This is a genomic window from Flavobacterium solisilvae, from assembly GCF_012911605.1.
GTDB lineage: Bacteria > Bacteroidota > Bacteroidia > Flavobacteriales > Flavobacteriaceae > Flavobacterium > Flavobacterium solisilvae.
This window is the reverse complement of the sequence record NZ_JAAMPT010000204.1, coordinates 1-115,343: the sequence shown is the minus strand read 5'-3', so window position 1 is coordinate 115,343 and position 115,343 is coordinate 1. Positions and strand designations below refer to the sequence as shown.

General features: G+C 32.7%; 93 protein-coding genes and 1 CRISPR repeat array (1 of these 94 running past the window's edge). Of the genes, 47 read left to right on the top strand and 46 right to left on the bottom strand.

Annotated features, from left to right (window positions below; genetic code table 11):
- Positions 1 to 400 carry the start of an excinuclease ABC subunit UvrA gene (gene uvrA / locus G6042_RS06500; protein ID WP_169523539.1) on the bottom strand. It extends 2,402 nt beyond the left edge of the window, so only the first 400 of its 2,802 coding nucleotides appear in the window; its start codon is at positions 398 to 400; its stop codon lies off the left edge, out of view.
- A gap of 135 nt (positions 401 to 535) precedes the next feature.
- On the opposite strand from uvrA, the gene G6042_RS06495 reads away from it, so the two are divergent.
- The 12 genes from G6042_RS06495 (at position 536) to G6042_RS06440 (ending at position 20,110) form a co-directional block, all read left to right on the top strand.
- Positions 536 to 3,346 (top strand): helix-turn-helix and ligand-binding sensor domain-containing protein, encoded by a 2,811-nt coding sequence (locus G6042_RS06495; RefSeq protein WP_169523493.1) that lies wholly within the window; start codon positions 536 to 538, stop codon positions 3,344 to 3,346.
- Between the two features lie 282 nt (positions 3,347 to 3,628).
- On the top strand, positions 3,629 to 6,769 hold the full coding sequence (locus tag G6042_RS06490) for a SusC/RagA family TonB-linked outer membrane protein (protein WP_235933214.1): 3,141 nt from the start codon (positions 3,629 to 3,631) through the stop codon (positions 6,767 to 6,769).
- A 12-nt stretch (positions 6,770 to 6,781) separates the two neighbouring features.
- Positions 6,782 to 8,293 (top strand): RagB/SusD family nutrient uptake outer membrane protein, encoded by a 1,512-nt coding sequence (locus G6042_RS06485; RefSeq protein WP_169523492.1) that lies wholly within the window; start codon positions 6,782 to 6,784, stop codon positions 8,291 to 8,293.
- Positions 8,294 to 8,299: 6 nt separating this feature from the next.
- Entirely contained in the window at positions 8,300 to 9,397 is a 1,098-nt protein-coding gene (locus tag G6042_RS06480) for a PKD domain-containing protein (protein ID WP_169523491.1), read from the top strand.
- Between the two features lie 10 nt (positions 9,398 to 9,407).
- On the top strand, positions 9,408 to 10,361 hold the full coding sequence (locus G6042_RS06475) for a hypothetical protein (RefSeq protein ID WP_169523490.1): 954 nt from the start codon (positions 9,408 to 9,410) through the stop codon (positions 10,359 to 10,361).
- Between the two features lie 78 nt (positions 10,362 to 10,439).
- Complete coding sequence (locus G6042_RS06470; protein ID WP_169523489.1) at positions 10,440 to 11,516, top strand: glycoside hydrolase family 16 protein; 1,077 nt, start codon at positions 10,440 to 10,442, stop codon at positions 11,514 to 11,516.
- A gap of 106 nt (positions 11,517 to 11,622) precedes the next feature.
- A complete protein-coding gene (locus G6042_RS06465; protein ID WP_169523488.1) occupies positions 11,623 to 13,074 on the top strand; it encodes a glycoside hydrolase family 30 protein in 1,452 nt (483 codons plus the stop codon).
- A gap of 14 nt (positions 13,075 to 13,088) precedes the next feature.
- Complete coding sequence (locus tag G6042_RS06460; RefSeq protein WP_169523487.1) at positions 13,089 to 14,546, top strand: glycoside hydrolase family 30 protein; 1,458 nt, start codon at positions 13,089 to 13,091, stop codon at positions 14,544 to 14,546.
- A 45-nt stretch (positions 14,547 to 14,591) separates the two neighbouring features.
- A complete protein-coding gene (locus G6042_RS06455) occupies positions 14,592 to 16,343 on the top strand; it encodes a cellulase family glycosylhydrolase (RefSeq protein ID WP_169523486.1) in 1,752 nt (583 codons plus the stop codon).
- 13 nt (positions 16,344 to 16,356) lie between these two features.
- On the top strand, positions 16,357 to 18,582 hold the full coding sequence (locus tag G6042_RS06450; protein ID WP_169523485.1) for a glycoside hydrolase family 3 N-terminal domain-containing protein: 2,226 nt from the start codon (positions 16,357 to 16,359) through the stop codon (positions 18,580 to 18,582).
- 17 nt (positions 18,583 to 18,599) lie between these two features.
- Complete coding sequence (locus tag G6042_RS06445) at positions 18,600 to 19,361, top strand: glycoside hydrolase family 16 protein (protein WP_169523484.1); 762 nt, start codon at positions 18,600 to 18,602, stop codon at positions 19,359 to 19,361.
- A 161-nt stretch (positions 19,362 to 19,522) separates the two neighbouring features.
- A complete protein-coding gene (locus G6042_RS06440) occupies positions 19,523 to 20,110 on the top strand; it encodes an RNA polymerase sigma factor (RefSeq protein WP_169523483.1) in 588 nt (195 codons plus the stop codon).
- Between the two features lie 211 nt (positions 20,111 to 20,321).
- Here G6042_RS06440 and G6042_RS06435 read toward each other — a convergent pair whose 3' ends face one another.
- Positions 20,322 to 20,981: an endonuclease III domain-containing protein gene (locus G6042_RS06435; RefSeq protein WP_169523482.1), complete on the bottom strand. Its 660-nt coding sequence runs from the start codon at positions 20,979 to 20,981 to the stop codon at positions 20,322 to 20,324.
- Between the two features lie 242 nt (positions 20,982 to 21,223).
- Here G6042_RS06435 and bcp point away from each other — a divergent pair, with 242 nt between their 5' ends.
- Positions 21,224 to 21,676 (top strand): thioredoxin-dependent thiol peroxidase, encoded by a 453-nt coding sequence (gene bcp / locus G6042_RS06430; protein WP_169523481.1) that lies wholly within the window; start codon positions 21,224 to 21,226, stop codon positions 21,674 to 21,676.
- A 69-nt stretch (positions 21,677 to 21,745) separates the two neighbouring features.
- Here the strand turns inward: bcp and G6042_RS06425 are convergent, their stop codons facing one another.
- Positions 21,746 to 22,282 carry a DUF4276 family protein gene (locus G6042_RS06425; RefSeq protein ID WP_169523480.1) on the bottom strand — a complete coding sequence of 179 codons (537 nt, stop codon included), beginning with the start codon at positions 22,280 to 22,282 and terminating at the stop codon, positions 21,746 to 21,748.
- Entirely contained in the window at positions 22,276 to 23,475 is a 1,200-nt protein-coding gene (locus G6042_RS06420; RefSeq protein WP_169523479.1) for an AAA family ATPase, read from the bottom strand. Before G6042_RS06420 ends, G6042_RS06425 begins: the two co-directional genes overlap by 7 nt.
- Positions 23,476 to 23,752: 277 nt before the next feature.
- Here G6042_RS06420 and G6042_RS06415 point away from each other — a divergent pair, with 277 nt between their 5' ends.
- Positions 23,753 to 25,387, top strand: a complete 1,635-nt coding sequence (locus G6042_RS06415; protein ID WP_169523478.1) for an ABC-F family ATP-binding cassette domain-containing protein — start codon at positions 23,753 to 23,755, stop codon at positions 25,385 to 25,387.
- Between the two features lie 159 nt (positions 25,388 to 25,546).
- On the opposite strand, the gene G6042_RS06410 is transcribed toward G6042_RS06415, so the two are convergent.
- From G6042_RS06410 to G6042_RS06390, 5 genes are all read right to left on the bottom strand, one after another.
- Positions 25,547 to 26,002, bottom strand: coding sequence for a heme-binding domain-containing protein (locus tag G6042_RS06410; protein ID WP_169523477.1), 456 nt, complete (start codon positions 26,000 to 26,002; stop codon positions 25,547 to 25,549).
- Positions 26,003 to 26,155: 153 nt separating this feature from the next.
- Positions 26,156 to 28,060: a vWA domain-containing protein gene (locus G6042_RS06405; RefSeq protein WP_169523476.1), complete on the bottom strand. Its 1,905-nt coding sequence runs from the start codon at positions 28,058 to 28,060 to the stop codon at positions 26,156 to 26,158.
- 36 nt (positions 28,061 to 28,096) lie between these two features.
- Positions 28,097 to 29,023: a hypothetical protein gene (locus G6042_RS06400; protein WP_169523475.1), complete on the bottom strand. Its 927-nt coding sequence runs from the start codon at positions 29,021 to 29,023 to the stop codon at positions 28,097 to 28,099.
- A 5-nt stretch (positions 29,024 to 29,028) separates the two neighbouring features.
- The gene (locus tag G6042_RS06395) at positions 29,029 to 29,529 is read right to left on the bottom strand and encodes an RNA polymerase sigma factor (RefSeq protein ID WP_169523474.1); all 501 of its coding nucleotides are present in this window, start codon (positions 29,527 to 29,529) and stop codon (positions 29,029 to 29,031) included.
- 224 nt (positions 29,530 to 29,753) lie between these two features.
- A complete protein-coding gene (locus G6042_RS06390) occupies positions 29,754 to 30,587 on the bottom strand; it encodes a DUF6929 family protein (protein WP_169523473.1) in 834 nt (277 codons plus the stop codon).
- Between the two features lie 130 nt (positions 30,588 to 30,717).
- Between G6042_RS06390 and G6042_RS06385 the strand changes: the two genes are divergently transcribed.
- The 3 genes from G6042_RS06385 to G6042_RS06375 all read left to right on the top strand — a co-directional run bounded on the left by G6042_RS06385 (position 30,718) and on the right by G6042_RS06375 (position 33,438).
- Positions 30,718 to 31,593: a PPK2 family polyphosphate kinase gene (locus tag G6042_RS06385; protein WP_169523472.1), complete on the top strand. Its 876-nt coding sequence runs from the start codon at positions 30,718 to 30,720 to the stop codon at positions 31,591 to 31,593.
- A 157-nt stretch (positions 31,594 to 31,750) separates the two neighbouring features.
- Positions 31,751 to 33,118, top strand: coding sequence for an MATE family efflux transporter (locus tag G6042_RS06380; RefSeq protein WP_169523537.1), 1,368 nt, complete (start codon positions 31,751 to 31,753; stop codon positions 33,116 to 33,118).
- A 92-nt stretch (positions 33,119 to 33,210) separates the two neighbouring features.
- Positions 33,211 to 33,438, top strand: a complete 228-nt coding sequence (locus G6042_RS06375; RefSeq protein ID WP_169523471.1) for a hypothetical protein — start codon at positions 33,211 to 33,213, stop codon at positions 33,436 to 33,438.
- A 63-nt stretch (positions 33,439 to 33,501) separates the two neighbouring features.
- On the opposite strand, the gene G6042_RS06370 is transcribed toward G6042_RS06375, so the two are convergent.
- The 4 genes from G6042_RS06370 to meaB form a co-directional block, all read right to left on the bottom strand.
- On the bottom strand, positions 33,502 to 34,524 hold the full coding sequence (locus G6042_RS06370) for a HipA domain-containing protein (RefSeq protein ID WP_211161648.1): 1,023 nt from the start codon (positions 34,522 to 34,524) through the stop codon (positions 33,502 to 33,504).
- Positions 34,511 to 34,837: a HipA N-terminal domain-containing protein gene (locus tag G6042_RS06365; protein ID WP_169523470.1), complete on the bottom strand. Its 327-nt coding sequence runs from the start codon at positions 34,835 to 34,837 to the stop codon at positions 34,511 to 34,513. Before G6042_RS06365 ends, G6042_RS06370 begins: the two co-directional genes overlap by 14 nt.
- Positions 34,830 to 35,063 carry a helix-turn-helix transcriptional regulator gene (locus G6042_RS06360; protein WP_169523469.1) on the bottom strand — a complete coding sequence of 78 codons (234 nt, stop codon included), beginning with the start codon at positions 35,061 to 35,063 and terminating at the stop codon, positions 34,830 to 34,832. The genes G6042_RS06365 and G6042_RS06360 overlap by 8 nt, the downstream gene beginning before the upstream one ends.
- Before the next feature lie 152 nt (positions 35,064 to 35,215).
- Complete coding sequence (gene meaB, locus G6042_RS06355; protein ID WP_169523468.1) at positions 35,216 to 36,301, bottom strand: methylmalonyl Co-A mutase-associated GTPase MeaB; 1,086 nt, start codon at positions 36,299 to 36,301, stop codon at positions 35,216 to 35,218.
- Between the two features lie 147 nt (positions 36,302 to 36,448).
- Here meaB and G6042_RS06350 point away from each other — a divergent pair, with 147 nt between their 5' ends.
- From G6042_RS06350 to G6042_RS06335, 4 genes are all read left to right on the top strand, one after another.
- Complete coding sequence (locus G6042_RS06350; protein ID WP_169523467.1) at positions 36,449 to 37,360, top strand: AEC family transporter; 912 nt, start codon at positions 36,449 to 36,451, stop codon at positions 37,358 to 37,360.
- The gene (locus tag G6042_RS06345) at positions 37,361 to 38,572 is read left to right on the top strand and encodes an MFS transporter (protein WP_169523466.1); all 1,212 of its coding nucleotides are present in this window, start codon (positions 37,361 to 37,363) and stop codon (positions 38,570 to 38,572) included.
- Between the two features lie 146 nt (positions 38,573 to 38,718).
- A complete protein-coding gene (locus tag G6042_RS06340) occupies positions 38,719 to 40,125 on the top strand; it encodes an FAD-binding oxidoreductase (RefSeq protein WP_169523465.1) in 1,407 nt (468 codons plus the stop codon).
- Positions 40,126 to 40,209: 84 nt separating this feature from the next.
- On the top strand, positions 40,210 to 40,683 hold the full coding sequence (locus G6042_RS06335) for an outer membrane beta-barrel protein (protein ID WP_169523464.1): 474 nt from the start codon (positions 40,210 to 40,212) through the stop codon (positions 40,681 to 40,683).
- A 51-nt stretch (positions 40,684 to 40,734) separates the two neighbouring features.
- Here G6042_RS06335 and G6042_RS06330 read toward each other — a convergent pair whose 3' ends face one another.
- The 9 genes from G6042_RS06330 to G6042_RS06295 form a co-directional block, all read right to left on the bottom strand.
- Positions 40,735 to 41,310, bottom strand: coding sequence for a hypothetical protein (locus tag G6042_RS06330; protein WP_169523463.1), 576 nt, complete (start codon positions 41,308 to 41,310; stop codon positions 40,735 to 40,737).
- A gap of 2 nt (positions 41,311 to 41,312) precedes the next feature.
- Entirely contained in the window at positions 41,313 to 41,906 is a 594-nt protein-coding gene (locus G6042_RS06325; RefSeq protein ID WP_169523462.1) for an outer membrane beta-barrel protein, read from the bottom strand.
- A 207-nt stretch (positions 41,907 to 42,113) separates the two neighbouring features.
- Positions 42,114 to 42,863, bottom strand: a complete 750-nt coding sequence (locus G6042_RS06320) for a hypothetical protein (RefSeq protein WP_169523461.1) — start codon at positions 42,861 to 42,863, stop codon at positions 42,114 to 42,116.
- A gap of 200 nt (positions 42,864 to 43,063) precedes the next feature.
- The gene (gene secA, locus G6042_RS06315; protein ID WP_169523460.1) at positions 43,064 to 46,420 is read right to left on the bottom strand and encodes a preprotein translocase subunit SecA; all 3,357 of its coding nucleotides are present in this window, start codon (positions 46,418 to 46,420) and stop codon (positions 43,064 to 43,066) included.
- Between the two features lie 80 nt (positions 46,421 to 46,500).
- Positions 46,501 to 46,722, bottom strand: a complete 222-nt coding sequence (locus tag G6042_RS06310; protein WP_022828503.1) for a DUF2795 domain-containing protein — start codon at positions 46,720 to 46,722, stop codon at positions 46,501 to 46,503.
- Between the two features lie 197 nt (positions 46,723 to 46,919).
- Positions 46,920 to 47,489, bottom strand: coding sequence for a cob(I)yrinic acid a,c-diamide adenosyltransferase (locus tag G6042_RS06305; protein WP_169523459.1), 570 nt, complete (start codon positions 47,487 to 47,489; stop codon positions 46,920 to 46,922).
- 190 nt (positions 47,490 to 47,679) lie between these two features.
- Complete coding sequence (locus G6042_RS06300) at positions 47,680 to 48,378, bottom strand: ABC transporter ATP-binding protein (RefSeq protein ID WP_169523458.1); 699 nt, start codon at positions 48,376 to 48,378, stop codon at positions 47,680 to 47,682.
- Between the two features lie 62 nt (positions 48,379 to 48,440).
- Positions 48,441 to 48,572, bottom strand: a complete 132-nt coding sequence (locus G6042_RS14430) for a hypothetical protein (protein ID WP_262887306.1) — start codon at positions 48,570 to 48,572, stop codon at positions 48,441 to 48,443.
- A gap of 57 nt (positions 48,573 to 48,629) precedes the next feature.
- Entirely contained in the window at positions 48,630 to 49,403 is a 774-nt protein-coding gene (locus G6042_RS06295; RefSeq protein ID WP_235933213.1) for an O-methyltransferase, read from the bottom strand.
- Between the two features lie 152 nt (positions 49,404 to 49,555).
- Between G6042_RS06295 and G6042_RS06290 the strand changes: the two genes are divergently transcribed.
- From G6042_RS06290 to G6042_RS06275, 4 genes are all read left to right on the top strand, one after another.
- Complete coding sequence (locus G6042_RS06290) at positions 49,556 to 49,918, top strand: hypothetical protein (RefSeq protein WP_169523456.1); 363 nt, start codon at positions 49,556 to 49,558, stop codon at positions 49,916 to 49,918.
- 74 nt (positions 49,919 to 49,992) lie between these two features.
- Positions 49,993 to 54,321, top strand: coding sequence for a CusA/CzcA family heavy metal efflux RND transporter (locus G6042_RS06285; RefSeq protein WP_169523455.1), 4,329 nt, complete (start codon positions 49,993 to 49,995; stop codon positions 54,319 to 54,321).
- Between the two features lie 9 nt (positions 54,322 to 54,330).
- Positions 54,331 to 55,458 (top strand): efflux RND transporter periplasmic adaptor subunit, encoded by a 1,128-nt coding sequence (locus tag G6042_RS06280; protein WP_169523454.1) that lies wholly within the window; start codon positions 54,331 to 54,333, stop codon positions 55,456 to 55,458.
- Positions 55,459 to 55,532: 74 nt separating this feature from the next.
- Positions 55,533 to 56,942, top strand: coding sequence for an MFS transporter (locus G6042_RS06275; protein WP_169523453.1), 1,410 nt, complete (start codon positions 55,533 to 55,535; stop codon positions 56,940 to 56,942).
- Positions 56,943 to 56,944: 2 nt separating this feature from the next.
- Here G6042_RS06275 and G6042_RS06270 read toward each other — a convergent pair whose 3' ends face one another.
- Positions 56,945 to 58,816, bottom strand: a complete 1,872-nt coding sequence (locus tag G6042_RS06270) for an ABC-F family ATP-binding cassette domain-containing protein (protein ID WP_169523452.1) — start codon at positions 58,814 to 58,816, stop codon at positions 56,945 to 56,947.
- Between the two features lie 428 nt (positions 58,817 to 59,244).
- Here G6042_RS06270 and G6042_RS06265 point away from each other — a divergent pair, with 428 nt between their 5' ends.
- From G6042_RS06265 to G6042_RS06255, 3 genes are all read left to right on the top strand, one after another.
- On the top strand, positions 59,245 to 59,850 hold the full coding sequence (locus G6042_RS06265) for a hypothetical protein (protein ID WP_169523451.1): 606 nt from the start codon (positions 59,245 to 59,247) through the stop codon (positions 59,848 to 59,850).
- Between the two features lie 18 nt (positions 59,851 to 59,868).
- A complete protein-coding gene (locus G6042_RS06260; RefSeq protein WP_169523450.1) occupies positions 59,869 to 60,315 on the top strand; it encodes a hypothetical protein in 447 nt (148 codons plus the stop codon).
- A gap of 201 nt (positions 60,316 to 60,516) precedes the next feature.
- Positions 60,517 to 60,849: a DUF6150 family protein gene (locus tag G6042_RS06255; protein ID WP_169523449.1), complete on the top strand. Its 333-nt coding sequence runs from the start codon at positions 60,517 to 60,519 to the stop codon at positions 60,847 to 60,849.
- Between the two features lie 2 nt (positions 60,850 to 60,851).
- Here G6042_RS06255 and G6042_RS06250 read toward each other — a convergent pair whose 3' ends face one another.
- Positions 60,852 to 62,222: a Kelch repeat-containing protein gene (locus tag G6042_RS06250; protein ID WP_169523448.1), complete on the bottom strand. Its 1,371-nt coding sequence runs from the start codon at positions 62,220 to 62,222 to the stop codon at positions 60,852 to 60,854.
- A gap of 82 nt (positions 62,223 to 62,304) precedes the next feature.
- On the opposite strand from G6042_RS06250, the gene G6042_RS06245 reads away from it, so the two are divergent.
- The 4 genes from G6042_RS06245 (at position 62,305) to G6042_RS06230 (ending at position 65,415) form a co-directional block, all read left to right on the top strand.
- Positions 62,305 to 62,532 (top strand): hypothetical protein, encoded by a 228-nt coding sequence (locus tag G6042_RS06245; RefSeq protein ID WP_169523447.1) that lies wholly within the window; start codon positions 62,305 to 62,307, stop codon positions 62,530 to 62,532.
- Positions 62,529 to 62,834 (top strand): hypothetical protein, encoded by a 306-nt coding sequence (locus G6042_RS06240; protein WP_169523446.1) that lies wholly within the window; start codon positions 62,529 to 62,531, stop codon positions 62,832 to 62,834. The genes G6042_RS06245 and G6042_RS06240 overlap by 4 nt, the downstream gene beginning before the upstream one ends.
- 55 nt (positions 62,835 to 62,889) lie before the next feature.
- Positions 62,890 to 64,020, top strand: a complete 1,131-nt coding sequence (locus G6042_RS06235; protein WP_169523445.1) for a glycosyltransferase family 2 protein — start codon at positions 62,890 to 62,892, stop codon at positions 64,018 to 64,020.
- A gap of 72 nt (positions 64,021 to 64,092) precedes the next feature.
- On the top strand, positions 64,093 to 65,415 hold the full coding sequence (locus G6042_RS06230; protein ID WP_169523444.1) for a dihydrolipoamide acetyltransferase family protein: 1,323 nt from the start codon (positions 64,093 to 64,095) through the stop codon (positions 65,413 to 65,415).
- Between the two features lie 62 nt (positions 65,416 to 65,477).
- Here G6042_RS06230 and G6042_RS06225 read toward each other — a convergent pair whose 3' ends face one another.
- From G6042_RS06225 to G6042_RS06205, 5 genes are all read right to left on the bottom strand, one after another.
- Positions 65,478 to 66,203 carry an LVIVD repeat-containing protein gene (locus tag G6042_RS06225; RefSeq protein WP_169523443.1) on the bottom strand — a complete coding sequence of 242 codons (726 nt, stop codon included), beginning with the start codon at positions 66,201 to 66,203 and terminating at the stop codon, positions 65,478 to 65,480.
- Between the two features lie 2 nt (positions 66,204 to 66,205).
- Complete coding sequence (locus G6042_RS06220; protein ID WP_169523442.1) at positions 66,206 to 66,697, bottom strand: hypothetical protein; 492 nt, start codon at positions 66,695 to 66,697, stop codon at positions 66,206 to 66,208.
- A gap of 148 nt (positions 66,698 to 66,845) precedes the next feature.
- A complete protein-coding gene (locus G6042_RS06215; RefSeq protein WP_169523441.1) occupies positions 66,846 to 67,799 on the bottom strand; it encodes a transketolase family protein in 954 nt (317 codons plus the stop codon).
- On the bottom strand, positions 67,796 to 68,440 hold the full coding sequence (locus tag G6042_RS06210) for a hypothetical protein (protein ID WP_169523440.1): 645 nt from the start codon (positions 68,438 to 68,440) through the stop codon (positions 67,796 to 67,798). Before G6042_RS06210 ends, G6042_RS06215 begins: the two co-directional genes overlap by 4 nt.
- A 61-nt stretch (positions 68,441 to 68,501) precedes the next feature.
- Positions 68,502 to 69,347: a transketolase gene (locus G6042_RS06205; protein ID WP_169523439.1), complete on the bottom strand. Its 846-nt coding sequence runs from the start codon at positions 69,345 to 69,347 to the stop codon at positions 68,502 to 68,504.
- Positions 69,348 to 69,522: 175 nt separating this feature from the next.
- Here G6042_RS06205 and tgt point away from each other — a divergent pair, with 175 nt between their 5' ends.
- The 6 genes from tgt (at position 69,523) to G6042_RS06175 (ending at position 77,035) form a co-directional block, all read left to right on the top strand.
- A complete protein-coding gene (gene tgt, locus G6042_RS06200; protein ID WP_169523438.1) occupies positions 69,523 to 70,653 on the top strand; it encodes a tRNA guanosine(34) transglycosylase Tgt in 1,131 nt (376 codons plus the stop codon).
- Positions 70,654 to 70,726: 73 nt separating this feature from the next.
- Positions 70,727 to 71,809, top strand: coding sequence for an LptF/LptG family permease (locus G6042_RS06195; protein ID WP_169523437.1), 1,083 nt, complete (start codon positions 70,727 to 70,729; stop codon positions 71,807 to 71,809).
- Complete coding sequence (locus G6042_RS06190) at positions 71,796 to 72,686, top strand: DMT family transporter (protein WP_169523436.1); 891 nt, start codon at positions 71,796 to 71,798, stop codon at positions 72,684 to 72,686. Before G6042_RS06195 ends, G6042_RS06190 begins: the two co-directional genes overlap by 14 nt.
- 86 nt (positions 72,687 to 72,772) lie before the next feature.
- Complete coding sequence (locus tag G6042_RS06185; protein ID WP_169523435.1) at positions 72,773 to 73,726, top strand: acetyl-CoA carboxylase carboxyltransferase subunit alpha; 954 nt, start codon at positions 72,773 to 72,775, stop codon at positions 73,724 to 73,726.
- Between the two features lie 142 nt (positions 73,727 to 73,868).
- The gene (gene dnaB / locus G6042_RS06180; protein ID WP_169523434.1) at positions 73,869 to 75,416 is read left to right on the top strand and encodes a replicative DNA helicase; all 1,548 of its coding nucleotides are present in this window, start codon (positions 73,869 to 73,871) and stop codon (positions 75,414 to 75,416) included.
- Positions 75,417 to 75,769: 353 nt separating this feature from the next.
- The gene (locus G6042_RS06175; protein WP_169523433.1) at positions 75,770 to 77,035 is read left to right on the top strand and encodes an asparagine synthetase B; all 1,266 of its coding nucleotides are present in this window, start codon (positions 75,770 to 75,772) and stop codon (positions 77,033 to 77,035) included.
- A gap of 326 nt (positions 77,036 to 77,361) precedes the next feature.
- On the opposite strand, the gene G6042_RS06170 is transcribed toward G6042_RS06175, so the two are convergent.
- The 6 genes from G6042_RS06170 to G6042_RS06145 form a co-directional block, all read right to left on the bottom strand.
- Entirely contained in the window at positions 77,362 to 79,491 is a 2,130-nt protein-coding gene (locus G6042_RS06170) for a S9 family peptidase (RefSeq protein WP_169523432.1), read from the bottom strand.
- 139 nt (positions 79,492 to 79,630) lie between these two features.
- The gene (gene cphA, locus G6042_RS06165; protein WP_169523431.1) at positions 79,631 to 82,249 is read right to left on the bottom strand and encodes a cyanophycin synthetase; all 2,619 of its coding nucleotides are present in this window, start codon (positions 82,247 to 82,249) and stop codon (positions 79,631 to 79,633) included.
- 291 nt (positions 82,250 to 82,540) lie between these two features.
- Entirely contained in the window at positions 82,541 to 83,329 is a 789-nt protein-coding gene (locus tag G6042_RS06160) for an alpha/beta hydrolase (RefSeq protein WP_317168053.1), read from the bottom strand.
- A gap of 91 nt (positions 83,330 to 83,420) precedes the next feature.
- Complete coding sequence (locus tag G6042_RS06155) at positions 83,421 to 84,200, bottom strand: zinc ribbon domain-containing protein (RefSeq protein ID WP_169523429.1); 780 nt, start codon at positions 84,198 to 84,200, stop codon at positions 83,421 to 83,423.
- Positions 84,201 to 84,203: 3 nt separating this feature from the next.
- Positions 84,204 to 85,298 carry a Nif3-like dinuclear metal center hexameric protein gene (locus tag G6042_RS06150; RefSeq protein WP_169523428.1) on the bottom strand — a complete coding sequence of 365 codons (1,095 nt, stop codon included), beginning with the start codon at positions 85,296 to 85,298 and terminating at the stop codon, positions 84,204 to 84,206.
- Positions 85,299 to 85,317: 19 nt separating this feature from the next.
- The gene (locus G6042_RS06145; protein ID WP_169523427.1) at positions 85,318 to 85,881 is read right to left on the bottom strand and encodes a hypothetical protein; all 564 of its coding nucleotides are present in this window, start codon (positions 85,879 to 85,881) and stop codon (positions 85,318 to 85,320) included.
- Positions 85,882 to 85,930: 49 nt separating this feature from the next.
- On the opposite strand from G6042_RS06145, the gene lpxK reads away from it, so the two are divergent.
- The 7 genes from lpxK to G6042_RS06110 all read left to right on the top strand — a co-directional run bounded on the left by lpxK (position 85,931) and on the right by G6042_RS06110 (position 95,338).
- Entirely contained in the window at positions 85,931 to 86,944 is a 1,014-nt protein-coding gene (gene lpxK / locus G6042_RS06140) for a tetraacyldisaccharide 4'-kinase (RefSeq protein WP_169523426.1), read from the top strand.
- A gap of 226 nt (positions 86,945 to 87,170) precedes the next feature.
- Entirely contained in the window at positions 87,171 to 87,902 is a 732-nt protein-coding gene (locus tag G6042_RS06135) for a LytR/AlgR family response regulator transcription factor (protein WP_169523425.1), read from the top strand.
- Between the two features lie 11 nt (positions 87,903 to 87,913).
- Positions 87,914 to 89,800 carry a tetratricopeptide repeat-containing sensor histidine kinase gene (locus G6042_RS06130; RefSeq protein WP_169523424.1) on the top strand — a complete coding sequence of 629 codons (1,887 nt, stop codon included), beginning with the start codon at positions 87,914 to 87,916 and terminating at the stop codon, positions 89,798 to 89,800.
- A 240-nt stretch (positions 89,801 to 90,040) separates the two neighbouring features.
- Entirely contained in the window at positions 90,041 to 90,802 is a 762-nt protein-coding gene (locus tag G6042_RS06125; RefSeq protein WP_169523423.1) for a hypothetical protein, read from the top strand.
- A gap of 90 nt (positions 90,803 to 90,892) precedes the next feature.
- The gene (locus G6042_RS06120; protein ID WP_169523422.1) at positions 90,893 to 91,414 is read left to right on the top strand and encodes a nuclear transport factor 2-like protein; all 522 of its coding nucleotides are present in this window, start codon (positions 90,893 to 90,895) and stop codon (positions 91,412 to 91,414) included.
- 784 nt (positions 91,415 to 92,198) lie between these two features.
- On the top strand, positions 92,199 to 94,268 hold the full coding sequence (locus G6042_RS06115) for a prolyl oligopeptidase family serine peptidase (protein WP_169523421.1): 2,070 nt from the start codon (positions 92,199 to 92,201) through the stop codon (positions 94,266 to 94,268).
- A gap of 257 nt (positions 94,269 to 94,525) precedes the next feature.
- Entirely contained in the window at positions 94,526 to 95,338 is an 813-nt protein-coding gene (locus G6042_RS06110; protein WP_169523535.1) for a purine-nucleoside phosphorylase, read from the top strand.
- Here G6042_RS06110 and G6042_RS06105 read toward each other — a convergent pair.
- The 8 genes from G6042_RS06105 to cas9 all read right to left on the bottom strand — a co-directional run bounded on the left by G6042_RS06105 (position 95,313) and on the right by cas9 (position 110,720).
- A complete protein-coding gene (locus G6042_RS06105) occupies positions 95,313 to 97,517 on the bottom strand; it encodes a tetratricopeptide repeat-containing hybrid sensor histidine kinase/response regulator (protein WP_169523420.1) in 2,205 nt (734 codons plus the stop codon). The two genes, G6042_RS06110 and G6042_RS06105, sit on opposite strands and share 26 nt — an antisense overlap.
- 36 nt (positions 97,518 to 97,553) lie before the next feature.
- Positions 97,554 to 98,549: a type I glyceraldehyde-3-phosphate dehydrogenase gene (gene gap / locus G6042_RS06100; RefSeq protein ID WP_169523419.1), complete on the bottom strand. Its 996-nt coding sequence runs from the start codon at positions 98,547 to 98,549 to the stop codon at positions 97,554 to 97,556.
- Positions 98,539 to 99,411: a cation diffusion facilitator family transporter gene (locus tag G6042_RS06095; protein ID WP_169523534.1), complete on the bottom strand. Its 873-nt coding sequence runs from the start codon at positions 99,409 to 99,411 to the stop codon at positions 98,539 to 98,541. The genes gap and G6042_RS06095 overlap by 11 nt, the downstream gene beginning before the upstream one ends.
- A gap of 12 nt (positions 99,412 to 99,423) precedes the next feature.
- A complete protein-coding gene (gene lipA, locus G6042_RS06090) occupies positions 99,424 to 100,296 on the bottom strand; it encodes a lipoyl synthase (RefSeq protein WP_169523418.1) in 873 nt (290 codons plus the stop codon).
- A gap of 451 nt (positions 100,297 to 100,747) precedes the next feature.
- A complete protein-coding gene (locus G6042_RS06085) occupies positions 100,748 to 101,164 on the bottom strand; it encodes a helix-turn-helix domain-containing protein (protein ID WP_169523533.1) in 417 nt (138 codons plus the stop codon).
- A 140-nt stretch (positions 101,165 to 101,304) separates the two neighbouring features.
- Positions 101,305 to 104,156: direct repeats of the CRISPR family, unit length 46 nt; unit sequence GTTGTGAATTGCTTTCAAAATTGTATCTTTACTTATAATTCCCAAC.
- Between the two features lie 119 nt (positions 104,157 to 104,275).
- Complete coding sequence (cas2, locus tag G6042_RS06080) at positions 104,276 to 104,623, bottom strand: CRISPR-associated endonuclease Cas2 (protein WP_169523417.1); 348 nt, start codon at positions 104,621 to 104,623, stop codon at positions 104,276 to 104,278.
- A 133-nt stretch (positions 104,624 to 104,756) separates the two neighbouring features.
- Positions 104,757 to 105,650, bottom strand: a complete 894-nt coding sequence (cas1, locus tag G6042_RS06075; RefSeq protein WP_169523416.1) for a type II CRISPR-associated endonuclease Cas1 — start codon at positions 105,648 to 105,650, stop codon at positions 104,757 to 104,759.
- Positions 105,651 to 105,659: 9 nt separating this feature from the next.
- Positions 105,660 to 110,720 (bottom strand): type II CRISPR RNA-guided endonuclease Cas9, encoded by a 5,061-nt coding sequence (cas9, locus tag G6042_RS06070; RefSeq protein WP_169523415.1) that lies wholly within the window; start codon positions 110,718 to 110,720, stop codon positions 105,660 to 105,662.
- Between the two features lie 524 nt (positions 110,721 to 111,244).
- On the opposite strand from cas9, the gene G6042_RS06065 reads away from it, so the two are divergent.
- A complete protein-coding gene (locus tag G6042_RS06065; RefSeq protein ID WP_169523414.1) occupies positions 111,245 to 112,489 on the top strand; it encodes a tetratricopeptide repeat protein in 1,245 nt (414 codons plus the stop codon).
- An 8-nt stretch (positions 112,490 to 112,497) separates the two neighbouring features.
- Here the strand turns inward: G6042_RS06065 and G6042_RS06060 are convergent, their stop codons facing one another.
- Entirely contained in the window at positions 112,498 to 112,941 is a 444-nt protein-coding gene (locus G6042_RS06060; RefSeq protein WP_169523413.1) for an META domain-containing protein, read from the bottom strand.
- Between the two features lie 156 nt (positions 112,942 to 113,097).
- Between G6042_RS06060 and yaaA the strand changes: the two genes are divergently transcribed.
- Positions 113,098 to 113,856: a peroxide stress protein YaaA gene (yaaA, locus tag G6042_RS06055; RefSeq protein ID WP_169523412.1), complete on the top strand. Its 759-nt coding sequence runs from the start codon at positions 113,098 to 113,100 to the stop codon at positions 113,854 to 113,856.
- A 1-nt stretch (position 113,857) separates the two neighbouring features.
- Here the strand turns inward: yaaA and G6042_RS06050 are convergent, their stop codons facing one another.
- Both G6042_RS06050 and G6042_RS06045 read right to left on the bottom strand, forming a co-directional pair.
- Entirely contained in the window at positions 113,858 to 114,205 is a 348-nt protein-coding gene (locus G6042_RS06050) for a hypothetical protein (protein WP_169523411.1), read from the bottom strand.
- Positions 114,206 to 114,509: 304 nt separating this feature from the next.
- Positions 114,510 to 115,082, bottom strand: coding sequence for an anthranilate synthase component II (locus G6042_RS06045; RefSeq protein WP_169523410.1), 573 nt, complete (start codon positions 115,080 to 115,082; stop codon positions 114,510 to 114,512).
- Positions 115,083 to 115,343 lie beyond the last annotated feature (261 nt).

Genomic DNA, 115,343 nt, shown 5'->3' with positions numbered 1-115,343 from the left:
AAACAGGCGAAATTGTTTTTCCAATTCGGGCAAAAAGTAATTTTAAATAATCATAAATTTCGGTAGAAGTTCCAACAGTTGAACGCGCATTGGTTGTATTTACTTTTTGTTCAATCGCTATTGCTGGTGCAATTCCTTTGATATATTCAACTTTTGGTTTGTCTAATCTGCCCAAAAATTGTCGCGCATAAGAAGATAAACTTTCTACATAACGACGTTGACCTTCGGCATATAAAGTATCAAAAGCTAAACTCGATTTTCCTGAACCTGATAATCCTGTGATAACGACTAATTGGTTTCTAGGAATAACGACATCCAAATTCTTTAGATTATGAATTTGTGCGCCTTTTATTAAGATGTTTTTTTTAGGTTCGAGTGTAGCAATTTCCGTACTTTTCATAGCAAAAATCAAAATGATTGCAAAGATAACCATTTCCTCGATGAGATTTAAACCAAACTATGGTACATTTTTTTGGATTTGAATAAGCGAAGCAATATTTTTACAAGCATTACTCAACTATAAACCACAAATCAGATGAAATTCATCAAATTAATTTCGTTTTTACTATTTTTTATCAGCCAATTGTTTTTTGCACAAGAATTGCCACCAATTGTTAAGTTTAGTTCTAATACGTATGGTGCGGCAAGTCAAAACTGGATGATTTCCCAAGACCAAAAACAGTTTGTTTATTTTGCAAATAATGAAGGTTTGTTGGAATTTAATGGTTCGGAATGGAAGTTAAATGCTTCGCCAAATGAAACGATAATGCGTTCGGTGAAAGCTGTTGGGGATAAGATTTTTACAGGTTGTTATATGGAATTTGGTTTTTGGAAACGACAAACTAACGGACAACTAAAATATACTTCGCTTAGTAACAGAGTGAAAAGTAAATTGATTGAAGATGAGCATTTTTGGAACATTGTTAACATTGATAATTGGGTTCTTTTTCAGTCGTTTAACCGAATTTATGCTTATGATGTTAAAAAGAATACCATTAGTTTTATAGAGAATCATCCTTATATTTTTAAAATATATCGAGTGAATAATTCCATTTATTTTCAAGCCGTTAACGAAGGTTTATATGAAATAATCAACGGAGAAAGTAAACTGATTTGTTCCGATGAAAGAATAAAAACTAATCGTATTGTTGAAATTTTTCCTTCGGATGATGGATTGCTTTTGCAAACGGAACGAGCTGGAATTTTTACATTAAAAGGTGAAAAATTAGATGTACATCATTTTGTTTCAGAACAAGAACTTAAACCAAATACCATTTTTAGTGCAAAAAAATTAGCCGATGGCGGATTTGCTTTGGGAACAATTTCAAATGGTGTTTACGTATTGGATAAATTGGGAAAAGTGAAATATCATATTACTCAAAATTCGGGTTTGAGCAACAATACAATTTTATCGATTACAGAAGATGTTGATAATAATATTTGGCTTGGCTTAGATAATGGAATTGATTGTGTAAACCTAAAATCGCCAGTACTTAATTATATGGATGACGAAGGATATTTAGGTGCTGTGTATGCTTCGGTGAAACATAATGACAAGATTTATTTGGGAACCAATCAAGGGTTGTTTTACAAAAACGCTTCTAAAAACGAGAAATTTCAGTTTATTCAAGGAACAAAAGGTCAAGTTTGGTCGCTCTTTAAATACAACGACGAACTTTTTTGTGGACACGATTTAGGAACTTTTTTTGTGAATGGAAATACAGCCAATCTTATATTTAAGGGTTCGGGAACATGGAAAATAAATAGCATTCCCAATCGAAAAAATATGCTTCTTCAAGGACATTATAACGGATTGTCAGTTCTAGAAAAAGTCAATAATAGCTGGATTTACAAAGGGAAAATGAAAGGTTTTGATATTTCTGCTCGCTATTTAGAAATAAATAATAAACACGAAATATATGTTGGTCATGAATATAAAGGTGTTATAAAAGTAATTCCAACCGCCGATTTTTTATCAGCCAAAAAGTTTACAATTTTAAATTCTCCTCAAAAAGGGAAGCATTTTAGTTTAACAAAATATAACGGAAGTATTTTCTTTGCTGGAAGACAAGGTATTTTTAAGTTAAACGATAAAACAGGAAAATTTGTTAAAGACGAAAATCTATGTGAAGTATTTCAAAACGGAGAATATATTTCGGGCAAATTAAATGTAGATGAAACTGGAAAAATGTGGTTGTTTACCAAAAGTTATATTTATTACTTCACATCGGGCAATTTAAACGCTGATTTAAAAAAGCATAAAATTCCAATTCCGTTTGCCATAGTAAATCCAATGTTGAGTTATGAAAATATAACCCAAATTTCTGCCAATGAATACCTTGTTGGAAAAACTGATGGTTATTTTATGCTTAATTTGAACGATTTTAAGACTAAAAAATACAAAATAAAAATTACAGATATTAATGTAAATAAATTAGAAAATCCATCAATCAGATTATCAATTACTGAAAAAGGACAACTGAAACATGACGAAAATAATATAGTTTTTAATTATTCAGTTCCACAGTTTAATCGGTTTATAGATGTAGAATACCAATATATGTTGGAAGGTTTTCAAAGCCAATGGAGTGAATGGAGTATAAAACCTAACATAAATTTTAAAAATCTTGAACCTGGCGATTATACCTTTAAAGTAAGATCAAAAATTGCTAATTCTATGACTGAAAATGTAGCAGTTTATAAGTTTACAATAAACAAACCTTGGTATGCTACAAATTTGGCAATATTTGTTTATGCAATATTGTTTTTGATATTGGCATATTATATTCATAAAGCATATCAAAAATATTATCACAAGCAAAAAGAAAAATTAATAGAAGAGAACAATTTGCTATTAGAGATTGCCGCTTTAGAAAGTGAGCAAGAATTAATGAAGTTAAGAAACGAACAACTTTCTCAAGATGTTGATGCAAAAAATAGAGAGTTAGCAGTTTCAACAATGAGTTTGATTAAAAAAGACGAGTTATTAGAAATCATTAAGGAAGATTTGAAGAAAACATCCGAAGAGAATAATAATCGAAATATAAAATCGGTTATATCGACTATTAATAAAAATATTTCCAATGATAATTCTTGGAATGTATTTAAAGAAGCATTTGATAATGTTGATAAAGATTTTCTAAAACGGATTAAAGAAAAACATCCAAGTTTAACACCAAGCGATTTAAAACTTTGTGCCTATTTAAGACTAAATCTTTCCTCAAAAGAGATTGCACCAATGATAAATATTTCCATCCGAAGTTTAGAAATAAAACGATATCGTTTGCGAAAAAGACTTGGATTAGCACATGATGTAGGTTTAACACATTATATTTTGAGTGTATAACTATACAAAAACACATTTTTTACCTTATCAAAACCTTAGCAGTTTGCTTTTTTTTGATGTTTTTAGACCTCGGTTGTTAAGCATTTGTTAATTTATTTTCCTTGGTATTATTGGTTGTTTGTAGAATTATAATTTTTTTGCAGATAAAATTCAATAATGTATATTTTTTGTTGTGGTTGATTGTGAAATTCATATTTTATAATTGAATAATTTAACACCACTAACAACTCGGCCATTTTAATGTGCCAAAAAAACCAAAACAAATAAATTATTTAAATGCTTATGAATTTAGAGCTATTCTTAGGGAGATTTAAAGAAAAATTATTCTTAATCTCAATGGTTTTTGTTTCAATTGCATCCGCTCAGGCGCAAAAAAAAGTTTCAGGAACGGTCAACGCTGATGGTTTTCCATTACCTGGAGTAAATGTTGTAGCCAAGGGTACGAATGCAGGAACATTAACAGACATTGATGGAAAATTTAACTTCAATGTACCATCAGATGCAACAACCTTAGTTATATCCTACATAGGATATACTACACAAGAAGTTGCTATTACAGATGGAGAAATTAATGTACAACTTAAAGAGTCAAGTAATTCACTTGAAGAAGTTGTAATAAACGTAGGTTATGGAACACAAAAGAAAAGTGTGGTAACTGGAGCAATTTCTAAAGTTTCTGCTAAAGATTTAGAGAAAGTACCAAATGGACGTATTGAACAAGCTTTACAAGGTAGAGCTGCGGGTGTAACTATTGCAATGAATGCAGGTCAACCAGGTTCAGGTTCAACAGTTCGCGTTAGAGGTATTACAACTCTTAATGGTGGAAATGAACCAATTTGGGTAGTTGATGGAGTAATAGTTGACTCTGGAGCACTTGGCTCAATCAATCAATCAGATATTGAATCTATGGAGGTTCTGAAAGATGCTGCATCATCAGCAATCTATGGTGCAAGATCAGCTGCTGGAGTTATATTGGTTACTACTAAAAAAGGAAAATCAGGAAAATTAAGTGTTTCCTATAATGGTTTTTCAGGAGTTTCTTCACCAGAAAGAATGTTAAAGCTTTTAAACGCAACAGAATATGGTGCAATAATGAACGAACGTTTTGTGAATGGTGGAGGACAAGGTTCACTACCTTATCCAAATTTAAGTGGTTTAGGAACAGGAACTGATTGGCAAAAGGAAATATTCAACACTGGAGCAAGAAGATACAACCACGAAGTTAGTTTAAGTGGTGGAAATGATGTTTCAAATTTCTATTTATCTTTTGGAAGTCAATTCCAAGAAGGAATTGTGATGCCAGAAATTTCTAATTATGACAAAAAGAACATTCGTATTAATTCAACTCATAAAGTTAAAGATTGGTTAACAATTGGACAAGTTGTTGGTTATACACGTCAAAAATCGGTTGGCATTGGTAATACAAATAGTGAATTTGGTGGACCATTAAGTTCTGCTATCAATTTAGATCCAACAACTCCAGTAGTTGAAACAGATCCAGTGTTAGCCAATGGAACTTTGTACAGTAGTCCTTATGTTATTAGAGATAAAAATGGAGATCCTTACGGGATTTCAACTACAGTTGGTCAAGAAATGACTAACCCTTTAGCATATGCTAAAACTAGATTAGGACAATATAATTGGTCTGATGATTTTGTAGGTAATGCTTATGTAGAAATAAAACCGTATAAAGGATTTAAGCTTAGATCAACTTTTGGAGGAAAATTAGCTTATTGGGGTGGACAAGGATTTACACCATTATATTATTTAAGTGCTACAGTAAATAATGTAACAGGACAAAACAATATTTCGCGTATTGAAAATAAAGCATTTAACTGGACTGTTGAAAATACACTTACTTATGATAGAGTAATTGGAGATCATACATTTTCAGTATTGTTAGGACAAGGTGCTTATAAAGATAACGAGTTTTATACTGTTACTAGTGTTACCCAATACAATTTAGCAACTAATAATTATCAAGAAGCCAGTTTTAATGATCCAACTGTAACTCAGGATAATAAGATTGGTTATACTTATGATATTCAAGCAGGTACAACTTCATCTTTGTTTGCTCGTGTAAATTATGATTACAAAGAAAAATACATATTTACAGGTTTAATTAGACGAGATGGTTCTTCTAAGTTTGGGGCAAATAATAAGTATGGAACTTTTCCTTCATTATCAGCGGGTTGGGTTGTTTCAAAAGAAGACTTTTGGAAACAAAATGAAGTAGTAAATAATTTTAAACTTCGTGTAGGTTATGGTGTTACAGGTAATGATAGAATTGGAGATAATGCATTCTTAGCATTAATTGATGGTGGTAGAAATTATACTTTTGGTACAAGTGGCGTAGTAACATCAGGTTCTAGTCCAGGTAGAATTTCAAATCCTGATTTGAAATGGGAAGAAACTACTCAAACAAATATTGGTTTTGATGCTAAACTATTTAACTCAGTAAATTTAACAGTAGAATGGTATAAAAAGAAAACAGCTGGTATTCTTAGAGATAATCCAATCCCTGGTTATGTTGGTGCAGAAGCGCCACCTTTAGCAAATATTGCTGATATGAATAACTCAGGTCTTGAATTCGAATTAGGATTTAACAAAAGAATCAATGAATTTAATATTTCAGCTAACTCAACTTTTGCCATTCTAAAAAATGAAATCACTAATTTAGGAAATAACATAGATTATTTTACTGGACCAGGTTTTCAATCAATGGGTGCAGTTACAAGAACAGAAGTAGGAAATTCATACAACGAGTTCTATGGTTTCCAAACCAATGGAATTTTCCAAAATCAAGCTGAGATAAATGCTTATACTAACTCTAATGGTCAGGTTATTCAGCCTAATGCTGTTCCAGGTGACTTTAGATGGAAAGATACCAACGGCGATGGAACAATAACTGATGATGATAAAGTTTATCTAGGAAGTCCATTACCAAAATATACGTTCAGTTTTACTCTAAACATGGATTATAAAGGATTTGACTTAATGATATTCACACAAGGTACAGCTGGAAATAAGATATTCCAAGGTCTTCGCCGTTTAGATATGTCAAATGCTAATTACCAAACCGATGTACTAAATAGATGGACAGGTGAAGGTACTTCAAACTCTTATCCAAGAATTTCTTCTAGCGATGGAAATGGAAACTTCACAAGAATGTCTGATTTCTATCTTGAAGATGGGGATTATTTACGTTTAAAAATAGTTCAATTAGGTTACTCATTGCCTCAATCTATAATAAGCAAAGTAGGTTTACAAAAACTACGTCTTTATGTAACGGGTGAAAATCTTTTAACATTAACAAAATATACTGGATATGATCCTGAAATTGGAGGAGATGTTTTTGGAATAGATAGAGGTTATTATCCACAAGCTCGTTCATTCATGTTTGGAGCAAGTGTTCAATTCTAAATAAAAAAGATTATGAAAAGAAAAATTAAAATATCATTATTTGTCGTATTAACCGCAGTTGGTGTTTCGTGTACGACTGATTTTTTAGAGGTTAAACCAATAGGAACAACCACTGAAGATAACTATTATAAAGATGAGACAGAAGCAAGAGCAGCTTTGGTATCGGTTTATGATATTATGAGAAAAAATTCTGGAGGATTTGAAAATATAATTACCATGTTTAATGCTGCTTCGGATGACCATTATGCTGGTGGTGGAAGTGACTCAGATGGTGCAGGAATTCAATCATTTTCTAATTATACTATAAATCCTTATACTATTCCAAGAAGTTATTGGAGTGACTATTACAGAGGGATTTATAGAGCTAATCAGTTGTTGCTAAAGTTACCAGCTGTTCCAATGGACGAAAATGTGAAAGCACGCTATACAGCAGAAGCTAAGACACTTCGAGCATTTTATTATTTTAACTTAGTTAGAATGTTTAAAAATATACCTTTAATCTTAGAACCGCTTTCTGCTTCTCAATTCTACTCAGTTCCACAAGCTACTCCAGAAGCTGTTTGGGCACAAATTGAATTGGATATATTAGAATCAATAGACAATTTACCTCCAACAGTCAATGTTGCTAATGATGGAGGAAGAATTACCCAAGGTTCTGCAAGAGCAATTTTAGGGAAAGTATATTTATATCAAGGTAAAAACTCACTTGCAGCATCAGAATTTGCTGCAGTTAATGGAACACCAGGTGGAGTGAGTCAATATGGCTATCAGTTATTAGATGATTTTAATAGTTTATGGAGTTTTACAAATAAATTTAATACTGAATCTATTTTGGAAGTTTCACATTCTGCTCAAGGTTCTTATTGGGGAATTTGGGGAGGAAACTCTGATGAAGGAAATTCAATCAATGTAATGGTTGGACCAAGAAATTATGTAAGATTAAGCAGTCCTGCTCCTGAATTGCCTTCTGGATGGAGTTTTAATGTCTTTACGCAAGATTTTGTTGATTTTATGGCTGGTGATCCAAGATTTAATGCAACGGTTTTTGATTTAAAAACGTTAAAACAAAATGGAAATGCAGATTATATTGGTGGTTATCAAGATACAGGTTATTTCTTAGGTAAATTTTTACCTCGTCAAGGAGATGTTTATGATGGAAGTTTAGGTGGTGACGCAGTATTAAATTATGCACAAAATACTTATGCAATCCGTTTGGCCGATACTTATTTAATGGAAGCAGAAGCACTAGGCGGAACAGGAGCAAGAGCTCAAGCATTATTAGATGCTGTTAGAGCAAGAGTTGGTTTAACATCAGTTCCAGTTTCAATGAGCGCAATTAAAGCAGAAAGAAGAAGAGAACTAGCAGGCGAAGGTCATAGATGGTTTGATTTAGTTCGTTGGGGCGATGCACCAGTAGTATTGGCAAATAGAGGTTTCGTTGCAGGTAAAAATGAAATTTTACCTATTCCAAATCAAGAACGTGAAGGAACTCAAATTCAACAAAATCCTAATTATAATAACTAGAAAGCTATGAGAAAGACAATTTTAAAGATAACAATGCTTTTGACACTAGTTGTTTTAAGTGCTTGTTCTGAAGATGGAATAGGAAGCGATACTTCTTTTTTAGATACCGTTAACTCAGGAAATTTGAATAAAGTAATCGATATTAGCAATGATAACTCAGGTATAGTTAAAATTACTCCAACAGGTGATGGTTATACAAGCTATGCAATAACTCTAGGACATGGTTCTAGTGAACCTGTAACGGTTAATCCAGGACAAAGTGTAACTCATGTATATCCAGAAGGTTCATATACTGTAACGATAGAATCTTTTGATATTACAGGAGAAAGCACTATTGAAACTTATCCTTTTACAATTACATATAGAGCTCCAGAAAATTTAGCAATGAATGCTTCTGGAAGTGGTAACAACGTTACTCTAGCACCAACAGCCGATTATGCTAATTCTTATTGGATATATTTTGGAGATGTGGTTAATGAGCAACCAACAATAATTGGAGTTGGACAATCAATCACTCATACCTATGCAACAGGTGGAACTTATACAATTACTGTAATTGCTCAAAGTGGTGGCGCAGCAACTACAACAGTTACAACAGAATTACTTGTTTATAATTCTTATTCATTACCAATAACTTACGAAGATATGTATCAAAATTACAGTATCGGAGGAACATTTGGTGGTGTTGGAACGGCTATCGTTGCCAATCCTTTCCCTGGAGGAATTAATAATAGTGCGAACGTTTGGAGATATACTAAACCAACAGGTGCTGAATCATGGAGCGGAACTTGGACTCCATTAGCTGAAACAGCTGGAGTCCCAATTGATATTGACAATGGTGGAAAAATCAAAGTTATGGTTTATGCTACTGAAACAGGTAAAATGCTTAACGTAGAGTTAGAACAAGCTAGTTCAGGAATTCCAAATCAAGTGTTAAAAGTAGCTCCAACTGTTGCTAATCAATGGCAAGAACTTGTTTTTGATTTTAGTACTTTAGGTATTCCTGCTGGAACTAAATTCAGACAAATAGTATTTAGATATAATGATACTCAAAGCGGAGTAGGTGAAGTTATTTATATCGACAATGTTACTCAATCTAATTAAAAAATTGACTATGAAAAATAAAATAAAATATTTATTAATTCCATTCGTTCTTTTAACATCATTATACATTGGATGTCAAAAAGATGATTACGAATTAGGAGATTTGACCGCACCAACCAACTTAGTTATCGAAACTGTAGTTGAAGGTCAAGATTCAGCCAACCCAAATGGTGATGGTTCTGGAAATGTCGGAATTACAGTTACGGCTGATAATGCAATGACGTATAAAATTGGTTATAGAAATGTAACCGATTTATCTGATGATGTTTTGGAAATGACAACTGTAGCATCAGGGATTACCACAAAAAAATTCACTGAACAAGGTTTGCAAACCTATAGAATTACAGTTGTTGCCTATGGAAAAGGTGGAACATCTACTGTAGCAACTTCAGAAGTTACAGTTTTAAGTCTATTCGATCCAGGTGTAGAAGTTGTTACTAGTTTAACTAATAATGCATCTAAATCTTGGGTTGTTGATAAAAGTGTACCAGGACATTTTGGAGTTGGTCCTTGGAATAATGGTAGTTATACTCCAGAATGGTGGGCTGCTGCTATTAATGAGAAAGTTGCTTGTTGTAATTGTTTTTACACAGCAACATTTACTTTTAATAAAGTTGGAAACGCATTTTCCATTGACGTGGCTACTCCAGACGGAGCATTTACAAAAACTGGGGATTTGGCTTCAATACCAGGAATTCCAGCTTCTGGAGATGAAGGTTGTTATAGTTATGGTGGTGGAAGTTCTTCTTTCTCTTTTGTTCCATCAAGTGTTTCTCCTTCTAATTCAGATGTTCAAACAACTGGCGCAGCAATTCTTTTGGGTGGTTCAACAACTTTTATTGGTTATGGAGCATTAAAAAGAGAATTTGAGATTTTAGAAATTAACGATAACTACATGTACCTAAGAGTTCAAGGTACTGAAACTGGAAATGCTTGGTATTTAAAATTAATCCCAGCACCATAAGTTTTTTTAAGTTGATTAAATTAATTAACCCATAAGTATCTTTTAAGATGCTTATGGGTTTAAATCACACCTTTTTTTATGAAATATTTACAATCGAAATATACAATAATACTTTTTTTGGGATTAATTTCTTTGATACCAATTACGGGTTGTAGTAGCGATGGTGGCGGAAACGATGGACAATCGGATACACCTTCAAATCTAGTGATCACAGCAGATATTGTTGGAACGTCAACAGCGAACCCAAATGGTGATGGTTCTGGGTTAGTTCATTTTAATGTTTCTGCCGATAATGCAACCTCATACAAAGTATTAATTGAAGGACAAACCATCAATACAACATCGGGTGTGTTTAGTTATACTTTTACACTTTCGGGAGTAAATACTTATACCATTCATGCTTCGGCTTATAAAGGAAGTAAATTCATTTCAACATCCATTAATATTACAGTATATGTTGTTTCATCTGTAGTTTGGTCGGATGAATTTAATACCGATGGTGCGCCAGATAGCTCAAAATGGAGTTATGAAACAGGAACAGGTGATAACGGTTGGGGAAATAATGAATTACAATATTACACCAATCGACCTGAAAATGTTAAAGTTGAAAATGGTGTGTTAAAAATTACAGCAAGAAAAGAAAATTACAGCGGAAGTAATTATACTTCTGCCCGAATTGTAACAAGAGATAAATATTCTGTTAAATATGGTAAAATTGAAATGAGAGCAAAACTTCCAGCTGGAGGTGGCACTTGGCCAGCACTTTGGATGCTTGGAAATAATCTAAGTGCGGTAGGTTGGCCAGCTTGCGGCGAAATTGATATTATGGAACACGTTGGAAACGATTTGAATAAAATCCACGGCACGTTACATTATCCTAATCACTTTGGAGGTAATGGAGTTTCGGGTTCTGTAGTTGTTCCAGGAGTTACTACTTCATTTCATTTATATACGCTTAAATGGAATGCCTCTTATTTAAAATTTTATGTAGATAATCAATTGTTTCATACGTTTAACAACAATAGTGAGACACCTTTCAATGATCCGTTTTTCTTCATATTCAATTGTGCAATAGGAGGAAATTTTGGCGGAGCCGTAGATCCAAACTTTACATCAGCTACACTTGAAGTAGATTATGTTAGAGTTTTCAATTAATGTTTGTTTGAGTTTAGGTTACTTAATCCGTTGATAGCTTCTGATGAAATTTCAGAAGCTATTTAATGGAGATTTTCTTGAGATTATAAGATTAAAATTAGAATTAATGATAAAATTAAAATATACAAAACTACTAAACTTGTTATTGGCAATAGGATTATCAAGTTGTGCACAATCATCAGGTTCTGATGGCGAGGACAACAATCCAAATCCTACACCAACACCAATTACCAACCAAGTTGATTTTTGGAAAACAAAAGGCGACGAAACAGTAAAACTTCAAAAACAAACAACCATTTTAGCTTTCTCAACTGCTGCAAATACCTATCCAAATATTGATGTGTCTGAAAGTCAAACTTTTCAAACTGTTGATGGATTTGGTTTCACGCTAACTGGTGGAAGTGTTGAGGTTATCAATCAATTAACAGCTACAAAAAAACAAGAATTGCTACAAGAGTTATTTGGAAATGGAGATAATGGAATTTCAATCAATTATCTTCGATTAAGCATTGGTGCATCCGATTTAAATAGTACTGTTTTCAGCTACAACGATATGCCAGCTGGTCAAACTGATGTTAATTTAACAAATTTTAGTCTTGCAGCTGATGCTGATTTAATCGATATGCTTCAAGATATTTTGGCTATAAATCCAAATATTAAAATAATGGCAACACCTTGGTCGCCACCGGTTTGGATGAAAGATAACGCAAATTCTGTTGGAGGAAGTTTATTGCCTCAATATTATAGTGCTTATGCTCAATATTTTGTGAAATATATACAAGGAATGCAAGCCGAAGGTATTACAATTGATGCTATCACGCCTCAAAACGAACCACTTCATCCAGGAAATAATCCTAGTATGTCTATGTCGGCAACTCAACAAGCTAATTTTATCAAAAATAATTTAGGACCAGCTTTTCAATCGGCAGGAATTACAACCAAAATTGTGATTTATGATCATAATTGCGACAACACAGCTTATCCAACTTCTATTTTATCCGATTCTAATGCAAGCACATTTATTGATGGTTCTGCTTTTCATTTATATGCAGGCGATATTTCGGCTTTGAGTACAGTTCGCAATGCTTTTCCAAATAAAAACATCTATTTCACCGAACAATATACAGCTTCAACAGGAAGTTTTGGTGGTGATTTAAAATGGCATCTAAAAAATGTAATCATTGGTTCGATGCGCAATTGGAGTAAAACAGCCTTAGAATGGAATTTAGCAAATAACGGATCTTTTGGACCACATACTAATGGTGGATGTACAACTTGTAAAGGTGCAATTACTGTTAATGGAAGTTCGAGTTATGCTAAAAACGTTGGTTTTTACATCGTTGGTCATGCTTCTAAATTTGTTCCAGCTGGTTCACAAAGAATTGCTTCAACTCAAACAGGAAATTTGAATAGTGTTGCTTTTAAAACTCCTGCAGGTAAAAAAGTACTAATTGTAGAAAATGACGGAAACGCTTTTGAAATTTTTAATATAAAACACAATGGCAAATGGGTTATGGTTTCTCTTGATGCTGGTGCTGTTGGAACATTTGTTTGGTAATAAAAAAAATGAATATGAAAAATAATATATATATAGGATTGCTTTTATCATCTTTTTTTGGTTTTGCTCAACCTAAAACGAAGTCTGATAAAATGGAATTTTCTACAAAAGATAAAACAGTTATAGTTTATACATCTGCTGATAGCTCTGATTTGAGAATCTCAAAAACAGCTGATTTACGCTTTACAGAATTAAAACAACCATTAGAAACACAGTTTTGTGTTTTTGTTAACCCAAATAAGCAATTCCAAACTTTTTTAGGTATAGGTGGTGCTATTACCGACGCTAGTGCTGAGGTTTTTGCAAAATTACCAAAACAACAGCAACAGCAATTTTTAGATGCTTATTTTACTAAAGATAAAGGTATTGGATATACTTTGTTGAGAACCAATATGAACAGTTGTGACTTTAGTTCTGGTTCTTATACTTATATCAAAGAAGGTGATAAAGACTTAAAAACATTTGACATTGCACCAGATAGAAAATTCAAACTTCCTTTAATAAAAAGTGCGATGAATATCATTGGAAATGATGCTACATTTTACATCAGTCCTTGGTCGCCACCAGCTTTTATGAAAAGCAACAATCACATGCTAAAAGGAGGAAAATTATTGCCTGAATTCTATCAACCTTGGGCAAACTACTACGTAAAATACATTCAAGCATTAGAAAAAGAAGGAATTCCGGTTTGGGGATTGACTATACAAAACGAGCCAATGGCAACTCAAATTTGGGAGTCATGTATTTACTCAGCCGAAGAAGAAAGAGATTTTCTTAAAAATTTTCTTGGACCAACATTAGAAAAAAATGGTTTTGGCGACAAAAAAATTACTGTTTGGGATCATAATCGCGATTTAATGGTACAGCGTGCTAGTACCATTTTAGACGATGCTGAAGCTAAGAAATATGTTTGGGGATTAGGTTTCCATTGGTACGAAGATTGGAGTGGAGGCGAACCAATGTTTAATAATGTTGGCTTAGTAAACGAAATGTATCCTGATGTAAATTTGATGTTTACAGAAGGTTGCAACGAAAAATTTGATGCTTTAAAATACCAACTTTGGAAAAATGGCGAACGTTATGCCAAGTCAATGATTAATGATTTTAACAACGGAACAGTTGCTTGGACAGATTGGAACATTTTGTTAGATCAATTTGGCGGACCAAATCACGTTAAAAACTTCTGTTTTGCTCCAGTTCATGGCGATACATCTACAGGTCAATTAATTTTTACGCCATCGTATTATATGATTGGACATTTTTCAAAATTTATAGCCAAAGGTGCAAAAAGAGTAAGTACTTCACCTAGCAGAAGTGCTTTGATGTCAACATCATTCTTAAATCCTGATGGGAAAATGGTTACCGTTGTATTTAATCAAAGTAATAAAGAAGTTACCTATAATTTATGTATTGGTACTGCGGCAACCGAAGTAAAAATTCCAGCCAAAGGAATACAAACGTTGGTATATTAATTATCGGTTCGGCCTTAGTTAAGAACTTTCTTAATCAAAAAATCTATGAAAGCTATATTTAAAAATTTGTTGTTTTTCTTTTGTTTTCCATCCTGCATTTTTGCACAAGGATTTGTGCATCGCGACGGACAAAATATTGTAGATGGAAATGGCAAAAATCTAGTTTTTCGTGGTTTAGGTCTTGGCGGATGGATGGTTCAAGAAGGTTACATGATTAAAACCGGTGAATTTGCTGGACCACAATTTAAAATTAGAGAAAAAATTGAAGATGTAATAGGTAAAGAAAATACAGTTGAATTTTATAAAAATTATAAAAATAACGGAATTACAAAAGCCGATATCGATTCTCTTGCTGCTTGGGGATTTAATTCGGTTAGATTACCAATGCATTATAATTTATACACGCTTCCAATTGAAAAAGAACCTGTTAAAGGGAAAAACACTTGGTTAGAAGAAGGTTTTAAAATGACCGATGATTTATTACAATGGTGTACTGATAATAAAATATATCTAATTTTAGATTTACACGCAGCTCCAGGCGGACAAGGAAAAGACGCTAACATTTCGGATTATGATGAAACAAAACCATCACTTTGGGAAAGCAAAGAAAATCAGGATAAAATGATTGCGTTTTGGAAAAAAATAGCTGAACGTTACAAAGATAATCCATGGATTGGAGCTTATGACATTATTAACGAACCCAATTGGAATTTTTCTGCAACCAATAAAAATGGTTGTGATGAAAAACAAAACGCGCCGTTACGTGAGTTACAAGTTAAAGTTACGCAAGCCATTCGCGAAGTCGATAAAAATCATTTGATATTTATTGAAGGAAACTGTTGGGGAAATAATTACAACGGAATATTTCCGCTTTGGGATGACAATACTGCGTTGAGTTTTCATAAATATTGGAATTATAATGATGCAGGAAGTATAAATCAGTTTTTAGAATATAGAAAGCAATATAATGTTCCAATTTGGCTTGGAGAAAGTGGCGAAAATTCTAATGCTTGGTTTACTGATGCTATCCGATTAATGGAAAGTAATAATATTGGTTGGGCATTTTGGCCAATGAAAAAAATAGATAATATTGCTGGAGTTACATCGGTTATTCAACCAAAAGGATATGATAAATTATTGCATTATTGGGAAAAAGGAACTAATAAACCTAGTAAAGAAGAAGCCAAAGCAATTTTATTTCAAGTAGCTGAAAATTATAAAATGAGTAAGGTTGAAATAAAAAGAGATGTTATTGATGCTATGTTTAGACAAGTAAACTCAACTGATACTAAACCATATAAGAAACACAGACTTCCTGCAAAAGTATTTGCAACAGAGTTTGATTTAGGGCAAATCAATCAAGCTTATTTTGATAAAGATGCTTATAATTATTGGGTTTCTTCTAATGAAAGAACACAATGGAATAAAGGAAATAAAATGCGTAACGATGCCGTTGATATAGAAGAATGTAACGACAAAGTAACCAATGGTTATCAAGTTTCTCACATTGAAGATGGAGAATGGCTTCAATATACTGTTGAGCTTGAAAGTACAAAATCTGTTGAAGTTGAAATTCGATTTTTAGCAGGTAAAACAAGTGGTGAAATTTATTTATCAGATGCTGCTGGTAATGTAATTTCAAGTTCTTCCGTTATAATTCAAGGAAATGATAAGACTTCAGTTTGGCAAAATGCCTCTTTTGGAAAAGTGAAACTTAATTCTGGGCAAAATAAAATTAGAATGCACTTTGTAAAAGGAGGCGATTTTAAAGTTAATTACATCGAATTTAAAAAATAAACAACGTTTAATAATGAAAAAGAAATTATCCATACTTTTTTTTACAGTATTTTCTTTTGCTTTTGCACAAAACAATAATATTGATCAGAAAGTAGAAAATCTTTTAAAGCAAATGACTTTAGAAGAAAAAATTGGCCAATTAAATCAATATACTGGAGATAACACAATTACTGGACCTTTAACAATTAATCCAAATAAAAAAGAAGAAATTAAACAAGGTAAAATAGGTTCAATGCTAAATGTTCTTGGTTCAGAATATACAAGACAATATCAAGAATTAGCAATGCAATCTCGTTTAAAAATTCCCTTGCTTTTTGGTCTTGATGTAATTCACGGATATAAAACAACTTTTCCTATTCCTTTGGCTGAAGCAGCCAGTTGGGATTTACAAGCAATTGAACTATCAGCCAGAGTAGCAGCACGAGAAGCAGCCTCAAGTGGTATTCATTGGACTTTTGCTCCAATGGTAGATGTGTCTCGAGATCCAAGATGGGGTAGAGTTATGGAAGGTGCTGGTGAGGATACATTTTTGGGATCAAAAATTGCTTATGCAAGAGTGAAAGGTTTTCAAGGCAATAAGTTAGGAGAATTAAACTCCGTTTTAGCTTGTGCAAAACATTTTGCAGCATATGGTGCAGCAATCGGAGGAAGAGATTATAATTCAGTCGATATTAGTGAAAGAACTCTTTGGGAAACCTATTTACCACCTTTCAAAGCAGCTGTCGATGCAGGAGCAGCAACTTTTATGAATTCTTTTAATGACATAAATGGTGTTCCAGCAACAGGCAATAGTCATATTCAACGTGACATTTTGAAAGGAAAATGGAATTTTGACGGTTTTGTTGTTTCTGATTGGGGTTCAATTGGAGAAATGATTGCTCATGGATATGTTAAAGATGGAAAAGAAGCTGCATTTGCTGCAATAATGGCTGGAAGTGATATGGACATGGAAAGTAATGCTTATCGAAATAATCTGAAGCAATTGGTTGAAGAAGGTAAAGTGCCTAACTCAATTTTAGATGATGCTGTGAGAAGAATTCTTAGAAAAAAATTCGAATTAGGACTTTTTGATAATCCATACAGATTTAGCGACTCAAAACGCCAGCAAAAAGAATTAAATAATTCAGAGAATACTAAAGCCGCAAGAGAAGTAGCCGCAAAAAGTATTGTGTTATTAAAAAATGAAAATAAAATATTGCCATTATCAAAGGAGACAAAAACAATAGCATTTATTGGTCCAATGGTAAAATTTAAAAGAGCAAATCATGGTTTTTGGGCAATAGATTTAAAAGATGTAGATTCAACTTATATTGTTTCTCAATGGGAAGGATTACAAAGAAAAGTAAGCAAAAATACTAAATTGCTTTATGCAAAAGGTTGTGGAATTAATGATAGCAATAAAGATGGTTTTAAAGAAGCAATTGATGTTGCTAATCAAGCCGATGTAGTTATTGTGAGTATTGGAGAAAAGCACGATATGAGCGGTGAAGCAAAAAGTCGAAGCTCAATAGCTATTCCTGGTGTTCAAGAGGAATTAATAAAAGAGTTACAAAAAACAGGCAAACCAATAGTAATATTAATTAATGCAGGTCGTCCACTTGTTTTTAATTGGACTGCTGATAATATGCCAACTATCGTTTACACATGGTGGTTAGGTTCTGAAGCAGGAAATGCTATTGCAGATGTTCTATTTGGAGATTATAATCCATCTGGAAAGTTACCAATGACATTTCCTCGAAATGAAGGTCAAATTCCAATTTATTACAATCATTACAATACCGGAAGACCAGCAAAAGATGATAACGATAAAACCTATGTTTCATCATATATTGATTTACCAAATTCACCAAAGTTTCCTTTTGGATTTGGTTTGAGCTACACAACATTTGACTATTCTGATTTGAAACTTTCTAAAAATAAAATCAATAGAAATGAAGAAATAAAAGTTTCATTAAAGATTACAAATTCTGGTAAAATAGCTGGTGAAGAAGTGGTACAACTTTATTTAAGAGATAGAGTTGCTTCAATTGTTAGACCTATAAAAGAATTAAAAGGTTTCAATAAAATTGCTCTTCAAGCTGGAGAAACAAAGGAAATAAGTTTTACAATAAATAATGAAACAATATCGTTTTATAACAATAACATCGAGTTAATATCTGAAGCTGGAGAATTTGATATTATGATTGGTTCATCTTCTGAAGATATTAAACTAAAAAGTAAATTTGAATTAATAGATTAAAGAATTAGCTATCAATCATGAAAAAATATTTATTGTTTATAATTTTAGTTTCAAATTTTACATTTAGTCAAAAAAATGAGAGAAAATTAGTTTGGCAAGAAAATTTTAATGGTAATACATTAGACACTTCAGTGTGGAATTTTGAACTTGGTAATGGATGTCCCAATAATTGTGGTTGGGGAAACAACGAAAGACAAGTATACACTAAAGATAATCATGAAATTAAAGATGGTTTTTTAATTATTAATGCCCAAAAAGAAGACAGTAACTATTCTTCAACTAGGATAACCACCGCACAAAAAAAAGAATTTCAATATGGCAGAATTGAAGCTAGAGCAAAAGTTCCAACTGGAAAAGGAATTTGGCCAGCGTTCTGGATGCTAGGCTCAAATATAAAGACAGTTGGTTGGCCAAAATGTGGTGAGATAGATATTCTAGAATATGTAGGAAAAGAACCTATGACTGTTTTTACTACTCTTCATACAGAAGATAGTCATGGTAATTCTATCAATTCAAAAAAAACTACAATTCATGGTATAGAAGATGGTTTTCATGTTTATGCTATTGATTGGTCAAAAGAAAAAATTGATTTTTTTGTTGATAACAAGCTTGTTTATTCATTTAACCCAAAAGAAAAGACTGAAAAGACCTGGCCATTTGATCAAAAATTTTTCATTATTCTAAATGTTGCAATAGGAGGAAACTTTGGTGGTCCAGAAGTTGATGATTCGATTTTTCCCCAACAATTTATCATAGACTACATTAAAGTTTATCAATAAGAATTGTTTTTTTGTTAATTTTTGCTTTAAAATTTGTTTTTTAAATTAAAATTATGTTAAATTTGACTAATAATTAATCACAAAAACCTATTCGGCCTATTGAATTAAAATTACTTTTTATACAAAAATAAGTTTCTCAACCCTTATTAAAAGGTAATTTTATGGCTAAATCTCAAACACCTGACGCAGTATTAGTACAAATGTATATCTCTGGAAACGAAGATGCATTGGCTACACTTATCAACAGATATCAATCCAGAATATTTGGATTTATCTACTCCAAAGTCAATGATAGAGATATCGCTGATGATTATTTTCAGGAAACGTTTATTCGTGTAATTAGAACGTTAAAAACCAAAGAATATTATAATGAGAAAGGAAAATTTCTTCCTTGGGTTATGCGTATTGCAAATAATTTGATTGTTGACGATTTTAGAAAAAATAAAAACATCAAAATGATGCGTGATACAGAAGAATATTCTATTTTTTCTTTCATTAAAGACGTTACACCAAGTGTTGAATCTAATCTTATATCCAGTCAAATAAGCTTTGATTTACACAAAATAATAGACGAACTTCCTCTTGACCAACAAGAAGTGTTGAAAATGCGCTTTTTTCAAGACATGAGTTTCAAAGAAATTGCCGAAGCCACTAATGTTAGCATGAACACATCGCTTGGAAGAATGCGTTATGCAATCAATAACATGAGAAAAATTATTGAAAAAAACAATATTTATTTGTCAGCTTAGACAATATTTTGAAAAGTTTTACGTTATATATAAAAACACAAATAGTATATGGCAAAACTTTACTCTAAAAAGAAATTAGCTTCAACTAAAATGTTGCCAAAAAAAGAAACAATACAATTTATTTTAAATTACTCTAAGGCATTACGTATTGTGAAAATAGGCAACATGAACTTCGAAACTATAGCTAATTAAAATGAACATCCCGATACAATTATCGGGATGTTTTTTTATTATACTCATTCAAAACACTTTTTCTTCCAATCGTTTTAGTGATAATATCTTTTTCCAAATCCCAACCGCGTGCTGGCGAATATTCTCGACCATACCAAATGATTTGCAAATGTAAATCGTTCCACAAATCTCTCGGGAAGATAGCTTTCGCATCTTTTTCAGTTTGCTGCACACTTTTTCCATCCGATAAATTCCAGCGATACATCAATCGATGAATATGTGTATCAACCGGAAAAGCCGGAACACCAAACGCCTGACTCATCACAACACTTGCCGTTTTATGACCAACAGCTGGCAAACGTTCCAAAGCCTCAAAACTCTGCGGAACTTCGCCATTGTGTTCCTCAATCAATATTTGTGACAAACCATAAATTCCCTTCGATTTCATTGGCGATAAACCACACGGACGAATGATTTCCCTGATTTCTTCCACCGAAAGTTTAACCATATCATACGGATTATCTGCTTTAGCAAACAACAAAGGCGTAATTTGGTTCACCCGAACATCAGTACATTGCGCCGACAACAAAACCGCAATCAGCAAGGTATAAGCATCTTTATGATCAAGCGGTATCGGAATTTCAGGATAGTATTCTTTTAACGTATTTATAACAAATGTTGCACGCTCTTTTTTGGTCATTTTTGTACTTTTATAGTTGTAAATTTATGACAATTATAATTATGTGCCTAATCCAGCTTTCCGTTACAAGTTTTATTTCACAAAGCAGTTTTTGTAAAGCATAAAAAGAGCTTCCGTTGGTCGCTTTTTTATCCTAACAAAAACAAGCTTTCTTCAATAAAAGCTTTCCACTACAATCTGGGGCAATCAATATAAGATATTTGATATCTAATATTTAAAATTTAATATTTAAAATTTAAAAAATGACAACATTAAAAATAGGCGACAAAGCACCCAATTTTTCAGGAAAAGACCAAGACGGAAACCTTCACACCTTAGCCGATTATAAAGGAAAAAAACTCGTAGTTTTCTTTTACCCAAAAGCAAATACACCTGGTTGTACCGCCGAAGCTTGTGATTTACGCGATAATTTCGACCGATTTAAAGCTAACAATTATGCTTTGCTTGGCGTTAGTGCAGATAGTTCAAAAGCACAATTAAAATTCAAAGAAAAATACGAATTCCCGTTTCCGTTATTAGCCGATGAAGACAAATCAGTAATTGAAGCTTTTGGCGTTTGGGGACCAAAAAAATTCATGGGACGAGAATACGACGGAATTCACAGAACGACTTTTGTAATCAATGAAAACGGAGTTATTGAAGACATAATCTCCGATGTAAAAACAAAAGCGCATGCTGCTCAGATTTTGAAGTAAATCAATACCTAATGTGTACTAAGCCCTATAAAAATAATAAATATGATGCTAATTGCTGTTAGATGATATTTATTTTAGCGAGTCAATTAACTTTTTAAAATCTGAGAATTCATTATAAAGCTTATTAGCATCTAACATTTTTAATAGTAAAGTACCATGATTAACTTTGTGATATTGACCTCTCTTTTTATTTGATTTGGTTAGTCTCTGAAGTTCTTTGTCTGGTTCAGAAAATAGTGTTGCTTGTTTTTTAGCGAGTTTTGTACTTATAGGTTCACCATAAAATTTATCTAAAATGTCTGGTTGAGATATAAACCAAGATTCCATTTCTTGAATCATATAGAAGACAGAATCTTTTTTCTCAATTAAATTATATTTTTCTAAATCATTTTCTCTATGACCTTCATCAGCATCTAAGTCACAAAGTAATTTTGCTCCATCACTGTTCAAGAACTTGTCAACAGCTTGAGACTTTCCATCTCCCATACTAATAGTTGGCATCTTTAGTTTAGCTTTCTGTTCTATAAGTTTACTGAAACCTTCTCTTAGATTACCATTAGAAGTATCTTTAGTTCCTTCAATGAATAAATACTTTCTTTTTACCATCTGTTACCACCTAAATCTCCTTGTCTCCACATTTTACCAATACTGAAATTTTCATACCAACCTTCAAAATCTTTTTCTTCATAATATGAAATTTTGGAAGAATTTCGTTCATCTTTTTCAAATACCCTAATGTTTTCTAAATTAAAGCAGTTCAATAGATTTTCTGAATGGGTTGAGATTAGGAAAATACTATTTTCTGAAGCTTCAATTATTGAATTTCCTATGTTTGAAATCATATCAGGATGCAAACCAACTTCAGGCTCATCAATACATATTAATGAACCTCTATCAGGATTAAATAATATTGAAAGAAGACATAGATATCTTAGTGTTCCATCCGAAATATTATTTACATGAACCGAACTGTTTAAACCTTCTTCTTCTAACATTAATTCTATATTTCCACCGATAAAATTAAAATCAAAACCTTTAAATTTTGGATTGACTTCATTTAACATTTCTGCTATTTTATTGTAGCTAGATTTGTGATTAATTTTTATTGTATTCAATATTTGAGGAAGGTTGGTTCCATCAGGTAATAGCCGCTTTTCCGATGTAGGTAACATTGGTTTTCTAATATTACTTTTCGGAGTTGTGTCAAAATAATCGTAAACTATTATATCTCCAATAGCTTTTCTTATGGTTGACAAGGCAAAGTACCTATCAGTATCATATATTTTTGATAAAGCTAATTCTGTAGATTCAATAAAATCATCATACTTTACTAAAGCGGTTTTTTTATATGTCGCGGATTTATCTAGTTCGTTTAATACACCATTACCGCTATCAAAATCTAGATAGATGAACCCTCTGTTATTTTGTATATTTTCCTTAACATAATAATTAGAGGTACTTGGTTGCTTATATATTTCAATAGAATAAGTTACATCATCTGTAAATCTAAAACCATATTTTTGAAGTATATTAAAATCTAAGGTAAAATATAATCCTATTTTACTATTCTTATTGTTGTCAATACTTTTAAATAAAATATTATCTAAACCTCCCAAATTGTCAATCACATATTTTTTTAAACCAATACCTGAAACACCTTCTTTTACTAATCTAAGTGCCTTAAGTAGATTTGATTTCCCTGAACCATTTATTCCAACTAAAACATTTTGTTTTTTGTTTAAATGGAAAGTTTCATCTTCAAAGCTTAAAAAGTTTACTAATTTTATTTCCGTTATCATTTAAAAAATTTGATTATTTATCAAAGATATAAAGAATTTTTCTTTTAAAGCTAAGATTATATATTATCTCGAATAGCAAAATGTTTAATTCATAAACACATAAGTATTTGCTATCATAAACATAAAAATATCCATCTAAAATTCTCAAAGTGTAATTTAAACAACGAGATTTATTTGGAATTTAGAATTTGAGATTTAGAATTTTAATATTTAACTTATCTTTGCCGCTTCAAAAATCTTTAAGTCTATAAATCTTAAAATCTTTCAATCCAAATAAATGATTACAGTAAACGATATAGCCGTAGAATTTGGTGGTACAACACTTTTTAGCGAAGTAACTTTCGCCATCAACGAAACGGATAAAATTGCCTTAATGGGTAAAAATGGCGCAGGGAAATCTACCTTGTTAAAAATTGTAGCTGGTGCAAACAAGCCATCGCGCGGAAATATTTCGGCGCCAAGTGATGCCGTGATTGCCTATTTGCCTCAGCATTTATTAACCGAAGACAATTGTACGGTAATGGAAGAAACATCAAAAGCATTTGCTGGTGTTTTAAACATGAAAAAGGAAATCGACGATATCAACGAACAGTTGACTATTCGCACCGATTATGAAAGTGATGAATACATGAAATTGATTGAAAAGGTTTCGGAGTTGTCTGAGAAATATTATTCGATTGAAGAAGTAAATTATGAAGCCGAAGTAGAGAAAATTTTAAAAGGTTTGGGTTTTGAAAGAGAAGACTTCAATCGTCCAACCAAAGAATTTTCCGGTGGATGGAGAATGCGTATTGAATTGGCAAAAATCCTATTAACCAAACCCGATTTGATTTTATTGGATGAGCCAACCAACCATTTGGATATGGATAGTATCGAATGGCTGGAAGATTTCTTGATTAATCAAGCCAAAGCCGTAATGGTAATTTCCCACGATAGAGCGTTTGTTGACAACATTACCAACAGAACTATCGAAGTAACGATGGGAAGAATTTATGACTACAAAGCCAAATATTCTCATTATCTAGAATTGCGAAAAGACCGACGCATTCACCAACAAAAAGCCTACGAAGAACAACAAAAATTCATTGCTGATAATCAAGCCTTTATTGAGCGTTTTCGTGGTACTTTTTCCAAAACGGAACAAGTGCAATCGCGCGTTCGTATGTTAGAAAAAATTGTTCCTATTGAGGTTGATGAAGTAGATAATTCAGCATTGAAATTGAAATTTCCGCCATCGGTTCGTTCAGGTCAATATCCGGTGATTGTGAAAGATTTAGAAAAATCGTATGACGATAAGCTAATTTTTAAAGATGCTAATTTAGTTATCGAACGAGGACAAAAAGTGGCTTTTGTGGGTAAAAATGGAGAAGGAAAATCGACGATGATTAAAGCCATTATGAAAGAAATCGAAATTAATGGCGGTTCGGTAGAAATTGGTCATAACGCACAGATTGGTTATTTTGCCCAAAATCAAGCCGCATTGTTAGACGAAAATGCAACTATTTTTGAAACAATTGATAGAATTGCTGTTGGCGATGTTCGTACACAAATCAAAAATATTTTAGGTGCGTTTATGTTCCAAGGTGATGACATTCAGAAGAAAGTAAAAGTACTTTCGGGTGGCGAAAAAACGCGTTTGGCGATGATAAAATTATTGTTAGAACCCGTGAATTTGCTAATTCTGGATGAACCGTCGAACCATTTGGATATGAAAACCAAAGATATCATTAAAGATGCGTTGCGTGATTTTGACGGAACATTGATTTTAGTTTCTCACGACCGTGATTTCCTTGATGGTTTGGCTGAAAAAGTATTCGAATTTGGAAACAAACGTGTGAAAGAACATTTTGAAGACATCAAAGGTTTCCTAGCTAACAAAAAAATGGAAAGCTTGAAAGAGATAGAGAAGTAGTTTTCAGTATTCAGTCTCAGTTTACAGTCTCGGTTTTTTGCTTCTCGATACAATTTTGAATACCAAAAATTAGCATTTTTAGTATTCAAAATTACTCGAAGAGACGTTTGAAATAATAAAGAAAACCCGTCAGTTCAATGGAATTGACGGGTTTTGTTTTTATTCTTTATAGTTCAATTTTGTTCTGACACTTTTGAAATAATCAATTAAGATATTTTTTTGTGCTTCGGTTAATGCTGCTTCTCGATGTACCAAAGTATAACTTCCCAAAGGCATTTCATCTTTTTCGATATACTCGATACATTCTTCCAGTTTGTGATCTTGTCTTTTTACTTCATAATCAGTAAAAGTGGAAAAATTAAGTTCTCTTCGACCTTCATCGATATGATCTTTTAAAAACCATCCGGCAGGTTGCACATTCGAATACCAAGGATATTTACTTTCGTTAGAATGGCAATCGTAGCAAGATGTTTTGATAATCGATGCAATTTCTTCAGGTGTATTTTGTGTTTTCAAAAAGTCTTTGCTTTCATCAACTGCAGGATTGGTTTTGTCAATTTGAAAAAACTGAAGTACAACCAACACTACTAAAAGCGCAATAAGTATTTTTTTCATTGGAATTGTATTTTGGATAAAAGTAATAAAAAAAGTTTTTCTATTTTAAGGTAAATTCAATTCGATTTCAAAAATTATTGATTCTTTTTCAAACAAAATCCGTCAATCTATACAACTGACGGATTTGCCACATTTAATCAAATTAACCCACAATTATAAATTCACAGCTTCCATCAATCGAATGAATTCTGCTTTGTAACCTTCGTTATCGTTTTTGATGTTATTTTTGGCTAAGTTTTTTATGTCCGAAATGGATTTGTTGGAAACCAATTCAGAATCTCTCAATTTCAATCCAAACCAAGCTACCGAAGCACAAAAATTAAAATCTTCTGAAGTTTGTTCCAATGACAGAACGTTGTTCTTAATCACTTCCACCATTTCAATACTTTTTTCGCCATCCGGTTTTTTATATCGGAATTTAATGGTTGCCAATTCATTATTCAAATTAACTGTCGAAGGTTCGGTTTTAGTATATTTCAACTCATCTGTTGGTGTGAAAAATTTACTTTTTGTATTCACCGGAATGATTTCATATAAAGCGGTAACGGTATGTCCGCTACCTAATTCGCCGGCATCAATAGCATCATTTTTGAAATCTTCCGGACGCAATTTTCGGTTTTCATAACCAATCAATCGATACGCTTGCACATGTGCCGGATTGAACTCAATTTGGATTTTTACATCTTTGGCAATGGCAAACATCGAACCTTTGAATTCTTTACCCAAAAATCGATTAGCTTCCTGAATGTTATCGATGTAAGCATAATTTCCGTTGCCTTTGTTGGCAAGAGTTTCCATTTTGCTGTCTTTGTAATTGCCCATTCCAAAACCTAAACACGTTAAAAACACGCCCGATTTTCGTTCTTCTTCAATCAATCGTTGCATATCATTATCGGAACTTACGCCAACATTAAAATCGCCATCAGTAGCTAAAACCACACGGTTGTTTCCGTTTTTGATAAAATTTTCTTTCGCTGTTTTGTACGCCAATTGAATTCCTGCGCCACCAGCGGTACTTCCGCCAGCTGATAATTTTTCCAAAGCATCGATAATCGTCATTTTTTTATCGCCCGAAGTTGGAGGCAAAACCATTCCTGCTGCACCGGCATAAACCACGATGGAAACTTTGTCTTCGGCTCGCAATTGGTTAACCAACACTTTCATGGATTGTTTTAGCAAAGGCAATTTATTTTCCGAAAACATCGAACCCGAAACATCAATTAAGAAAACCAAGTTGGAAGCCGGAAGTTTTTCGTCATCAATAGTTTTTCCTTGTAAACCAATTTTAACCAATTTATTTGATGAATTCCAAGGACAATCGCTGTATTCAGTGTTAATGGAAAACGGATGTTCGCCTTTTGGTTCTGGATAATTGTATTTGAAGAAGTTCATCATTTCCTCTACACGAACAGCATCTTTGGGAACTTTTTGTCCATTATTAATAAAACGACGAACGTTAGTGTAAGAAGCATTGTCAACATCAATAGAAAAGGTTGATAGCGGCGATGATTTTGGACTTTCGAAGACGTTTTCTACAAATGTGCCATAATCTTCATCGTTTACGTTTGGAACAACAGTATCGCTTTTGGATGGATAAATTGGATTAGAATTTCTGTCTTCCTGTTTCATTGAACTAATTCCACGAATTCTAATACTTTCAGAATTGGCGGCAACTTGAATTCCTGGAACTACACCTTTCACCTTTTTTGGCTCTTTATTTGTTCCTCTCAAATAACCATCACTTATAACTACAACTTCGCTAAGCGTTGCTGTACCATCTAAAACCACATTAATTGTAGTTGCTTTAGTAATTTTTACGGATTTGGAATTATATCCAGTAAAACTGAAAACTAAAGTTTCACCTTCTTTGGCTTTGATAGAATATTTTCCATCGAAGTCGGTTTGAGTTCCGCGATTGGTTCCTTTTACATTAACATTTGCGCCTGGCAATGGTCCAAGATTGTCTGAAACAATACCTGTGATGGTTTTCTCTTGTGCAAAAGCTACGATACAAAAAAGTATAGCTATGGCTGATGAAAAGATTTTGAAATTTTTCATGACTTAAATTTTTAGAATGTTACACTTGATTTTTAGCTACTTTTTGAGCTTCGGTTTTCCGTTTTTAGTGGTAATGATTACCACACCTTTTTCTCCTTTTTTACCATAAATTTCGGTTGCTTTTTCCTTCTGCAGTATGGAAATTGTTTCAATGTCTTGTTGATTTAAAGGCGAATATGGACTGGTTGGATTTGGACCAAAAACTTCTTTCTCTGAATATTCAACTCCGTTGATGATGTATAATGGATCAGGTAATACAATAATAGATTCAACATCGTTTGCGTCTAATTTTCCTAGTTTTTGCAAATCTTCGGCAACATTATCAATAACTAATAAAGGTTCTTCTTTTATACTCGATTTCATTTTGGCTTCCGTCATTCGACCTTTTGAATTCATCATCGTTTTTTGACTATTATTTTTAACACTTCGAGCATCAAAAACTTCTTTGCTTAAATAACCATTATATGAATTTGTTTCTTCTTTTTCTTTTTTGATTTCATCATTTTCAACAACAGCTTCTGAAACTGCTGCTGGCATTGGTGCTGCCATTTTTTTAGGTTTTACCGTATCGTTCATAACAATTACATCGGCAGTTTTTGTTTGTTCTTTCAGAATTTGCTCGGCGTTTTCTTTTATGGCTGGATGTTTTTCTACGTCTGCAACAGCATTGCTATTTTCGTTTACTACATTTGGTTTTGTAATGCTATCATTGGTAACAATTTCATTCGTTGGAGTTGTTATCGTTTTTTCATTGCTCCAAAAATGATAACTTACAGAGACTACTAATAAAATGGATGCTGCAACGGCTAGTTTTTTCCAAAGTTTGGTTTCTTTTTTCAGGACTTTGGTATCCAATTTTTGTTCCACTCGGTTCCAGACGTTTTCCATTCCGGGAAAGTCTTTCGTTTCTGCATTTTCGGCAGCCGATTTGAACTGATTATATAATTTATCTTGATTTTCCATGAGTATTACTTCGCTTTTTGATAATACAAATTGTTGACTAAAACCTGTAATTTGGTTTTGGCTACATTCAATTGTGATTTTGATGTTCCTTCGGAGATGTTGAGCATTTGCGCTATTTCTTTGTGACCAAAACCTTCGATGGCAAACAGATTAAAAATCGTTTTGCAACCTTCGGGAATGTGGTTTAAAAGATTAAGCAAATCTTCTTCTTCCAGTTTGGTATCGTTTGTGTTTTCTGCTAAAACATGCACTTTGGTATCTTCTAAATACAGATTAAAATTGATGTTTTTCTTCAATTGTAGTAAGCATTGATTGACGGTTATTTTTCTTGCCCATGCTTCAAAAGCACCAATTTCTTTCAGTTGATCAAGTTTGGTAAATATGGTATAAAAAGCATCCGCCAAAACTTCTTCAATTTCTTCCTCTTTCTTTAAATACCGTTTGCAGGTTCGATACAACTTGGGCGACAACTGTTCATAGACTTGCCGCTGCGCATCGCGCTGCATTTTTTTACAAGCTTGTATTAGATTTTCGTTTATCACAATGAATGTCTTTATTACTAAAGAGGATTATTTTATCAAAAAGGTTGGGAAGGAGTGAAAAAAAAGTTTTCAGTGGTCAGTTTTCATTCTCAGTCTCAGTTATCAGATTGATGGAATGATAGGTGTTCTTTTAATGTATAGTTTGACTAATTACTTTTCACTAATTACTTTTCACTTATTACTAATCACTATTTACTCAGAACTACTTTATAAATATCCGCTTCCAAAACTTCAGTATCATTGTCTTCGCAAAGTAGAAATTCAATTTCGTTGGATGATTTTTTATACAATGTAATACCTTCAAATTTATGAGTATCGGAAATTTTTTGGGTGAAATCGATTTTCATTTTCTTTACATCAATTCGTCCGATGATGCTTCCAAGAACTTCGCCATCATCATATGTTGAATTGGAATTTTCTGCAGAAGCCAAAAAGTAAATTTTGTTATCTACTAAAATTGCATCAGTAAAACTAGTGCGAACGCCTTTAATTTTTGGGAGTTTGTATTCGTTGGAGATGATTTGAAATTCGTTGACTAGATTTTTACCTTCTACAGTGAAAACTACATTTTTTCCTGTTTTGCCGTTGCCACGATTGAAGAAAAACCAAGTTTCGCCATTATAAATTACGCCTTCGATGTTGAAATCTTCTGGAGCAATTTTGGCGAAGGATTGCATAGTTAAGTACAAATCGGTTAGTTCTTGGGTTTTTATAACTTCTTTGGTTTTGCTGTCAACTTGCACCATGAAATTTCGGTTTTCGGTGGAACCAGAACCAAAGATGTAAATACTGTCGGCATATTGTGTTATAGCTTCAAAATCGGGTTTGAAGGCTTTTGGAGTGTTTTCTTGAGCGTTTTCGGCAAGTGGATGACGTTGTAGTTTGGCTGTTTCGGTTTGGTATTCGTAGAGATACGAACTGTTGTCGCCGATTGCTAAAATGGTGTTGTTTTGAAATAGTAATCCTGATGCGGAACCAAGCCCAATGATTTTAAATAGTAGCGAAAGTTGAAATTTTTCCATAAGTTAGCAGATAGGTTTAGCCCAGATAGTAGCGGCATCCTTTTTCTTTTTTTCAAAAAAAAGAAAAAGATATAGCGAATAGCTGGAAATAGCTCCTCAAAAATACTATTTTTAACATAAAAAGATACTTATGCATTCAATTAATCCAGAAGATTTTAGAGTAAAAGGCAAACTCGATTTGTCTAAAACACCAACAGAATTGTCGATTGAAACATCGAAAAAAGAGGAAGAAACGGCTTTGGACGATATTCAAAAAAAGCTTAGTACCAAGCAAGATGCGATGTATGCGCACAATCGTCATGCTTTTTTGATTTGTTTGCAAGGCATGGATACGAGTGGAAAAGACAGTTTGATTCGTGAGGTTTTTAAGGAATTTAATCCGCGCGGCGTTGTGGTTCATAGTTTTAAAACGCCTAATTCGACGGAGTTGGAACACGATTACCTTTGGCGACATTATTTGGCTTTGCCCGAGAAAGGAAAGTTTGCTGTTTTCAATAGAACGCATTATGAAAATGTTTTGGTAACACGCGTGCATCCTGAATATATTTTGTTTGAAAATTTGCCTGGAATTGAAAAGGTTCAAGATATTACGCCACAGTTTTGGGAAAATAGAATGGAGCAAATCAATAATTTTGAGAAGCATATTTCGCAAAACGGAACAACAATTTTGAAGTTTTATTTTCACATGAGTAAGGAGGAACAGCGCAAACGATTGTTGAAACGATTGGAACAACCGGAAGATCAATGGAAGTTTTCGACTGGCGATTTGAAAGAGCGCGAACGCTGGGATGATTATATGAACTACTACGAAGAAGCGATTAATAAAACGAATACTGATTATGCGCCTTGGTATGTTGTTCCTGCTGATGATAAAGGTGTTGCACGATATATTGTGGCTAAAACGATTTGGGAAAAATTAGAATCGCTAACGGATATTGCTGAGCCAACATTGGATCCAAAAGTGGCTGAAAATATTCCGTTTTATCGTGATCAGTTAAAAGGTTAATTTCACACAAATTTCACGAATTTACACGAACCAAGTATTGCTTAATTTCACTAATTGATATTTAAAATTAGTGAAATTGAAGAGTAACTAATTTGTGATAATTTGTGAAATTCGTATGTTCATATATTTTATCTTTGCCGACCAAATTGAACGCAAAGTGACTTTTTCAAATTACACTAAAGAATTCAAATACAATTTAAAGTTGGCTTATCCTGTTATTCTCGGGATGATTGGTCACACCTTGGTTGGAATTGTTGATAATATTATGGTTGGAAAAATTGGTCCAACCGAATTGGCTGCGGTTTCGCTGGGCAATAGTTTTATCTTCATAGCAATGTCGCTTGGTATTGGGTTTTCTACCGCCATTACACCTTTAGTTGCTGAAGCTCACGGGAAATCGAGTAGAGAAGAAGGTCGATTAGCGTTTCATCACGGATTGTATTTGTGTACAATTTTGGGATTATTGCTTTTTGGAATTGTTTTCTTTTCTAAACCGTTGTTGTCTTTTATGGGACAACCTGAAGCTGTTGTAACGCTGGCAAAACCATATCTTGATATCGTTGGGTTTTCTTTAGTTCCGTTAATCATGTATCAAGCTTACAAGCAGTTTGCTGACGGAATGAGCCAAACAAAATACTCGATGTGGGCAACGATTGTTGGTAATGTTGCCAACGTTGTTATCAATTATTTCTTTATTTACGGGATTTGGATTTTTCCAGAGTTGGGCATTATTGGTGCTGCGATTGGAACTATTGCTTCAAGAATTATCATGCTGATTTTCATGCATTACATTATGAAAAGCAAATCGAAGTTTCACTATTATTTTGAAGGCTTTACGTTGAAGGAAATCAAGAAAGAAATTAACCTGAAGATCATCAAAATTGGACTTCCTTCGTCGATGCAAATGTTTTTTGAAGTGGCGTTGTTCACAGGAGCAATTTGGCTTTGCGGAATGATTGGTACCACTAGTCAAGCGGCCAATCAAATTGCGCTGAGCTTGGCATCGTTAACCTTTATGTTTGCTATGGGATTGAGCGTTACAGCTATGGTTCGTGTGGCTAATCAAAAAGGACAAGAAGATTATGTAATGTTACGAACCGTTGGGTTATCCATATTTATTTTGGCGGTTATACTTGAAATTGTTTTTGCCTGTCTATTTATTGCTTTCCATCAAGTGTTGCCTTATATTTTTGTCAATACCCAAGATTTAGCTACAATAGTTGAAACCCAAGAAGTAATTTCCATATCGGCACAATTACTTATTGTTGCTGCTTTTTTCCAAATATCCGACGGTATTCAAGTAGTTGTGCTTGGCGCTTTAAGAGGTTTACAAGATGTAAAAATACCCATGTATATGACTTTTGTTGCCTATTGGGTTATTGGTTTTCCCGTTTCTATCTATTTAGGATTATATACTGATATGAAAGCCGTAGGTGTTTGGATAGGATTGTTAGCGGGTTTGACAGCAGCAGCATTATTTTTGTATCTTCGCTTCGATTATTTGACTAAAAAACTTATAAAGTAAAGAGTAAATAGTGATGAGTAAAAAGTATAAAGCTTTAATCACCAATCACTATTAACTGTAAACTATTTACTAATCACTAATTACTAATAAAAATGCAATTACCAAAATTTGTTCTCGCTGATAACTCTGATTTTCCAGAAGATATATTTGTTATTCACCTTGATTTCCCTCGTTTTATTATCAATTTAAAAGATGATGAGGTAGAATTTCTTGAAGACCTTGAAGGCGAAGATGAAACCGAACTCGAAAGCGAAATGGAACATTTAATTACGCTTGCCGGAGAGTTTTATGATAAAGAAATGGAAGGTTATGATGAGTAATTATTTTCATTGAAATTTTAAAATAAAAGCTGATAGAAATTCCTTTTTGTCAGCTTTTATTCTTTATTTCAATCCTAATTGTTTGTATCTACTTTCTATTAAAACAGCATATTTCATTTTATACACATCACTTACAAAACTTTTTTCTAACACAGTTAGCATTTCTGGTTTTGCATATAAAAAGAGTTCCAAGGTGTTATCTAAAACTTTTTTGTTTAAACCACCATTTTCAAATGCAGCTAAAAAATCAGCATACTTTAGCTTTCTTTTTTTTGCATTTAAAGTTAGAGCTAGTTCTTCAGTATCGGTTTCATTAACTAATGCAGTTGGAACTAAATCATAAGCTGGACACAAGTTTAAACCTTGTCCTTCTTTTTCCAAAAGCGAAAAGTTTTTCAAATGCATATCTGTGTTTCCAGTAAAAAAACTAAACAAAACTTGCTCATAAAAATTACTTACGTCCAATAAAGGCGAACTAGAATATTTTAAAATTAATTTTGCCACTTGCTCGTGACTACCTTTATATTTATCTTCGGTAAGTCGTTCGCTTAGTTGACACATGTCTTCCATGTGTAGTTTTCCTTTTCGGGTTCTATCAACACGTTTTGTGATGTAGCAAAGTGTTTCATCTTGCAATTTCACTAAACTATGTGGAACAACTTTAATTCCACAAACTGCCGCCATGTGCATGGTTACACTTTCTAATTCGGGTAATTGTACATAATGTTCCGATGGTGGTTTTAAGATGTAATCGCCATAAAGTCCAACTATTGTTAGTTTTTTGGTTAAGTTTTTTTCTTGTTTTCTATATAAGCTTAATGAAACTTTTGCTTGAACTCCAGTAACTGCCATTTGACTTTGGATAACTTGTGTTGCCAGTTCTTGCAAGTTTTCTAGATTGTAAGCAAGTTGAGGTGTTTTTAGTTGTCCAAAAAAACGTTTGTTGCAAGCTTCATGAAAATCAGAATTGCTTTCAAAAAGTGGTTCATAGCAATACAAGCAACGTCTTCCGTAAAAAGTACTTTTTTCATGTACTTCCATCGGAAGGTTTTTCGATGCTAAATATTTCTTTTTATAATTCTTCATTTCTTATTACGCTTACGGCTCCAATACAATCTTTACAGCAGGTTAGGAGCAAACCCATTCGGTCTTTGTAATTTATTTTCCAATTTTTTTCGGCAAGATCTAAAAGCCATCCTTCTGGAATTAATCCATCAAAAAAAGCAAATAATGTTTTACTGTGATATGGTTTTTCGGTTAATGGTAATGTTAAACTTACTGCTTGTGCTTCTGTATTTTGTAAATAATGGTTGTTATATTCAAATGAATATCCTGCGTCTGTTTCACTAACAACGCCACAAAAAACATTTTTTACATATACATTTCCACTTCTATTCATTTCCTATTATTTTATCTCTATCCATTGCTACAACTCCTAAAGTTTCGCCAAATAGTCGTAATACATCATTCACTTTATCCATTCGTAAGGTATTTTTTCCTTGTTCTAAATCTCTAACAAATCGTAATCCAACACCTGCTTTCAATGCTAACTCGGGTTGTGTTAGTTTGTTTTGTTTACGTTTTCTTTTAACGTGAATACTGATGTTGTTTAGATTTTCTTTCATTTTTATACCTTTTAAAGTACAAATATATTATTTTTTCATAAAATTACACCTAAAATAGTATATTTTTTAAATTTATTGATTTTTTATACCTTTTATGGTATTAAAATAAACTTTTTTGTGAAATTGAAGTAAATAGGGTATAATTTATGAAATTACTTAAAATATTTAGAAAGTAATTCTAATGCTGCAGAAAATGGAGTTTTTTTATTGGAAGCCACGTCTAATTTATTTTGTTCTAATAAAGTAATAATCTCAGGATGATTGTAAAAATGGTTTTTCAACTGTTCATTAATGGTTTCCATCATCCAAAACTGGTTTTGGTTTTGACGTTTTTCGTCAAAATAATTGTTACCCTTAACCAGTTCTATATATTCTGAAATAATCTTCCATACATTATCAATACCTGTTTTTTCAAATGCGCTACAGGTAGTCACTTTGGGTATCCAACCAGAAGATTTGGCGGGAAACAAATGCAATGCTCTATTGAATTCTGTTTTGGCTAATTTGGCTTTAGCAACATTATCACCATCGGCTTTGTTGATAACAATGGTATCTGCCATTTCCATGATGCCACGTTTGATGCCTTGGAGTTCATCGCCAGCACCCGAAATTTTTAATAACAAAAAGAAATCCACCATACTGTGAACCGCAGTTTCACTTTGACCAACGCCAACGGTTTCTATAATAATCGTGTCAAATCCTGCCGCTTCACAAAGAATAATAGTCTCGCGGGTTTTTCGAGCTACACCGCCAAGCGTATCTCCCGAAGCACTCGGACGTATAAATGCGTTTTCGTCTTTTACTAATTCTTCCATTCGGGTTTTATCGCCAAGAATACTTCCGTGGGAAATGGTGCTACTTGGATCAACTGCCAGCACCGCTACTTTTTTACCCATAGAAGTCAAGTGTTTTCCAAAAGCTTCAATAAAGGTACTCTTCCCAACGCCTGGCACACCCGTAATTCCTATGCGGATAGATTTATTGGCGTGAGGCAAACAGCCGTTGATGATTTCGTTTGCTTTGACTAGATGGTCAAGATTAGTACTTTCTACCAAGGTAATGGCGCGGCTGAGTGCTACTTTATCTTGTGCCAAAATTCCAGCAATCAATTCCTTTGCCGAAGGTTGATTTCTGCGACGAAGCATAACTTTTTCCACGGAAGATTTATTAATGCTTTCCGGTTGAGGAATGCCGTCTTTTTCGTGTAATGCACTATTTGTATTAGCTTTTTTACTCAAGGTAATAATGTTTGGGTAAATTTAATAAAATAAAAGAAGTCTGTGAGTATATTAAAATAGCAATTTTAAGAAACCTTTCACTTTAGATTTTCTTCTGTTTGTTTTTTTTGCCGTTCCTTTGCAAAATATTTCTACTATTATTTCCAAATGGAAAACATTTTGTTGGTTTTTCTATGTTTGATAATGGGATTTGCAATGCAACGTGTTACTGCTTTTCCTAAAAACGGATACTTAGCTTTAAACCAGTTTGTCATTTATATCGCTTTGCCAGCATTGGCATTATTTTATATTCCTAAAATTTCTATTTCGGCAAAATTGTTATATCCGCTTGGCATTGCTTGGATAGGGTTTTTGCTTTCTTTCGTTTTTTTCTATTTCATAGGAAAAGCAATGGGTTGGTCCAATAAGTTGATAGGATGTTTAATTCTCACAGCTGGTTTAGGAAATACCTCTTTCGTAGGTTTTCCAATAATCCAAGCATTATATGGAGAAGAAGGTATTAAAACAGCCATCATTGTTGATCAACCTGGAACTTTTGTAGTAATGACAATACTTGGCGTTATTACCGCCGGAATTTTTTCCCGAGGCGAAACCAATGGAAAAGACATATTAAAAAAGATTTTACTTTTTCCACCGTTTATTGCCTTTGTTATAGCTTGTTTGATGAATGTGTTTCAAATGGATTTTGATGACAAATTTCAATCTGTTTTTCAAAAATTGGGAGCAACGATAACTCCGGTGGCTTTGGTTGCCGTTGGTTTGCAATTAAAAATTGACAAAAAAAGCAAACATTGGAACTATCTTGCTTTGGGATTGTTCTTCAAATTGATGATAACTCCGGCGATTTTCTTTTTACTTTACAGAGTTATTGCTGGTGGAAATGGTATTGCCGTTGATGTTTCTATTATGGAAGCAGCGATGGCACCAATGATTACAGGAGCAATTTTAGCTTCCAATTACGGATTAAAACCCAAATTAAGCAGTATGATGGTCGGTATCGGAATTCCGCTTTCGTTCATTACACTCGCATTTTGGTACTTTATTTTAAATACTTTTTAAATGGACACTTTAGTTAAGGTTTTGGTTAAAGACAAAGATTTAGCTCAAAAAACAGTTTACTCAATACTATTTTCAATCAGTTTTGCCCATTTGCTCAACGATTTAATTCAAGCAATTATTCCGTCTATTTATCCTTTGCTGAAGGAAAGTTATAATTTGACCTTTTCACAAATTGGTTTAATTACATTTGCATTTCAGTTTTCGGCATCCATTTTCCAACCGTTAGTGGGTTATTATACCGATAAAAACCCAAAGCCATTTTCCCAAATCTACGGAATGCTTTTCTCCATGGCGGGAATTGTTTCCATTTCCTATGCGGATAATTTTTATTGGATAATTGCTTCTGTAATTCTTATCGGAACGGGTTCATCCATTTTCCATCCCGAATCGGCACGTATTTCCAATCTAGCTTCGGGCGGAAAACGTGGTTTGGCACAATCTATTTTTCAAGTTGGCGGAAATTTCGGAACAGCACTTGGACCACTTTTAGTAGCATTAATTGTAATTCCAAACTCACAACAATACATTCTTTGGTTCATTATCGTAGCCGCCATTGGATTAGCAATTCTAAGCAAAATCGCCTATTGGTATCGCGACCATTTAGTACTGCGAAAAAACAAAGTGCAACCTTTTATCGATTTTCATAATCTACCAAAACGAAAAGTGCAAATCGCCATCGGAATACTATTAATCGTCATATTTTCTAAGTTTTTCTATTCAGCCAGTCTATCGAGTTATTACCAATTTTACATTATTGATAAATTTGGATTAACTATCAAACAAGCGCAGTTTCACATGTTTATTTACCTGATTGCTTATGCTGTTGGAACCATTCTCGGCGGACCATTAGGCGACAAAATCGGTAGAAAATATGTGATTTGGTTATCCGTTTTCGGCGCATTTCCGTTTGCTTTGCTATTGCCTTACGTCAATCTTTTTTGGACCGATGTTTTAATGGTCATCATCGGAATAATCATTTCGTCAGCTTTCCCAGCCATATTGGTTTATGCACAAGAACTTTTACCTAAAAAACTCGGCATGGTTTCCGGACTTTTCTATGGTTTTGCCTTTGGAATGGGTGCTTTGGGTTCAGCTTTATTAGGTAAACTAGCCGATTATACATCCATTAGCTATGTGTATCATGTCTGTTCCTATCTTCCGTTGATTGGCGCAATTTGTTACTTTCTTCCCAATTTAAAGAAAAAAGAGTAGGAGCGAATCGCTAGCGTATTCTTAGATTCCTTATTCCTGCTTTCCGTTTCTATCGTCCCAAAAGACGATACCACTTCAATCAGGGCTAAACAGGATTTGTCTTTTGTTTTTGTTATCATTATATTTACTCTTTCAAATACAAAACCATGTCACTCAATCCAGAAATACTACATAAACTCACACAAATAGTAGGTGAAAACTATATCTTCACCGACATCGAAACTAGAAATCACTACGGTCACGACGAAACCGAAGACTATGTTTTTCCACCAAGCGTTGTCGTAAAACCGGCAAATACCAGAGAAGTTTCGGCAGTTATAAAATTGGCAAACGAATACAAAATCCCAACCACACCAATCGGAGCGCGAACAGGTTTAAGTGGCGGTGCATTATCCATTTATGAAGGAATCGGGTTGTCCTTGGAACGATTAAATAAAATCCTCGAAATAGACGAACAAAACCTTCAGGTTATCGTTGAACCAGCTGTAATTACTCAAGTTTTACGTGAAACTGTTGCTGAGAAAGGTTTGTTCTATCCAGTTGATCCAAGCAGTATGGGAAGTTGTTGGATTGGCGGAAACATCGCTGAAAATTCTGGTGGCGCGCGAGCAGTAAAATATGGAGTTACCAAAGATTATGTCCTGAATTTAGAAGTTGTTTTGCCTAATGGTGACATCATTTGGACTGGAGCCAATACGTTAAAAAATTCTACAGGTTATAATCTAACGCAATTGATGGTTGGTAGCGAAGGAACGCTTGGTGTAATTACAAAAGCCGTTTTAAAATTGCTTCCTAAAAATTCGCATAATGTTTTAATGTTAGTACCGTTTTATAAAGCACAAGAAGCTTGCGAAGCTGTTTCAGCTATTTTCCGTGCTGGAATTATTCCAAGTGCTTTAGAGTTTATGGAACGCGATGCTATCGATTGGACATTAAAATACCACGACGATATTAGCATCAATGTTGATGACAAAGTTCAAGCACATTTATTAATTGAAGTAGATGGAAATTATCCAGAAATCTTGATGCTCGAAGCTGAAAAAATAATGTCGGTTGTAGAACAATTTGAAATTGACGAGGTGCTTTTTGCCGATACCGAAGAACAAAAAAATGCGTTGTGGAAAATGCGTCGTTCCGTTGCAGAAGCCGTGAAATCGAATTCGATTTATAAAGAAGAAGATACGGTTGTTCCACGATATATGTTGCCTGAATTATTATCAGGAATTAAACGAATAGGAGCAAAGCATGGTTTTAAATCGGTTTGTTATGGTCATGCTGGCGACGGAAATCTACACGTGAACATCATCAAAGGCGACATGACCGATGATAATTGGCAAACGCAAGTTCCAGTTGGAATTCGTGAAATATTTGAATTAACCGTTTCATTGAAAGGAACTTTGTCAGGCGAACATGGCATTGGTTACGTTCAAAAAAACTTCATGGATATTGCTTTTACTCGTTCTCATTTGGAACTGATGGAAAGTATCAAACGTGTTTTTGATCCAAATAATATTCTCAATCCTGGAAAAATTTTCCCTGATCATTTAACTTAAAAATGTTAAAATAAGGCATTTGCCGTATTGTTGAACAATTGTAGCTTAGGTAGTTTTGTCATATAACTTTAAAAACAAATTATGATGAAAAGATTACTATTTGCTGCTGTTGCAGTATTTGCATTTGGATTTACAAATGCTCAAGAGACAAAATTTGGGGTGAAAGCAGGTGTTGATTTTGCTTCGGTAAAAGTTGAGGTAATGGGAGTTTCGGGAACAGCTTCTGAAACTGGATTTTTTGTTGGTGGTTTTGCTAACATCGGTTTGTCTGAAAAATTTTCGGTGCAGCCAGAGTTATTGTATGTAGCTATTAGCGATTCTAATTTCTTCAGTTTACCTATTTTGGCAAAATACAATGTAGCAGAAAAATTCGGACTTCTTGCTGGACCAAGTTTAAATTATTTCAGTGATTTTGAAGAAGATAAATTAAAATTCAATGTTGATTTTGGTGCTTCTTATGATATTACTGAGGAAATTGAAGCTAATGCAAAATATTCTTTAGGATTTGGAGATATTGCAGTTAGCGGAGTATTTATTGGAGCAGGATATAAGTTTTAATTTATTTCACGTTAGTTTAAATGTTAAAAGCTCCAATTTTTGGAGCTTTTTTTATTTTGATTTCAGTTCTTGAAAAAGGCTAGGGAATTCTTTTTCAAAAAACTCACGTTGCTCTTTATCATCAAAGTTGAAAAACTTCCATTCGCCTGAAGTATTTTCATCAGAAATGGCAACATAAGTTGTTGTTTTTTTGACATTAAAACTGTTTCGTGCTGGTTCAAAAGTAACGTCTTGCGTTTGATTGATTTCTTGCAACTGTTTTTTCTTTTCGGCAGCTTGTTCCGTTGTTAGTTTTTCTTCGAAGAAATAACGAACTGGATTTTTAAACGTAATAATATAAAATGATTTTCCGCCACTTTTTTTCAGTTCGCTGTATTGAAAAGTAACATTTGGCAATTGTAATCGCAAACGATATTCTTCATTTTGATAATCCAAATCCATTTTTTCTATAAAAGCTTCCCTGCCGATTTCTTCAAAAACTTTGGGATAAGTTAAATCTGCCAAAGTTTCAAATTCCATTAAATAATTGGAATCGTAGAGTTTTTTTGTAGAAGCTTGCAAACTTTCTTTAGACTGACAGAAAGAATTTAAGGATATTAAAATTAAAAGGATAGTAATTTTTTTCATTATTAAATTCTAAAGCCAACACCCATTTTTAAAATATTTACATTAGTGTTATAACCTGTTTTTGGTACAGCTTCGTCGAGTTGAAGTAACTTAAAATAGTTATAAGAAACAGTAAGATAAAGTCGATTAGTTATGTCATAATTTAATCCTAAATCGAGATTTAGTCCGCTTTGATTATTGCTTTCATCATTAGGATTACTTTCCGAATTTGAAAATTTTGTTTTTGAAATAAAAAGAGAATACCCAATTCCAGCATAAGGATGTAATTTAGGAACATTTTTTAGGTTTAATTCACAAAAAAATCTTGGTTGAATTACATAAAGTGATGTCTTGAATTTTAAATATTCATCAAATGCAGGAAAAAATGCTTCTTCTTCAAAAGTATAATAAGAGCTATTAACGGAAACGCCTAAATTGACTGTTTCTAATTCTTTAATTTGGTATTTTACTCCTAAATCAATAATTCCATCATAGTTTTCACCAACAAAATTATTGTCTATTGGTAAAGGATAATTGGCTTCAATGCTAAATTTAGTTTTTTGACCAAAGAGAGTTACAGTCAGAAATAAAGTGGTTATCAATAGATATTTTTTCATAAAAAATGATTTGAATTCAAAAATAAGAAAAAGCTTGAAAATGATTTAATGAAAATAGAAGGATTTTGTTTAGGAAATAACGTTCTAAATATTTCTGACAGTTTTGATACTGGCGTGCGGATTATTTTCTGTTAAATAAAAAAAAATCGTTAACTGGTAAAAAAATCAAAAATAGTTATTAGAAATTGCTGTTAGTATTGATTGTGTTTAGTAATACTCAAAAAATGTTTTGTAAATACCTGTTTCATCATCGGTTATTGTTAAGACTTTACTATTTTGATTTAAGGTATATTGAAATTGATAGAAAGTAAGAGGTATAGAAAAGTCATCGCCTTCATAAGGATAAGCTTTTTTAGTTTCAAAAATATTTTTAGAAAACGGACGGATATCATATCTCAAAATTGCAATTGATTTCAAAACATGTAAAGGATTTGATACAGATAAATTATAATTCAGATACTCTACAAAAACTTCATTATTCTGTTCTTCAGAAATAATATTACTATTGGAATCATAATTTATTTTATGACTTGCAGAGGAATCTTGGAAAATAACTTCTGTTAAATTACCATTCGAAAAAACAAACGTTGAAGGGAAAAGATTTGTATTGTGGTAAACCTTTGCTGTATTTCCACTCCAAATAACATGAGACACAACATAATTGTTACGGGTTTCACTTATTATCCTGCCATTTGCGTCATATTGAAATGTACTAAAATAACTTTGTTTAGGATTGTCGGTGCTTATATATTTTTCTGCTGATACATTGCCATTAGCATCAAATGAATATTCTGAGCTGTGTATAGTTGAAAATTTTTCAAAATCATATTTTAAAGTGATTTTAAATGAAGCTTCGGGAAAAGGAATTTGGCTAACATTTATATTGTTTTCTGTTCTGTCATCTTGGCTACAGTTAATAAAAAGAAGACAAATTATAATAATTTTTAAGTATTTCATATACCGATTTTTAAGATTGTATTTTTCATGACTACTATTGTTTGTTAAATTTACGAATTTACTATTTACAATTGACAATAAATATTTATAATTATTTATAATTTATTTGTAAGATTAAAAATATAAAAAATCCTCAACAGTTTTTCTATTGAGGATTATATTTAAAATGAGCTCTTCGACAAGCTCAGTGTGACAAAGTCTTATTCGTTAACCAAAACCCATTCGCCACCAGCTAATAAACCTTCGGCTTTTTTGAATTTCATGGTTTCGGTTTTTCCGCTCATAATGTGTTTAACCGTAACATTATCGTTTCTGTTAATCTTTGGTTGATCTCGAACGATAGTTTCCGTTACTTGCGGACGTTGTTGCGTTTGACTTGCTTCGTTTCCAACTTGATTGGAAATCTTTCCATCATTATCAATTTCGTCACGAGTTTCGGTGTAATTGTCATTACGCTTTACTTCACGTGCTTCTTGAATGTTTTGATTTTGTTGTGGCAAATCGCCTTTAAACAAGAACGAAATCACTTCTTTATTTACGCTGTCAAGCATTTTGCTGAACAATTTAAACGCTTCCAATTTATAGATTAGCAACGGATCTTTTTGTTCGTGAACAGCCAACTGAACTGATTGTTTCAATTCGTCCATTTTGCGTAAATGCTTTTTCCAAGCTTCATCTACAATTGCCAACGTGATATTTTTTTCAAAATCAGCAACTAATTGTGCGCCTTCGCTTTCAAATGCTTTTTTCAAATCGGTTACCACGTTCAACGTTTTAATTCCATCCGAAAACGGAACTACAATACGCTCAAACTGATTGCCTTCGTTTTGATAAACATTTGCAATAATAGGGAAAGCTTCTCTTGCGCTACGAGCTGTTTTTTCGGTATAATAAGCCATTGCTGCTTTATATACTTTGCCTGTAATTTCCATTTCAGACATTTTATCAAATTCAGCTTTTGTTACTGGCGAAGTGATAGAGAAATATCGGATTAATTCAAATTCAAAGTTTTTGAAATCGTTTTGTGCTTTGTTATCGCCAACAATTACTTCGCAAGTGTCATACATCATATTAGCAATATCCAGTTTCAAACGTTCTCCGTGCAAAGCATGACGACGACGTTTGTAAACTACTTCACGTTGTGCATTCATTACGTCATCATATTCCAACAGACGTTTACGAGTTCCAAAGTTGTTTTCCTCTACTTTTTTCTGTGCACGTTCGATAGATTTTGTCATCATCGAATGTTGGATAACTTCACCTTCTTTCAATCCCATTCTGTCCATGATTTTGGCAACTCTGTCAGAACCGAATAAACGCATTAAGTTATCTTCCAAGGAAACGTAAAACTGTGAACTTCCCGGATCACCTTGACGACCTGCACGACCACGCAACTGACGGTCAACGCGACGCGAATCGTGACGTTCTGTACCAATAATTGCTAAACCACCAGCAGCTTTTACTTCTGGAGTTAATTTAATATCGGTTCCACGACCAGCCATATTGGTTGCAATGGTTACAACTCCTGGTTTTCCTGCTTCAGCAACTATTTCGGCTTCTTTTTTGTGCATTTTTGCATTCAACACGTTGTGAGCTACACCACGCATTTTCAACATTCTGCTTAATAATTCAGAAATTTCAACCGATGTTGTTCCAATTAAAACTGGTCTTCCTGATTGTGATAATTGGGTTACATCTTCAATAACCGCATTGAATTTCTCTCTAACCGAACGGTAGATTAAATCTTCTTTATCTTTTCTTGCAATTCCTCTGTTGGTTGGAATTTCAACTACGTCTAATTTATAAATTTGCCAAAATTCTCCAGCTTCAGTAACGGCAGTTCCAGTCATACCAGCTAATTTGCTGTACATACGGAAATAATTCTGTAATGTAATCGTTGCAAATGTTTGGGTTGCCGCTTCAATGGTTACGTTTTCTTTAGCTTCAATAGCTTGGTGCAATCCGTCAGAATAACGACGACCATCCATAATACGACCAGTTTGTTCATCAACAATCAAAATTTTGTTGTCCATGATTACATATTCTACGTCTTTTTCAAATAACGTGTATGCTTTTAATAACTGTGTAAGCGTATGAATTCGTTCCGATTTTACTCCGAAATCTTGAAATAATCTTTCTTTTGCTTCGGCTTCGGCATCTTTATCAAGATTTTGTTTTTCGATGTTAGCAATTTCGGTTCCAATATCTGGAAGAACGAAGAAGTTTTCATCCGTATCTTGAGAAAGGAATTTGATACCGTTATCGGTCAATTCTACTTGATTGTTTTTTTCTTCGATTACAAAATACATTGCTTTGTCAACTTCCGGCATTTTGCGGTTGTTATCTTGCATGTATTCGTTTTCTGTTTTTTGTAAAAGTGCTTTGATTCCTTCTTCACTTAAGAATTTAATCAAGGCTTTATTTTTTGGTAACGAACGATATGCTCTTAACAATTGGAAACCACCATCTTTAGTATTTCCTTCTTTGATTAATTTTTTAGCTTCGGTTAAAAATCCATTGGATAATTGACGTTGAAGATTGTAAAGATTTTCAATTTTTGGTTTTAATTCCATGAATTCATGACGATCACCATCAGGAACTGGACCAGAAATAATCAAAGGCGTTCTTGCATCGTCAATCAAAACTGAATCGACCTCATCGACAATAGCATAGTTGTGTTTTCTTTGTACCAAATCTTCTGGCGAATGTGCCATATTATCACGAAGATAATCGAAACCAAATTCGTTGTTTGTTCCATACGTAATATCAGCTTCGTATGCTTTACGTCTAGCAGCCGAGTTTGGCGAATGATTATCGATACAATCAACAGTCAATCCGTGGAATTCGAATAATGGTGCTTTCCACGTGCTATCACGTTTTGCCAAATAGTCATTCACGGTTACAAGGTGAACTCCGTTTCCTGTCAACGCATTCAAATAGAGTGGAAGCGTTGCTACTAATGTTTTTCCTTCACCGGTTTGCATTTCGGCAATTTTACCATCGTGCAACACGATTCCACCAATCAACTGAACGTCGTAGTGAATCATATCCCAAGTGATTTCTTTTCCAGCTGCATTCCAAGTATTTGCCCAAACAGCATTATCGCCATCCAAAGTGATGTATGCTTTCGTTGCCGAAAATTCTCTGTCTTTTGGTGTTGCAGTAACAGTGATTGAAGAGTTTTCTTTGAAACGACGAGCTGTTTCCTTTACCACAGCAAACGCTTCAGGAAGAATTTCTTTTAAAACTTTTTCTGAAATTTCATAAGCTTCTTTTTCCAAAGCATCAATAGCGTTGTAGAAATCTTCTTTTTTATCTACATCGGTAGTGTTTTCGGCTTCTTGTCTAAGCGATTGAATTTTGTTGTCTTTTTCAGCTCGTGCAGCTTTGATTTTCTCTTGAAATTGAACGGTTTTGTTTCTCAATTCATCGTGAGACAAAGCCATTAAAGTGCTTTCAAAAGATTTAATTTTAGTAATTAAAGGTTGTATCGCTTTTACGTCTTTTTGAGATTTATCTCCAACAAAAGCTTTGAGAATACTATTTATGAAACTCATAATTGTTTTATTTTATAAAGTGCAAATTTTAACAAAAAAAAAGTCCTAATTCGGACTTTTCAATTGTTGGTTGTTATTTTTTAATATTCATCCTCGTTCCAAAGATAGTCTTCGTCGGTTGGATAATCTGGCCAAATTTCTTCCATTGATTCGTATATTTCGCCTTCGTCTTCAATAGACTGAAGATTTTCAACTACTTCTAGCGGAGCACCAGCTCTAATAGCGTAGTCAATAAGCTCATCTTTGGTTGCAGGCCACGGCGCATCACTTAAATAAGATGCTAATTCTAATGTCCAATACATCTTCTATCGGTTTTTAATTTATGCAAAAATAAATTTTTAACTGAAAAAGTCAAGTTTTTTTTGATTTATTTTCAATACTAGTTAAGAACGTGTTGATTTTTGATTTAAGAACAGTGATTTTTGATATCAGATTTTAAACTTTTAATGTTGATTTTCTCTTCTTAAATCAAAAATCGTTACTCAACAATCTAAAGTCATTATTTTCTTGGTATCCACTGAACTTCGTCTGCTTTTAGGTCAAAGGACAACTTTCGTGCCAAGACAAAAAGGTAGTCAGAAAGTCGGTTTAGGTACTTAATAACGAGTTCGTCTGTTGGTTCTATGTCATTCAAATGGACAGCTAAACGCTCGGCACGACGGCAAACGCAACGTGCAATATGACAATATGACACGGTTGTATGTCCGCCAGGAAGTACAAAATGTGTCATTGGAGGCAAACTGTTTTCCATGGTGTCGATTTCGTTTTCTAGAAATTCGATATCAGTTTCAAGAATGCCAAGATTTTGAAGGCGTTTTTGTCCGTTTTTCAACACTTCTTTTTCTGGTGGTGTTGCTAGAATTGCTCCAACGGTAAACAATCGATCTTGGACTTCGATTAACACGTTTTTGTATAATGGATTGATTTCTTGGTCGCGAATTAAGCCTATGTGTGAGTTGAGTTCGTCAACGGTTCCATAACTTTCTATTCGGATATGATGTTTTGGCACACGAGTTCCGCCAAAAAGTGCTGTGGTTCCAGTGTCGCCGGTTTTGGTATATACTTTCATTGTAGAGTGATTAGTGAAAAGTAATTAGTAATTAGTTTTCCAAAGGTAGCAAAAAATAGAATGGATTTTTTAATAGCCCAGATTGAAACGAAAATCAATTTTGTCAAAGTTTTGAACTTTGACAGAGTTATTGAAGAGAAAAGCTGGAATTACAATTATTGATAAGTCCCGAACGGTTCGCTTCAAAAAATTATAAATGTTTTGGATTTTGTTTGTCGCTTTCGATTAATCCATCGCGTAAACGGATAATTCGGTGTGCGTATTCGGCAATGTCTTCTTCGTGTGTTACAAGAATTACGGTATTTCCTGCGGCGTGAATGTCGCCAAAAAGTTTCATGATTTCGACCGAGGTTTTACTGTCAAGATTTCCCGTTGGTTCGTCAGCAAGAATGATGGACGGTTTGTTGACCAAAGCTCGAGCAACGGCAACACGCTGGCGTTGTCCACCCGAAAGTTGGTTAGGTTGATGATCCATTCTATCGGCAAGTCCAACTTGGGTTAGTACTTCGGAAGCGCGAGTGTTTCTATCGGTTTTTGAATAACCAGCATAAATCATGGGTAACGCTACGTTGTCTAAAGCGGTTGTTCTAGGCAAAAGGTTGAAGGTTTGGAAAACGAAACCTATTTCTTTATTTCTAATTTCGGCCAAATCGTCATCGTGCATTTGGGAAACGTCTTTTCCGTTAAGAATGTATGTTCCCGATGTTGGCGTGTCTAAACATCCCAAAAGGTTCATTAGCGTTGATTTTCCTGAACCACTTGGTCCCATTAATGCAACATATTCGCCTTTGTTGATTTGTAAATCAATGCCTTTTAGAACGTTGATGGTTTCACTGCCTAGTTGAAAATCTCTTTTGATTTGTTTTATGTTGATTAATGGATTTGCCATTTGATTTTAGATTGTCGATTAACGATTAATCGATTTAAGATTGTTAGCTAAAATAAGAAAAATTAATTGATTGCAAGGTGTAACCATTGCCCAAAATTGTATCCGGCTTTTACTAAGTAAATAATTCCTAAAAGAACTACAAAAGGTAATAGAAATTTACCTGCTTTTGATTGTAAAAAGTGTGATATTTTCATAATTGTAAAAGTTTATAGATACTGAATGAGTAGCTTGAAAACTTTTTTTGTTACAAATTATGTTCGGATAATGAAATGTTCTTTTTCCTGTTCGGTTCTAAAGAAAACAATTCCCCATTGAAAGGTGTCGATAGTTACGGTAACTTTTGGATGATTTTTTATGGTTTCCCATGCTTCTTCCATGTCTTTGCTCCAGTGAATGTCGTCAAAAATCCATACGGTTTCGTTAGTAATTGTAGGCAAAAGCAATTCAAAATATTCTAACGTTGCTTGTTTGGAGTGGTTTCCGTCGAAATAGATTAGTTTCCAGTCGCAGTTTCCAGTCGCAGTTTCCAAATAGCTTGAGAATTCTGTATTTATAAATTCAATGTTGTTTAAATTTTGTAATTGAGATTGATTTTTTGCAATTGCCATTGTGTTCGGGCAACCTTCTAATGTATTTATTGCTGATTTTTTGTTTCCTAAAGCCAAAGCCGAAGTCGCTAATCCTAATGAAGTTCCAATTTCTAAAATAGTTTCCGGCTGAAAATATTTTGTTATTCGAAATAATAATTCTGCTCGTTTTTGAGAAATTCCAGCGGTTTTGGCAATTTTTGAGATTTGTCTTCTGTTTGATTTAAAAACTCTTGAACCAGCACCAAAATCAGTTACTTCGATGAAGTTTTTATTTTCTATAAGCGATTTTCGATATGATTTTAAAATGGAGTATTCAGGATATTTGGTTTTGTCATAAAAGCATTTCGTCACCAAATCAAATACAAACGGCGAATGAACTCCGTGTTCGTTGGTTGATTTTATAAGAAACTTAAAATATGAACGAATTATTCCCAACTGTTTTGCAAAAAATAAATGATGCACAAATCTACAAATAATCAGCAAATGCATTCGATAAATAGATGGAATAAAAAACTATTTTAATTCTTAAGGGTTTATTAATAATGTTATATTGCTATTTTTCACTATAAATTTTAAATTTGCCGTCTATGGCAAAATCTTTGGCAATATTATTCGCAGTAATTTATCTACTTCCGACGACTGTTTTATCGGAAGTATTAAAGTTGCCATTATTTGTGGAACATTATGCAGAATATCAAGGAGATTTGACCGATTTTTTGGTTCATCATTATGGCGGACACGAAAAAGATGCTGATTGGGAAACCGATCAGAAATTACCATTTATGGATTTAAATCCAACAATGACTTTTGTTTTTGATATGCCAAAAACAGATATTTTTGTTCCAAGACCTGAATTTTTTATAACTTCTAAAGAAGTTACTGATTTGTATAAAAAAGACTTCACAAACGATTACCTCACCGAAATTTTTCGACCTCCACAAATTAGCTGATAGAACTATTTTTTGACTTTTTTAAGCCGTCACAATTGTGATGGTTTTGTTGAATTTTTATTTTCAATCAGTTTATGTTAAATAAAATTATTGAGTTTTCCGTTAGGAATAAACTCATCATAGCTCTTTTTACTTTAGGGCTAATTATATTCGGGACTTATGAAGCAACCCGATTACCTATTGATGCTCAACCTGATATTACAAATAATCAGGTTCAGGTTATAACGGTTGCACCTTCTTATGGAGCAGCCGATATAGAGCGATTGGTCACTTTTCCAATAGAACAAGCAACCAGCAATATCAGCGGAATTATAGAAATGCGTAGCTTTTCACGTTTTGGATTATCACTTGTAACAATAGTTTTTGATGATGATACCGATGTGTATTGGGCACGGCAACAAGTTTCGGAGCGATTACAGTTAGTAAAAGATCAGATACCAGAAGGAATTGGAAATCCTGAATTAGGACCTATTTCAACTGGACTTGGAGAAATTTTTCAATATGTTGTCAGAGCTAAAAAAGGCTATGAGAAAAAATATGATGAAACCGAACTTCGAACAATACAAGATTGGGTTGTAAGACGCCAGTTATTAGGCACAAAAGGTGTTGCCGAAGTGAGCAGTTTTGGAGGAAAATTAAAACAATATGAGATAGCTATTAATCCAAATCGATTACAGGCTTTTAATCTTACGATTGATCAGGTTTTTAAAGCATTGGAGGAAAATAATCAAAATACTGGTGGTGCGTATATTGAAAAGAAAGAAACAGTGCTTTTTATTCGCAGTGAAGGACTTTTAGGAAGTATTGAAGATATTGGCAATATTCCTGTAGTTGTATCAGGAAAAGGAATTCCGGTAGTGATAAAAGATGTGGCAGAAGTAAAAATAGGTCATGCTATTCGTTATGGAGCAATGACTTATAATGATACAGGAGAAGTTTCGGGAGCAATTATTTTAATGCTAAAAGGAGAAAATGCCAATCAGGTTATTACTAATATAAAAGAGCGTTTAAAAGAAATAGAAAAATCACTTCCCGAAGGTGTTGTCATTGAACCGTTTTTGGACAGAGCAAAAATGGTTAAAAATACAATCAGCACAGTAGAGACCAATTTAGCCGAAGGAGCATTAATTGTAGTCTTTATTTTGGTCTTGTTTTTAGGAAATTTCCGTGCTGGTTTTCTTGTTGCTTCGGTAATTCCACTCTCGATGATGTTTGCTATAATCATGATGAATATTTTTGGTGTTGGTGGGAATTTGATGAGTTTAGGTGCATTGGATTTTGGACTTATTGTGGACGGAGCTGTTATTATCGTTGAAGCCGTACTACATCAACTGGCACATAAAAAGCATTTTGGACTAAAAAATGAGCTTACTCAAAAAGAAATGGATAATCAGGTTACAGAATCAGCGACTAAAATGGTTAATAGCGCTGTTTTTGGACAAATAATTATTCTGATCGTGTATCTGCCAATTCTTTCTCTTCAGGGAATTGAAGGAAAAATGTTTAAACCGATGGCGCAAACAGTAGCTTTTGCACTTATTGGAGCGTTTTTACTTTCACTTACTTATGTTCCGATGATGAGTTCATTGGTTTTAAGCCGAAAAAAGAAACTAAAGCAAAATGTTTCTGATAGAGTTATGGCTTGGCTAGAAGAAAAACACCATAACTATCTTATCAAAGCAATGAAGTATAGAAAAATGGTTCTTGCTACAGTTTTAATATTGTTTGCAGGTTCAATAATTGTGCTTTCGCAAATGGGTGGAGAATTTATACCTTCTTTGGAAGAAGGAGATTTTGCTGTCGAAATGCGAATACTTCAGGGAAGTAATATTGAAAAAACCAAGGAAGTAACAACACGCGCATCGGAAATATTACTGAAAAATTTTCCTGAAGTTGAGAAAACTGTGGTTAAAATAGGTAGTGCTGAAATTCCAACCGAACCTATGCCGATGGATGCTGGAGATATGATTATCGTACTGAAACCAAAGAAAGAATGGACATCTGCTAAAACATTTCCTGAACTATCAGAAAAAATGAGTGAAGCACTTAAAGTAATTCCCGGATTGACGACTGGTTTTCAGTTTCCGGTTCAGATGCGTTTTAATGAATTGATGACAGGAGCACGTCAGGATGTCGTATGTAAAATTTATGGGCATGATTTGGATAGTTTGGCTTATTATTCTGAAAAATTGGGAAGTATTATCAATTCAGTTGAAGGTGCTCAGGATCTTTATATAGAACCTATTGTTGGTGCGCCACAAATGGTGATTTCTTATAATCGTGCGGCACTTTCAAGATATAATGTGTCAATTTCGGAAGTAAACCGCATCGTAAACATGGCTTTTGCAGGACAAACTGCAGGATTAGTTTATGAAGGTGAGCGTCGTTTTGATTTAATTGTTCGATTGGATGAAGAACAGAAAAAAGATATTGATCAAATCAAAAATTTACTGATTCCTACGCCTGGAGGAATTCAAATTCCTTTAAATCAATTGGCTGATGTTGAAATGAAAAACAGTCCAAACCAAATTCAGCGCGAAGATACTAAGCGAAGAGTTGTGGTAGGCTTCAATGTTAGAGGAAGAGATGTTCAAAGTATAGTGGAAGAATTACAGAGTAAAGTTGAAGCAAAAATTAAACTGCCAAATGAGTATTCTGTTACCTATGGTGGAGCTTTTGAAAATCTGAATCAGGCAAAAGAAAGATTAAGTATTGCGGTACCAGTTTCATTGGCTTTGATATTTTTATTATTGTTTTTTGCTTTTGGTTCTGTTAAACACAGTTTATTGATTTATACAGCTATTCCGCTTTCAGCCATTGGAGGGATTTATTTTTTGGCGCTTAGAGGAATGCCTTTCAGTATTAGTGCAGGTGTTGGTTTTATAGCTCTTTTTGGTGTAGCGGTACTTAATGGAATTGTGCTTATTGCTGAATTCAACCGACTGAAAAGTAATGGAATTACCAATACATCACGTATTGTGCTCCTTGGAACCCGTATTAGACTACGTCCTGTATTGATGACTGCTTTTGTAGCATCATTAGGATTTTTGCCTATGGCAATCAGTAATGGTTCAGGAGCAGAAGTACAGAGACCTTTGGCAACGGTTGTTATTGGCGGATTACTGTTGGCAACATTCCTTACATTATTTGTTTTGCCAATTTTATACATATTGTTTGAAAATATTAAAAAACCAAAAATGAAACGTTTTAGAAAAAGAAAAATAGCCATCATTATTTTGTTTTGTTTTTTAGGAGTTGAAACGATGAATGCACAGGAAACTATCACTATCGAAAAAGCATTGGAACTAGCTGAAAAGCAAAATCTTGAGATGAAAAGTAGCAAACTCTTGACTGAATATCGTCAAAAACTGAAAGGAGCGTATCTCGATATACCGCAAATGGAAGTAATTGGACAATATGGAAAAATACAAGGATTGGAAAATGATAACACGTTTTCAGTTACTCAAAGTATGAACTTTCCAACGGTTTATGCTAAAAAGAAAAAAATGCTTACTCAGGAATGGAATGCTGGTTTATTGGAACAAAATTTAACAAAACTTCAAATTGAAAAATCGGTTTCAGAGGTTTTCTATCGGATGATTATTTTAAAAGAGAAGCAAAGATTGTTGTTATTTACAGATAGTCTTTTTGTTGAATTTGCTCAAAAAACAGAATTGAAGTTTAAATCAGGCGATGTCAATATTCTAGAGCAATCTTTTTCAGAAATTCAGCGAGAACAGATTGCAGTTCAGCTTAAATCTCTCAAAACAGAATTGACAATGCTGGAAATGCAGTTCCAGTTACTTTTACAATCGGAAATAAAATATATTCCGATTGCAGCTTCGTTTAAAGCAGAGCTTAATAATCTAACTTCTGATAAACAAAATCATCCTGAACTTCAGTTGATGCAACAACAAGTTGAAATAAGTAAGACTGAAGCCAGTTTAGAACGACAAAAGTTATTACCTGATTTGAGTTTTGGATTTGCTACTCAAAGTATGTTAGGAATTAATGATAATCGTTTTAATTATTATCAATTAGGTCTGGGAATTCCTCTTTTTTCACAAGGACAGCGCACGATTTCCAAAGCTGCTAAAAGTAAAATTACTATAGCTGAAAATGAATATAAACGTAAAGAAGCTTCATTTGGTACGTTTTTGCAACAATCATGGAATGAATATCAGAATAATATTGAGATTGCTGATAACTATGAAAAAAAGCAATTACCTAAAGCAAAACTCATATTAGAAACTTCAAAGAAACGATTACAAACCGGTGATATTGATTATCTCGAATGGGTTGTGCTGACAAATCAGGCGGTGAAAATTCAGTCTGATTATATAGAATCACTTGACAATCTTAACCGTTCGATTATTGAACTTAACTATTTGACTTCAAATTAATACTAAATTATGAAACGCATATCATTATATATATTATTTATTGTTTTTACTTTTTCCTGCGGGAAAAAAGAGAATACCGATGAGAAACAGGAGAAAACAATTGAAAATTCTGTAAAACTTTCAGACGAACAGATAAAAACTATTGGATTAACGACGACTTTATTACAACAGAAAGCTATTGATAAAACGATTCGTTTAAATGGAAAAGTGACTGTTTCTCCATCACATTTGGTTTCTGTTTCAAGTATTATTGGAGGAAGAGTGAAGTCAATTTCAGTTTTACCTGGAAATCACTTTAAAAAAGGTCAGCTGTTGGCTGTTTTAGAAGACGAACAGTTTGTACAATTACAACAAGATTATCTTATTGCGAAAGCTAAATTAGAATCCGCAAGATTAGATTATGAAAGACAAAAAGGACTTAATAGTAATAAAGCTAGCAGCGACAAAACATTTCAATTAGCTGAAGCTGAATATAAAACTATTGCTGTTACCAAAAAGGCTTTGGAAGAAAAATTAAAACTAATTTACATTAATCCAGAAACGTTAACAGCCGAAAATATTAGCAGTTCAGTAGCTATTAAAGCTCCGTTTAACGGAGTGGTGAGTAAAATAATAGTCAATACAGGGCAATATGTAAATGCTTCCGAAATTTTGATGGAATTGATTAATACCGATGGATTATTGTTAAGTCTGAAAGCTTTTGAAAGCAATATTACTGGATTGTATGTCGGGCAGAAAATTTTGGCTTATACCAATCAAAATCCAGATAAAAAGTTGAAAGCCAAAATCATTAGTGTTGTTCCTAATATTGAAAATGATGGTTCAGCAGATATTGTTGCTCGTTTTAGTGCTTCTTATCCTGAGGTGATTTCAGGTTTGTACATTAATGCCAATGTAACGCTTAAAAATTTTAATACAGGAAGTTTACCAGAAAAAAGCATCGTTTCTTTTGAAAATAACAATTATGTTTTTGAAAAAACAAATGATAATGTCTTTGTATTAACTCCTGTAAAAATAGGCAACAGTAGCAACGGTTTCACAGAAATTATCGATTCAGAAAAATTAATAGACAAAAAAATAGTAGAAAAAGGAGCTTATGACTTATTGATGGCATTGAAAAATCAAGTTCAGGAATAGCCAAAAGAGATTTTGTGTTTTGTGAATTTTTTAGGAATATATTTTTTATTTTTATACTGGTAAAGTGTTAATATATGCCTGAAACAAAAACAAATGTTGGCAATGAAACTTCAAAAAAGTATCTTCCATTAATCTTAGGAACTGCAATTTTTATGCAGATGTTGGATTCTACAATTTTGAATACTTCATTACCAGCCATTGCAAAAGATTTAAACGAATCTCCTTTAAACATGCAAAACGCCATTGTGAGTTATGTACTTACTTTGGCGTTATTTATGCCTGTCAGTGGCTTTTTAGCCGATAAATTTGGTACTAGAAAAACATTTGTTTTTTCATTGTTTTTATTTGCATTGGGTTCACTATTGTGTTCACTTTCTCAAGATTTATCTCATTTAGTGATATCTAGAATTATTCAGGGAATAGGCGGAAGTTTGATGACGCCTGTTGGTAAATTGGCTTTAATAAGAACATTTCCAAAAAAAGAATTGCTCAAAGCAATGAATTATGCAATTGTTCCGGCTTTAATCGGTCCAGTTCTTGGTCCGTTAGTTGGTGGTTATATGGTAGATTATTTGTCGTGGCATTGGATTTTCTTAATCAATATTCCTATTGGGATTTTGGGAATGATAATGAGTTTGAAATTTATGCCCGATTATAAAGCTGAGATATTAAACTTTGATTTTAAAGGATTTCTCATCTTTGGCGCAGCATCTTTACTACTTTCGGTTTCACTCGAAATGTTAGGAAATACTATTCATATAACTCCTGTTTTATTTACGTTGATTTTAGGTTTTTTGATGCTTTATATGTATTTCCGTCATGCCAAAACAGATGATAATCCTATTTTTCCATTGAATTTATTTCAGGTAAGGACTTTCAGAGTGGGAATTTTAGGGAATTTGGCAACACGTCTAGGAATTAGTGCAGTTCCTTTACTTATTCCGATGATGGTTCAGATTGCTTATGGCGAATCTGCTGTAACTTCGGGTTGGATTGTCGCACCAATGGCGCTTACAGCGATGTTCGGAAAATCATCAGTAATCAAAATATTGAATAAATTCGGATATAGAAAAACCCTTATGGCAAATACTTTTATACTCGGATTTTTGATTTGTAGCCTTGCTATTTTTAGTAGAGAAAATTCTATTTACTGCTATGTTCCTTTGGTGGCAGCTATGGGATTTTTTAATTCCATACAATTTACTTCTATGAATAGTATTTCTATTTCTGATTTACGAAATTATCATACCAGTAGTGGAAATTCTTTGGTTTCTGTTAATCAACAACTTGCTATAGGTTTTGGCGTCGCTTTTGGACTTGTTATATTGAAACTATTTCAGGCTGATGTAAAATTGGTACACAATGAAATTCATAATGCATTTCGTTATACATTTCTGGTAGTAGGAAGTCTGACAATTTTATCCGGATTTGTTTTCCGCCGACTACATTATAAAGACGGTGAAAATCTTAGAACAGATGATTGATTCTATTCCTCCATTTTAGAACTTAATTCAAACCAACGTTCTTCTTTTTCTTCCAGTTTTTCAATAACTTTTTGAAGTTCGTTTGCTTTGGTTTCAATAGCAGCATCAGCAACTTTTCCTTCGGAAAAAAGATTTTCGATTTGTTTCTTTTCGTATTCTAAATCTTTGATTTCGCGTTCCAGTTTGTTGAATTCTTTTTGTTCGTTAAAGTTTAAGCCCGAAGCAGTCGAGTTGTTTTGTTTCCAACTATTTTTCTCCGTATTAACCGAGTTTAATTCTTTTTTTGTGGGTTCAACACTGTCTTCATACGCTCTAAAATCGGAATAATTTCCTGGGAAATCTTCAATTTGTCCTTCGCCACGGAAAATAAATAAATGATCCACAATTTTGTCCATGAAATATCTATCGTGAGAAACCACAAGCAAACATCCAGGATAATCCAAAAGGAAACTTTCCAAAACATTTAGCGTAACAATATCCAAATCATTCGTTGGTTCATCCAGAATAAGAAAGTTTGGATTTTGGATTAAAACCGTACACAAATACAGTCGTTTCAATTCGCCACCGCTTAATTTTTCAACATAATCGTATTGTTTTTTAGCATCAAAAAGAAAACGTTCTAACAACTGCGAAGCCGAAATAATTTTTCCTTTCGTCAGCGGAATGTATTCGCCATATTCTTTAATGATATCAATTACTTTTTGTCCTGGTTTTGGGTTAATTCCGCTTTGCGTATAATAACCCACTTTAATCGTTTCTCCAATAGTAACTTTTCCGCTATCAGGAACGATAGTTTTGGTTAAAATATTCAGGAAAGTCGATTTTCCTGTTCCGTTTTTACCAATAATTCCAATGCGTTCGCCACGTTGAAAATCATAGGTAAAATTGTCAAGAATAACCTTGTCTTTAAATTGTTTATTTAATTTGTGAAGCTCAATAATTTTGCTTCCCATTCGTTCCATATTGATTTCCAGCTCAACTACATTTTCTTTTCTGCGGCTTTCAGCAACTTCTTTTATTTTATAAAAATCGTCCTGACGCGATTTCGATTTGGTTGTTCTTGCTTTGGGTTGTCTTCGCATCCAAGCCAACTCTTTCACAAAAAGATTTTGCGCTTTGTCAATCGTCGAGTTTTCCATCGCAATTCGCTCTTCTTTTTTCTGCAAATAATAAGAGTAATTTCCTTTATAAGAATATAATTTTCCGTTATCAAGTTCGATGATTTCATTACAAACTCTTTCCAGAAAAAAGCGATCGTGCGTAACCATAAACAAAGTGATATTTTCTTTAGCAAAATAACTTTCCAGCCATTCAATCATTTCCAAATCCAAATGGTTTGTTGGCTCATCCAAAATCAATAAATCCGGACGATTAATCAAAATAATAGCCAGCGACAAACGCTTTTTTTGTCCACCTGAAAGCGATTTTACTTTCAGTTTCAAATCGTCCAATTTTAGTTTGGACAAAATTTGCTTGAATTGCGTTTCAAAATCCCAAGCATTATGACGATCCATTTCATCAAAAGCCAATTGGTATTTCTCTTCATCTTCAGGATTTTCCAACGCTTTTTCATAGCGTTCAATTACCTTCAAAATATCGTTATCACTAGCAAAAATACTTTCCTCAATCGTCAATTCGTCTTGCAAATTATTATTTTGCGATAAGAACGCCATTTTAATGCCTTTTCTAATGATAATTTGCCCAGTATCAGGTTCATCATCACCATTAATCATGCGCATAATTTGGGTTTTTCCCGAACCATTTTTGGCAATAAAAGCAATTTTTTGATCTTTGTTAATACCAAAAGAAATGTCTTTAAACAATGTTCTTTCGCCAAACGATTTCGATATATTTTCTACAGAAAGATAATTCACAATATTATTTTTTACGATTGCAAAAGTAGTTCATTACAAAGCAAGAAGCAATCTTTTCTTTTGGAACGAATCGTTCGGGATTTATCGGTATTCCTTTTTCCCGCTTTTCATTACAATCTGTCATCTCGTTAGAAAAACGAGATAACAGGATTTCCATTTCAATCGGGGTTAAAAGGTAATCGTCTTTTGTGTCTTTATACAATTGTTGAATCTGAATGAATTGCACAATGATTTTTATACAATTGAGGTTAGTTTTTTTGCAGTTTTTATGTTTAAAATTGCTTGAAAACACATTGATGTTAAAAAGTTAAATTTTTGTAATTTACTGTTTATCAATTTTATATTTACTTGAAAATATATTTTCATATATCTTTTTACAAAATTATCATTAAGTGAATTAAGTTTGATATAAACAAAATCTTATAAAAATGAGAAAATATTTTAAAGCTTTATTACTAGTTAGTTTTATGCTAATTATTAACCAGTTTTTGGTTGCTCAAACAAAAGATAATTTTTTTGAAAAACAAGTTGTTGTGGCTGATGTTAATTTTGATAATATCAAAGATGTTATTCAAATTTATCAAGACACGATTAATCCAAAAGCAGTTTACAGGTTGGAAATTAGTTTGGCTGAAATTGATAGCGTAGGCAAATATGAAATAGTTTCAACAGAAAAAGCAATAAAACCTGATTTTCCAGATGCAGAAACAATAGATGATAGATTTTGGTCTGGTGAAATGTTTGATAGGGTAGAAGTTGAAAATGGAATTTTATTAATTCGTTTTAATTTTATGCGAGGTTATTATGTTCATAAATACAAATTTAAAGATAATTCGTTTGAACTTATTTATGTTAAAAGAGTTACAGGAAGCCCTGATTATTTAGAAGAAATAGATTATGATTTGTTATCAGGTGAGAGAAAAACTAAAATACAAGAAGGAAGTAAAAAACCAGTAATTAGTAAAGTTATTCACAAGATTTCTCCGTTACCAAAATTAGGTGAGTTTATTCCATTCGAAAACAAACATTATTAATTTTTAAAATTTATAAATATGCAAAATCAACAAAAGTGGTATCAAAAGCAAGTAACAGTAGTTTTATTTTTAATTTTCTTTTTTCCTGTTGGACTATTTTTAATGTGGAAATATAGTTTGTGGTCTCAAACTACGAGAGTTGTAGTTTCTGTTTTCTTCAGTTTACTTATTTTAGGGAATTTAAGTAAGGAATCTACTTCAAAACCTTTTAGTTCTACAGATAATGCAAAAAAAATAACTTTCGATGAGGCAAAACAGTTTATGGAAACTAGATTAAGTAATGTGAATCAAACATTAATGGCATCAAAAACAGTTTTTTTTGATGGAAAGAAAGTTTATATGTTTATGTCTGTAGCAGAAGATGGTTCTACTTGTATATCTGGGATATCAGAATTTCAGTTAGAAGTAATGTCTACTGATTGTGGAAATACTGAAATGAAAATTCAAGAGTGGAACAATTTATAATCTCATGAGTAGAGTTAGTTTATCACCATGTATAATTTCATGGGCAAAATTTGCTTTAGAAATTAAGTTTAATGAACCGCAAAATTCAAAAAAGTGCTCTGAAAAATATTGGATTAGAATTATTGATTGTCTAGTTCAGATTTACCCTGATTCTCATAAAAATAAAAAGAAAGCATATAAAAAATTTTATTTAGTAAAAAAATGAAAAATCTAATTTTCACCTTTTTTTTGTTGGTATTTGTAACAGCAAAAGCACAAAAAGTACATTCTGTGCAATACGCAAATCAAGCCGATATTAAAGTGTTTGTTGTAGATTATCCAAACCAAGCCGATTTATTGGTTTACAAAGTAAAATACACAAATCAAGCAGTTAAAAATGACGGGAATTGGTTTTTTACAGAATATGCCAATCAAGCAGACAAAAAAATATTTTTTGTAAACTACTCAAATCAAGCTGATATTAAAGTTTATTTTGTAGAATATCCAAACCAAGCTGGTTGGGTTAATAATTCTAAAAAACAATTATTTTATTAGTTTTAAAAATACCGAGGATTTAACTGTATTTCTTTAATACGTTTGTCTTCGGTGTTTTTTTGTGTTATAAATAAATTGTTTTCATCAATTTCTAAGATGAAAGCTAGTTTTTGTTTTAATCCATTTAAAACCAAATCCTTTTTCTTAGTCAAAGTATTATATGGAGTGTTGTCATTTTTAGAAAAGAAATCAACTACTTCATTCATAGCTAAAGGTGTGTTCTTGTTTTTAAATAAAAAGAGTAATAAATCTTTTTCTTCATTCAATAAATTGTTGATTAATTTATCTTTAAAGTAAAAATTAGAATCTTTTAAAATTATTTTACTTTCATAAGTTGGTTTTGCTTTTCTTTTTAAATAGAAAAATAGAAATCCAAATGTTAAAAATAGAAATGCAATTGTAGTGTATAAAAGCGGTGAATTTTGAGTTTCAAATAATTCTTCTTCATTTGTAAATTCACTTTTATAACTTTCATAATCTTCAACAATAATTTCTAATTTTCTATTTCCATCATTTGAATTTCCTAAGGCATAAAAAATTTCGTTTGTTATAGGATTAAATTTTTCAAAATATGAAAACGAATATTTATCTCTTGGTTCGGTAGATTTTAGAGCATTATTATCAAAGTCAAATTCGAATAATTTTCCATAATCATAAATGTTTTTGTCATTTATGAAACTGTTGTAATATTCAAAATTGATTGATTGTTTGTCTTTTAGTTCCCCTATATTAATCCATTCTTTTGTGTTAAGATTCAATTCCCAAATATCATTTAATTTGATATTTTTTGTAGTAGTTAAATTAGTTTCAAAATTATCAGTCAATCCACCAATTAAGTATAGTTTTTCATTCTTTTGAAAGATTAGTGAATTTGCTCTTGGTTCAGGTAATTTTTTATAATTGGAATATTTTACTAATTCCCATTCTTTGGTTTTAAAATCAAACTTTGTTAAAATGTTTTTAAATGTAAATAAACCATAACCACCAAAATAATAAATTTCATCTTTGTAAACAAAAGTCGAAGCCATGAATTGATTCTTGTGTTCAAATGAATTATCAATTCGAATTATGGAATCATTTTTAAATTCATAAACTGTTCCGCATCCATTATGAACTAAATAATTTTTTCCTTTTATGTGGAAGAAATTATAAGGGAAATTGTCTTCTTTTGGAATTGCATTAAATTTTAAGGTATTTTTACTCCAAGTTTTTGATTCAAACTTTTTTGAATAGTAAAATTCGGGATTAATAAAAATTAAATATTTTCTATTTTTAAAATCAATACCAGTTTGAAGATAATTGTCTTTTAATGTCAGTTTTTCTTGTGAAAAAGTGAGATTTATAGCAAAAAAAAGAATTACAATTCTTAGCATAAGTTATTATTTCAGTACAAAAATAGTATGAATTATTGAAATTTAAAATTATACTTTTTCTAGATATAAATTTTACTTATTTTTGATAAGCAATATTAATTTAAGCATGACTTCCAAAAAGAAAAATACAATAAACGAACCATCAGAAGTGTATGAAACAACTTCAAAAGTTGAAACAACTTCCGAGGAATTGCATCCAGTTTTAGTCAAATTGTTAGAGAAATCTATTCAAGATGCCAAGGATGGCAAAGGTATTTCACACGAAGAAGCAATGAAGCGAATAAAAGAAAAAATAGCTTCTCTAAAATGAATTATAAAATAATTTGGCAACCAAATTCTGTGATTACTTTTGAAGAAGAAATAGATTTTATTTTCCGCAAATGGAATTATAAAGAAGTTAATAATTTTCAAGAGTTGGTTGTAGAAAACCTAATTAGATTATCCAAAAATCCAAAGATTGGAATTTACAATTTTCCTTTACAAGTTTATACATTAGTAATTTCAAAACAAACTACACTATATTACAGTTTTGATGAAGAAAGAAGTGTAATTGATTTACTTTTATTTTGGAACAATCTAAAAAATCCTGAAGATTTAGAAAAATATCTGTGATTCATTTTTTTGGTATTTGGAATTTGTTTATTGATATTTGAATTTTCAAATTCGTATGCAACTATCCGTAATCATCCTCAATTATAACGTCCGTTATTTTCTTGAACTCTGTGTTTTGAGTGTGCAAAAAGCCATTCAGAATATTGATGCCGAGATTATTGTAGTTGACAATAATTCGTCGGATGATAGTTGTGCAATGATGGCAGCACGTTTTCCAAACATCAAATTAATTCAAAACAAAACCAATTTTGGTTTCCCAAAAGGAAATAATATTGGTGTTGACCAAGCCAAAGGCGAATACATTTGCATTCTAAATCCAGATACTGTTGTCGCCGAAGATACATTTGAAAAAATACTGAATACTAAAAACTGGCAACTGAACACTGGAATTATTGGTTGCAAGCTCATCGACGGAACAGGAAACTTTTTGCCCGAAAGTAAGCGTGGCGTTCCAACACCTTGGGTTGCTTTTACCAAAATTTTCGGATTGTATAAAATTTCAAATCTTTTTGGTAAATATTATGCGCAACATTTAGCTGAAAATCAATCGGGAAAGGTTGATATTCTAGTTGGTGCTTTTATGGTAATGAAACGAAGTTTGTACCTTGAAGTTGGCGGATTTGATGAAAACTGTTTTATGTATTCGGATGATATCGATTTGAGCTATATGGTCAAAAAATCGGGTAGAGAAAATTACTATTTTGCCGAAACTTCAGTGATACATTATAAAGGAGAAAGCACTGTTCGTGATGAAAAATACATGAAGCGTTTTCAAGAAGCGATGAATTTTTTCTATAAAAAACATTTTAAGAAGTCATTATTTTTCAGCGGATTTATGAAAATTGGTGCTTTTGTTTTTTCTAAAATTAAAAAATCACAACAAAAAAATAGAAGTAAAATAGTAGATAACTATATTTTCTTCACAAAAAGAGAATTACAATTACCTTTGGAAAAATCAGTTATTTATCAATCTAATCTTCTTGGTTTTTCCTTTAATAAAAGTAAACATACCGAAATTATCTTTGATATTCAGTCATTTTCGTTTAAAGAAATTATTGATTTTATGCAAAAACATAAAGCTGCAACTATCACTTATAAAATGTATTTGCCACAGTCAAAAGTAATTATTGGCAGTAATCACGCAAACGATATAGGAGAAATTATAAATTTATCAAAAATTGCATAATTCGTAGTGTTTGCTCAAAACAATTAGTATTTTTGCATCGAAATTTAAAACACACAACTTTAGTTTATAGATATGGCAAAGTTTGAATTGAAATTACCTAAAATGGGTGAAAGTGTTGCTGAAGCAACAATTACGAATTGGCTAAAAAATGTTGGCGACAAAATCGAAATGGATGAAGCTGTACTTGAAATCGCTACGGATAAAGTAGATAGCGAAGTTCCAAGTGAAGTTTCTGGAGTTTTGGTAGAACAACTTTTTGGTAAAGATGATGTCGTAAAAGTAGGTCAAACCATAGCTATTATCGAAACTGAAGGTGGAAGTTCATCTGCTGAAAATAGTTCTGTCACATCGAGCGCAGTCGAGATGCCAATTGCTGTTGCAGAAGTTACCAAAACTATTGAAGTAGCAAAAGAAACTGTCACTCCAGCTGATTTTTCTGGTTCTGATAAATTCTTTTCGCCATTAGTGAAAAATATTGCGCAACAAGAAGGTGTTTCTGTAGCTGAATTGGAAAGTATTTCAGGTTCAGGAAAAGATGGTCGCGTAACGAAAGACGATATTTTGAATTTTGTAAAAAATAGAACTAATCAGCCAGTTGTAGCACAAACGGTTACTCCAGTTGCACAACCTGTTGTTCAAAATGTTCAACCTACAACAACTTCTGCAGTTCCAGTTTCAGTAAATGGTGGAGATGAAATTGTAGAAATGGACAGAATGCGTAAGTTAATTTCTGGTTATATGGTTGCATCGGTTCAAACTTCGGCTCACGTTCAATCCTTTATTGAAGTAGATGTTACCAATATTGTAAAATGGCGTGATAGAGTGAAAAATGCTTTTGAAAAACGCGAAGGCGAAAAATTGACATTTACTCCAATTTTCATGGAAGCAGTTGCCAAAGCATTGAAAGATTTCCCTGGAATGAACATTTCTGTTGATGGCGATTATATCATCAAAAAGAAAAATATCAACCTTGGAATGGCTGCGGCTTTACCAAACGGAAATTTGATTGTTCCTGTGATTAAAAATGCGGATCAATTGAATTTAGTGGGAATGGCAAAAGCGGTAAACGATTTAGGAAATCGCGCGAAAGCCGGAAAATTAAAACCAGACGATACTCAAGGCGGAACTTATACTGTAACAAATGTTGGAACTTTTGGTTCTGTATTTGGAACTCCAATTATCAATCAGCCACAAGTTGGAATTTTAGCGCTTGGAGCGATTAGAAAAGTTCCTGCGGTTATAGAAACTCCAGAAGGTGATTTCATCGGAATTCGTCAAAAAATGTTCTTGTCACACAGTTATGACCACAGAGTTGTTGATGGTGCGCTTGGCGGAAGTTTTGTAAAACGAGTTGCTGAGTATTTAGAAGCTTTTGATGTAAACAGAGAATATTAAAATTTAAAAAACCGTATCAGTTTAAAATTGATACGGTTTTTTAATTTTTGGGCATTTCTAAGTTAAAAAGCGACTTCACTTTTATACTGAATATCATTAATGTTATTCGGATTCAATTCATATCTGTATAAACCAAAATTACCAATTGCATAAAGCGTATTGTTATTTATAATAATATCAAAACATTCTTTATTGATTGTATTTACTAATACTGGTTCAGCTGGATTTTGAATATCAAATATTTTTATTACATCGTCACAAACTAAAAGGTAGTTGTTGTAAAGACTTAATCCTTTTGGATAAGAGAGATTTCTTGAGTGAATTAATATTGGATTATTTACATCTGTAGTATTATAAACTTGTAGCACATTCAAATTATTTCCACAAAAAGTACCCGAATGTAAAGTTACAAATGCATGCGTAGCATTAGCAACAACTGGATCACAAGCTGTAAAATGTTGAGCTTGTGATAACAAAACAGGATTTTCTGGATTTTCTATTGAATAAATAAACATCCCATTTCTAGAACCAATAAATAAATAATTTTCAAAAGAAAACAATGTTTCAATATTAAAACCAACTTCAACTTCATTTACACTTACAGGACTTGACGGATTTAAAAGAGAAAACACATTCAATTTTGAATTATCTACTCCATAAAGATAGTTGCCTTTCAATGCAAAAATAGCCAAAGAACCACCTTGTCCATCACTTGTTTCGTTGTTATTTTGATCTGTTGAACAACCAAAGAATAATACTGATAGTAAAAGAATAATATTTTTTTTCATAATTAATTTGAATTGGTCCAGTCAATAACAATTTGATTTTGTTTTTCTTTTGCCATAAAACCGTCGGGAGAAATTTTAGGCGGAAAAGCATTTTTTATTCGATTAGTGACTACAATTGAATTAGTAGAAATAGTATAGTTAATTGTAACTAAATCGGTTGCTTGATTGACAAATAAAATATTATTTCGAATGGCAACATCTGTAGCACCAGGAATGTTTATATACCCAATTTTTACAGGATTATTTGGATTGGAATAATTATAAATTTGAAATCCTTTGTTTACATCATTTAAGTACATTATTTCATCTTTAATGTATATTTTTCCTGATTTTAAAGTTGGTTTGGCAGCTTCAAATTTTATAGAATTTTCAAAATCAGAACGTTTCATATAAACAGGTTTGAAACTACTTCTGGAATCAACTTCTCCAAATCCAAAACAGCTTGAGAAAAGATAGTAAGCAAGTAGTAATGTCGAGTAATTCTTTATTGTCATAGTAATTTTATTTTTAAGACGTAGCAATGTACAAAAGGTTGCGTTTAATAATTGCTAGTTAAAGAGATTTAATAATTTGTTTAAATAAAAAACACCTTTGAAAGCTATTAACTTTCAAAGGTGTTTTTTATAATAATATATTTTAAAACTACTTTCTCTTCAAAACTTTTTCAACCGCTTCCACAATCGCTTGATTGTTTAGCTTGTATTTTTCCATCAATTGGTCTGGTGTTCCACTTTCGCCAAAACTATCGTTTACAGCAACGAATTCTTGTGGAACTAAATGATTTTGAACCAAAGTTCTCGAAACACTTTCGCCCAAACCACCAATAATATTGTGTTCTTCGGCAGTAACTACACAACCAGTTTTCTTAACCGATTTTAAAATTGCTTCTTCGTCAAGAGGTTTAATCGTGTGAATATTAATTACTTCAGCAGAAATTCCTTTGGCTTCTAATGCTTCAGCAGCAATCAACGCTTCCCAAACTAAATGTCCGGTAGCAATAATTGTTACATCAGTTCCTTCGTTTAACATAATTGCTTTTCCAATCACAAAAGGTTCGTCAGCAGGAGTGAAGTTTGGCACAACTGGACGACCAAAACGCAAGTAAGCTGGACCATGATGTTCTGCCAATGCAATAGTTGCAGCTTTGGTTTGGTTGTAATCACAAGTATTGATTACCGTCATTCCAGGTAACATTTTCATCAAACCGATGTCTTCCAAAATTTGGTGTGTTGCACCATCTTCGCCCAGTGTTAAACCAGCATGCGAAGCACAAATCTTCACGTTTTTATCTGAATAAGCCACCGATTGACGGATTTGATCATAAACTCTTCCGGTAGAAAAGTTAGCAAACGTACCTGTAAAAGGAATTTTTCCACCTATAGTTAATCCGGCAGCAATTCCAATCATATTAGCTTCTGCAATTCCTATTTGGAAAAAACGCTCTGGATGGTTTTTCTTAAAATCGTCAAACTTCAAAGAACCAATTAAGTCAGCACAAAGTGCTACGACATTTTCATTTTTTTGTCCCAATTCGGTCATTCCAGCACCAAATCCTGAACGAGTATCTTTACTTCCTGTATTTTCGTATTTTTTCATTTGTTGTATTGTTTTATTTTTATGTTGTCAACGGTTAGTATTGTGTTTATTTTTTCTTTTCGCACTAAAGTATGTGTAGTTTTAAATCCATAACGATTTTTAATTTTAATGCTTGTTGGAATTCCTCGAATTTCTGGAAATATGTTATTTAGATTAATTCCATGGACTAAAGGAAAAATAATATTTTTATTAGCAATTAATTCTGAGTTATCTATAATTATTTCTATTTTAGAATCAACTCTTTTTTTCTTTTCGTTACGATAAATTAAAATTGTGACTTCTGTTTTTGTACTATCTATCTCTTTTTTTGTGACATTATAAAAAGGGTTAGTTCTATAATAATTAGATTCTTCTTCCCATTTTCTGCTACAGCGATAATTGAATTTTATTGAATCACCGTTATTTATAACTTCATGCTCGTGAATGAGTTTTTTTTTAGTATCGGTAATTCCACCATAAATTTCGCCAGATCTATCAAAAACCCATAGTTCATAGCTTTCATCATTAGAGTTATAAAAATACATATGATATCGATTATCATCTTTACTGTCTTTATACTCTAAAAAACCATCAAAATGATATTCTTGACAAAAAAAACTTTGGCAAAAAAAGAATAAAATAAAAAGTGTAATTTTTTTCATAGAATTAAATTGAAAACTTCTTCATCAAAAAGTCTTAATACTTAATACTTCGAACTTACTACTAATAATCACCCAAAGTCTCAGCATTTTGAGCTAAACCAGTTGCCAATTGATCGTCGTTTGGTGCTTTTCCGTGCCAAGCATGCGTATGCATCATAAAATCAACGCCATTACCCATAACCGTGTGTAATAAAATACAAACTGGTTTTCCTTTACCCGTTCTACTTTTAGCTTCTTCCAATCCAGCAATGATAGCGTCAATATTGTTTCCTTCTTTGATTTCTAAAACATCCCAATCAAATGCTTCAAATTTAGCTTTCAAATTCCCTAAAGATAAAACATCATCAGTTGAACCATCAATTTGCTGACCGTTGAAGTCAACAGTTGCAATGATATTGTCCATTTTTTTAGCCGAAGCATACATGATTGCTTCCCAGTTTTGACCTTCTTGCAATTCGCCATCACCAAGCAAAGCATAAACCAAATGGTTGTCTTTGTTAAGTTTTTTAGCTTGTGCCGCACCAATCGCTACTGATAATCCTTGTCCTAATGAACCCGAAGCCATTCTAATTCCTGGTAAACCTTCGTGTGTAGTTGGATGTCCTTGTAATCTCGAATTTAGTTTTCTGAAAGTTGCCAATTCCGATACTGGAAAATAACCACTTCTTGCTAAAACGCTGTAGAAAACAGGCGAAATGTGACCGTTTGATAAGAAAAATAAATCTTCTCCAATACCGTTCATCTCAAAACCTGAATTGCGTTTCATTTGATGTTGGTACAAAACCGTAAAAAACTCAGCACAACCAAGCGAACCACCTGGATGACCAGAGTTTACAGCATGAACCATACGAAGAATGTCTCTTCTAACTTGTGTTGTAAAATCTTGTAAATGTTGCGTGTTAGACATTTTATGTAGTTAAAAATTTAATGTCGCAAAAGTAATTCTATTTTTCTCGAAAGGCAAAAACTTTATTTAGAAGTTATTAAAAGTTTTGAGTGTTTTTTTACTTATGTTAAAATATTTCATATTTCTTAAATCCTAAATCCGAATTAATTTATCTTTGCCGACTATAATTGTACAAATGAAATTCGATTTACTACAAAAAGATACACAGTCAAAAGCCAGAGCAGGAACAATAACTACTGATCATGGCGTAATTGAAACACCAATATTTATGCCTGTTGGAACCGTTGGAACCGTAAAAGGTGTTCATCAGCGCGAATTAAAAGATGATATCAATCCCGATATTATTCTTGGGAATACCTATCATTTATATCTTCGTCCACAAACCGAAATTCTCGAAAAAGCTGGAGGTTTGCATAAATTCATGAATTGGGATAGAAATATTTTAACCGATTCTGGTGGTTATCAAGTGTATTCGCTTTCTGCTAATAGAAAAATTAAAGAAGAAGGAGTAAAGTTTAAAAGTCATATAGATGGTTCGTATCACTTTTTTACGCCCGAAAATGTAATGGAAATTCAGCGTTCTATCGGTGCCGATATTATCATGGCGTTTGATGAATGTACACCATATCCATGTGATTATCGTTATGCAAAACGTTCGATGCACATGACACATCGTTGGTTGGACAGATGTATCATGCATTTGGATAAAGTACCATTCAAATATGGTTACGAGCAAACTTTTTTCCCAATAGTACAAGGAAGTACATATAAAGATTTACGTCAACAATCGGCAGAATATATTGCTAATGCAGGACAACAAGGGAATGCTATCGGAGGTTTATCTGTTGGTGAACCAGCCGAAGAAATGTATGCCATGACTGAAGTGGTTTGTGAAATTCTTCCAGAGGACAAACCACGATATCTAATGGGAGTTGGAACACCAATCAATATCTTGGAAAATATTGCTTTGGGAATTGATATGTTTGATTGTGTGATGCCAACGCGCAACGCAAGAAATGGAATGCTTTTCACAGCCAACGGAACAATCAACATGAAAAACAAAAAATGGGAAGCCGATTTTTCGCCAATAGACGAAATGGGAATCACATTTGTTGATACACAATATACCAAAGCTTATTTACGTCATTTGTTTACCGTAAACGAATTACTAGGAAAACAAATCGCAACCATTCATAATTTAGGTTTCTACATGTGGTTGGTTCGCGAAGCCAGAAAACATATCTTAGCCGGAGATTTTAGAACATGGAAAGATATGATGGTGAAAAATATGAGCCAACGATTATAAGTTAATTTGATGATTTGGTAATTCGGTAATTTTTATCGAATAACCAAATAAACGAATAACCAAATAAACATTTATGCTAAAAATAATTGATAAATACATTTTAAAACGCTACTTAGTAACATTTATAGTAATGTTGTTGATGTTTATTCCTATTGGAATTATTATCGATGTATCTGAAAAAATCAATAAAATTTTAGCCAATAAAGTCCCTTTTATTGAAGTAGCAAAGTATTATTTAGACTTCACTATTTATTTTGCCAATCTATTATTCCCGATATTTTTGTTCTTGTCGGTTATTTGGTTTACGTCAAAATTGGCTAATAATACTGAGATTATTGCTATCCTGAGTTCTGGAATTTCGTTTACACGATTTTTGCGACCTTATTTAATTGGAGCGACAATGGTTTCGGTTTTTGCATTGGTTATGAATGTTTTTTTGATGCCAAGTGCAGCAGATGGTTTTAAGAGTTTTAGGTATAAATATCTCAACAACAATAGTGCAAGCGTAAAAGACGATTCCAATGTTTTTAGACAAATAAGCAAAGACGAATATATTTATGTAAGTAGCTTTAACGATCAGTCTAAAATGGCTTTCAACTTTTCTATGGAAAAATTTGAAGGCGATAAATTGAAGTATAAATTAAGTGCATCACGAATAAAATTCAACCCAAAAGATAGCACATATACCATTTTTAATTACACTAAAAGAAAAGTTGGAATATTAAACGACATCATTGAAAAAGGCGAAAAGAAAGATACTGTTTTTTCTTTTGATTTAGATGATTTAACGCCAGTTGTTTACATTGCGGAAACGTTACCATTAAATGAATTGAACAAATTTATTGAGAAAGAAAGAGAACGTGGTTCGTCTAATATCAATACCTATTTGGTGGTTTTGTATAAAAAATACAGTATTCCAGTTTCGGCATTTATTTTAACGATTATTGCGGTTTCGGTTTCTTCCATGAAACGTCGTGGTGGAATGGGAATGAACCTCGCTATTGGAATTATTCTTGCCTTTGGTTTTGTGTTTTTAGATAAAGTCTTTGGAGTACTTGCCGAAGCTTCGACTGCTCCACCATTATTAGCCGTTTGGACACCAAATATTCTTTTTGGAGTTTTAGCAATTTTCCTTTTACGAAATGCTAAGCGATAACACAAAAAGTTATTTACATCTTCATTTGATAGTATTCATTTGGGGATTTACCGCCATTCTTGGTGCGTTGATTTCTTTGGATGCTTTGCCGTTAGTTTGGTTCAGAATGCTTTTTGCCGTTGGATTTATAGCTGTTTTTATCTATTTCAAAAAACTTCCATTACGAGTTTCTAAAAAATCGTTGTTGCAATTTATTTTCGCCGGATTAATCATTGCCTTGCATTGGTTTACCTTTTTTAAAGCCATCAAAGTTTCCAATGTTTCCGTAACCTTAGCATGTTTATCAACAGGAGCATTTTTTGCATCATTATTGGAACCTATTTTATACGGAAAAAAAGTGGTTTGGTATGAAGTTTTCCTCGGTATTATCGTTGTTTTTGGATTATATATCATTTTTAACGTCGAAGGAAATTATTGGGAAGGAATAATTCTCGCCTTGATTTCGGCTTTTCTTTCGGCACTTTTTGCAGTAATAAACAGCAAATTTGTAAAAGAACACGATGCAACGGTTATTTCATTTTATGAACTCGCAGGTGGTGTTTTTTTCTTTTCGATTTTCTTGCTTTTTGGCAATAGTATCAATGCCGATTTTTTTCAATTAACAACACAAGATTTTGTATACTTATTGATATTAAGTTCGGTTTGTACAGCTTATGCTTTCATTGCATCAACCTCAGTAATGAAATTTTTAAGTCCATATACTGTAATGTTGACCATCAATTTGGAACCTATTTATGGAATAATTTTAGCCGTACTTATTTTTAAAGAAAAAGAGCAAATGAGTTTCGAATTTTATATTGGTGCTTTGATAATCTTATTTACTGTATTACTGAATGTTATAATCAAAAGTCGAAAAAAAGCGGTTCAATCTCATTGATTTTTTTTCAACTAATCTGTCAAAATTTACTTGTATCACAATAGAATATTTTATATTTGCTGTTCGGTTAAACAAAACTACAACTTATGGAATACTTAGATTTTGAACTTCCAATCAAAGAATTAGAAGATCAACTAGATAAATGTCAAATCATTGGTGCAGAATCAAACGTTGATGTTACCGCTACTTGCAAACAAATCGAGAAAAAATTAGAAGAAACTAAGAAAAAAATATATAAAAACCTAACGGCTTGGCAACGAGTTCAACTTTCTCGTCATCCTAATAGACCATACACTTTAGAGCACATTGAAAACCTAACCAAAGGTACTTTTTTAGAACTTTTTGGAGATAGAAGTTTCAAAGATGATAAAGCTATGGTTGGTGGTTTAGGTAAAATTGATGGTCAGTCATTTATGCTTATCGGTCAACAAAAAGGTATTAATACTAAAATGCGTCAGTTGCGTAACTTTGGTATGGCAAATCCTGAAGGTTACAGAAAAGCACTTAGATTAATGAAAATGGCAGAAAAATTTAATATTCCTGTAGTAACATTAATCGATACTCCTGGAGCTTATCCTGGTTTAGAAGCCGAAGAACGCGGACAAGGTGAAGCCATTGCTAGAAATATTTTAGAAATGTGTCGTTTAAAAGTTCCTGTAATTTGTGTAATCATTGGCGAAGGTGCTTCTGGTGGTGCATTAGGAATTGGTGTTGGAGATAGAGTTTTAATGATGGAAAACACTTGGTATTCTGTAATTTCTCCTGAATCGTGTTCATCTATTCTTTGGAAAAGTTGGGAATATAAAGAACAAGCTGCTGAAGCATTAAAATTGACTTCTGCCGATATGAAAAAACTAAAATTAGTTGACGATATTATTCCTGAACCACTTGGTGGAGCACATTATGACAAAGCAACAACATTCAAAACAGTTGAGCAATACATAATGAAAGCCTTTAATGAACTAAAAGATTTATCAACAGAAGAATTAGTGGCGCAAAGAATGGATAAATACAGCAAAATGGGCGAATACAAGGAGTAAAATCTTATAAAATATTGTTAAATCCGTCTCGCCAATAACGAGGCGGTTTTTTTATGGTTATCAACAAAAAAATGAAACTTATGAACATCTTTTTTGAATAACTCAATCCTATTTTTTTTTATAAAATAATTACTTTCGCTAAATGGAAAATCTCAAAAATATCAACCCAATTAAAGTAGACAAAACTACTATCATAAATCTTGAAAAAGGTAAATTACCTCCACAAGCACTCGACCTTGAAGAAGCTGTGCTTGGTGCAATGATGATTGATAAAAAAGGAGTTGATGAGGTTATCGATATTCTTCAGCCAGATGCTTTTTATAAAGATGCGCATAAACACATTTTTGAAGCTATTTTTCAGTTATTCACAGATTCGCAACCTATTGACTTATTAACCGTTTCGGCTCAGTTAAAAAAGAATGGAAAATTAGAATTGGCTGGAGGTGATTTTTATTTAATTCAGCTTACGCAAAAAATATCTTCGTCGGCTCATATTGAGTTTCACTCCAGAATTATTCTGCAAAAATTCATTCAACGTAGTTTGATAAAAATATCATCTGAAATCATTGAAGAATCTTATGACGAATCGACCGATGTTTTTGATTTACTAGACAAAGCCGAATCGAAATTATACGAAGTAACACAGGGAAATATTAAACGAAGTTCAGAAACGGCTCAAAGTTTAGTTATTCAAGCCAAAAAGAGAATTGAAGAAATTGCCAATAAAGAAGGATTATCTGGAATTGCCACTGGTTTTGAAAAATTAGACAAGGTAACTTCCGGTTGGCAACCTTCCGATTTGATTATTATTGCTGCTCGTCCTGGTATGGGTAAAACGGCGTTTGTCCTTTCTATGGCTCGAAATATGGCAATTGATTTTGGTGCGCCAGTTGCCTTGTTTTCTCTGGAAATGTCTTCGGTTCAGTTGATTACACGTTTAATTTCTTCGGAAACAGGTTTGTCTTCAGAAAAACTTCGTACCGGAAAATTAGAAAAACACGAATGGGAACAACTTTCAACCAAAGTAAAAGATTTAGAAAAAGCACCTTTGTATATAGACGATACGCCTTCGTTATCCATTTTTGATTTAAGAGCCAAAGCACGTCGTTTGTCTTCTCAACACGGAATCAAAATGATTATTGTGGATTATCTTCAGTTGATGACAGCTGGCGGTGGAGGAAAAGGTGGCGGAAATCGTGAACAAGAAATTTCAACTATTTCCCGAAATTTAAAAGCATTAGCAAAAGAACTCGAAGTTCCAGTTATTGCATTGTCTCAGCTTTCTCGTGCGGTTGAAACACGTGGTTCAAGTAAAAGACCATTACTTTCTGACCTTCGTGAATCGGGAGCAATTGAGCAAGATGCCGATATCGTTTCGTTTATTTATCGCCCAGAATATTACAAAATTGACGAATGGGATGATGATGAACATTCACCAACCGAAGGTCAAGCCGAGTTCATCATCGCAAAACACAGAAATGGTTCGTTGGAGAATATTCGTTTGAAATTTATAGGAAGTTTAGGTAAATTTGATAATCTTGATGAATTTGGAAGCATGTATGACGATTTACCATCCAGAATGAATTTGGATGACAATCCTTTTATGACCAAAAATTTACCTTCTGCTAATGAGGCATTTGGAAGTAATATAAATTCCGAAGCCGATGATGATAGCGATGTGCCGTTTTAATAGTATTTAGTCTAGAAGTATTAAAAGCGTGAGGACAATTTTAATTATTCTCACGCAAGCTAACTAAAGGAAAGTCTCAATTTCCTAAGATAAAATCTATTGCAAATAATAGTGTTATTATTAAATATAAAGCGATTGATAGTAACGCTATTTTTTTATGTAACGGCAAGTTTTTCATTCTTTTTTTCATAGTTTTTGTGCTGAATAACAACTCTTTTGTGTTCCTCCAAAATTAGTGTTTGAAAATTTCTTGTATATACGTAGAAATACGTATTTTTAGTTTTATTTTTTTAACAAAAATTTGTCGTAAAACGTTACATAAAATAGTATCTTCGAATTTCAAAATGCTACAGATGATTGATTTTAAAAGGCTTTTAACGGTTTTTATTTTTCTTTTAGCTATTTCAGCTAAGGCAAATTTTATTTTGTTACCCATGGATGATGTTTCTCAAAAAAATCATCTGAAAGCTTATGGAATAACTTATTGGGCTTTGGATAAACAATATAAAGCTAGTTGGCTATTGAATTATCGTGGTGGTTCATTTCTTTTGCCCGATGCACCCGAAATAAGAAAAGAATGTCAAATTCGAGGTGTAAGTTTTGAACCGATTTCTGATGCTGAAGCCAATCAAATTTTTGAAGAAATTGCTTCGCCATCACAAAATATGGAAACTGTTGTTCTTGAAAAAGCACCAAAGATTGCGGTTTATACTCCAAAAGGAAAACAACCTTGGGATGATGCAGTAACAATGGTTTTGACCTATGCCGAAATTCCTTTTACACCAGTTTATGATGAAGAAGTACTTTCCGATCAATTGATTTTATACGATTGGTTGCATTTGCATCATGAGGATTTTACAGGACAATATGGAAAGTTTTTTGGCGCATATAGAAACGCACCTTGGTATATAGAACAAAAGAAAAATTCTGAAGCTATGGCAGCAAAATTGGGTTTTCCTAAAGTTTCCGAAGAGAAATTGGCAGTTGCCAAAAAGATTAGAGATTTTGTAATTGGCGGCGGATTTATGTTTGCCATGTGTTCTGCAACGGATAGTTTTGATATTGCACTTTCTGCCGAAGGTGTTGATATTTGTGAACCAATGTTTGATGGTGATGCAAGCGAAGCTAATTATCAATCGAAAATAGATTATTCGCGAACGTTTGCTTTCAAGGATTTTATTTTAGAAAGAAGACCAGAAAAATATGAATTCTCCGATATTGATACAACTGAAAAACGCCGAATTCCAATGGAGAAAGATTATTTCACTTTAATGGAATTTTCAGCAAAATGGGATGTAATTCCAAGTATGTTGTGCCAAAATCATACCCAATTGGTTAAAGGTTTTATGGGACAAACTACCGCTTTTGATAGAAGTTTAGTCAAAACAAATGTATTGGTTTTAGGCGAAAATCAATTAAATGAAGAAGCACGATACATTCATGGTCAACGTGGAAAAGGTTTTTTTACGTTTTTTGGTGGTCATGATCCCGAGGATTATCAACACAGAGTAGGCGATGAGCCAACCGTTTTAGACTTGCATCCAACATCGCCAGGATTTCGCTTGATTTTGAATAACGTGTTATTTCCAGCTGCAAAAAAGAAACCGCAGAAAACGTAGTTTTTTTAAATGAAAACATTCCAAAAACTTATAAGGATAGAAAGAATACTTATAATTAGAATTATGAGAGAGATTATTAAGTAAATTTTGTTTTCCTTTTTTTTGTAGGCTTTGAATATAAAATAACCTGAAACTAAAGATGCTAATAAAAAGTAATATTTAAAGGAATAACTCAACTCAATTATCCAAAATAAAGCTTTTGTCTTTCCATCAGCATTTATGTATTGTAATGCAATTGATTTATTTATAGAAATAAGAAAAAGTATTACAAAAATACTTAATGTTGAAGAAATTATACTGTAATACTTTTTCAATTTTTTTTCTTTTTATTTATTATTTTCAATCACGTAGTTCAATACTTTTTGGATTAGATGTACTCGATCTTTTCCAATAACGTTGTGTTTATGCATTGGATAAGGGAAATAATCCACTTGTTTACCAGTTTCTACGAACTTTTTAACCAAAGCTAGATTGTGTTGTTCTACCACAACATCGTCGTTTGTTCCATGAATTAATAGTAGTTTTCCTTTTAAATCTTTCGCATAATTGGTTACGTTGGCTTCGTCAAATCCTTTTTGGTTTTCGGCTGGCGTATCCATATAGCGTTCGCCATACATGATTTCATACCATTTCCAATCGATAACTGGTCCGCCAGCAACACCAACTTTAAAAGCATCAGGTTTTCTCGTCATTAACGACGTTGTCATAAATCCACCGTAACTCCAACCGTAAACCGCTAGACGATTTCCGTCAACATAAGGCAAAGATTTTAAATATTCTACGCCTTTCATTTGGTCGTCGATTTCGTTGTTTCCTAGTTTGCCATGGATTACGCTTTCAAAGGCAAATCCGCGATTGTCTGAACCTCGATTGTCAACGGTAAATACCAAATAACCTTGTTCTGCCATCCAATACATCCAAAGATTTGCGCCATCCAAATAGGAATTGGTAATCATTTGCGCATGCGGTCCGCCATAAACGTAAACCAAAACGGGATATTTTTTAGTAGCGTCAAAATTGCTCGGTTTGATTAAACGTGTGTATAAATCGGTTGTTCCGTCGGCAGCTTTGATGGTTTTGATTTCGGCAGTTCCAATTTCGTAACCTTCATATTTATTTTTGCTTTCTAATAAAGTTTTTGCTTTTAAATTTTTGTCATACAACAATGATTTTGAAGGTGTTGAATGATTTGAATATTCGTCAAAAAACCAATTTCCATCGGTTGAAATTACTACATTGTGAACACCTTCGTCTTTGGTAATCAAAGTTTGTTTTCCTTTTAAGTCAACTTTGTAAGCCAACATATTGATCCCTTTTTCGCCTGTTGCTTTGAAATAAATTTCGGTTCCAGCTGGATTTGCTCCGATGATTTCGCGAGTTGGGAATTTATTGGTAGTCAATTGTTTGATTAATTTTCCGTCGATAGAGTAGTAGTAAAGATTGTTAAAACCGTCTTTTTCAGAAATCCAAACGAAGTTGTTCGATTTACTATTTGGGAAAAATGCAGCATGTTCTGGTTCAACCCATTTTGAGTTTTTTTCGTTGAAAAGTGTTCTGACAAAGTTTCCTGTGGCAGTTTCGTATAAATTCAAATTCATATCGTTTTGACCACGATTTAACTCGGCAATCAACACATATTTTTCATCAGGTGTGAAAGCTAAGTTGGTAAGATAATCATCCGCATTGTTTTTTGGTGCAATAAAAACCGTTTTTCCTGATGCCAAATTATAAATACCAACTCTTGGTTTTTCTGATTTTTGACCAATCATTGGATATTTTATATTGACTAATTTTCCTGGAGTTTCATTTATGTCAAGCAAAGGATAATCGGCAACATCGGTTTCGTCTTTTTGGTAAAATGCTAAAAAAGATGATTTTGGCGACCAAAATATTCCTCCGGAAATACCAAATTCATTTCTAGAAATCGATTGTCCTGAAACGATATTTTTATCGGAATTATTGGTAACAGCAATTTTTTCTTTCTTATCGTTTATAAAAAACAAATTGTTTCCTTCAGTGAATGCAAGGTTTTTGAATGCACTATCAAAAGTTTGATTTTCGCCATTTTCTGGAGATTCCACAATACTTTTCCCTGATTTTGATGTCAAATTATAGCTATATGATTTTCCGTTTTCAGTAACTAAAATCGTATTGGCATCAATCCATTGAACACCAAAGAAATTTTTCAGTTTAGTTCCTAATGCTGCGTTTAAGTCAGCTAAAGTTGTTAATTCAGAAGTTTTAGCATCGGCAGTTGTTGCAGTCATCATTTTGGTCCAAGCATCTGTGTAATACACATATTTGTTGGTGTTTGGTATCCATTGAAAACCGGTTAGTTTGTCGGCTCCAAATTTTCTTCCTTGTTGAAGCACTGATTCTTCAAGCGTGATTTTTTTTAGTTGACCAAATGCGTTGATACTTAAAAACGCTATTAGTATTGCAATTTTTTTATTCATAAAATGAGCTTTGTTTGTTTTGGGTAAATATAAAAAAATACGGATTATATAGTTCTAAAATAGTGTTAATCCTTTCTATAAAAACGAAATCCCAAACTCTACTGAATTTGGGATTTATCGCTTATTTTGAATTAATAAATTAAACTTCTTCGTTTTCTTTGTCTAAATATTCTTGAACTATTCCAATGGCGTTGGTAACAACATCGCTCAAAGCCGTGATAAACGAACCATCTTGTGCACTGTTGATAGCGTGTTTTATCGCTTCGGTTTCCTTTGGAATTATTTCATAGGTAACTTCTTTGTTAGCATCATTGATACCTTCCATAATTAAACCAATGATTTCTTCTTCGGTTCTGCCACGAAGGTGTTTTTCTTGGCGAATGATAATGTGGTCAAACATTCTAGCTGCAATGGTTGCGCATTCTTTGATATCTTCATCACGACGATCACCAACTCCAGCAATAATTCCGATTTTTTTGGTTGCTTCAACTGTTGATAAATATTCTTCAACACCTCTATATCCAGAAGCATTATGCGCAAAATCGATTAAAACTTTAAAACGTTTGAAATCAAAAATATTCATTCTTCCTGGTGTTTGTGCTGCACTCGGAATAAATGTTTGTAGCGATAAACTAATGTCGTCGGTTTTAAAACCTTGCAGATATGCTGCTAATGTTGCTGCTAAAACATTCGCAATCATAAATTTTGCTTTTCCTCCAAGCGTCAACGGAACGTGAGTTGCTCTTTCCACACGAATTTTCCATTCACCTTTTTTGATGGTAATAAATCCGTTTTCATAAACCGCAACAATTTTTCCTTCCTTAGCAAATTGTTTCACTTTAGGATTGTCTTCGTTCATTGCAAAATAAGCAATGTTGCAACTTAATTCATTTGCTATTTTCAAACATTGTTCGTCTTCGGCGTTTAAAATTGCCCAACCGTCTTTTTTAACGCTACGAACTACAACGCTTTTTACTCGAGCTAAATCGTCCAAAGTATGAATATCAGATAATCCTAAATGATCTTCCTGAATATTAGTAATCACCGCAATATCACATCGGCTGAAACCTAATCCGGCACGAAGAATTCCACCACGAGCTGTTTCTAGAACAGCAAATTCTACCGTTGGATCTTTTAGAATATATTCAGCTGAAATTGGTCCAGTTGTATCACCTTTTTCCAGCATGTGATTTTGTACATAAATTCCATCCGAAGTAGTGAAACCAACACGATAACCGTTGTTTTTTACGATATGTGCAATCAATCGAGTAGTAGTAGTTTTTCCATTAGTTCCTGTTACAGCAATAATTGGAATTCTACTTGGTTTTCCCGGTGGATAAAGCATATCGATTACTGGCGCAGCAACGTTTCTTGGTAAACCTTCGCTTGGCGCTAAGTGCATTCTAAAACCTGGTGCAGCGTTTACTTCAAGAATACAACCTCCGTTTTCTTTCAACGGTTGGGTTAAGTTTTCCGCCATAATATCAACACCACAAATGTCTAATCCAATTACTCTGGAAATACGTTCGCAAAGGAAAATATTTTCGGGATGCATCATATCGGTAACGTCTACTGAAGTTCCGCCTGTACTTAAATTTGCAGTTGATTTTAAGTAAACGATTTCTCCTTTATTTGGAACAGTTTCTAACGTATAATTTAATTTTTCCAGTAAATCCATAGTATCACGGTCAACATCAATTTGAGTTAATACATTTTCGTGTCCGTAACCACGTCTTGGATCACGATTGGTTTCTTCAATTAATTGTTGAATGGTTTGTGTTCCATCGCCTTTTACGTGAGCTGGTTCTCTTTTTGCAGCAGCAACTAATTTATTATCAATGATTAAAACTCTGAAATCAAATCCTGTGATGAATTTTTCAACAATTACTCTGCGGCTGTATTTTTTAGCATAAGCCAATCCTTCCACAGCATCTTCCCAAGTTTTTACGTTAATTGATGCACCTTTTCCGTGGTTTCCATCCAAAGGTTTAATCACAATTGGGTAACCAATTTTTTTGATTACACCTTCTAAATCTTCTTCGTCAACACAAATTCCACCGCTGGCAACAGGAATGGATGCCATGTCGAGCATTCGTTTGGTTTCTTCTTTGTTACAAGCAATGTCAACGGCGATATTACTGGTTTTACAAGTTATTGTCGCTTGAAAACGCATTTGATTTACGCCATAACCCAATTGTACTAAGGAATTAGTTCCTAATCTAATCCAAGGAATATCTCGAGCTACAGCTTCGTCAACAATACTTCCGGTTGATGGACCAAGACGAACGCGTTCGCGAATTTCACGCATTTTTTGAATATCGGCTTCAACGTCATATTCTGTTCCAGCAATTAAAGCTTCGGCAATGGCAACAGCGCTTTCCGCGGCAAAAAGTCCAACGCTTTCTTCTACATAACTGAAAACTACATTATAAATTCCGGGTGTTTTGGTTTCGCGCGTTCTTCCAAAACCAGTTTCCATTCCGGCAAGGGTTTGAATTTCTAGTGCAATATGTTCGATAACATGTCCCATCCAAGTTCCACGCTCGATGCGGGAAAAGAAACCTCCGCGAGTTCCTTCGGAGCAACGATGCTCAATCATGGTTGGAAACATGGCTTCGATGCGTTCACGAAAACCTTCGATTTTATTGGTTGGAAATTGTTCCATTTCTTCCAAATCTAATCGCATTTGGATTAATTTTTTTCTTTGAACACTCCAAATGTTTGGTCCGCGAAGCGCTTGTATTTTATCGATTTTCATAATAAAATGGGTTGATTTTGTTTTTGGTGTAATGATTTTGTTAAAAATAGGGAAATTTTACTTTTAAATTCAAATTTTTTTAAGAAAATCGGGATAATATTGTTGTTGTTTGATTTTTTGTATTGAAAATCAAAAGTATATAAAAGTGCTATGGCTTATTTTTAGCCCTGATAGAAATGGAAATCCTTTTGTTTTTAAATTTTGTCCTTCGACAAGCTCAGGATAACAAAATTTAAAAGCAAAAGATTGAAATGGATAGCAGGAAAATGGATTGCTGAACGGAACGAAAGTTTACGCTTCTTGAATAAACTGAATGATTTTTTGGTATAAATCGTGATCGTGCAAGCTGTGACCAAGTCCTTTTGTTTCGATGTAAATGGCATTTTTCCAGTGGGAAGCGTATTTTTTTCCTTCTTCTACCAATACGATTTTATCATCGATATCGTGCGCAATAAATGCTTTTTGGGGAAAGTTTTGAGCAAAATTATGTGCTTTGAATTCGTCGATATGAATATTGAACTTTTCCTGATAATAATTTTCTAGGCGATTTTTGATTTTTTTGTTCAAACTCAACATGGAAACAAAGTTGTTGCTGATGATTTTGAAATCGGATGGCGCGCCGAGAAGGACGACTTTTTCGATGTTTGGATTGCCAAATTTATGCAGATAATAGCTGATTGCCGCGCCGCCAACGGAATGACCGATGATGATTTTTGGGCTGTATTTTTTGGTTAATGTATTGATATATTCTGCATATTTTGGTGCGTTGAACTCTTTTCCAGTGGTTAATCCGTGAGCTGGCGCATCGATGGCGATGATGGTTTTTCCTAACGGTTTTAAATGGTTTAGCATTTTTTTCCAGCGCGAAGCATTGCTTTCCCAACCGTGAACGAGCAGAATTATTTCGTCGTTTCCACGCCAAATGTAGGTTTGAAAAGTGTGATCATCATGTTGAAAGGTTTCTTTCTCGGTGTTGATGAGTGTTTTGGGTAATTGATTTGGGTTTAGCTTTCCTTTTCGAGGTTGGCTAAAAAGTTGGTAGGCAATTTGTTTTGCCTTTTCTGGTTTTATGAAACTCAATAGATTTAGGTAGAAACCTATTGATTTTGTGAGTATGAGAAATTGTATTTTTTTCATAAAAAAATCCCGAATTAATCGGGATTTGAGTTATTTAGATTTTAGCAAATAATTGCTCCATTTTGTCTTTTTCTTCTTGAGCTAAAGCGGCATCAACCAAAATTCTACCAGAATGCTCGTCAGTGATGATTTTTTTGCGGGCTGCAATTTCAACCTGAGTTTGTGGCGGAATAGTGAAGAATGAACCTGCAGATGCGCCACGCTCGATAGAAACCACTGCTAATCCGTTGATTACACTTTTACGAATTCTTTTGTAAGCGGCTAATAAACGCTCCTCGATTTGAGCCTCATATTCTGCTGATTTTTCAATTAAAAAAGCTTCTTCTTTTTGAGTTTCCGCCATGATGTCGTTTAACTCTGCTTTTTTATGTTTTAAATGCGTTGATTTTTGCTCTAATTTTTCTTTAGAATTTGAGATTACTTCTTTCTTGTGCTCGATAGAAGCTTTCATTTCACGGATTTGTTTTTCCGCTAATTGGATTTCTAATTCTTGGAATTCAATTTCTTTAGTTAACGAGTTGAATTCTCTGTTGTTGCGAACATTTTTTTGTTGTTCAGCATATCTTTTGATTGAAGCTTGGTGTTCTTCAATTGAATTTTTCTTTGATTTGATTTGCTCTTCAATAGCAACTAAATCAGTTTTTAATTTGTCCAAACGAGTAGTTAAACCCGCTACTTCATCTTCTAAATCTTCAACTTCTAGTGGCAATTCACCTCTAACATTTCTGATTTCGTCAATTCTTGAATCGATTAATTGTAAATCATACAGCGCTCTTAATTTGTCTTCAACGCTCAATTCTTTTGTAGTAGCCATATATTATAAGTACTTAACTGGGTTTGTATTTTCTTCTGATAAAACGACTGCAAAATTAGTAATTTTTTCTTTAAGAAAATCAACAATATAATTTTTTGTAAATCTTTCGCTTTCATAATGACCAATATCGGCTAAAACGATTTGATTTTCAGCTTGGTAGAAGTCGTGGTATTTTAAATCAGCTGTTAAATAAACATCTGCGCCAGAGTGTTTTGCGTTTTTTATAGCAAAACTTCCCGAACCGCCAAGAACGGCGACTTTTTTTACAGATTTGTTCAATAATTCCGAATGACGGATTGCGCCACATTGCATTTTGGTTTTTACAAAATGTAAAAATTCGGTTTCATTCATTGGGTTTTCTAATTCGCCAATCATTCCCAAACCTATATTTTGATGTGCATTTTGCAAAGCATAAATTTCATAGGCAACTTCTTCATAAACATGATTACTGAACAAAGCTTTCAGGATTTTGGATTGCAAATGTTTTTCAAAAGTAACTTCGATTTTGATTTCTTGTGTTTCAACAAATTCAAATCGTTCGCCAATTTCGGGATTGCTGTTTTCGTTACCCATATAAGTTCCAATGCCTTGTGAGTTGAAGCTACAGTCTTCATAATTCCCTATTTTTCCAGCACCAGCATCAAATAATGCGTTGCGAAGTTTTTCGGCATTTTCGGGAATGGTATAGGTAACGAGTTTTTGAATAAAGTTTTGTTTTGGTACTAAAACTTTGTTATTTGTTAAACCTAAAGCATCGCAGAAAATTTTATTTACACCATTTTTATGATTGTCCAAAGCGGTATGAACGGCATAAATGGCAATATCGTTTTTGATGGCTTTGATTATCGATTTTTCGACATAATCTTTACCCGTGATTTTTTTTAATCCACTGAAAAGAATAGGATGGAAGCAAACGACTAAGTTGCAATTTTTGGCAATAGCTTCGTCGATTACAGTTTCTAAAGCATCGTGGCAAACGAGAATTCCTGAAATTTCGGTTTCGGTATTTCCAACGAGCAAGCCAACGTTGTCAAAATCTTCAGCATACGCCAAAGGTGCCATTTCTTCAAGGATATTTATGATTTGTTTTAGTTTCATTGTTGGTTTTGTATTTTAATCAAGTATTCCATTCGTTCAAAGTTTCTTTAATTGTCCAAATGCCGTTTATTTTTTCAAAAAGAAAATAGCTTCCGCTGTTGTGTTCGACATTTCGGTAAAAAGCGACTTTCACTAAGCAATAATTAGTAGCAAAATAGATTGGTTTGCTTACAATCATCAAGCGTTGGTTGTTTTGCGTATGCGCGCTTGAAACTTTTTGAAAGTCTTCGAGCGAATAACAGTTTTGCACTTTACTTTTTAAATATTGGTTTTGATTAGTGAAAAGGATTTCAAATTCTTTGTCCCAATTTTCTTGAATGGTGATGTCGATTTGTTTTTTTATTGCAGCCGAATTTTTCTTTAATAATTCGTGATTGTTAATGACTTCAAGAACTTCTTCGTTGTTCGGCGCTTTGTTGCAATAGAAACCTAATAATTGTAAACGGTTTTTAACGATGGGTTTTTCATTGGCATAATATTTTGATAATAAAATTTTTAGCAATGCGGTATTGTCATTTTCTTGCGAAAAACCCATTTGAAAGCAAAACAAAAATCCGAGTAAAAGTTTATAATCTAATCTCATTTCTAAAAAATATTAGCATTCCAAAGATAAAAAATTATACTTTCGTACTATGATTTTAATTCGAAAGTTACTTTTTCCTTTTGCGATTCTCTATGGATTGATAACTTCCATTCGTAATTTTCTGTATGATAAAGGAATTTTTAAATCCTATTCGTTTGATGTTCCGATTATTGCCGTTGGAAATTTAAGCGTTGGTGGAACAGGAAAAACACCTCAAATAGAATATTTAATCCGATTGCTTTCTCCTATATATAAGGTTGCGGTTTTAAGTCGTGGTTATAAGCGAAAATCGGAAGGATTTATTTTGGCAGATGAAAAAGCAACGGCTGAAATTTTGGGCGATGAACCGTTTCAAATGTTTCAAAAGTTTCCCGAAGTTCAATTTGCTGTGGATGCTAATAGACGTAACGGAATTTCAAATCTTTTGGCACAAAAAGAAAAACCGGAAGTAATTTTATTGGACGATGCTTTTCAACATCGAAAAGTAAAAGCTGGATTTTATATTATGCTTACTTCGTATGGCGATTTATTTTGTGATGATTATATGTTGCCAACGGGAAATCTTCGCGAAAGTAGAAATGGCGCCAAACGAGCTGATGTTATTATTGTGACCAAATGTCCTTCGAATATTACTGAAGCTGAACAAATAGCTATTAAAAAGAAAATTGGGTTAGATAAAACGATACTTTTCAGTTATATCAATTATGACGAAAAAGTGTATGGAATTGATAATGAATTTTCGGTGGAAGAAATTAAACTTAAAGATAAATTGCTATTGGCAGGAATAGCCAATCCAACGTCTTTTTTCAATTATTTACAAAAAGAGAATGATTGTTTGGTTGTTTTTCCCGATCATCATCATTTTACAGAAAATGATTGTAAAGAAATTATTCAAAAAGCTAATGGCAGCATAATTGTAACTACTGAGAAGGATTTTGTCAGACTTAAAAATCATCTATCAATACCATCATTATATTATCTTCCCATAAAAAGTATAATCATTGCTAATGAAGAACTTGATAAACGAATTTTAAACTTCGTGAATAACAACTCATTGATTTGATATAATTTTAAATAAATAATTAAAACTCCAACTTATTGATTTTTCAATAAGTTGGAGTTTTTTTATTTCTTGTTTTTAAGATTTTTCTTAAAATAACATGCTTTTTAGTTGTAAGTTGTTGGTTAAATATGTAATATGTTAAAATTTTGGTTAATTTTTTTATATTCGTTAATCATAACAGTGATTAATCACGTTTTCCAGTATACAATTATAACACAGAATTTAGATGAGTAAAAGCGATACTATTTTAATTGTAGAAGACGAGATGATTATTGCGGCTAATATTTCGTTACAATTAACGCAACTTGGTTACAATGTAATTGATATTATTCCACGAGCTGAAGAGGTTTTACCAAAGTTAAAACAACAAATTCCAGATATTATTTTATTGGATATCAATCTTAAAGGAGATTTAGATGGAATAGAATTGGCACATCTTATCCAAAAAGAATATAAAATTCCAATCATATTTCTTACCGCTAATGCCGATGAAGTTCATTTTAATAGAGCGAAAACGACAAATCCCTATGGATTTATAAGCAAACCGTTTAAAAAACTAGATTTACAACGTGCCATAGAATTGGTTTTAATTCGAATTCAGGAGGAAAAAATGAACAATCCTAATGAAACGGAAACGTTTGTTATAAGCGATTCAATATTTGTAAGAAGTCACGATAAAATGATTAAGATAAATATAAACGACATCCTATTCATTGAAGCGGAACGCAATTATTGTAAAATTCACTGCAAAGAGAAAGAACATTTAATAGTGAGTACGCTTAAAGATTTAGAAGATAAATTGAATGTAAAAAGCTTTCTTCGTGTACATCGTTCGTTCATTATTAATATGCATCATATAGATGAAATTGCATCAAGCCATATCGTTATTGCTAAGAAAGCAATTCCTGTTACTGCCGAATTAAAGAAGCAATTACTACTTCACATACAAAAAGTATAATTTTAAAAATAATGATGAAATTTAAACTGTTTGCACTCGTTATACTACCTTTTTTTGTTTACAGTCAGGATTCTAATTTAGCAGATTTGGAACAAAAATTGTCTTCTGAAAAAAATCAAACTAAGAAGTTAGAAATGATCTACGAAAAGGCTAATGTTATATATCAAAATGATATGAAGCAAGGTTTGATTTTGATTAAAAAGGGAACCAAACTCGCAGACGATTTAAAAGATAAAAATTGGCAACCAAAGTTTTATGAAGCAGAAGGACGAATGCATGCTAATTTACTTCAGTTAGACTCGGCAAATTTCTTTTTTGAAAAAGCGATGAAAGGATACAAAGCCGTTAACGATATAAAAGGACAAGCTACTACATCTTTTAAAATGGCATGGGTTTTAAAAAAGAATGGTGATTTTGAAAAAGCATTGGAGAAGGATATTGCTGCCTTAAAATTAATGGAAAAGATTGATGATAAAGCAGGCATTTGTAACGCAATGACAAGAATTTCGTGGGATTTAACTAAGCAAAACAGATTGAAGGAAGCTTTAGTATATGCCGAAAAGGCAATTAAAATGGCTGAAGAACACCACTTAACATCTGAGTTTTTTTATGTTTATAATAATGCTGGAGACGTTGCTATTGCAATGCAAAAGAATCAATTATCATTGGATTATTTTAACAAAGCGGCAGCTATTGTAAAGGAGCAAAATTTAGGACAAACGGCATTGGTTGACATTGGCAATAGCCAAGGAAATGCACTAAAAAAGTTAGGTAGATACGATGAAGCCATTCGTTTCTATACTAATTGTTTAAAAATGGCGAAAGAAATCAATTACCAAAACGGAATTAATGCAGTAACAGCCAATTTAGGCGAAATTAATTTGCTAGTAGGTAATTACAAAGAAGCTCTTAAATATCAATTAGAAACAATTCGGTTGCAAGAAGCGAATAATGATATTACTAATTTAATCGAAAATTACCATCATGCCAGTACGATATACAAAAATCTAAATGATTTTGAGCGCGCTTTAGATTACAAACAAAAAGCCTATGATTTAAAAGATAGTATTGGTTCAATAGAAAGCGATGCTAAAATGTCGGAGCTTTTAACCAAATACGAAACACAAAAAAAAGAGGAAACAATAGCGTTTCAAGAAGCTAAAATATCCCAACAAAAATTGGTGCAATATCTTGGGATTGTTGTTGTGTCGCTTCTCCTAGGTTTACTTGTCTTTGCATATATAAGTTATAAAAATAGAAGTAGAAGTAATCGATTGTTAGCTCAAAAAAATGCGGAAAACGAACTTCTTCTCAAAGAAATTCATCATAGAGTGAAAAATAATCTCGAAATTGTATCAGGTTTACTAGCATTGCAATCGTCACAAATTGATGATGAAAAAACAAAACAAGCTATGACTGAAGGTCAAAACCGCGTGAACTCTATTGGTATAGTGCATCAAAAATTATATCAAGGCTCAAACCTTGGTGCAATAGAAATGAAAGAGTATTTTTTGAATCTAGGTGAAAATATTCTCGACTGTTTTGGTGCTTCAAAACGCATCGATTTAAAATTAGCGATGGATAATCTCGATTTAGACATTGATACAGCCGTTCCGTTGGGTTTAATTGTAAATGAAGTATTGACAAATGCAGTGAAATATGCTTTTCCAGAAAATAAAAACGGAACGATTACGATTGAGCTTCAAAAACAAAATGATTCGATACTTCAATTAAAAGTTGCCGATGATGGTGTTGGTAAAGTTGGAATTACAAAAGGAACAGGTTTTGGAGGCCAACTAATTTCATTGTTAACGCAACAACTAAACGGAACAGTAAAAGAGGAAACAACGAATGGAACTACTCTAATTTTTGATTTCAAAATTTTAAATGCATCATAAATTTACTTCGGTAAAAAAAACACCTACTTCGGACAAATTTTAACCTATTTCGTCCTAACACATTTTATTTTCATAATGTTTCTCTTTTACTTAGATGTGAAATTTAGGCGATCATTTCTTGAATGTGGTACTAATTCATTTTTAAACAGAACAAATTTATTATTAATTCACTTTCTTCAAAGTTGAAGCACTTTGAGGTTTATTCAACAAGTAACTATTAATTATTAAAAATCAAAAATTATGAAAACAAAAAAATTATCTTTTAAAAACTCATTGCTAGTAGTGATGTTATTTATGTTCAGTTGTGCTACAACTTTTGCTCAGGATGCCATGTTTTATGTTGAGCAGTATTGGGTAAAGCCTTCTAAACAAGAAGATTTTGTAACAGCAAGAAAAGCTATATTAGCTGAATTTGAAAAACATAAATTTCCATTTTCTTCAAGTTTTTCGCATCTGTCAGATGGAAGTTCATTATCAATTTCTAGAATTAAAAATTATGCTGATTTAGATACCAATCCTTATAAAGAATTTTCTGAAAAAATTGGTGCTGCTAAATTTGCAAAACTATCGGAGGATTACAATAAATGTTTAAGTAGTGAAACGAACTTTATGCTTCATTATATAGCTGATTTAAGCTATACACCAAAAGGTGAAACCTATGAAGGATATAATTTTGCAGAAATTCGTTTTATTCACGTTCCACCTGGAGACGGAAAAAAGATTTATGATGCTATAAAATCTATTAAAGAGTCATTTGTTAAGCAAGGAGCTGTTGCAAACTTTACGATTTATAAAAGTGGTTTAGGTTGTCCTACAGAATATTATGCAATTGTTTTAAGTCAAAAAAATAGAGAAAGTCTTAGCAAAATGTTGAATGATAATTCTAAAGTAATTGGTGACGATGTCAAAACAGCAATCAAAAAATTATATGAAATGGGTTCTAAAATAGAGTATTTATATAGTTGGCATAAAGAAGATTTAAGTTATAAAGTTAAAAAATAATAATAAATTATCCTTATTTAAGTAAATATGAACCTGAATAGAATTTAAAATCTCTTTTAATTCTATGAATAAATTAAAAACAATTTTATTATGACAAAAATTTTATTTTTTTCGCTCTTCACAACTTTGCTGTTTTTTAGCAGTTGTAATAACAGTGACAAAACAACTGTTAAAAACAAAAATACTGAAACAACAGTTGCAAATTATCCTTATATCATTGACAAACCGGATAATTGGGAAACTGGTAGTACAGAAAATACAAAGTTGGCATTGACGGCATTAAAAGCTTGGGAAACTGGTAAAATGGACGAAGCAGTAAGTTATTTTGGAGATTCGATTCAAGTACGATTTGATGGCATGGACCAGAAAATGTCTAATGATCAACTAAAAGCTTTTTTCGGTCAGATTTGGAATAGTACATTTAAGATTTATATGAAAGATTGGAAATCGGTTCAATCTAAAGATAAAAGTAAAGCTTACGTAACCGTTTTTTACAGAGAAAGTTGGAAAGACGAAAAAGGAGTAACAGATTCTATTGATGCTGTCAATGATTTTGTAATAAAAGACGGTAAAATCGTACAATTAGATAATTATTTTAGAAAAATACACTAATGTGAATTTTTTTTAGTACACGACAAAAACTATATCTGCCACAGATGCACAGATTTATATTTTAAAATAGCTAAAATCACATAAATGACACAGATAATTTCGATTCGTCGAAATTATAAAGGCTTCAAAATTAAGTGCAAAGCATTTTTTTAATTATAACAATCAAATTTCATCTGTGAATCTGTGGCTAAAAACATAATAATCTTTGGTTTATTATTTTTGTCGTGTACTAAGGAATTTTATACATTACGATTTCTTATTGATTACAAGGCTAAATACAATATGTGGTTTGAGTTTGTTACTTTCTAAAAAAATAAAAAAAGTTGGCCATTAATGTTGAAAATACTTTTCTTTTTTACCAAAATCACTTAAACTCTCATTTTACATTTGATTGATTAAACATTTTGGAAAAATAATCTAAAAGCTCAGTGAGCAAAATCAGTTTGAGCTTTTGTTTTGTGCGCCAATATTTAAAAATTTATTGAAATTTAAAAGAAAATAAACATGTGGGAAAAAGTACAACAAACCGTTGCTTATGTTAAAGAGAAAACAAACCAGCGGAAGATGGGTTTTCCCATTAGTATTGGTATTGTATGTTATATTTCACTATTTGTATCTATTTCAAATTAGTTTTCCGTGGTGGGATTCTTTTACATCATGGTTTGTAAAATTACCACTTACATAAAATGAAAATATAAATATAAATGACCTATACTCAAAATAATGTTTAAAAAAAACTGTAATTTTAATCGTTAAATAAATTTGTAATTTAAAAATGAATAAAATGAGAAAATATAGTTTACTGTTGTTAGCTATTTTTGGGGCAAATAGTGTTAACGCTCAAGAAGACAAATACCTTTGGCTGGAAGACGTTGATGGTGAAAAATCACTCGAATTTGTAAATAAGCTAAACGATGCAACAGTAGAAAAACTAAGCAAGGAAAAAGATTATAAACTAATTTACGATAAAAGTTTAGAAATTTATAATTCTTCCGATAAAATTGCTTATCCTTCAATACAAGGCAATTATGTTTACAATTTTTGGAAAGACAAAAATCACGAAAGAGGAATTTGGCGAAGATGTTTATTATCCGATTATAAAAAAGGAAAATACAATTGGGAGACACTTTTAGACATTGATGAATTATCTAAAAAAGACAATAAAAAATGGGTATTCAAAGGTGCAAGCGGTTTGCGTCCTAATTATACTAAGTTTTTAGTTGGATTGTCAAACGGTGGAGGTGATGCTGTAATTATTAAAGAATTTGATGCCGATAAAAAACAATTTATCCAAAATGGATTTTATATGGAAGAAGCCAAAGGTTGGGCAAGTTATGTTGATGAAAATACAGTTGTTATTTCAACAAGTTTTGGCGAAGGAACAACCACAGATTCTGGTTATTCAAGGATGGCAAAATTATGGAAACGTGGAACTTTACTAAAAGATGCTCAATTAATTTATAAAGGAAAACAATCGGATGTAGGCGTTTGGAGTGGTGTATTTCACGATGAAAATAAAAGCTATGTTTATTTTTCGAGAGCTTTGACAATTTTTTCAACTCAAAAGCTATTTTGGCATAATAACAAAGTAATTGCACTAGACATTCCCGATGATTCTCAAATAAACGGCATCTTAAAAAATCAAATTATTGTTCAGTTAAAATCCGATTGGATTGTAAATACCAAAACCTATAAATCAGGAACTTTAATCAGTTTAAATTTAACCGAATTATTAAAGGGAAATAAACAAATTCAAGTCGTTATCGAACCCGATGAATTCTCTAGTATTGCAGGAGTTTCAACAACTAAAAATGATTTGATAGTTAATGTTTTAACCAATGTAACAAGTCAATTTTTTATATATTCATTTAACAATCAAAAATGGTCAAGTAAAAAAGTTGATGCACCTAATCTTGGAACACTTTCGATTGTAACTACCGATGAATCATCTGATGAATATTTTTTTAGCTTTCAAAATTTTATAACACCATCAACATTGTATGCAGCCAATACAAAGACTAGTGAAATGAAAGTTGTTAAATCGCTTCCAGCTTTTTTTGATGCAAGCAAATATGAAGTGAAGCAATTCAAAGCAAAATCAAAAGACGGAACATGGATACCTTATTTTATGGTTGCCGCAAAAGACTTAAAAACAGAAGGTAAAAATCCAACATTAATTTATGCTTATGGTGGATTTGAAGCATCAATGGAACCATTCTATACGTCTTCGTATGGCGTAGCATGGTTAGAAAATGGTGGTGTTTTTGTGTTGGCTAACATTCGTGGTGGTGGAGAATTTGGTCCAAAATGGCACCAAGACGGATTGAAAGAAAAGCGTCAAAATGTCTTTAACGATTTATATGCCGTTTCAGAAGATTTAATAGCTAAAAAAGTAACATCTCCTAAACATTTAGGAATTATGGGAGGAAGCAATGGTGGTTTACTTGTTGGTGTTGCTTTTACGCAACGACCTGAATTGTATAACGCAGTAGTTTGTGAAGTTCCTTTATTAGATATGCAACGCTATAACAAGCTTTTGGCTGGTGCAAGTTGGATGGGTGAATATGGAAATCCTGATATTCCAGAAGAATGGGATTATATTAAGAAATATTCTCCTTATCAAAATCTAAAACAAGGAGTAAATTATCCCGAAGTGTTCTTTACAACTTCCACTCGTGATGATAGAGTACATCCTGGTCATGCCCGAAAAATGGTAGCCAAAATGAACGATATGGGTTATAAAACTTTTTATTATGAAAATACCGAAGGTGGACATGCAGGTGCTTCAACCAATGATCAATCGGCAAAATTAAATGCGTTAACTTTTTCCTATTTATTAATGAAGTTGAAGTAAATTATAATATTTTTTTGGGGAAGTGTCACTAAGGCAATTGAAGACAAGACTTTATAGGTTCTGTTTTTTTAAATTGGATTAGTGGCATTTTTCTTTTTTGTTAAAACGATGCGAACTCTAATTATTTGTTTTACATTTGAAAAATTAAGTATTTTGAAAAATAAAAAATAAAGCTCAACGAGTAAAATCAGTTTGAGCTTTTGTTGTGTGTATAAATATTAAGAGTGAATTAGTTGAAAAATAAAATAGATTATAATATGTGGGAACAAGTACAGCAAACCGTTGAATATATAAAGAATAAAACAGGTTTCACTCCAGAATATGGTGTAATTCTAGGATCAGGATTAGGAAGTTTTACCGATGATATTGTTATAGAACATACTTTGCCATATAATGAAATTCCAAACTTTCCAGTTTCTACGGTTGAAGGTCATAAAGGTGCGTTGGTTTTTGGAACAATTGGCGATAAAAAAGTGGTAGCTATGCAAGGACGATTTCATTACTATGAAGGTTATGATATGAAACAAGTAACTTTTCCGGTTCGCGTGATGAAATATATTGGTGTAACTAAACTGATTGTTTCAAATGCTTCTGGTGGCGTTAATCCTAATTATAAAGTTGGCTCAATTGTTTTGATAAAAGATCATATCAACATGATGCCAGAACATCCGTTAAGAGGGAAAAATGACGAACGTTTTGGACCACGATTTGTTAACATGAGCGAACCGTATAGCCAAAAAATGATTGCAAAAGCAAGAGAATTGGCAAAAGAATTAAATATTGAAGTTCAAGATGGTGTTTATCTTGGTTTACAAGGACCAACTTTTGAAACGCTGGCCGAATATAGAATGGTGAAAGCACTTGGTGGCGATTGTGTTGGAATGTCAACCGTTCCCGAAGTTATTGTTTCTCGTCACATGGATTTAGAAACTTTTGGGCTATCGGTAATTACTGATATGGGTAACGAAGAAGCCATTGAAACTATTACTCATGAAGAAGTTCTTGAAGCAGCACGCGAAGCTGAACCTCATGTAAGACAGTTGATTAAGCAATTGATTTTGACTTACTAAGAACTTTGGCAATTACGTTATAAAAATTAACAGGATCAAAAGGTTTAGTAACTACATCATTCATTCCAAAAGAAAGCAATATATCCCGATTTTCATTTAGCGAAATAGCAGTTAAAGCGATAACCGGGATTTTTTTGTTGAATTTCCTAATTTCTTTAGTTGCAATTGTACCGTTGATACCAGGTAAATGAACATCCATCAAGATTAAATCAAAGTTATTTTCACTTCTAATGGCTTCAACAGCATCTTCACCATTGTCAATTATTGACGTAAGCATACCTTTTTTCTCCACCATTTTTTTGGTAATCATTTGGTTGATTTTGTTGTCTTCAACGATTAAAACGTGTTTGTTAGCCAAAATTTCTTCGTTGTAATCAAGCGGAATTTCAAGTTCTATTTCTTTTTCTAAATCAAATTTTCGAGTGCTAACTTTCATTTCCAAATCAAAATAGAAAGAAGAACCTTTGTTTAATTCACTTTGTAACGTTATCGAACCGCCAAGTAAATCGACTAATTTTTTTACAATGGCTAATCCTAAACCAGTTCCGCCATATTTTCGGTTGATTTCTATTGAACCTTGCGAAAAGCTGTCAAAAATGGTTTGTTGCTTTTCTGGCGCAATACCAATTCCTGTATCAATTACTTCAAAATGAATGGTTGCTACATTTTCGTTTATTCCAAAAAGTTCCACCAGTACTTTTACATCACCATTTTTAGTGAATTTTAAAGCATTGTTTATCAGATTAATAAAAATTTGTGAAAGTTTTGTTGGATCGCTTATAACAGCATTAGGAACTTTTTCGTCAATTTCTAATACAAAATTATTGTTGTTGACTTTTGCCAATTCTTGTAGCGAGTCTTTAATGTTTAGAAGCAAATCTTTTAAGTTAAAATCGATGTTTTCAACTTCAATGTTATTTGATTCTATTCGGTTGATTTCAAGAATTTCATTAATGAATGTCAATAGGTAATTTCCAGAAAATTTTAGCGAATTCAAATAGTGAATTTGGCTTTCTTTTGGATTTTCTTCTATCAATAAATGGGTAATTCCGTTGATGGCATTCAGTGGAGTTCTAAGTTCATGACTAACAGTTGATAAGAAATCGGCACGTGCTTGCGATGCTTTTTCGGCTTTTTCTTTTGCTATTTCTAGTTCGCTGTTTTTCTCTTGAAGTAATTTGTTTGACTGTGTTCTAATGATGTTGTTTTTGTATAATGACAAACTCAAAAGCGACAGAATTGAGATTAAAGCAATCGCTAAAATGGCAATCAACTTCATGAATTGATTTGTCTTTTGCTGTGCTTCGCTTTCTTTATTTAGTTGTGCAAATAAATCAATTCGTTCATTTTCTTTGATGGAATAATAATCGTTTGCATCAAGACGAATATTGTTCAATTTTGATAAACTATCTCTAAGCGTAACATGTTCTTTTAGATAACGATAGGAATCTTTTAGATTTAACAATTTGTCATTTGCTTTGCTTAGCGCATATAAAATTTTAATTCGCTGCTCAGTATTAACATCTATTTTGTTTTTTTCTAAAGCACGATTCAAATAATTAAGTGCAAGATTGTATCGATTATTTTTACTTTCAATTATTCCTAATTGATATAATGCTTCAGCTTTTGTTTTAAAACTATCTTGCGAATCGGGTTTAGAAATGATGTTGTTAAAAAGTTCTGTGGCTAATTTTACTTTGCCTTTTGTTTTGTAAATAATTCCTTTCTGTAAATCAATCAGTTCTTGATTTTCAATTTTCAAAGCACTATAAATTTCTTGCGATTTATTGATGTAAGCTTCTGCACGAACATATTCTTCTAAACTCATATGACACATTCCGAGTTTGTAATAACTCAAAGCAAGATCTGAGGAAATAGGTAAAGTAGAAAGCTCTTTTATGCTTTTTGAAAAGGCTGCAATCGCATCGTTTATTTTTTTAAGTTCAAAATAACTTGTTCCTAATGATGTGTAAGCCAGTGCTTTATTTTTAGCATCTTTGTTTTTTGAAGCAAACTCCAATGCATTATTAGCATTAGAAAGCGATAGCTTATAGTTGTTTTTTTGCTTATAAAAATCTGCCAATTTTATATAATAAGCTACACTGTCAATTTTATTGATAGCATTTTTTTGACCAAAAACGATGGTCGTGAAAAGAAGCAATAAGATGACTTTCTTCAATTTGTTTTAGATTTTAAAACAATAAATATAAAAAGATTATTTTTTTAACAAAACAATTAAATCAATTATTCGTGAAGAGTAGCCAATTTCGTTATCATACCAACCTACAACTTTGACCATTTTATCGATGACTGACGTTAATTGAGCATCAAAAAGACAGGAATTTCTGTTGCCTAAAATATCTACCGAAACAATTGGATCTTCAGTATAAGCAAGAATTCCCTTTAATTTGTTTTCTGAAGCTAATTTGAATGCATGATTGATTTCATCGATAGTAACTTCTTTTTTTACATAACAAGTGATGTCGGTTAGCGAACCATCGGGAACAGGAACACGAATTCCACTTCCACCAATTTTTCCATCCATTTCTGGAAAAATTTTTGTCAAAGCTTTTGCTGCTCCAGTTGTGGTTGGAACAATAGATTGGCTTGCTCCACGAGCACGGCGTAAATCTTTATGGGGTTGATCATGCAAACTTTGATCGGTGGTGTAGGAGTGAACCGTGGTTATATAAGCTTGTTCAATGCCACAAAGTTCGTTGATAACTTGTATCATTGGAGCAGCATTATTCGTAGTACAACTTGCATTTGAAACAATTAATTCTGTTCCGTCTAATATATTTTCATTTACACCAAGAACTACGGTTTTAATTTCGGGAACTTCGCTTGGAGCGGAAAGAATTACTCGCTTTGCACCAGCAATAATGTGTTTGTTGATTTCTTCAAATGTTTTGTATTTCCCCGTACTTTCAACAACAAAATCGATGTTTTTCCATTGCAAATTACTAATTTCTTTTTCGTGAAAGAAAGCATATTTTTTTCCATCAACGATAATATGATTTTCATCAAAAGTGACATCATATGGCAAAACACCGTGAATACTATCATACTTCGTTAAATGTGCCATCGTTCGATTGTCGGCAATGTCGTTGATAGCAACCACTTCAATATCAGGATGATTTAGTAGCAATCGAAATAAATTTCGTCCAATTCGCCCGAAACCGTTTATGGAAATAGTAATTTTAGAATTCATTGGGTTCAATATGTATCAAAACGTGACCTAATTGTGGAATTTTGGCACGCAATGTGTCTTTCAATAAATGAGCAATATCGTGACCTTCTTTTACAGAAATAGTAGCATCAACCGTTGCATGTAAATCCACATGATATTTCATTCCAGCTTTTCTGATGAAGCATTTTTCGGTATCAATTACGCCTTCAACTTGATGTGAAACTTCTCTAATTTCCAATATCAAATCATCATAGAGATGTTCGTCCATGATTTCGCCTAAAGCTGGTCTAAAAATCAAATAACTGTTGTAAAGAATAAATCCTGAGGCAAAAAGCGCAGCCCAATCATCGGCAGACTCGTAACCATCGCCAAAAATCAACGCTATCGATATTCCAATAAATGCTGCAACCGAAGTAATAGCATCGCTACGATGATGCCAAGCATCGGCTTTTAGTGAGGAACTATTGGTTTCAATACCGCGTTTCATCACTTTTCTAAACGAAAACTCTTTCCAAAGAATGATAATCGTTAGTATGATTAATGTCCAAGATTTTGGTGCTTCGTGTGGCGTTCTAATGTTTTCAATGCTTTCATAAGCAATTATGGTTGCTGAGGTTATCAAAAAACCAACCACGATAAACGTTATCAATGGCTCTGCTCTTCCATGACCATACGGATGATTTTCATCGGCAGGTTTGTTAGAATATTTTAAACCAAATAACACCAAGAAAGACGAAAAAATATCGGTAGTCGATTCAATCGCGTCAGCAATCAAGGCATAAGAATTCCCGAAAACTCCGGCTAAACCTTTTACCAAAGCCAAACCAGCATTTCCTATTAAACTAAAATAGGTTGCTTTTATAGCCGATTGTTCCTGCGTTATTTCCATCAAAAATTATAAAATATGCTTTTCAGCATGATAAGATGAGCGAACCAAAGCACCACTTTCTACGTGACGGAAACCCATTACTTTCCCAATTTTTTCGTATTTTTCAAATTGTTCTGGCGTAATGAATTCTTTAACAGGTAAGTGTTTTTTACTTGGCTGTAAGTATTGACCAATAGTTACGATATCAACGTCGTTATCGCGTAAATCTTGCATCGTTTGGATAACTTCTTCTTCTTTTTCACCAAGACCAAGCATAATTCCCGATTTGGTTCTGCGAATTCCTTTTTCTTTCAAATATTTCAATACCGCCAAGCTTCGGTCATATTTTGCCTGAATACGAACTTCACGCGTTAAACGACGAACGGTTTCCATATTATGAGAAACAACTTCGGGATTGGCTTCTACAATTCGGTCAATAATTTTTTCATTGCCTTGAAAATCAGGTATAAGAGTTTCTAGAGTTGTTGTTGGGTTCATTCTACGAATAGCTTCCACGGTTTCTAACCAAATAATCGAACCCATATCTTTCAAATCATCGCGGTCAACACTAGTAATAACGGCGTGTTTAATCTTCATCAGCTTGATAGAACGGGCTACTTTTTCGGGTTCATCCCAATCTACAGTTTCTGGTCTTCCGGTTTTTACACCACAAAAGCCACACGAACGGGTACAAACATTCCCCAAAATCATAAAAGTAGCTGTTCCTTCACCCCAACATTCGCCCATATTTGGACAACTACCCGAAGTACAAATCGTGTTCAGCTTATATTTATCGACCAAACCACGAAGTTCAGTATATTTTTCTCCAATAGGAAGTTTTACTTTTAACCATTTTGGCTTGCCAATTGGCGGTTGTACGCTATTAATTATGTTTTCCATTTCAACTTTTTTAGCAAGGCAAAGATAGTAATAATGATTAAGGAATTTTAGTTAAAAGAGTGATAATACTGTCATCGGATAAAACTTAAAATAGTTTTTTTGTTTATGTCAAATGAACTTGGGTTAGCTGAATAGGTTGCTATTTTACAAAATTGCTGGTTTTCATACACTCTTCATACATTAAGTAGGGCGAAGCTATACTTAAGCCATACAGCAGTTGGGAGTTGGAAGATGTGATGACCCGTCCTAGAATAACTATACAGATTACTAAATAAATCCTATTATGGTTATACAAATATAATTCTTAATCCTAAAAATACTATACACTGTTTTTTTTATAATTAAAAGTTGTGTTATAATTCTTCCATCGTTTGTTTAATTTCTCTGATTTTGACCCGACCTAAATTAACTATACAGATTATTAAATAAATCCTATTATTGTTCTACTAAGTTATTCACTTTTTTGGTTTAATAGTTTTTCTAGGTAGGTTACTTTATCTTTCTCGGCTTGCAATAGGCGTTCGAAAAGTTTTTCTTTTTCGTCGTATAACTCAATAAATTTGTCCAAAGGATTGAAATTAGTGTAATTATTAGTAAAGATGTTATTACCACTATTATCTGAAAAAGTATTAAAATAATTGATTACAGATTCTTCTGAGAAATTTTTAATAGCCTCAGAGGTAACGCCTAATGCTTGATCTATCAGTAGAAGCTTATCTTCATCAATAGACTCGCTGTTTTCAATGTTTGAAATGGTTTGTTGGCTCACGCCCATTGCGATAGCTAATACTTCTTGTTTCATGTCACGAAGTTCACGGATGCGGCTGATGTTTCTGCCGATGTGTTTTGGTTTTGATGTTGTATTCACAACCCAAATATAGAAAAAAGTTTTTGATAGGATGTATGCCAATAGGGAAAAAGTGTAGTTAAAAAAGTATATATTTAATTAGTATTTTTGTTTATTATTTGTTATTGCTTAATTTCATTGGATTTTATTTTTACTAGGTATTCTATGATTGCTTTCAAAATTGTATCTTTACTTATAATTCCCAACTTGGCACCAAAATTAAGGTGTATGAATTCAGTTGTGAATTGCTTTCAAAATTGTATCTTTACTTATAATTCCCAACTTAATATCATAATTAAAACCACCATTGATGGTTGTGAATTGCTTTCAAAATTGTATCTTTACTTATAATTCCCAACTCTTCTTAATTTTGATAAAACTTTGCATTGTTGTGAATTGCTTTCAAAATTGTATCTTTACTTATAATTCCCAACCGTCATACCACCATTAGCGATGGTATTTCTGTTGTGAATTGCTTTCAAAATTGTATCTTTACTTATAATTCCCAACTGAAACTGCTATCACTTTTTTTTGTCATCAGTTGTGAATTGCTTTCAAAATTGTATCTTTACTTATAATTCCCAACTTTGGTTGATTAAACAGCATTTGTTGGGTAGTTGTGAATTGCTTTCAAAATTGTATCTTTACTTATAATTCCCAACAAAGAAGGCAAACAAGCCATCAGTGATTTCGTTGTGAATTGCTTTCAAAATTGTATCTTTACTTATAATTCCCAACTTTAACAAAATGGATGCCTGAGTATTTAGAGTTGTGAATTGCTTTCAAAATTGTATCTTTACTTATAATTCCCAACCTATGTTTTTCGATATATCCAACTTCTCCAGTTGTGAATTGCTTTCAAAATTGTATCTTTACTTATAATTCCCAACATCCGTAAAGCCATTTTGTACCGCTATTGCGTTGTGAATTGCTTTCAAAATTGTATCTTTACTTATAATTCCCAACTCAAGCATTTGACAACACAATGACAGGTCAGTTGTGAATTGCTTTCAAAATTGTATCTTTACTTATAATTCCCAACTTGGCATAAGCTTTGATAACATGCTCCGTAGTTGTGAATTGCTTTCAAAATTGTATCTTTACTTATAATTCCCAACCGTAAAAAAATTTACTTCTATTGAGGTTAAGTTGTGAATTGCTTTCAAAATTGTATCTTTACTTATAATTCCCAACTTTAAGCGGTGTGTAGTCATTACTGCTAACGTTGTGAATTGCTTTCAAAATTGTATCTTTACTTATAATTCCCAACTGGAGATAATGGAACACACGAAGACGCTACGTTGTGAATTGCTTTCAAAATTGTATCTTTACTTATAATTCCCAACACGATGGTAATTGAGAATAACAAATAAGTAGTTGTGAATTGCTTTCAAAATTGTATCTTTACTTATAATTCCCAACTCAAGCATTTGACAACACAATGACTGGACAGTTGTGAATTGCTTTCAAAATTGTATCTTTACTTATAATTCCCAACGCATGGAATGTTTTTGAGAATTCGTCACTAGTTGTGAATTGCTTTCAAAATTGTATCTTTACTTATAATTCCCAACAAGCATTCGAAAAATTGAATGCTGCAGAAGTTGTGAATTGCTTTCAAAATTGTATCTTTACTTATAATTCCCAACAAGAGATATTGATGGAGAAAACGCAAATAAGTTGTGAATTGCTTTCAAAATTGTATCTTTACTTATAATTCCCAACCTAAAAATAAAGCTGTGACTATCTGTAGCGTTGTGAATTGCTTTCAAAATTGTATCTTTACTTATAATTCCCAACGTTTTCCGGAACGTTCTAACTTATCGTATGTTGTGAATTGCTTTCAAAATTGTATCTTTACTTATAATTCCCAACTCGCGATCATGCGATATCAGCATTGCTGTTGTTGTGAATTGCTTTCAAAATTGTATCTTTACTTATAATTCCCAACTTTTTTCGGTTTCAACACTTTGCTCAATAAGTTGTGAATTGCTTTCAAAATTGTATCTTTACTTATAATTCCCAACATACTCAAAATAAAACCTTCCCATGCGCCAGTTGTGAATTGCTTTCAAAATTGTATCTTTACTTATAATTCCCAACTTTAGGTAACAGAGTAGATCTTGACGCTGGTTGTGAATTGCTTTCAAAATTGTATCTTTACTTATAATTCCCAACGTGATGGCGAATACTATCAAAGTACAACTAGTTGTGAATTGCTTTCAAAATTGTATCTTTACTTATAATTCCCAACAAACCGCTAGTGTTTAACACCATTCAAGGAGTTGTGAATTGCTTTCAAAATTGTATCTTTACTTATAATTCCCAACTAATTTCATCAAATAAACTAGGTAAGTTGTGTTGTGAATTGCTTTCAAAATTGTATCTTTACTTATAATTCCCAACAAAGCGGATACCATTGGTGGTGTTTAATTAGTTGTGAATTGCTTTCAAAATTGTATCTTTACTTATAATTCCCAACAAGGACTTATTGAAAGGTATGAAGTAGCAAGTTGTGAATTGCTTTCAAAATTGTATCTTTACTTATAATTCCCAACTTGTCAGGAGTGGGCGATTCACACGATGCGTTGTGAATTGCTTTCAAAATTGTATCTTTACTTATAATTCCCAACGCGAGTCGGGTGTTGGTATAGGTAAGAATTGTTGTGAATTGCTTTCAAAATTGTATCTTTACTTATAATTCCCAACGATGAAATCGAAGCCGAGCGCATTCGATTAGTTGTGAATTGCTTTCAAAATTGTATCTTTACTTATAATTCCCAACTTGTTTGAAAATATATATGTTGGTTTTAAAGTTGTGAATTGCTTTCAAAATTGTATCTTTACTTATAATTCCCAACACGCCAAATTATGACAATCGCTTATGTTAAGTTGTGAATTGCTTTCAAAATTGTATCTTTACTTATAATTCCCAACATCAAATAATTTCGCTTGTCCTTGTTGCTAGTTGTGAATTGCTTTCAAAATTGTATCTTTACTTATAATTCCCAACGTATCAGTGGTTAACTAATTGAAATGTTGGGAGTTGTGAGTGGAGTTAGAAATAGGATTTTGTTTCTGGTTATTGATAGGTTTTCTTTGTGAGAAGGTTTTTTTAATCCTACTGTTGTTTTAAAACAATTCGAGCTGTTGCGAAGGTTTGTCTGTTTCTACTGGTTTTTTTCCATAAAAAAGTTCCATCATTCCAAATTGTTTGTCGGTGATTTGCATTACTCCTATTTTCCCATGTTCTGGTAGGCTGTTTTTGATTCGTTTTGTATGTACTTCGGCATTTTCTCGGCTGGCGCAGAAGCGCATGTATATTGAAAATTGGAACATGCTGAAGCCATCGTCTAATAGTCGCTTTCTAAAAGCGGTTGCTATTTTACGATCCTTTCGGGTTTCGGTTGGTAAATCAAAAAATACTAATATCCACAAACTCCTATATTGATTTAATCGAGTATAATTCTCATCATACATAATTTTATAAACATATTAAATTCAATCCCTCAATCTTGTCATTCCGTAGGAATCTCTTTTATCATTCCCAACGTCACTTCGAGTATCCCGATTTTTTTCAATCGGGATGTATCGAGAAGTAAAAATTCCGCTCTCAAAAAACAGGATACAAAATCTTCCTCGAACGGCCTTCAAAACATTCAAAAAGCGAATTTGTAGTTCTACTCATTGCTACTAGTAGCGGACTACTTTTTCCATCAATTTTAACATCAATAGATGCAATACTCAATAATTCCTTCTTGATGTTAACCGTTAATTCCTCAATAGTATCTTCCGTTTCTATTATATGACATACAATCAAATCAACATACGGTCGATACGGTTCCATAATATCATCTGCCAGGCAATAGGCATTGTATTTATTGCGATGGAAAATGCCAAGTGTGGGCAACATACCACTGCTAACAATAGCTCGGGCAGTAATTCCTCTAAGGATTGCATAACCATAATTCAACAAATTATTAGGAGGCAAACCCTTTTTTCCACGTGTAAAACCTTCTAAGTTGAATAGTTTTTCCCAATAGTAAACTGCTGCTCGGGCTTCGTGGTTTAATGTATCGCCTGAGGTTACTTCTTTTGCCCAAAGTTCCATTTTTCGCATTGGTATGCCTTTTTCTTTCAATAACCCTGCTTGGTTGGTTATTTTTGCACTAACCGTTTGTTGCCACAAGTTTTTCTTTAATGGGAGCGAAGCTTCAATCTGATGTCTATACCGTTCCGTCTGTTCCGTGTGTCCACTCAACGGCATCAATAACCCAATGGGCATGTGGTATTGGTCACAATTAATTAATGCCACATTATTGTTGGTTAATTTCTCAAGCAATCCATTAGTAATTGTGATTTGCTGATTTTCTAAAACGATAACCCCAATATCTTCAATAGGCACTGTTTTAGTTTCCTGTTCTTTATCAGGATAACTCACCACCAATTGCTCATTTTTTGTACTCAAATAAGCAGGATTACCGAAGAAAAGGGTTCGTTTTATCATTTTTTTGGTTTACGCTTTTAAGATGTTACCTAATCTATCCACTTTCAATTTCCAACAAATAGATTTAATTTGTTCTCTATCAAAAGTATTTTGGCTTTTGGTTTTGTTCTCCGATCCTAATCCAACTTCATTAAAAAGCGGTTTTGTTTTTTTGACAATTCCTTTTTTTGTTTCATTTGATTCTTCCCAGAATAATAAATTGTCTTTAATTTTTTTATGTTCTTCTGCTTTGATATCAATAATTGGATTTGCAATATTTGTAGGTACAAAATTCATCGTACTACCACTTCCATCCGTAAATTTATAAATCCTATTCATTTGCTCTTTTTTCATTTTTGAAAAATCAACCAAATTCGGATTTTCTATTTCTTCTTCTGTTGGTACATATACCAAATCACTTGGGTTGAGTACAAAAATTAATTTGTATTCAGAGTTTTCAGGATGTGTAGCAGAACAAGGTTCTAAACCTTGTTTTAAACTTTCAACAGTTTCTCTTAAAGTTGGAATGTAATATTTTCTATCTTTTCCGTTTTGGTAAAAACCACAGAATGCATTGCTTCCTGCTGCTGTAACAACATATTTTGTGCTTTTTTGCCCTTCTTCTGAAACAGAAAACTTAGTTCCCATTGCATCGCTTGTTCTTACTTTGTAAATGGGATGATGAAACTTACCATTATTTAACTCGGTAATGTTTTTGTTTAGTTCTTTAATACCATCTGATGAGAATGCATTTTCAGTATCAAATTTTGTCTTTCCGTCAATAACTTCCTTGTATTTATCCAAATGGTTTTCCAAAATCCTTTGTATCCCTGTATCTGTAATAGATTGAATTGCTTTGATTATTTTATCCGAAGGTATTGATGCAAAAGATTCTAATTCATTTCCAAAACGAGTTGCTACATATTTTTCGTAAACATTTACTTTAGGATATTTTATTTTTAATGCTTCAATGATTTTTTGTGTTGATGTACCTTCATTTTGTATTAAATTTTCTATTTCTTTAGTTATGGCAGCATCAACTAAATCAAATTTTTCAATTAGTGCCTTTTCAAGACTAATTGTAATAATCCTATTTTGCAATTTCACTTTTCCATAAAAAGTATCTTCGTGAAGTCGCTTTCTCACATTATAATTGACAACTTCTTTCAATCCTTCTTGTGTTTCGATTTTTATCTTACCGTCTATTGGTTTTAAATACTTATTCCATCTTTGACGAATAACACGATTTTTTTGTTTAAAACTTGCAATGGTATTTTCGAGTGCTTTTTGAGCTATGTCCTTAAATACTTTACTTTTCGTCTCGCCAAATTGATATTCAAACACATCAATTCCGTCTTTATTTTTTATTTGTGCAGGTGGTAAAAAGTACCATTCTTTTTCATCATTAAAACCTTTGCGTGAGTTTGTTAGTTGAAATTTTATTCCTTTTCTTGTCTTTAACTTTTCTTCATCATTTTCTTCTTGTGATGAAATGTTATTTAGATATTGAACGTGATTTTCTGTTGTTAGTGCAATTATCAATGCATCTAAAGCGTGATGACGATGGTCTATTCTTTTCGGATCAAAATTTTTGTTGGCTTCTTCTGGAACAGTGTTGATGAAAACTTGGTGTCCATTTATTTCTCTGTAATCTCCAAACAAATTTGAGTTGGTTAATTCATTCAGTCGTTTAAATCTTGGAGAAATAATTTCATTCCAAGCATCATTTAATTGCCAATGTCTTTTTAATGTCGATGTAATTGTGCCGTTTGTTGCCAAAACATTTTTTGAGCGATAATTATCATCATCGTTCTCTTCTCTAACAATATTGCTCAACAGCTTCATAGCCATTTTAGAGATGTATTGGCTGTTGTTTAATTGGCTATTAGTAAATTCTTCCGGTATTTCTTTGCTTAATAGAATATCTCTTTTTCTACCTGTAAAATTGCTTTTTACTAATTCTTCATAACTGTCAATACTCAGTATTTCTACTTGGGCATCGTGAGCAGAACAAAAAACACTTTTGGATTTTGCGTTTGCAATAAAAGCATAACCGGTAAACGCTTTTTTCGCTCCATTGATTTCCGTTTCACAAATGACTTTGTTGTAAAGAGCATTTAGCGTGATGCGTTCTTGTGGAAATACGTGTTCGATCTCATATTTTTTTCGGTCAAACAGATCAGATAATTTGATAAACTTTCCAGTGTAAGGCGATTGATATCTCTGGTCGAGCCAAAGTTTGTATCGTTCGAAATCACTTCTACTAATTTTAGAAAGTTCTTTTGACGTGATATCTTTGATTTCTTTTTTTGTGATTTTACCATTAGATAATTTATATTCCGTAGTATCTTTATCGTACTCGATGGAAGATAAAAGCCCTTCTTCTAATATCCTTAATTTTTCTTGTTGGAAAGGCGATTTTTCTTGTAGTGAACTGTTTGATTTTTTCAACTCTCGTAGCAGTTCAACAATTCGCTCATTGGCTTTCCTGTTTTCTTTGTTATTCTTATCGTCTTTTTCTTTTTGTTTGTTGTTCTTCTTCATTTCCCGACCTAATTCTATATGAATTCTGTCAAATAATTTGTTGTAAATAACTCGTCCTTCTTCATCAGTTCCGATTTCTTCACCATAATATTTCCAAATATCTTTAACAACGTGTAGTGTTTCTACTAAAATCTTTTCTACAGTTGGATTGTTTAAAGAATGTTGTCTGAATTCATTTTTTAAATAATTCTCAATGTCGTAAGGCGACTGCCAAAACTGCACTTCTCCAACTTCGGAATAGCGACCATACACCAAATAACAAGCACTCGAAACCCAAAGACCTTGAAAATCTTTCAACTCTCCATTAATTTCTTCTTTATCTAAAACCTTTTGCTTTACTTCTTGATTTGCTTTTGATAAAATGGCTTCAACATCTTTTTCATTCCAATATTTTCCAAGTCTTAAAAACGGCAACATCTTTTTGATTGCTTTTTCGGAATAAGTGCCATAATCATTGGTGTATCCTCCGAAAGAACTAAAGTTTCTTACTAAATCGGCGTGAAATTCTTTTGACAAGCCTGACTTATCTAATAAACGACTAAAAATGTTACTTAAGCCTTTAGTAAATTCATCTTTTTTCTTTACAGAATAAAAGAAATGCCAAAGACTGTATTCATTTTCGGGTGTTAAGAATGCTCTGTAATCGAAACCTTTAATTCGTTTTGTCCTTAGTATAAAGTTATATCTCGTTGGGTTGCAAGGTTCTTTTTCAGAGGCAAAATTCCATTTGTAGTTTCCAGAATTAATTTCTAATTCTTTGTGTTTTATGTTTAGAAAATCTAGTATGTTTTTTTCTGTAACATTTTCTTTGTCATTCAAAAAATTGTATAACTCTTCTTTAATATTGTTTGTTAGTAATTGAGAAGTTACATCAATATTTAACTCTCCTGAACCATCTTCTTTCTTGATAATTTTAAGTCTTTTGATAAACTGCCAAAGCCTAAACTCTTGATACAACGGATTGGCTTTATGTATTGCTTTTAATGGATTTTTATATTTCTTTCCAGTTTTTTCATCTGTACGTTCATAGTTCTCTTTCTCGTAAACACAATCTGCAATCAAAGATTTTTTAGACTTCAAATCTCTTTGATACAATAAAATGTCTTCCTTAATCAAGTGATTAAAATCTAATTCCTTAATTGTATTCTGATGACTATTATTGTTTGGGTACAAAAGCTGAATAGCTTGTTCGTAGAGACTTCGGTTCTTTAATTCAGGATGAAATTGTTCCTGATTTTTATAAATAATATCCAACTCTTCCCTATAGTAATCTCTTTCAATAACAGTAATTAAATCAGCTTTAATTTTTTGTTTTGGGTTTTGTAAAAGATTATAATAGACAAAAGAAGCAATGCCTTTGGTTTTGTTTTTTGTGTTGAAAGAAGTTAATGAAGTTTCTGTTTTTAGTTTCATTAAAGTCCAATCTTCTTCCTTTGGAATATTGATATTTCTACCTTTATCCGCACCTTTCAATATTCTATTGCCACTTTCATCATATTTTGTTTTAATGATGAAATCTCGCTTTGTATCTTTCCATTTTGGTGTAAACTTGCTTTGTTGCTCTTTAATCCAACCTGTTTCCAATTCAATTTCAAAAACAAAGTTTTCTTTTATTTTTCTTCCCGTATTTCTAACATCTGTAATTAAGAACTCACGAACTTCATTAATTATATATTCTGTTTTTTTAGAATCAATTGTACCTTCATCATCATACTTTGATACAATTTCAACTTCTTTTAAATCTCCAATTTCTGTAATTGGAATTTTTGTTTCTTCCTTGTATCTAAAAAGCTCAATTGCATCATTATTGTTATCTACCAAAATAATTTCATAAGCATCTTCATTTTCAATTTTATTAATGCTTTGTACTTTACCAACAAACGAATCGGTCAACTCTCCTTCTTTTTGCACTTTTTCATCCTGTCCGATTACTTTTTCATAACCTCTTTTTTGATTAAAACTTAAAGTAATCCAAGCCAATTGTTCTTTTGTAAGTTCAAAATCTTTGTCAGTAACTGCTTTGTGTCTTAAATAATACAAAGTCCAATCGTAAGGAATTTTGGTTTGATTTCCATTTTTTTTTTGATAGAACATTTCAGGATATTTTTTCCTAAAATCATTTTCCATTTGATGATAAGCATCTTTAAATAGAAATTGAAACTTTCCATTGTCATCTTTGTAATAAGCTAATTTCTGTTCAGTACCTTTATTAAATTTCCCACTACGTTTTCCTTTTGCATTTTCAAATTCAATCGATAATTTGTAATGTTCAGGAAGAGCATTTAATAAATTTAAAACACAATGAAGTCTATCTCTCCTCAACAAATATCTTTCATTAAGTTTTCTTGGAGAACGAAGAGTAGTTCTTTTAGCTGCTCCACTTTCGGTCTTAGCACCACTTTCAAACTTCGCTATTTCAGCAGCATCCATTGTTAAAATACGAGAACCTAATCCTAATATTCTCACTATTCTATTTTCATGATCGATTTCTATTAATGCCCAACCTATTGAGTTGGTTCCGAGATCAAGTCCTAATATTTTCTTCATCGCTTAAAATTTAATTTATAAAAATAATAAAAAATAAATTAAGCATTTTACGGAAAACCGTAATACAACCATAAAAATAATTCCGTATAATTGCAGTACAATTTTGAAGCAATTCACAATAAGGATTATTCCGTTGTGAAAACATTTAAAGCGGCACTAATACTGTCGCTTTTTTTATTTTCCCTTTAAATGTTTCACGAATTCCAAAAAAAACAATAAAAAAGCATGAGCTAAAACATTTAAAGCGGCACTAATACTGTCGCTTTTTTTATGCTTAATTATTTTTTAACGAACAATAAAAATTGCCTTTTATTTGAATACCGTTTTTTCTCATTTTCAAAAGCTCTAGAGTGCGGTTAAAGTGCCATATACTTGCGGTATGATTGCCACAGTATTGCCACAAACCTATTTTTATTGCGGTAAAATCATAATTTAGCAAGCAAAATGCTAAGCGATAAAATATTTTTTAAGAGAAATATGTAATAAAAAAAAGCTTTTTCCGTCTGATACTAAAATCCCGAAGTATGAAAAATATAGTATTCCTTTTAGTGATGTTTTCGTTTTTGTCAAATGCGCAATCCCAACGAGATTTATACAACAACAGCATCAAAGCCTATGAAGCAAAAAACTATTCGGAGTTTCTACAACTAACCAAACAATTGGATAGCATTCGCCCAATGCATCCAACGTTTACCTATAATCTAGCAATAGCTTATGCTTTAAATCAGCAAACTGATAATGCAGTTTTGCAGCTAAAAAAAGCAATTCTAATGAATGCAAAAACGGCTTTTGAAGACGATACCGATTTTCAAAGCATAAAAGAAACCGAAGCATTCAAATCCTTATCAGCATTCAAACAAAAACAGTTAGACGTTGTAGCGACTTCCCAAAAAGTAATTACGTTGTCCGAAAAAGCATTGCATCCCGAAAGTGTTTTGTATTTGTCAAAAGCCAAAACATGGTTGGCTTCCAGCATACGAAAAAGAAAAATAGTTTCATTTGACGAAAAAACAGGAAATTGTACCGATTGGTTGACAACCGAAAACATCTTAGCTGTTTTTGCCCTAAAACCCGATGCCAAAGAAGAATTCCTTTGGGTGGCTACATGTGCAGTTCCCGAAATGGAAAACTACAGCGAAACACTAAAAGGCAAAGCCGAAATTTTAAAGGTCAACATAAAAACAAAGAAAATCATCAAGCGATATTCTCTGGAAGGAAATCACGTTTTTGGCGATATTTATGTAACCAAAAACAACAAAGTTTTTATTTCCGATAGTGATAAACCCATTATTTACACCATCAAAAATGATGAACTAGCCGTTTGGTTGTCATTAGAAAATACCGCTTTCAATCTGCAAGGCATTACAATGAATAGGGAAGAAGACATGCTGTTTATTGCCGATTATCTTAAAGGTATTGCCGCTATCAAAACAGCCAATAAAGAAGTAAGTTGGTTGAATTTCCCCAAAGACGCAACACCAAAAGGAATTGACGGTTTGGTCTATGCCAAAAACAGTTTGTTTGCCGTTCAAAATGGCGTTTCACCTATCAGAATTACACAATTGAAACTCAATTCTTCTCATACCGAAATCACCGATTTTAAAATAGTAGACAACAACCGACCAGAGTTTGACGAACCAGCATTATTAACTTTAGTAAAAGACAAGCTCTACTTTTTTGCCAATTCGCCTTGGAAAGCTTATGATAAAAATGGTGTTTTAGACGAAAGTAAAGTGACTAATCCTGAGTTGTTTTTCTTGAAGCAATAACTAAAACATTATTTCTTTGCTACCTTTTTAAATCGCATCATCGGAACATCATCCATTAGTAAAAGAAGTTTTCCATCGCTATCAATAACAGGTTTGCTTACTTTTTTTAGCATACCAAAAAAAGCTTCTTCGCCACCGCCATCGCAGTATCGCATCGTTCGAGTGGTTTCACCAAATTGGAAGATATTATTGTTAAACGTAAAACTTCCTGTGTAAGCATTACAACTAGAGTTTCCGCCATAAGTCATTTCCTTTTCGTTCAAAATTAGTGTTGGTTTAACCTCTGGATACAATCCTTCAAAAGCAATACGAGTTCCTGATAAATATTCTAATTCCCATGTAGTATCAAAGAATGAAGTTGATGCCTTTTTATCGTCAGCCTTTTTTTGAGTACAACAACTTGAGAATAAAAACAACCCAAATAATAACATTGCTACAATTGTTTTTTTCATAATGATAAGGTTTTTTAAAGCACTAATTTACGAGTTTTAAAGATTGAATACAGGTTTAATATCAATTATTTCAATAAAGCTATAAATACAAACCTTACCTTTGTTAAACTATTTTTGATAGGAAATATGTATTTTTGGACAACTTAAATTTTGACAATGAAAATCGTTATATCGCCAGCCAAATCGCTAAATTTTGAGAAAGAACTTCCAACAAATCGTTTTTCTGAACCTAAGTTTCTAAAAGAAGCCACGACCATTCAAAAAACATTGAAGAAGAAAAAGCCAAAACAATTGATGGCGTTAATGGATATTTCAGATAAATTGGCTGAACTCAATTGGCAACGCAATCAAGATTGGCAAACACCTTTTACTACAGAAAATGCACGTCCGGCAGTTTATGTTTTTGATGGTGATGTATATCAAGGTTTGGATGTTTACACTTTGTCCGAAGACAAATTAGACGTTTTACAGAACAAACTTTTGATTTTATCAGGATTGTATGGATTATTGCAACCACTTGATTTAATGCAGCCATATCGCTTAGAAATGGGGACTTCTTTACCAATTGGTAGAAACAAAAACTTATATGAGTTTTGGAAAAAGACAATTACCAAACAGTTGAATTCAGAATTGCAAAAAGATGAATTGTTTATCAATTTAGCAAGTACAGAATATTTTAGCGCTGTTGATGCTAAAGCTTTGAAAGTTCCAGTTATTACACCCGAATTCAAAGACTACAAAGATGGAAAACTCAAAATGATTAGTTTTTTTGCCAAGAAAGCTAGAGGTTTAATGGTTCGTTACATTATTGATACCAATGCTGAAACCATAGATGATTTAAAAGCATTTAACTATGAAGGTTATGCTTTTGATGAAAGTTTAAGTAGCGGAAACAAACTGGTTTTCACTCGATAAATTAAGTGTGTAAGTATTCTTGGTATTCTCTAATAGTTTCTTGAGTTGCTTTTCTTTGATCACGAGCTAATTCTCGCATGGCTTCAACGCCTTTTTTGGCGCAACGTTTTACTTTGTACAATCGGGTAGAGAAGTGGTTTAGTTTTTCGATATCTTCGGGCGAAAGCTTTTGGGATAATTCGTTAACAAACGAGTTGAACTCCGAAATAACAACTTTGTTTTGTTCGTACTCTTCTTTTAAATCATCGAGAAATTCGTGTATCTCTTTACTGATATCGTTACTAATGTCTTCGCTTTTCTTGCAAAGCGCTTCAATAACTTTTCTTTCATGATTGTTGAAAATCCCCATAATGTGCGAGTTTAATTGGTAATTTGCTATAAATCAATCAAATATAGTTAAATAAAATGTATTGATGTATATATTGTTAATAAGTTGTTATGCAGTAGCGAAACTAAGCTCTAAAATTGGGAGTAAAGTAAAGAAAAGATGATGTTTGGGTTAAATAATGGGATATAGATAAAATCTATATAGATTATTTAAAAATTTAATTATCAGTAAATTAAACACTATTTATTAAAGTAATAGATTAAATTTTTATTTCCAAATTATAACATAACTTTGTTAACCTATAGTGTGGCTAAATGGATATGAACTAGTCTTTATTAAGCCAGTTTTTGAGTATGGTTTTACCAAATGGTGTCAAAATACTTTCGGGATGAAACTGAATTCCTTTTACGTCAAATTCAACATGGCGAAGCGACATAATTCTGTTATCGCTATCAGCAGAAGTTACTACTATTTCCTCTGAAATAGTTTCAGGATTAACCACCCAAGAATGGTAATGACCAACTTCAATTTCATTGGGTAAACCGGTAAATAATGTTTCGGTTTTATCTAAAATAGTTACTTTAGATGAAATTCCGTGAAGTGTTGATTTTAAATTTATTAATTCGGAATTAAAGACTTCTGCAATGGCTTGATGACCTAGACAAACGCCAAGAATACTTTTGGTTGGTGCAAAGGTTTTAATTACTTCTTTTAGCAATCCAGCTTCATCGGGAATTCCTGGTCCAGGCGAAAGGATGATTTTATCAAAAGCTTCAATTTCTTGCAACTCAAACTCATCGTTTCTAAAAACCGTAACTGCTGCATTCAAATCTTCAAGATAATGAACGAGATTGAATGTAAAACTGTCGTAGTTGTCGATGATTAGAACCTTTTGCATTTTCATTTTATTTACTGCAAAGATTAGTTATTTTTTTAGCATAAAAAAACCTCGAATTTCTTCGAGGTTTATTTTTCATAGCAATTCTTCTTTTCTTAGTATTAGAACTGTAAGTTTACAGTTAAATCAAACTCATCGTTGATAACGTCAGACTGTGAAAAAACCTCCACAATCCTAGTACCAAATATAGTAAAATATTTGTAAGAAAAAGATAAATTCATTATTTTTAGTGATGCAACATATACAAGGAATAGCTCGCAA

Coding starts and splice junctions, on each gene's coding strand:
- G6042_RS06495 (WP_169523493.1), top strand. CDS start 536: ATGAAATTCATCAAATTAATTTCGTTTTTACTATTTTTTATCAGCCAA.
- G6042_RS06490 (WP_235933214.1), top strand. CDS start 3,629: ATGAATTTAGAGCTATTCTTAGGGAGATTTAAAGAAAAATTATTCTTA.
- G6042_RS06485 (WP_169523492.1), top strand. CDS start 6,782: ATGAAAAGAAAAATTAAAATATCATTATTTGTCGTATTAACCGCAGTT.
- G6042_RS06480 (WP_169523491.1), top strand. CDS start 8,300: ATGAGAAAGACAATTTTAAAGATAACAATGCTTTTGACACTAGTTGTT.
- G6042_RS06475 (WP_169523490.1), top strand. CDS start 9,408: ATGAAAAATAAAATAAAATATTTATTAATTCCATTCGTTCTTTTAACA.
- G6042_RS06470 (WP_169523489.1), top strand. CDS start 10,440: ATGAAATATTTACAATCGAAATATACAATAATACTTTTTTTGGGATTA.
- G6042_RS06465 (WP_169523488.1), top strand. CDS start 11,623: ATGATAAAATTAAAATATACAAAACTACTAAACTTGTTATTGGCAATA.
- G6042_RS06460 (WP_169523487.1), top strand. CDS start 13,089: ATGAAAAATAATATATATATAGGATTGCTTTTATCATCTTTTTTTGGT.
- G6042_RS06455 (WP_169523486.1), top strand. CDS start 14,592: ATGAAAGCTATATTTAAAAATTTGTTGTTTTTCTTTTGTTTTCCATCC.
- G6042_RS06450 (WP_169523485.1), top strand. CDS start 16,357: ATGAAAAAGAAATTATCCATACTTTTTTTTACAGTATTTTCTTTTGCT.
- G6042_RS06445 (WP_169523484.1), top strand. CDS start 18,600: ATGAAAAAATATTTATTGTTTATAATTTTAGTTTCAAATTTTACATTT.
- G6042_RS06440 (WP_169523483.1), top strand. CDS start 19,523: ATGGCTAAATCTCAAACACCTGACGCAGTATTAGTACAAATGTATATC.
- G6042_RS06435 (WP_169523482.1), bottom strand. CDS start 20,981: ATGACCAAAAAAGAGCGTGCAACATTTGTTATAAATACGTTAAAAGAA.
- bcp (WP_169523481.1), top strand. CDS start 21,224: ATGACAACATTAAAAATAGGCGACAAAGCACCCAATTTTTCAGGAAAA.
- G6042_RS06425 (WP_169523480.1), bottom strand. CDS start 22,282: ATGGTAAAAAGAAAGTATTTATTCATTGAAGGAACTAAAGATACTTCT.
- G6042_RS06420 (WP_169523479.1), bottom strand. CDS start 23,475: ATGATAACGGAAATAAAATTAGTAAACTTTTTAAGCTTTGAAGATGAA.
- G6042_RS06415 (WP_169523478.1), top strand. CDS start 23,753: ATGATTACAGTAAACGATATAGCCGTAGAATTTGGTGGTACAACACTT.
- G6042_RS06410 (WP_169523477.1), bottom strand. CDS start 26,002: ATGAAAAAAATACTTATTGCGCTTTTAGTAGTGTTGGTTGTACTTCAG.
- G6042_RS06405 (WP_169523476.1), bottom strand. CDS start 28,060: ATGAAAAATTTCAAAATCTTTTCATCAGCCATAGCTATACTTTTTTGT.
- G6042_RS06400 (WP_169523475.1), bottom strand. CDS start 29,023: ATGGAAAATCAAGATAAATTATATAATCAGTTCAAATCGGCTGCCGAA.
- G6042_RS06395 (WP_169523474.1), bottom strand. CDS start 29,529: ATGCAGCGCGATGCGCAGCGGCAAGTCTATGAACAGTTGTCGCCCAAG.
- G6042_RS06390 (WP_169523473.1), bottom strand. CDS start 30,587: ATGGAAAAATTTCAACTTTCGCTACTATTTAAAATCATTGGGCTTGGT.
- G6042_RS06385 (WP_169523472.1), top strand. CDS start 30,718: ATGCATTCAATTAATCCAGAAGATTTTAGAGTAAAAGGCAAACTCGAT.
- G6042_RS06375 (WP_169523471.1), top strand. CDS start 33,211: ATGCAATTACCAAAATTTGTTCTCGCTGATAACTCTGATTTTCCAGAA.
- G6042_RS06370 (WP_211161648.1), bottom strand. CDS start 34,524: ATGAAGAATTATAAAAAGAAATATTTAGCATCGAAAAACCTTCCGATG.
- G6042_RS06365 (WP_169523470.1), bottom strand. CDS start 34,837: ATGAATAGAAGTGGAAATGTATATGTAAAAAATGTTTTTTGTGGCGTT.
- G6042_RS06360 (WP_169523469.1), bottom strand. CDS start 35,063: ATGAAAGAAAATCTAAACAACATCAGTATTCACGTTAAAAGAAAACGT.
- G6042_RS06350 (WP_169523467.1), top strand. CDS start 36,449: ATGGAAAACATTTTGTTGGTTTTTCTATGTTTGATAATGGGATTTGCA.
- G6042_RS06345 (WP_169523466.1), top strand. CDS start 37,361: ATGGACACTTTAGTTAAGGTTTTGGTTAAAGACAAAGATTTAGCTCAA.
- G6042_RS06340 (WP_169523465.1), top strand. CDS start 38,719: ATGTCACTCAATCCAGAAATACTACATAAACTCACACAAATAGTAGGT.
- G6042_RS06335 (WP_169523464.1), top strand. CDS start 40,210: ATGAAAAGATTACTATTTGCTGCTGTTGCAGTATTTGCATTTGGATTT.
- G6042_RS06330 (WP_169523463.1), bottom strand. CDS start 41,310: ATGAAAAAAATTACTATCCTTTTAATTTTAATATCCTTAAATTCTTTC.
- G6042_RS06325 (WP_169523462.1), bottom strand. CDS start 41,906: ATGAAAAAATATCTATTGATAACCACTTTATTTCTGACTGTAACTCTC.
- G6042_RS06320 (WP_169523461.1), bottom strand. CDS start 42,863: ATGAAATACTTAAAAATTATTATAATTTGTCTTCTTTTTATTAACTGT.
- secA (WP_169523460.1), bottom strand. CDS start 46,420: ATGAGTTTCATAAATAGTATTCTCAAAGCTTTTGTTGGAGATAAATCT.
- G6042_RS06310 (WP_022828503.1), bottom strand. CDS start 46,722: ATGTATTGGACATTAGAATTAGCATCTTATTTAAGTGATGCGCCGTGG.
- G6042_RS06305 (WP_169523459.1), bottom strand. CDS start 47,489: ATGAAAGTATATACCAAAACCGGCGACACTGGAACCACAGCACTTTTT.
- G6042_RS06300 (WP_169523458.1), bottom strand. CDS start 48,378: ATGGCAAATCCATTAATCAACATAAAACAAATCAAAAGAGATTTTCAA.
- G6042_RS14430 (WP_262887306.1), bottom strand. CDS start 48,572: ATGAAAATATCACACTTTTTACAATCAAAAGCAGGTAAATTTCTATTA.
- G6042_RS06290 (WP_169523456.1), top strand. CDS start 49,556: ATGGCAAAATCTTTGGCAATATTATTCGCAGTAATTTATCTACTTCCG.
- G6042_RS06285 (WP_169523455.1), top strand. CDS start 49,993: ATGTTAAATAAAATTATTGAGTTTTCCGTTAGGAATAAACTCATCATA.
- G6042_RS06280 (WP_169523454.1), top strand. CDS start 54,331: ATGAAACGCATATCATTATATATATTATTTATTGTTTTTACTTTTTCC.
- G6042_RS06275 (WP_169523453.1), top strand. CDS start 55,533: ATGCCTGAAACAAAAACAAATGTTGGCAATGAAACTTCAAAAAAGTAT.
- G6042_RS06265 (WP_169523451.1), top strand. CDS start 59,245: ATGAGAAAATATTTTAAAGCTTTATTACTAGTTAGTTTTATGCTAATT.
- G6042_RS06260 (WP_169523450.1), top strand. CDS start 59,869: ATGCAAAATCAACAAAAGTGGTATCAAAAGCAAGTAACAGTAGTTTTA.
- G6042_RS06255 (WP_169523449.1), top strand. CDS start 60,517: ATGAAAAATCTAATTTTCACCTTTTTTTTGTTGGTATTTGTAACAGCA.
- G6042_RS06250 (WP_169523448.1), bottom strand. CDS start 62,222: ATGCTAAGAATTGTAATTCTTTTTTTTGCTATAAATCTCACTTTTTCA.
- G6042_RS06240 (WP_169523446.1), top strand. CDS start 62,529: ATGAATTATAAAATAATTTGGCAACCAAATTCTGTGATTACTTTTGAA.
- G6042_RS06235 (WP_169523445.1), top strand. CDS start 62,890: ATGCAACTATCCGTAATCATCCTCAATTATAACGTCCGTTATTTTCTT.
- G6042_RS06230 (WP_169523444.1), top strand. CDS start 64,093: ATGGCAAAGTTTGAATTGAAATTACCTAAAATGGGTGAAAGTGTTGCT.
- G6042_RS06225 (WP_169523443.1), bottom strand. CDS start 66,203: ATGAAAAAAAATATTATTCTTTTACTATCAGTATTATTCTTTGGTTGT.
- G6042_RS06220 (WP_169523442.1), bottom strand. CDS start 66,697: ATGACAATAAAGAATTACTCGACATTACTACTTGCTTACTATCTTTTC.
- G6042_RS06215 (WP_169523441.1), bottom strand. CDS start 67,799: ATGAAAAAATACGAAAATACAGGAAGTAAAGATACTCGTTCAGGATTT.
- G6042_RS06210 (WP_169523440.1), bottom strand. CDS start 68,440: ATGAAAAAAATTACACTTTTTATTTTATTCTTTTTTTGCCAAAGTTTT.
- G6042_RS06205 (WP_169523439.1), bottom strand. CDS start 69,347: ATGTCTAACACGCAACATTTACAAGATTTTACAACACAAGTTAGAAGA.
- tgt (WP_169523438.1), top strand. CDS start 69,523: ATGAAATTCGATTTACTACAAAAAGATACACAGTCAAAAGCCAGAGCA.
- G6042_RS06195 (WP_169523437.1), top strand. CDS start 70,727: ATGCTAAAAATAATTGATAAATACATTTTAAAACGCTACTTAGTAACA.
- G6042_RS06190 (WP_169523436.1), top strand. CDS start 71,796: ATGCTAAGCGATAACACAAAAAGTTATTTACATCTTCATTTGATAGTA.
- G6042_RS06185 (WP_169523435.1), top strand. CDS start 72,773: ATGGAATACTTAGATTTTGAACTTCCAATCAAAGAATTAGAAGATCAA.
- dnaB (WP_169523434.1), top strand. CDS start 73,869: ATGGAAAATCTCAAAAATATCAACCCAATTAAAGTAGACAAAACTACT.
- G6042_RS06175 (WP_169523433.1), top strand. CDS start 75,770: ATGATTGATTTTAAAAGGCTTTTAACGGTTTTTATTTTTCTTTTAGCT.
- G6042_RS06170 (WP_169523432.1), bottom strand. CDS start 79,491: ATGAATAAAAAAATTGCAATACTAATAGCGTTTTTAAGTATCAACGCA.
- cphA (WP_169523431.1), bottom strand. CDS start 82,249: ATGAAAATCGATAAAATACAAGCGCTTCGCGGACCAAACATTTGGAGT.
- G6042_RS06155 (WP_169523429.1), bottom strand. CDS start 84,200: ATGGCTACTACAAAAGAATTGAGCGTTGAAGACAAATTAAGAGCGCTG.
- G6042_RS06150 (WP_169523428.1), bottom strand. CDS start 85,298: ATGAAACTAAAACAAATCATAAATATCCTTGAAGAAATGGCACCTTTG.
- G6042_RS06145 (WP_169523427.1), bottom strand. CDS start 85,881: ATGAGATTAGATTATAAACTTTTACTCGGATTTTTGTTTTGCTTTCAA.
- lpxK (WP_169523426.1), top strand. CDS start 85,931: ATGATTTTAATTCGAAAGTTACTTTTTCCTTTTGCGATTCTCTATGGA.
- G6042_RS06135 (WP_169523425.1), top strand. CDS start 87,171: ATGAGTAAAAGCGATACTATTTTAATTGTAGAAGACGAGATGATTATT.
- G6042_RS06130 (WP_169523424.1), top strand. CDS start 87,914: ATGATGAAATTTAAACTGTTTGCACTCGTTATACTACCTTTTTTTGTT.
- G6042_RS06125 (WP_169523423.1), top strand. CDS start 90,041: ATGAAAACAAAAAAATTATCTTTTAAAAACTCATTGCTAGTAGTGATG.
- G6042_RS06120 (WP_169523422.1), top strand. CDS start 90,893: ATGACAAAAATTTTATTTTTTTCGCTCTTCACAACTTTGCTGTTTTTT.
- G6042_RS06115 (WP_169523421.1), top strand. CDS start 92,199: ATGAGAAAATATAGTTTACTGTTGTTAGCTATTTTTGGGGCAAATAGT.
- G6042_RS06110 (WP_169523535.1), top strand. CDS start 94,526: ATGTGGGAACAAGTACAGCAAACCGTTGAATATATAAAGAATAAAACA.
- gap (WP_169523419.1), bottom strand. CDS start 98,549: ATGAATTCTAAAATTACTATTTCCATAAACGGTTTCGGGCGAATTGGA.
- lipA (WP_169523418.1), bottom strand. CDS start 100,296: ATGGAAAACATAATTAATAGCGTACAACCGCCAATTGGCAAGCCAAAA.
- cas2 (WP_169523417.1), bottom strand. CDS start 104,623: ATGTATGATGAGAATTATACTCGATTAAATCAATATAGGAGTTTGTGG.
- cas1 (WP_169523416.1), bottom strand. CDS start 105,650: ATGATAAAACGAACCCTTTTCTTCGGTAATCCTGCTTATTTGAGTACA.
- cas9 (WP_169523415.1), bottom strand. CDS start 110,720: ATGAAGAAAATATTAGGACTTGATCTCGGAACCAACTCAATAGGTTGG.
- G6042_RS06065 (WP_169523414.1), top strand. CDS start 111,245: ATGAAAAATATAGTATTCCTTTTAGTGATGTTTTCGTTTTTGTCAAAT.
- G6042_RS06060 (WP_169523413.1), bottom strand. CDS start 112,941: ATGAAAAAAACAATTGTAGCAATGTTATTATTTGGGTTGTTTTTATTC.
- yaaA (WP_169523412.1), top strand. CDS start 113,098: ATGAAAATCGTTATATCGCCAGCCAAATCGCTAAATTTTGAGAAAGAA.
- G6042_RS06050 (WP_169523411.1), bottom strand. CDS start 114,205: ATGGGGATTTTCAACAATCATGAAAGAAAAGTTATTGAAGCGCTTTGC.
- G6042_RS06045 (WP_169523410.1), bottom strand. CDS start 115,082: ATGCAAAAGGTTCTAATCATCGACAACTACGACAGTTTTACATTCAAT.